Below are 107,421 nucleotides of genomic sequence, written 5' to 3'. Positions count from 1 at the left end.
ACGAATTACCGATTTCTGTCCCACTCTCTTTTGCATCTATCACCTCACTTGTGACTTGTCCTATCACAAAAAAGTAGTATAATATATGTAATTAAATATTAGTGAGGTGAATCATGTATAAGCGCTGGATGACCTTTTTCTTGATTTTGATTTTCATACCAATACATTTGAGTATAGCTGACAAAGTTATGCAGACAAATTCATTAGTTCTCTCAATCATTTTTACACTTGTTGAACTCTCAATGTTTTTTTATGTAGGAAGAAAGTATGACCTGTTTCACATTCGAAAAATCAGCCTAAAAGATATGTTGAAGTGGCTTCTCTCCTACACCTTGCTTTTCCTGTTTTATATCTTGGTCAATTTTTTAGGTCCTACCCAATCAGACACTACTCAATCAATTCAAAGTTTATCACTTTCATTGCCTGTGCTCTTTCTAGATCTCTGTATTTTAGCACCAGTCACGGAAGAAATTTTTATGCGAGGACTGTTACAAGGGACAGTATTTAAGAATACATATATTGGCTTGGTTGCCACATCGGTTCTCTTTGCTTATCTACATGGCCCCTATACGATTCCTAGTTTTATCACCTATTTAGGTATGGGTGTGGCATTTGGTATAAGGTATAAGACTTCCGACAATCTTTGGAATTCCATTCTTTTACATGTCCTCAATAATCTAGTTGCATTTTGCTTTATGTATTTTAGATAAGGCCAAATTAGAATGCTTCGATTTTTAAACAGAGGTAAAAAGTTATTTAGCTTATACAACCGAACTAATAGCCAGTCATGAGGTGGCTTGCAAAAACTCTTCTATACCCATCCGCCAATCTCAGAACGGATTGAGCGTTTGCAACATATGTAAAAAGCGAGAGTGGGACAGAAATCGGTAATTCGTTAGAATTCGATTTCGTCGTCCCACCTCCGCACAGTTGAGTAGGGCTGTAAAAGCTGATGAAATCAGCGTAGAAGAGCCCACTCAACCACTGCGTCTTGCTCGACAATCCAAAGAGAATTGAGAGGCCAGGACTTTTGTCCCAGCCTCTTTTGAGATTTTCTACATTTATAAATCCTGTAAATCAACGACTTCCAAACCATGTTCTGTCAGACGATAGATACTCGTACAGACTTCTTTTAAGAAACGTCGATCATGCGAAACAGTAACCAGACCACCGGGATAAGAGGCAAAGAGTTTTCTGATTTCTGGTTGAGAAGTTGGAGAAAAGTTTCGTGTGGGTTCATCCAGAAGGAGAAAGTTCGGTTTACGTAGAACTAAATTCAAAAGAAGAAGTTTTCCTTGTTGACCTCCAGATAAGGAGTGGATTTGGTGGTGCATCTCTGGATAGCTGAAATTAAGGCTGGCTAAGTGAGATTGAATTTTCTGTAATTCCTCTTTGTGTCCAGTTTGGCTGAGAAATTCTACTGGAGATAGATCAAAATTCAATGTTTCTTGGTAATCTTGTGGCATAAATCCAAGTGAGATTTCTCTCTTATTATTAAGAAGTTGCTGCAGCTTGGCTAAAAGAGTTGATTTGCCAACACCATTTGGCCCGATGATACCGATTTTTTCTTGACCACGGACAGTTAATTGTAGCCCTTGAGCTAAAACACGCTCACCAATGGATAAAGTTTCATTTTCCAGTCGAACTAAGACTTTTGAAGTGGCTAATGGCTCTATATCTGAAAAGAAAAGTTGGATTTGTTCCTCTTCGAGTGGCTTTTGGGTCATGGACTGAGCTGCTTTTTCGTAACGTCTTTCTTGAGAGAGAACATTTTTCATCTTTTTAGCCAATAGGCGACCGGCAGTACTATCTTTAGTGTTTCGCAAGGCAGTTTCTACGCTTTGCTTGACTCGGCGATGCTTTTCCATGGTTTTATCATAGGAACGTTGGTCGTTGGCAGCTTGCTGGCTTTGTCTGGCAAAATTAGCCTTTCTCTGTTCACTATAGCGATCATAGTCTAAATGTTCGACCAGGGTTTCAGCTTCCTTTCGATGCTTGACCAGTCGTAAGTGGATAATGGTGTCTGCCGTTTGAGAAAGAAAGTCTTCATCATGGGAAATGAAAATAACGGTTTGCCTCATCTTCTGAATTTGACTTTTTAGCCAATCAATCGTCTCAAGGTCTAGGTCATTTGAAGGTTCATCTAAAAATAGAATCTCAAAAGGTTTTGCTAACTCATGGATGAGCTGAATTTTCAAAGCTTCGCCCCCCGAGAGGGTGTCAATCTCTTGGTCACTAGCAAAACGATTGCTGTCAAAGTGCAATTCCTCAGCCAAACGATAGAGAATGCTGTAGTCCAACTCAGCAGGATCTAAAAAGAAGTAGTCCTGTAAAGATTTTTTCTTCAGTTCTTCAGGGAGATGTTGGGGAATGTAGGCCAGGGCCTGAAGGTCAGACTGGATTTCTCCCTTAATAGTAAAATCCGCTAATCTTTCTCCCATTAAAGTTCGAAGTAAGGTTGATTTGCCATTTCCTTCTTCACCAATAATAGCGACCTTTTCTCCGTCTTGGATAGTCATATTTAAATCGGAAATAAGGTCTCGTAAATCTTTGTTTTGTGTGATGGTCAGATGATTGATTTTTATCATATTATTGCCCTTTCTAGAATGTCCACATTGCATAACAAAAAGCTCTACTTTACCTAGTAGAGCCAATCGTCTATGTCAAAAAAACTCTTTTAATACTCTTCGAAAATCAAATTCAAACCACGCCAGCGTCGCCTTGCCGTACTCAAGTACAACCTGCGGCTAGCTTCCTAGTTTGCTCTTTGATTTTCATTGAGTATAAAATGCCAGAAGAAAGAGCATAAAAGAGCATACAAAAAGAGACAGAAACAAGATCTACTAAATAAAGGTTCTTTATTTGATAGACTTAGTTGTTCATGTCTCCCTTACCTCCGAGTATTGTTGCAATCATCATACTCTTTTTGAGAAACTTTGTCAAGATTAAGCCAGAAAATCCTCTATTTTTAAAAACCAAAAACAGGTCCATAGAGTGTCAAAACGTGCTTAACTTGATCGTAGTGGAACTTGTCATAGTTTCGCCAAGCAGTGCGAGCTTCTTCATTCAGTTTAAGTGTACCAAGTCCAATCAAAAGACTAGTCCATTGGTAAAAAGATTCCAGTTCAATTAAGATGGCGTTGTCTACTTTCTCAGCCTTTTTGAGTTGATTGAGAAGCTGGTCAATAATTTTCTGCAAGCGCAGATCATCAGGCAATCCTTGTTTGCAGGTCTGATAGGCTTTATTTAACTCGGAAATGAGTTGATAAGCTTCTAGGATTAGTTCTTTGTCTTCCATATGAGCGCCCTCCTTTGCTCATGTATTGATGTCTATAGTATAGCACTAAAAGCAAAATATGTCATAGTAAATATATCAAAAATTCAATAATATTTAAAACAAGGTCTGCAGCGATTAAATTAAGTGATTTCATGGTATAATCAAGATAGAAAATCTTTATGGAGGAAGTATGAAATTAAATATTCAAGAAATCCGTAAGCAGCCTGAAGGCTTGCACTTTGAGCAGACTTTAGACTTAGCAGCTGACTTGCGTGCCCGTAATCAAGAAATTTTAGATGTAAAAGATATTGTTACGGTAGGGAAGGTTCAGTACGAAGACCGTATGTTTTTCCTAGACTATCAATTGTCTTATACAATCGTTTTAGCTTCTAGTCGTAGCATGGAACCGGTAGAATTGAAAGAGTCTTATCCAGTGACAGAAGTCTTTATGGAAGGTGCAGTCAATCAACTGGACCAAGAAGTTCTAGATGATGATTTAGTCTTGCCTATCGAAAATGGAGAAATTGACCTAGCTGAAAGCGTTTCAGACAATATCTTGCTCAATATTCCAATCAAGGTCTTAACAGCTGAGGAAGAAGCTGGTCAGGGATTTGTTTCTGGAAATGACTGGCAAATTATGTCTGAAGAAGAGTATCAAGCTCAACAGGCAGTCAAAAAAGAAGAAAATAGTCCTTTTGCAGGTTTACAAGGGCTGTTTGATGGAGATGAATAGATGGTTTTATCCAAGAAACGTGCCCGTCATGTCATTGAGGAAATCATCGCTCTTTTTCCAGATGCAAAACCGAGTCTAGACTTTCGCAATCATTTTGAACTTCTGGTTGCAGTTATGTTGTCTGCTCAGACTACAGATGCGGCAGTAAATAAAGCAACTCCGGCTCTTTTCGAAGCCTTTCCTACACCTCAAGCTATGGCAGACGCAAGTGAGAGTGACATAGCTAAACATATTTCTCGTTTAGGACTTTACCGAAACAAGGCAAAGTTCCTCAAAAAATGTGCCCAACAGTTACTAGACGATTTTGATGGTCAAGTACCTCAGACACGTGAGGAATTGGAGAGTCTGGCAGGTGTTGGTCGTAAGACAGCTAATGTTGTGATGAGTGTTGGCTTTGGGATTCCTGCCTTCGCTGTGGATACTCATGTGGAGCGCATCTGTAAGCATCATGATATTGTCAAAAAATCTGCTACACCCCTCGAAGTCGAAAAACGAGTCATGGATATCCTGCCACCAGAAAAGTGGTTGCCAGCCCATCAAGCTATGATTTACTTTGGTAGAGCTATTTGTCATCCAAAAAATCCAGAATGCGATCAGTATCCGCAATTATACGATTTTAGTTCGTTATAAGATGGAATTTTCATGTTTTTTTCTTGCATTGATTCCTAGTTTGTGTTATAGTAGTACCAATCAAATATTCCTTTAATCCTGTCCCGTGAGGCAGGCAAGGAGCTGGATTAAGTAGAAGGGTGGAGTCTATACTGTTTTTGGTAGGGCTAGCTTAACTATATATTCTGAAGTCTCCTTGTTTAAGGAGACTTTTCTTTTTGGAGGTTTGTCATGAAGACAAAAGAAGTAGTTGACGAATTGACCGTCAAGCGAGCGATTACTCGAATCACCTACGAGATTATCGAGCGAAACAAAGACTTGAACAAGATTGTATTGGCAGGGATAAAAACACGAGGTGTCTTTATTGCCCGCCGCATTCAAGAACGATTGGAACAGTTGGAGTCAATCTCAGTACCGATCGTTGAGTTAGATACAAAACCATTCCGTGACGATGTTAAAAGTGGGGAAGATACTTCTGTCATTTCTGTTGATGTAACGGATAGAGAAGTGATTTTAGTGGATGATGTACTCTATACAGGTCGTACCATCCGAGCAGCCATTGACAACATCGTTAGCCATGGCCGTCCTGCTCGTGTGAGTTTAGCAGTTCTAGTAGACCGAGGACATAGAGAATTACCAATTCGTCCAGACTACGTTGGTAAAAACATCCCAACCAGTCGTTCAGAAGAGATCATCGTAGAGATGACTGAACTTGATGGACAAGATCGTGTTCTTATTACTGAAGAAGCGTAGATAGCAAAAAGGAGTTAGCCATGTCAGAAAATCAACAAGCCATTCAACACGTAGTTTCTATGGAAGACCTTACTGTAGAACAAGTCATGAAATTGATCAAACGCGGGATCGAATTTAAAAATGGAGCAAAAGCTTCTTACGAAGACCAACACATTGTCTCTAATCTCTTCTTTGAGAGTTCGACTCGTACCCACAAATCTTTTGAAGTAGCAGAGATTAAACTAGGACTTCACCTATTGGACTTTGACGTGAAAACAAGTTCAGTCAATAAGGGTGAAACACTCTATGATACAATTTTGACCTTGTCAGCCTTGGGAGTGGATGCCTGTGTCATCCGACATCCAGAGGTAGACTACTATAGAGAGTTGATCGCAAGTCCTACTATTACGACTTCCATTATCAATGGTGGGGATGGTTCGGGTCAACACCCAAGCCAAAGCTTGCTTGATTTAATGACGATTTATGAAGAATTTGGACACTTTGAAGGACTTAAAGTGGCCATTGCTGGAGACCTTGACCATTCACGTGTGGCTAAATCCAATATGCAAATCTTAAAACGTTTGGGAGCAGAACTCTACTTTGCTGGTCCAGAAGAATGGAGAAGTCAAGAATTTGCGGACTATGGAAAGTTTGTAAATATTGATGAAATCATTGACCAAGTTGATGTGATGATGTTTCTTCGTGTTCAACATGAACGCCATGATAGTGGAACAGGTTTTTCAAAAGAAGGCTATCACACTCAACATGGTTTAACTCAAGAACGCTATGACCGCTTGAAAGAGAAGGCTATTCTGATGCACCCTGCTCCAGTCAACCGCGATGTTGAAATTGCTGATCACTTGGTTGAAGCTCCAAAATCACGGATTGTTCAACAGATGACTAATGGTGTCTTTGTCAGAATGGCAATCTTGGAATCCGTATTGGCATATAGAAAAGCAAAATAAGACACAAAACGTTAAAAGATGCCTGAGAGCATCCACGAGAGGTGAATTTATGACAAAACGACTTCTAGTATTAGAAGATGGTACAATTTTTGAAGGAAAAGCCTTTGGGGCTGAAATTGACGTCACGGGTGAGATCGTCTTTAATACTGGGATGACTGGTTACCAAGAATCGATTACAGACCAGTCTTATAATGGACAAATCCTGACCTTTACCTATCCTTTGGTGGGTAATTATGGGATTAACCGTGATGACTACGAGTCTATCAGTCCAACCTGTAAAGGTGTAGTGGTGTTTGAAGAAGCTCGTAGAGCCAGTAACTGGCGCAACCAGATGACACTGGATGAATTTTTGAAGTCTAAGAAAATCCCTGGTATTTCAGGTATTGATACACGGGCTTTGACAAAAATCATTCGTAAACATGGGACTATGAGAGCGACTCTGACACATGTGGGAGATAGTATCGATCACATCACAGATCAGCTTCAAGCGACCGTTCTACCGATTGATAATATCAAGCAAGTTTCTACCAAAACTGCTTATCCAGCTCCAGGGGTAGGTTTGAGCGTGGTGCTTGTTGACTTTGGGCTCAAGCATTCGATTTTGAGAGAATTGTCTAAGAGAGACTGTAATGTAACGGTGGTTCCTTATACAACAACTGCTGAGGAAATTCTTCACTTGAATCCGGATGGTGTTATGCTGTCAAATGGTCCAGGAAATCCTGAGGATGTACCAGAGGCACTAGAGATGATTCGTGGAGTTCAAGGTAAAATTCCGATTTTTGGGATTTGTATGGGGCATCAGCTCTTTTCAATGGCTAATGGTGCCAAGACCTATAAGATGAAGTTTGGCCACCGTGGCTTTAACCATGCAGTCCGTGAAATTGCAACAGGGCGCGTGGATTTTACTAGTCAGAACCACGGATATGCGGTGAGTCGAGAAGATTTTCCAGAGCACTTGATGATTACTCATGAGGAAATCAATGATAAATCCGTAGAAGGAGTACGACATAGATATCAACCTGCCTTCTCCGTACAATTCCACCCAGACGCTGCACCTGGCCCACATGATGCAAGCTATCTTTTTGACGAGTTTATTGAAATGATGGAAGCTTTTAAAGCAAGCAATCGTTAAAACTAACAACTTCCCGTATGAGATTTTTTATAGTAAAGCATCGTTTCGCTAAAAAATCGTCGGAGAATTTATTTAATGGCAACCAGAGAGTTGCCGAATAGAAAGGAGAAGGGTACAATGTTCGCGGAAGTGAACACGCCCTAAGAACTGTGTGAAAAAGATAAACATCGTCTTGACGCTGAAGGCGTCTGCACCGAGTTTCCTATTTTCACTTTGTTCTTGACGGGCTTTGTATCATAAACTATGCCTAAACGTACTGATATTCAAAAAATTATGGTGATTGGTTCTGGTCCGATTATTATTGGTCAGGCTGCTGAGTTTGACTATGCTGGAACCCAGGCCTGCTTGTCTTTGAAAGAGGAAGGGTATGAGGTTGTCTTGGTAAACTCAAACCCTGCGACTATCATGACGGACAAGGAGATTGCGGACAAGGTTTACATTGAGCCGATCACACTTGAGTTTGTAACGCGTATTCTTCGTAAGGAGCGTCCAGATGCCTTGCTTCCAACACTTGGAGGTCAAACAGGCCTTAACATGGCCATGGAATTGTCTAAAAATGGTATTCTTGATGAATTGGGAGTAGAACTTCTCGGGACTAAATTGTCTGCCATCGACCAAGCTGAAGACCGTGATCTCTTTAAACAATTGATGGAAGAACTCAAGCAACCGATTCCAGAATCAGAAATTGTAAACACGGTTGAAGAAGCAGTTGCCTTTGCAGCAACTATTGGCTACCCAGTTATCGTCCGCCCAGCCTTTACTCTAGGTGGTACTGGTGGTGGTATGTGTGCCAACGAAGAAGAATTGCGCGAGATCGCTGAGAATGGCTTGAAGTTGTCACCTGTTACCCAGTGTTTGATTGAACGTTCAATCGCTGGCTTTAAGGAAATTGAATATGAAGTTATGCGTGACTCAGCTGACAATGCCCTTGTTGTTTGTAACATGGAAAACTTTGACCCCGTTGGGATTCACACAGGAGACTCGATCGTATTTGCCCCAGCGCAGACTATGTCAGACTATGAAAACCAAATGCTTCGTGATGCAAGTTTGAGCATCATCCGCGCTCTCAAGATTGAAGGTGGATGTAACGTTCAGTTGGCCCTCGATCCACACAGCTTTAAGTACTATGTCATCGAAGTAAACCCTCGTGTATCTCGTTCTTCAGCCCTTGCTTCCAAGGCGACAGGTTATCCAATCGCTAAATTGGCTGCTAAGATTGCAGTCGGTTTGACCTTAGATGAGGTCATCAACCCAGTTACAGGTTCAACTTATGCCATGTTTGAGCCAGCCCTTGACTACGTGGTTGCCAAGATTCCACGTTTCCCATTTGACAAGTTTGAAAAAGGTGAACGCCGTCTTGGTACCCAGATGAAGGCGACTGGAGAAGTCATGGCCATTGGTCGTAATATTGAAGAGTCACTTCTTAAAGCTTGTCGTTCGCTTGAAATCGGGGTGCATCACAATGAAATGCCTGAACTTGCAGATGTTTCAGATGATGCCTTGATTGAAAAAGTTGTCAAGGCTCAAGATGACCGTCTCTTCTACGTATCAGAAGCTATTCGTCGTGGTTATACACCTGAGGAAATTGCTGAGCTTACAAAAATCGATATCTTCTATCTTGATAAACTTTTGCATATCTTTGAAATTGAGCAAGAATTGGGCTCACATCCACAAGATCTTGAAGTTTTGAAAACAGCAAAATTGAATGGATTTTCAGACCGTAAGATTGCTGAACTATGGAAAACGACAGCTGACCAAGTTCGCCAGCTTCGTTTAGAAAACAAGATTGTCCCAGTTTACAAGATGGTAGATACTTGTGCCGCAGAGTTTGAATCAGAAACTCCGTACTTCTACTCAACCTATGGTTGGGAAAATGAGTCTATCAAGTCTGATAAGGAATCTGTACTGGTCCTAGGTTCTGGTCCAATCCGTATCGGTCAAGGAGTTGAGTTTGACTATGCGACTGTTCACTCTGTTAAGGCTATCCAAGCTGCTGGCTACGAAGCCATCATTATGAACTCAAACCCAGAGACAGTTTCAACAGACTTCTCTGTATCTGATAAACTCTACTTTGAACCATTAACGTTCGAAGATGTGATGAATGTTATCGACTTAGAGCAACCAAAAGGTGTTATTGTTCAGTTCGGTGGTCAAACAGCTATCAACCTAGCTGAGCCATTAGCAAAAGCTGGGGTGACTATCCTTGGTACTCAAGTTGCTGACTTGGACCGTGCAGAAGACCGTGACCTCTTCGAACAAGCCCTCAAAGACTTGGATATTCCACAACCTCCTGGACAAACAGCAACCAATGAAGAAGAAGCAGTACTTGCTGCACGTAAGATCGGATTCCCAGTTCTAGTTCGCCCTTCATATGTTTTGGGTGGACGTGCCATGGAAATCGTTGAGAATGAAGATGATCTTCGTTCTTACATGCGTACTGCGGTTAAGGCAAGTCCAGACCATCCTGTTCTTGTTGACTCTTATATCGTCGGACAAGAGTGTGAAGTCGATGCCATTTCAGATGGACAAAATGTCCTCATCCCAGGTATCATGGAACATATCGAACGCGCTGGTGTCCACTCAGGTGACTCCATGGCGGTTTATCCTCCACAAACCTTGTCTCAAAAGGTTCAAGAAACAATTGCAGACTACACCAAACGTCTTGCAATTGGCCTCAACTGTCTTGGGATGATGAATATTCAGTTTGTTATCAAGGATGAGAAAGTCTACGTTATTGAAGTTAACCCTCGTGCCAGTCGGACTGTTCCATTCCTTTCTAAAGTAACCAATATCCCAATGGCTCAGGTAGCGACTAAGTTAATTCTTGGTCAAAGTCTTGAAGAACTTGGTTACCAAGATGGACTTTACCCAGAAAGCACTCGCGTTCATATCAAGGCACCAGTCTTCTCCTTTACCAAGCTAGCTAAGGTAGACAGCTTGCTCGGTCCTGAAATGAAGTCAACAGGGGAAGTTATGGGTTCTGATACAACTCTTGAAAAAGCACTCTACAAGGCCTTTGAAGCTTCTTATCTTCACTTGCCAACCTTTGGGAATGTTGTCTTTACTATCGCTGATGATGCCAAGGAAGAAGCTTTGGGATTGGCTCGTCGTTTCCAAGAGATTGGATACGGGATTTTGGCAACTCAAGGAACAGCAGCCTTCTTTGAAAATCATGGTCTTAAGGCCCAATTGGTAGGGAAAATTGGTGATGATGAAAAGGATATTCCGAGCTTTGTACGCAAAGGGAAAATCCAAGCTATCGTCAATACCGTTGGAACAAAACGTACAGCAGACGAAGACGGTGAGCAAATTCGTCGTTCAGCCATTGAACATGGCGTGCCACTCTTCACAGCCTTGGATACAGCAGATGCTATGCTTAAGGTGCTTGAAAGTAGAAGTTTTGTCACAGAAGCGATTTAACCTCTGCTTTATTTGAGAATAAATTATTAACCAGCGTCTAAAGCGCTGGTTTTTACTTTTTTATAGAGAAATCGAGTAGAAAAAATAGTTACAGTTCACCATTAAATGTCAAAGTTTATCAATAGATTTATCATTACCGTTAATGAGTAGACTTATTCTGACTTTCCATAAAATTTTGTTGAATTTTATGATATAATAGGGGCAAATTGAGAAAATGAGCAAGTATTTTCATAAGTCCTTTCAAAAAATCTCTTAACTTCTAGATATAAATTTGTGATCTCGGCTTCTCAATATTAGAATAGTAGGAAAAGACAAGATTAGAAAGAGGTAAGTATCTATGTCTTCTCATAAAAAAGTTTCACTCTCTGAGATTAATCAGTCTATTGATACTCCAAATAATAATCATTTCTGGCAAAATTTAAAGGCCTTCTTGGGGCCAGGAGCACTTGTGGCAGTTGGTTATATGGATCCTGGAAACTGGATTACCAGTGTCGTCGGTGGGGCTTCCTATAAGTACAGTCTCTTGTTTGTCATCTTGATTTCATCGCTTATTGCCATGCAGCTTCAGCAGATGGCTGGAAAGCTTGGAATTGTAACTCAGATGGACCTGGCTCAAGCAACAGCTCATCATTCACCTAAATGGCTTCGTTATAGTCTATGGGTGATTTTGGAGTTGGCCTTGATGGCGACAGATTTGGCAGAAGTTCTAGGTTCAGCCATTGCCCTCAATCTTCTCTTTAAAATTCCGATTATGATAGCCATCCTCTTGACAGTTTTAGATGTCTTTCTCTTATTGCTCCTGATGAAGTTTGGCTTTAAGAAGATAGAAGCTATCGTGACCACGCTAATTTTAACGATCTTAGCAATCTTTACTTACCTAGTAGCTTTGTCACATCCAAGCTTCCAAGGAATCGTTGAAGGTTATCTGCCAAATGCAACCTTATTTGAGAGTCCTCTGCCTGGGCATGAAAGTCAATTAACCTTGGCATTAGGGATCGTGGGTGCGACAGTGATGCCCCACAACCTCTATTTGCATTCTTCCTTGTCTCAAACTCGGAAAATCAATCACAAAGACAAGAATGATGTTCGAAAAGCCGTGCGCTTTATGACCTGGGATTCGAATCTTCAACTGTCCTTGGCCTTTATCGTTAACTCCCTTCTTTTAATCTTAGGGGCGTCTCTCTTTTTCGGACATGCATCTGAAATTTCTGCCTTTTCTCAAATGTATAACGCCCTGCAGGATTCTACCATTGCGGGAGCTATAGCTAGCTCAACCTTATCAACCTTGTTTGCCTTGGCTCTTTTAGCCAGTGGTCAGAATTCGACTATCACAGGTACCTTGACAGGACAAATCGTTATGGAAGGTTTCTTGCATATGCGATTGCCTCAGTGGTTCATTCGTTTGGCGACTCGTCTCTTTGCCTTACTGCCTGTTATGATAGTAGCGGTTCTGTTTGGTCATCAAGAAAAAACCTTGGATCAGTTATTGGTTTATTCACAGGTCTTTCTTTCAATCGCTCTTCCATTTTCAATCTTTCCTTTGATTTATCTAACTTCTAAGAAATCACTGATGGGAGAATTTACCAATGCCAAGTGGAATACCATCCTTGGTTATATTGTTTCCATTATCTTGACCATCCTCAATGTGAAATTGCTATTTGATATTTTTTAAGAGCATCTGAGATGAAGTGGAAGAAGACTAGCATTTGATTATTAAAAATGACGAAAAAGAAATCACCCGAGAGTTAAATCTTGGGTGATTTTTTAGAATCCTCATCTTAGACGAAAATCCATTATAAAAAGCTGCATCAAGATGCAGCCACACTATAGCTACGGAAGACATGGGATTCGAACCCACGCACGCTTTCACACGCCTACCGCGTTTCCAACACGGCCTCTTAAGCCTCTTGAGTAATCTTCCAATCCTTACTAAAATAGTTTAACATAAAGGGAATTATCTTGCAAATAAAATTCAAACAATTGGCAAAATGATAGAAAATGAAAGAAAATGACAAAAAGTGCTTGACTTTGCTATTTTTTGTGATAGAATGATTATTGTAATCGTTAACAGGAGGTGAGTAAGTGCTAAAAACTGAGAGAAAAAAGTTGATTTTAGAGGAGCTAGGCAAACATAAAGTCGTTACTTTAGAGAAATTAGTAGGCTTGCTAGATACTTCAGAATCAACAGTTAGGCGAGATTTAGATGAATTGGAGTCGGAAAATAAACTTCGCCGAGTGCATGGAGGAGCAGAGTTGCCTCACTCTTTGCAAGAAGAAGAAACCATTCAAGAAAAATCTGTCAAAAACCTTCAAGAGAAAAAGTTGATTGCTCAAAAGGCAGCTTCTCTCATCAAAGAAAAGGATGTTATCTTTGTGGATGCAGGAAGTACGACAGCCTTTCTCATTAAGGAGTTGGAGCGAAAAGACATTACCGTAGTAACCAACTCCATCCACCATGCGGTTCAATTAGTGGATAAGCAAATTCCAACTGTTATTATTGGTGGTGGAGTTAAGATGACAACGGATGCTAGTATCGGCGGAGTGGCTCTCAACCAGATTAACCAACTGCACTTTGATCGTGCCTTTATCGGAATGAACGGTGTAGATGAAGGTTATTATACAACTCCAGATATGGAGGAGGGAGCGGTTAAGCGAGCTATTCTAGAAAATGCCAAACAAACCTATGTTTTGGCGGATTCGTCTAAGGTTGGTCAGTCTTGTTTCGCTAAGGTCGCCCCTATAAAACGAGCTATTGTGATTACAAGCAAGGGTCACGAGCTCTTGTCAGCTATCAAAGAGAAAACGGAGGTTATCGAAGTATGATTTATACAATCACGCTTAATCCATCTATTGACTACATTGTCCGTCTGGATAAAGTGGAAGTTGGTAGTGTCAATCGTATGGACAGTGATGATAAGTTTGCTGGTGGTAAGGGAATCAATGTTAGCCGTGTCTTGAAACGCTTAGATATTCCAAATACTGCGACAGGCTTCATCGGTGGCTTTACAGGTAAATTTATCACAGACACTTTGGCTGAAGAGCAAATTGAAACACGATTTGTCCAAGTGGCAGAAGATACGCGTATCAATGTCAAGATTAAAGCCGACCAAGAAACAGAAATCAACGGAACTGGGCCTACTGTTGAACCAGAACAGCTTGAAGAGTTGAAAGCTATTCTTTCAAGTTTAACAGCAGAAGATACAGTTGTCTTTGCAGGTTCAAGCGCTAAGAACCTAGGCAATGTCATCTACAAGGATTTGATTGCTTTGACGCGTCAGACAGGTGCTCAAGTGGTTTGTGACTTTGAAGGTCAGACCTTGATCGATAGTTTGGATTATCAACCACTTTTAGTCAAACCAAACAATCATGAACTTGGAGCTATCTTTGGAGTCAAGCTTGAAAACCTTGATGAAATAGAGAAATACGCTCGAGAATTGCTGGCTAAAGGTGCTCAAAACGTTATTATCTCTATGGCTGGTGATGGTGCCCTTCTGGTAACATCAGATGGAGCATACTTTGCTAAACCGATCAAGGGAACCGTGAAAAACTCAGTGGGTGCTGGTGACTCGATGGTTGCTGGATTTACGGGTGAGTTTGTCAAATCAAAAGACGCAGTAGAAGCCTTCAAATGGGGAGTGGCTTGTGGAACAGCAACTACATTTTCAGATGATTTAGCAACTGCAACATTTATTAAAGAAACTTATGAAAAAGTTGAGGTAGAAAAAAGATGAAAATTCAAGATTTATTGAGAAAAGATGTGATGTTGCTGGATTTGCAAGCAACTGAAAAAACAGCAGTTATTGAAGAAATGATTCATAGCTTGGTTGATCACGGATACGTGTCAGATTTTGAAACCTTTAAAGAAGGAATTTTAGCGCGTGAAGCTTTGACTTCTACAGGTTTGGGTGACGGTATCGCAATGCCTCACAGCAAAACGCTGCTGTTAAAGAAGCGACAGTTCTCTTTGCTAAGTCAAACAAAGGTGTTGACTACGAAAGCTTGGACGGGCAACCAACTGACCTCTTCTTTATGATTGCGGCTCCAGAAGGTGCTAATGATACGCACTTGGCTGCCTTAGCCGAATTGTCTCAATACTTGATGAAAGACGGCTTTGCTGACAAACTTCGTCAAGTAACAACAGCTGATCAAGTTATCGACCTCTTTGACCAAGCTTCAGAAAAAGCTCAAGAACCAGTACAAGTTTCTGCAAATGACTCTGATGACTTCATCGTAGCAGTTACAGCGTGTACAACAGGTATTGCCCACACTTACATGGCTCAAGAAGCTCTTCAAAAAGTGGCTGCTGAAATGGGTGTTGGTATCAAGGTTGAAACCAACGGTGCTAGTGGTGTTGGCAACCAATTGACAGCAGAAGATATCCGTAAGGCTAAAGCTGTTATTATTGCTGCAGATAAGGCTGTTGAAATGGATCGTTTTGATGGTAAACCATTGGTGAACCGTCCAGTTGCAGATGGTATTCGTAAGACAGAAGAGTTGATCAACTTGGCTCTTTCTGGTAATGCTGAAGTATATCGTGCTGCTAATGGAGCGCAAGCTTCAACAGCATCTAATGAAAAACAAAGTCTAGGTGGTGCTTTCTACAAACACTTGATGAGTGGTGTATCTCAAATGTTGCCATTCGTTATCGGTGGTGGTATCATGATTGCCCTTGCCTTCTTGATTGATGGTGCTTTGGGTGTGCCAAATGAAAACCTTGGCAATCTTGGTTCTTACCATGAGCTAGCTTCTATGTTCATGAAAATTGGTGGTGCAGCCTTTGGCTTGATGCTCCCAGTCTTTGCAGGATATGTTGCCTACTCTATCGCTGAAAAACCAGGTTTGGTAGCTGGTTTCGTGGCTGGTGCTATTGCCAAAGAAGGTTTTGCCTTTGGTAAAATCCCTTATGCCGCAGGTGGTGAAGCAACTTCAACTCTTGCTGGTGTCTCATCTGGTTTCCTAGGCGCCCTTGTGGGTGGATTTATCGCAGGTGCTTTGGTGCTTGCTATCAAGAAATACGTTAAAGTTCCTCGTTCACTTGAAGGTGCTAAATCAATCCTTCTCTTGCCACTTCTTGGAACAATCTTGACTGGATTTGTCATGCTTGCTGTTAACATCCCAATGGCAGCAATCAACACTGCTATGAACGACTTCCTTGGGGGTCTTGGAGGCGGTTCAGCTGTCCTTCTTGGTATCGTTCTTGGAGGAATGATGGCTGTCGATATGGGTGGACCTGTCAATAAAGCAGCTTATGTCTTTGGTACTGGTACTCTTGCAGCAACAGTGTCAACAGGTGGTTCAGTAGCTATGGCAGCAGTTATGGCTGGAGGAATGGTTCCACCACTTGCGATCTTCGTTGCAACACTTCTCTTTAAAGATAAATTCACAAAAGAAGAACGCAACTCAGGTTTGACAAACATCGTTATGGGCTTGTCATTCATCACTGAAGGTGCGATTCCATTTGGTGCGGCTGACCCAGCTCGTGCTATCCCAAGCTTTATCCTTGGTTCATCAGTGGCAGGTGGACTTGTTGGTCTTGCAGGTATCAAACTGATGGCACCTCACGGAGGAATCTTCGTTATCGCCCTTACAACAAATGCCCTTCTTTACCTTGTCTTTGTCTTGATTGGAGCACTTGTTAGTGGTGTAGTTTATGGTTACCTTCGTAAACCTTTAGAAAAATAATTACAAATACATTCAAATGACTGAACACGAAAGTGGGCAGTCATTTTTTGATAATGAAGTTAGGGAGACAGGTCTTTAAAGTGATATAATAGAGATAAATATTAGAGAATTTAAATGATAGAATGCTGAAGTTCTACAAATATCTTAGAGGAGATAAGTGTCATGAGTGATTCTAGAAAAGAAGGAATCGACAAACTAAAGAAAGCAAAGATCTCTCACCAAAATCTTACAAAAGAAGAGTTGCAGAAGGTTTATGCCAGCTTGGTGGAGGAAGATTTTCCTGATTCTAAACGAATTCATTTTATAGCTGATTTAGGTAGGAGCCCAGAAATTGCCTTTCATTTTGAACTCATTTGCAAAGATTGGGAGGAAGGGACTGACCTAAATTTTGAAGCAAGTTTTGACCAGCATGGGCAGGAGGGGATAGACTATCTTTTGGAAACTCTCGATCAAGAGGAAGATGAGAGTCAACGCATTTTGATTGTTTATTTCCTAGCGAAAATCCTTTCCAAAGTAAGACATAGAGATTTTTATGCGTCTTCTTGCAAGCAAGTACTTCCTGTTCTGATCTCTCTTTTACCTAGTCCAGAAGCTTCGAATCGTAGAAAGCTAATCATTGCCCTAGGGTGGATTGGTTCAATAAGTGAGATAGAAACCTTAGGCCAACATCTCTTGACTGACAAAGATCCACTTTGTCGTGCCTGGTCTGCCAGTAGTTTGATGCAATTATCTTTTCATCAAGTTGAAAAAGAAGTCTTGATAGAGAAAACAAAGGGTTTGTTTGGTGAAGCAATTGCAGAAGAAAAGGATTTGCAGGCTTGTGCTCTGATGATAGAAGCAGTTCAAGTTTTATTTGGGAAAAAATGGATACCTACATCTGCTGTGGAGAATCTAGAAGTCGAAAAGATTGAGAAAGCAAGAAAATCAGCAATCAGATTTTTAAAGAAGCAGTGATCTAAAGTTGTTGAAAAATCATACAGAAAAGAAACTGCAGAATTATTAACGAAAGATGATTGTGTCTAGTAGATGTGGTCATTTTTTTCACTTTAAACAAAGTTTCTGAAGTGTGTTATAATAGAAATATGGCAAACAAAAAAACAAGTAAAACAAGACGGAGACCGTCAAAAGCTGAATTAGAAAGAAAGCAAGCTATCCAACGGATGTTAATTTCCTTAGTCATAGCTTTTTGCTTAATGTTCGCTGCTCTGAAATTAGGAGCAGTGGGACTCACCCTCTATAATCTCATTCGTCTATTAGTAGGAAGTCTGGCCTATCTGGTCATCTTTGTCGTTCTAGTTTATCTTTTTCTCTTTAAATGGATTCGGAAGCAAGAAGGTCTGATCTCAGGTTTTCTTTGCATTTTTTCAGGCTTATTGCTGATTTTTGAAGCTTATCTTGTATGGAAATATGGCATCGAGCAGTCTGTCTTTAAGGGAACTTTAGCCCAAGTTTTGACAGATTTGACAGGATTTCGTGTGACTAGCTTTGCTGGAGGAGGACTTCTAGGTGTTGCTCTTTATATTCCAGTCGCCTTTCTCTTTTCAAATATTGGCACTTATTTTATCGGAGCTATCTTAATCTTAATCGGTGCTCTTCTAGTTAGTCCCTGGTCTGTCTATGATGTCGCTGATTTTCTTGGAGTACGTTTTGCACTTTGGATGGAGCGACGTGAGCAGAGGAAACAAGAACGCTTCATCAAACGAGAAGAAGAAAAAGCTCGTAAGGAAGCAGAGGAACAGGAAAGACTAGAAAAAGAACAAGCAGAGCAAGCCTTATTGGATATACCTCCTGTTGATTTGGAAACTGGCGAGATTTTAGAAGCTCCTCCTGTTCACTTTGATGATTTACCACCACTTCCAGAGGAAGAATGGGTGGAACCTGAGATTATTCTCCCGCAAGCGGACTATGATTATCCTAAAGTAGATGACATTCCTCAGGAGGATGACTATGCAGAAGATGAAGATGTTGAAGTAGATTTTTCTGCTAAAAAGGCCTTGGAGTATAAACTCCCCAGCTTGCAACTCTTCGCACCTGATAAACCAAAAGATCAGTCAAAAGAAAAGAAAATCGTACGAGAAAATATCAAAATTTTGGAAGAAACCTTTGCGAGTTTCGGTATCAAGGTAACGGTTGAACGTGCTGAAATCGGTCCATCTGTTACCAAGTACGAAGTCAAGCCAGCAGTTGGTGTTCGTGTCAATCGCATTTCCAATCTAGCAGATGACTTGGCTCTGGCCTTGGCTGCGAAAGATGTCCGTATTGAAGCACCGATTCCAGGGAAATCCTTGGTCGGGATTGAAGTGCCTAACTCTGAAATTGCGACCGTATCCTTTCGAGAGCTCTGGGAACAATCACAAACTAAACCTGAAAATCTGCTAGAAATCCCCCTTGGCAAAGCCGTCAATGGTACAGCTCGCAGTTTCGACCTGGCTAAAATGCCTCACTTGCTAGTAGCTGGTTCGACAGGGTCTGGTAAATCTGTTGCAGTCAATGGTATCATTGCAAGTATTCTTATGAAGGCACGTCCAGACCAAGTCAAGTTTATGATGGTGGATCCGAAGATGGTTGAGTTGTCAGTCTATAATGATATTCCTCACCTCTTGATTCCGGTCGTGACTAACCCTCGTAAGGCTAGTAAGGCTTTGCAAAAGGTTGTTGATGAGATGGAAAATCGCTATGAACTTTTTGCTAAAGTCGGAGTTCGGAATATTGCTGGTTTCAATGCCAAGGTTGAGGAATTCAACGCTCAATCTGAGTACAAACAAGTACCTCTTCCTTTGATTGTTGTGATTGTTGATGAGTTAGCTGACCTTATGATGGTGGCCAGCAAGGAAGTAGAAGATGCCATTATCCGTCTTGGACAGAAGGCGCGTGCAGCTGGTATTCATATGATCCTCGCGACCCAGCGTCCGTCGGTTGATGTTATTTCTGGTTTGATTAAGGCTAATGTACCATCTCGTGTAGCCTTTGCTGTATCTTCTGGAACGGATTCACGTACGATTTTGGATGAAAATGGTGCGGAGAAATTGCTTGGTCGAGGGGATATGCTCTTCAAACCAATCGATGAAAACCACCCTGTTCGCTTGCAAGGTTCCTTTATCTCGGATGATGATGTGGAACGTATTGTCGGCTTCATTAAGGCTCAAGCAGATGCTGATTATGATGATAGTTTTGATCCAGGAGAAGTTTCTGAGACAGATGCTGAGTCTGGCACAGGAGATGAAGGTGGAGATCCACTATTTGAAGAAGCCAAGGCTCTGGTCATTGAAACTCAAAAAGCGAGCGCATCCATGATTCAACGTAGATTATCAGTTGGTTTTAACCGAGCAACTCGCTTGATGGAAGAATTAGAAATGGCTGGGGTTATTGGACCTGCAGAAGGAACAAAACCTCGAAAAGTCTTACAACAATAAAAAACGTAAAAATAGTATAAAAATGCATGGAAACTTTATTGAAACGTTAGACGAAGTTAGTTTAACTTTTCTGATGAGGTTTCTTTTTTTGTGTCGAAATGGCTAGAAATAAGGCCTTCTGAAATTCTATTCAGAATAGTCAGGAAAATGGATTATACTTTTACTAGTTTTACCTGTTAAAGTATTGATTTTTTAAACTGTTTTTGATATATTAAATTGGTATAGAAAAAATTATATGTTTATCTAGTGGCGTTAAAAAAATGAGGAGGATATTTTTTTAAACAAAAATGCAAACGCTTACTTTGTAAACTGAAAGGAACAATAAACCGATGGATAAAAGATTATTTGAAAAACGTTGCAAATATAGTATTCGGAAATTTTCATTAGGGGTTGCTTCTGTCATGATTGGTGCAGCTTTCTTTGGAACTAGCACTGTTTTTGCAGATTCTCCGCAAACAGGCTCAACAGCAAATATGCCAGCAGATTTGGCTGCAGCTCTTGCTAACGCAAAAGAAGATGATGGACGTGATTTTGAGGCGCCAAAACCTGGTGAAGACCAAGGTTCTCCTGAAATAACTGAAGGACCAAAAACAGAAGAAGAATTACTTGAGAAAGAAAAAGCAGCAGCAGCTTCAGATGCTCTTCCAGAAGACTTACGTGGAAAACTTGATAAGGCTGAAGAAAATGGCAGTACTGTATCAAAAGAGGAATTAGCAAAAGAAGACAAGAGTCTTGTTCCAGAAGATGTCGCTAAAACAAAAAATGGTGAATTAAACTATGGTGCAACAGTAAAAATTCAAAGTGCAGCTGGTGTTGGTAGCGGTATCGTCATCGGTGAAAATCTAGTTTTATCTGTTTCTCATAACTTTATCAAAGATGTTCCAGACGGAAATAATCGCAAGGTAGCTGATAATATTGAAAGTGATGGCGATGTTTATTCAGTTTCTTACGAAGGAGCACCTGATGTTAAATTCAGTAAGAATGATGTTAAGCACTGGGACCGTGAAGGCTTCCTAAAAGGATATAAGAATGACTTGGCCATCGTTAAGCTTCGTTCTCCTCTTGCTAACGCTCCTGTTGAAGTGACTGACAAACCTGCAACTACTAAGGTTGGAGATAAGGTACACGTGTTTGGTTATCCAACTGGAAAACTTTCTCCAATCCTCAATACGACAGTTGAAGATATCAATAATCACGGCGAAGGTGTTCGTGGCATCAGCTATCAAGGAAGTGAACCAGGTGCAAGTGGTGGCGGAATTTTCGATGAAAATGGAAAATTGATCGGTATCCACCAAAATGGTGTTGTTGGAAGCCGTAGTGGAGGGATTCTCTTCTCACCAGCGCAACTTGAATGGATTCAAAACTATATCAAGGGCATTGAAACAACAAAACCAGCAGGTCTAGATGCACTTGATAAACAAGTTGAAGACAAGGAAGAAAAACCAAAAGAAGATAAGCCGAAAGAAGAAAAACCAGCTGAAAACAAACCAGCTGAAAGAAAAGAAGTCAAACCAGAATGGAAAACTGTTGAAAATAAAGAACAACAGGGAACTGTAACGATTCGTGAAGAAAATGGAGTTCGTTACAACCAACTAGCGTCAACTGCTCAAAATGACAATGGTAAAAAACCAGCCTTGTTTGAAAAAGAAGGTTTGACTGTTGATGAAAATGGAAATGCTACAGTTGATTTGACCTTCAAAGAAGATTCTGAAACAGGTAAATCACGCTTTGGTGTCTTTATGAAATTTAAAGATACCGATAACAACGTTTTTGTAGGGTATGACCAAGGCGGATGGTTCTGGGAATACAAGACAAATGGTAGTGGACTTTGGTACCAAGGTGGTCGTGTTGCAGCACCAGTAAATGGTTCTGTCAACCACTTGACTATCAGCCTCAAATCAGATGGACAACTTAACGCAACAAACAATGATGTCAAACTCTTTGACACACTTACCTTACCATCTGCAGTAAATGAAAAGCTCAAAGATGAGAAGAAAATCGTTCTTAAGGCTGGAAGCTATGGTAGCGAGAGAACCATTGTAAATGTTAAAACTGATGACCAAGAAGGCGTGAAAAAAGACCAAGAGGCTGCTGAAAAAGAAAAAGGTGATACAGTAGACGATAGCAAAGTTATATACGACACTATCGAATCTACAGTATTGAAAGCAGTTATTGACCAAGCTTTCCCACGTATTAAAGAATACGTACTAAACGGCAACAAGCTTCCAGGTCAAGTTCAACAAATAAACAAAGTCCTCATCAATAAAAAGGCAGTAACTCCTGAAGTTACTTATAAGAAGATTAATGCAACAACTGCCGAGTATGAAATGAAACTCCGTGATGCGGAAAACCTCATCAATGCAGATATGACAGTTCGTTTGCAAGTGGTGGACAATCAACTTCACTTTGATGTGACTAAGATTGTCAACCATAACCAAGTAACACCAGGACAAAAGATTGATGATGAACGTAAACTACTTTCTTCAATCAGCTTCCTAGGCAATGCCTTGGTGTCTGTATCAAGTGACCAGGCTGGAGCTAAGTTTGATGGTGCAACCATGTCAAACAATACTCACGTAAGTGGTGACGACCATATCGAAGTAACAAATCCAATGAAAGATCTGGCTAAAGGCTACATGTATGGGTTCGTTTCAACAGACAAGCTTGCAGCAGGTGTATGGAGTAACTCACAAAACAGCTACGGTGGTGGTTCTTACGACTGGACACGTTTGACAGCCTACAAGAACACTATTGGTAATGCTAACTACGTTGAAATTCATAGCTCTGAATGGCAGTGGGAAAAAGCTCACAATGGTATCGTCTACCCAGCGTATACTAAGGAACTTCCAAGTGCTAAAGTTGTCATCACAGAAGATGCCAATGCTGATAATAAAGTAGACTGGCAAGATGGTGCGATTGCTTATCGAAGCATTATGAACAACCCTCAAGGTTGGGAAAAAGTTAAAAATATTACAGCCTATCGTATCGCCATGAACTTTGGTTCACAAGCGCAAAACCCATTCCTCATGACCTTGGATGGTATCAAGAAGATCAACCTCCACACCGATGGTCTTGGTCAGGGTGTCCTCCTTAAAGGTTACGGTAGTGAAGGGCATGACTCAGGTCACCTAAACTACGCAGATATCGGTAAACGTATCGGTGGTACAGAGGACTTTAAAGCTCTTATTGAAAAAGCTAAGAAATATGGTGCCCACCTCGGTATTCACGTCAACGCCTCAGAAACCTATCCTGAATCAAAATACTTCAATGAAAATATCCTTCGTAAAAATGCTGATGGAAGCTATAGCTACGGTTGGAACTGGCTTGACCAAGGTATCAATATCGATGCAGCTTACGACTTAGCTCATGGACGTTTGGCTCGTTGGGAAGAATTGAAGAAAGAATTGGGTGAAGGCTTAGACTTCATCTATGTCGACGTTTGGGGTAACGGTCAATCAGGAGACAACGGTGCTTGGGCAACTCACGTTCTTGCGAAAGAAATCAACAAACAAGGTTGGCGTTTTGCAATTGAGTGGGGCCATGGTGGTGAGTATGACTCTACCTTCCATCACTGGGCAGCTGACTTGACTTATGGTGGCTATACCAATAAAGGTATCAACAGTGCCATCACTCGCTTTATCCGTAACCACCAAAAAGATGCCTGGGTTGGTGATTACAGAAGCTACGGAGGTGCGGCAAACTACCCACTTCTAGGCGGATACAGCATGAAAGACTTCGAAGGCTGGCAAGGCCGTAGCGACTATAATGGTTATGTAACCAACTTGTTTGCCCACGATGTTATGACCAAATACTTCCAACACTTCACTGTTAGCAAATGGGAAAATGGTAAACCAGTAACCATGACTGACAATGGTGGCACATACAAGTGGACGCCTGAAATGAAGGTTGAATTGGTCGATGAGGAAAACAACAAGGTAGTTGTTACTCGTAAATCTAACGATGTTAATAGCCCACAATATCGTGAACGTACAGTTACTCTCAACGGTCGTGTCATTCAAGATGGTTCAGCCTACTTGACACCTTGGAACTGGGATGCAAATGGTAACAAGCTTACTGGTGACAAGGAAAAGATGTACTACTTCAATACTGAAAAAGGTGCAACAACTTGGACGCTTCCTAGCGACTGGGCAAATGGCAAAGTTTACCTTTACAAGTTAACAGACCAAGGTAAGACTGAAGAACAAGAAGTAGCTGTCAAAGATGGTAAGATTACCCTTGATCTCCTAGCAAACCAACCTTATGTTCTTTATCGTTCTAAACAAACAAATCCTGAAATGTCATGGAGTGAAGGAATGCATATCTATGACCAAGGATTTAACAGCGAATCTTTGGATCATTGGAAGATCACAGGTGATGCATCTAAGGCTGAAATCGTGAAGTCTCAAGGTGCCAACCAAATGCTTCGTATCCAAGGCAATAAAGAAAAAGTTAGTCTCACTCAAAAATTGACTGGCTTGAAACCAAATACTAAATATGCAGTCTATGTCGGTGTGGACAACCGTAGTGATGCTAAAGCAAGCATTACTGTTAATACTGGTGAGAAAGAAGTGACCAACTACACTAACAAGTCACTCGCTCTCAACTATGTTAAAGCATACGCTCATAACACACGTCGTGACAACGCAACTGTTAATGATACAAGTTACTTCCAAAATATGTATGCCTTCTTCACAACAGGTTCAGATGTATCAAATGTAACCTTGACCTTGAGTCGTGAAGCAGGAGAAGAGGCAACTTACTTCGACGAAATCCGTACCTTCGAAAATGACTCTGCTATGTATGGTGATGGTCACGATACTGCAACAGGCGTCTTCAAACAAGACTTTGAAAATGTTGGACAAGGTATCTTCCCATTTGTCATCGGTGGAATCGAAGGTGTTGAAGACAACCGTACTCACTTGTCTGAAAAACATGCTCCATACACACAACGTGATTGGAACGGCAAGAAAGTTGATGATGTTATCGAAGGAAATTGGTCACTCAAGACAAACGGTCTCGTTAGCCGTCGTAACTTGGTTTACCAAACAATTCCACAAAACTTCCGCTTTGAAGCAGGTAAGACCTACCGTATTACATTTGACTACGAAGCAGGTTCTGATAGTACTTACGCATTTGTTGTAGGTAAGGGAGAATTCCAATCTGGCCGTCGTGGTAGTCAAGCAAGCGATCTCGAAATGCATGAATTACCAAACTCATGGACAGATTCTCCAAAAGCAAAACGCGCAACCTTCCTTGTGACAGGTGCTGAAACTGGCGATACTTGGATCGGTATCTACTCAACAGGTAACGCAAGTAATACTCGTGGAGATTCTGGTGGTAATGCTAACTTCCGTGGTTACAATGACTTCATGATGGATAGACTTCAAATCGAAGAGATTGTCTTGACAGGTAAGATGATGACAGAAAATGCAGTCAAGAACTATCTTCCAACTGTAGCCATGACTAATTACACCCAAGAATCTATGGATGCTTTGAAAGAAGCAGTCTTCAACCTCAGTCAAGCAGACGATGACATCAGTGTAGAAGAGGCTAAAGCAGAAATCGCTAAAGTCAATGCTTTGAAAGACGCTTTGGTCATGAAGAAAGTAGCTCTTGTGGCAGATGACTTTGCAAGTCTTTCAGCTCCTGCTCAAGCTGGTGAAGGTCTTGAAAATGCCTTTGACGGTAACTTGTCTAGCCTATGGCATACATCATGGAGCGGTGGAGATGTTGGTAAACCAGCAACCATGGTCTTGAAGGAACCAACTGAAATCACAGGCTTCCGTTATGTTCCACGTGGTTCAGGTTCAAATGGTAACTTGAGAGATGTAACTCTTGTAGTAACTGATGAAACAGGCAAGGAACATACCTTCAATGCAACTAATTGGGCTGATAATAACAAGCCAAAAGATATTGACTTTGGTAAGACTATCAAAGCTAAGAAGATTGTCCTAACAGGAACAAGAACTTACGGAGATGGTGGTAACCAATATCAATCAGCTGCAGAATTGATCTTTGCTCGTCCGCAAGTTGCTGAAGCAGGTCTCGATACATCAGCATATGAAGCAGCCTTGGCTAAGGCTCAAAAATTGACTAATAAGAGCAATCAAGAAGAAGTGGCAAGTGTTGTTGCTAGCATGAAATACGCAACTGATAATCATCTATTGACTAATAGAATGCTTGAATACTTTGCAGATTATCTTGATCAATTGAAAGATGAAACACCTACTCCAACTCCAGATCCAGAGCCAACTCCAGATCCGAAACCAACTCCAGATCCAGAGCCAACTCCAGATCCAGAGCCAACTCCGGACCCAGAACCAACTCCGGACCCAGAACCAACACCAGATCCAGAAACTCCAACATCAAGTAAGGGTGACGAAGCAGCACCAGTCGTTGAAGTTCCGGAATTCACAGGTGGTGTAAATGGTGCTGAAGCAACTATTCATGAAGTTCCAGAATACACAGGGGTTCTAGGTACAGCAGGTGATGAACCAGCACCGGTTGTAGAACTTCCAGAATATACAGGGGTTCTAGGTACAGCAGGCGATGAGCCAGCACCAGTTGTAGAAGTTCCAGAGTATACAGGACTAGTTGGAACGGCAGGAGAAGAAGTAGCTGTAAACGAAGTTCCAGAATTCAAGGGTGGAGTTAACGCAGCAGAAGCAACTGTGAGCCAAGCACCAGAATTTACAGGTGGTGTAAATGGAGCTGAAGCAACAATTCATGAAGTACCAGAGTTTACCGGTGGTGTGAATGGAAGTGATGGCGCAATCCATGAAGTTCCAGAATACAAAGGCCAAATTGGTACAGTAGGTAACCAACCTGCGCCTGTAGTGGAAAAACCAGAGTATCGAGAAGATTCAAAACTTTCAGTAGAGAATAAAGATACATCTAAAGAGGTAAATTCAAATGCTCTTCCAAATACGGGTGAACATAACTCTGAAACAGCTCTCTTCATCGCAAGTGTTAGCATGGCAGTTTCAGCAGCACTCTTAACTGTCAAAAGAAAAGAAGATTAAAATATAAGAGAGTTTTCGTCTAACGATGGCTCGAACTCCTTACTTATTGTAGTGGAGAAAAACAAAACCCGGAGAGGACCTCTAGGTCCTCTCTTTTTCTAAAGGGGAATGAGAACGCTTACTCTTGAAGCGTATGAAAGGAAACAGGAGAAAAATGGGAAAACACTTATTTGAGAAACGGTGTCATTACAGTATTCGTAAATTTACGATTGGTGCAGCTTCTGTCATGATTGGTGCCAGTATCTTTGGTGCCGGAATGGTTCAAGCGGCAGAAAAAGAAGTTCCTGTAGAAACTGAGGGAGCAGTAACACAGGTCCAACCACTGGAAAAGTTACCAGCAGATTTAGCATCAGCTATTGATAAAGCTGAAGCAAATGCTGGTGCCGTCGAAAATAAAGCCACTGAGGTGGCAACTCAGCCAAATGTAGAAGAAACTCCGAAGAAAGAAGTAGGAACTCCGACAGTTGCTCCTCAAGCTGAAACAAAACCAGTTGTTAAGGATTTAGTTGAAACAGCAGATGTCAATCATCTAGAAAAGGCAACTGCCACAGCTTCAAACCATGAAGCCAACACACCATTTACAGCAGAAAAGGCAATCGACGGCAAACCTGATACTCGTTGGGCTACTGACCAAAACGTTGAGAAACCAACAATCGAATTTACACTTGAAAAGACAACTGTAATTAAGCATGTGGAAATTGATTGGGATCGCCGTCTTCGTGGTCAACAAAACGATCCAAATATCAAATCTTGGAATCTCTACTACGCTGGGCAAGATGATGTAAATGGTTCAGGTAACAAAGAATGGAAGTTGGCTCATCAAAGAACAGGAACACCTGTTCTTGATGAAAAGGTTGACTTAAAAGAAGCTATCCATGCTAAGTACCTTAAACTTGAAATCACAGACTATCAAGCTGGTACTATGAACTGGAAAAATGTTGGTATCCAAGAGATTCGCGCTTATTCAAATATCCCTGATGCCAGCAAACCGACAGACATTCGCCAAGTTACAGAACTAACAGTTGCTGAAGACGGTAAGTCACTTGTTTTACCGAGCTTGCCAGGAAAAGTTAGCTTGATTGGTAGCAACAAACAGGGAGTTGTTGATCTTAATAATAAAATCTACAAACCCTTAACAGACCAAACTGTTAAGGTAATGGTTCAACAAATCAAGGATACTCATACCTTCACAAAAGAATTTGAAGTCCTTATTAAAGGCTTACATGCAGACGAAGGTGTTGGAACCAAACCAGCAGTTGCCCCAGCAGTTCAACAATGGTATGGAACTGAAGGAAAATCTTCAATTACAGCAAATTCAGTAATTTCTCTGGGTGATTCAGGTTTCGATCAAGCAGCATCTATGTATCAGTTAGACCTTACTAGTCGTGGTCTAGAACTTGCTCTTGGTGGTCAAGAAGCTGAGAAACGGATCGAATTTAAAAAAGTTGAAGATAAGGGTTATGGTAAGGAAGGTTACGGAATCACTATCCAAAATGGTGTGATTACAGTAGAAGCAGCCACAAATACAGGTGCCTTTTATGCAACTCGTACTCTCCTTCAGATGGGAGAAAAAGACTTACAGAATGGTGAAATCCGTGATTTCCCAAGCTTCAGCCACCGTGGCTTTATGCTAGATACAGGTCGTAAGTTTATTCCTTATGATACGCTTGTAGATATTATGCTCAATATGGCCTACTACAAGATGAACGACTTGCAGTTGCACTTGAATGACAATTATATCTTCTTAAAAGATCATTTAGCAGGGAAAAATCTTACTCCTCAAGAGGAACTGGATTATGTCCTAAAAAATGCTAAGACTGGCTTCCGTGTAGAAACAGATGTTGTTGGTGACAATGGTGAAAAATTAACATCAAAAGAGCACTACACCAAGGAAGAGATGCAAGATATTATCAAGTGGGCAAAAGCTTTGCATATCAACCTTGTTCCTGAAATTGACACTCCAGGTCACGCTCTATCATTCGTTAAAGTTCGTCCAGACTTGATGTATAAGGGGCGACTTAGTGAGAGAAAACACAATGTAGAACGTGTGGCTATGTTGGATTTGGATAATAAGTACGATGAAACTCTTGCTTTTGTCAAATCAGTCTATGATAAATTGCTTGATGGTGAAGATGCACCACTTCATGGTGTTTCTACTGTTCATATCGGTACAGATGAGTACTACGGAAATCCAGAAAGTTATCGTCGCTTTGTAAATGATATGATCCAGTACATCAAAGGAAAAGGCTATACACCACGTATTTGGGGTTCACTTAGTGCTAAACCAGGTACAACGCCAGTTGATTGGAAAGATGTAGAAGTTGATATCTGGAGTATCGGATGGCAACGTCCAGCTGATGCTATTGCTCAAGGTGCTAAGATTATCAATATCACAGATATTCCAACCTATAGTGTTCCTAGTGGAAGCAATAGTCAAGGTGGTTACGGAGACTATGCAAGTTATGAACGCCAATACAATAGTTGGACTCCAAATGACTTTACAACAGGTGGAGGACCTCGATTAGAAGCATCTAATCCAAACATTATCGGTGGTGGTCACGCAGTTTGGAATGACAATATTGACCTTCATGAAACTGGACTTACTTCTTACGATATCTTTAAACGTTTCTTCAAGAGTATGCAGACTACTGCAGAACGTACTTGGGGATCTGATCGTGCAGGCAAGACTTTTGCAGAGCGTACCTTGCCAACAAGTGTTTATGCACCACAATCTAATCCTGATAAGACAGTATTCGAAAGTGACTTGTTCAAGATCAATCCAGAAACCATCAAAGATTATCTTGCTAAGAAAGTACAGAAGACTGAAGAAGGTTTGAACTTCGAAAAAGATAGCACTATCGAAGGTCTTGTTGGTGATGTTGGTCCGAGTCATGTCTTGAAATTGGATGTCACTGTAACTGGTGATGGTCAACAAACCTTCTCAACTAGCGGAGACAACCAACTTTATCTTGCGGATAAGGATGGCTACCTCGCTTATAAGTTTGAACAATTCCATATCCAATTTAACAAAAAACTTGAAAAGAACAAACGTTATCAAATTTCTGTCGTAACCAAACCTCAAGTGACTGAAGTTTATGTAGATGGCGAAAAAGTTGAACGTATTGCAAATCCAGCTTACCCTCGCTTTGCTCATAATAGTTTGGTTCTACCTCTTGAAACAATCGGTGGCTTCAAAGGAATCTTGCATAGTGCTGAGTTGTCAAATGAACCATTCGTAAATCCGCGTTTGATTCCAAATGATAAATTTACAGTTTCTGCAACAAGTCAGGAATTACCAGGAACCAATACTGAAGGTCCAGTAGAAAAAGCCTTCGACAATGATCCAAATACCTTCTGGCATTCAAAATGGTTTGGAGATCAGGCTCCATTCACTGTTGCAATGAACTTGAAAGCAGCAGAAAAAGTAAATGGTCTGACCTACCTTCCACGTCCAGGTGGTGGCAATGGTGTCGTAACATCTTATGAAATCTATGCTCAAAAAGATGGTCAGATGGTTAAAGTTGCCTCAGGAACTTGGGAAAATAATGCCAAAGAAAAAACAGTAAACTTTGAGGCTATTGAAACAGATAAGATAGAGTTTAAAGTTCTAGAAGGTGTGCGTGGATTTGGTAGTGCAGCAGAGATTCAACTTCTTAAGCCACTTTCTGATAGCAAACCAGAAGAGTCAGTTAGTCCAGAAAAACCTGTCACTCCTGAGAAACCTGTCACTCCAGAAAAACCTAAAGTTGAAGAAGTAAGCGATGGTACAACTGAACTTGCTGATAGCTTTGTAGCTAGCAAACCTGCTAGTGATGACGTAGTTGCTGCAGCAGTACAAAGTCAAGACTATCTCAAGAAAGAATATAAGGTATTCCCAACACCACAAAAAGTAACTTATGGTGAAGGCGTTACGAAACTCCATAAACAAGTAAATCTTGTTATGGGCGATCAGTTAGATATCTATACTCGTAACCGCTTGAAGAGTGTTCTACAAGATCATCAAATTTCATACACAAGCAGCCAAGCACCTGTAGCAGGTGCAACAAATATCTACCTTGGTGTTCATGGACAAAATTCACAGGCTGAAAAAGAAGTGTCAGGAATTTCTCAAGGATTATTTGACAAGATTGATGCCTATGCCTTGTCAATCAAGAACAATACAATCTCTATCGTCGGTAAGGATACAGATGCTGTCTTCTATGGTTTGACAACCTTGAAACACATGCTCAATGAAAGTCAAGCTCCAGTCTTGCGTAACGTAACAGTTGAAGACTTCGCTGAAATTAAGAATCGTGGCTTTATCGAAGGATACTATGGTAACCCTTGGAGCAATGCTGATCGTGCTGAGTTGATGCGCTATGGTGGTGACTTGAAGTTGACTCAATACTTCTTTGCACCAAAAGACGATCCATACCACAACAAGAAATGGCGTGAACTTTATCCAGAAGAAAAACTAGCTGAAATTCGTGAATTGGCACGTGTCGGAAACCAAAACAAGACTCGTTATGTTTGGACCATCCACCCATTCATGAACAACCGTATCCGTTTTGGCAACGATGCTGATTACCAACAAGATTTGGAAACCATTAAGGCTAAGTTCACTCAATTGATGGATGTCGGTGTTCGTGAGTTCGGTATTTTGGCCGATGATGCTCCAAGTCCAGTTGGTGGCTACAATAGCTACAACCGCTTGATGAAGGACATGACAGATTGGTTGACTGAAAAACAAGCAACTTATGTTGGCCTTCGTAAGGAAATGATTTTTGTCCCAGGTCAGTATTGGGGTAATGGTCGTGAAGATGAGTTGAAATCTCTAAATGAAAATCTTCCAACTTCAACTTCTATGACCCTTACTGGTGGTAAGATTTGGGGTGAAGTGTCTGAAAGCTTCCTCTCTAACCTTAAGAATAACCTGACTGCAGGAGGTAAGACCTACCGACCAGTTTCTCTATGGGTAAACTGGCCTGTTACAGATAACTCTAAACAACACTTGATCTTGGGTGGTGGTGAGAAATTCCTTCATCCAAATGTGGACCCTAGTCTCCTATCAGGTATCATGTTGAACCCAATGCAACAATCTGAGCCATCGAAGATTGCCCTCTTCTCTGCAGCTCAGTATGCATGGAAACAATGGAAGTCTGAAGAAGAAGCTAAGAAAGTAAATGACATCGCTTTCAACTTTGTTGAAAACGGTAAGTTTACAGATAGTGAGACATCTCTTGCCTTCCGTGAGCTTGGTAAACATATGATCAACCAAAACATGGATGGTCGTGTTGTGAAATTGGAAGAGTCTGTTGAACTTGCACCGAAATTGGCAAGCTTCATGTCTAAGTTGAAAGCTGGTCAAGATGTCAGTGCAGAGCGTCAAGAATTGCGTGCAGAATTTGCTAAACTAAAAGCTGCAGCACAACTTTATAAAGCATCTGGTGATGAGAAGATGCGTGCTCAAATCCACTATTGGTTGGATAATACCATTGACCAAATGGATGCCTTAAGTGCTCTTCTTGATGGTACAGAAGCTATCGAAACCAATGATTCTGCAAAACTATGGGATAGCTACTATAAGGGATTGAAACTATATGAACAGTCTCAAACTTATACCTTCCATTATGTAGACCATGATGAGAGAGCTGAGTTAGGTGTTCAACATATCCGTCCATTCTTGCTTGGACTTCGTGAGATCCTTGCAACAGAAGTTCAAAAAGCCTTGCATCCAGATCAAGTGATTAGTACCTTTATCACTAACCGTACAGGTGTAGAAGGTGGACTTGCTGAAGTGACTGACGGAGATCTAGGAACTCATGCCTTGATCAAATCACCAAACAGTATTCAAACTGGTGACTACATTGGCTTGAAATTTAACAAAGCTGTTCCAATCCAAAACTTGACATTTGCAATGGGAACTCAAGCAAATCCTCGTGATACCTTTAACAATGCTAAAGTTGAGTACCTCAATGAAAATGATGAGTGGGTAACCCTTTCAGAACCAAGTTACACTGGTAATGAACCTCTTCTTAAATTTGAAAATCTTAATATCAATGCAAAAGCTGTTCGAATGATTGCGACTTCAGATCGTGGAAATACTTGGTTTGCTGTAAGAGAAATTGCTGTTAACCGCCCTGTAGAAGTTACTCGTACTAAACAGTCAGCTACTGTGACTATCAGTCCAAATCTTATGTACAAGTACAACACAACGGTTGGTCAAATTACAGATGGACGTGACAATACTGAAGCCATGCTTGCAAACGCTGATAGAACAGACACAACTCCAGTCAATGGTTGGGTACAACTTGACTTGGGTGAAGTCAAACCTGTGACTAAGGTTCGTCTTGTTCAAGGATCAGGAGATAAATTAGCAGAAGGTGTTCTTGAGTATTCTGCAGATGGTAGCTCATGGCAAGAATTGGATCGCTTGACTGGTGAACAAACCAAAGAAATTGAAACTCCAATTTCAGCTCGCTACGTCCGTGTTCGCAATACTAAGAACATCAACCTATGGTGGCGTATAGCTGACTTCTCAGTTGAAACACGTGCAGGCAATAGCGAATTGACTGATACAAATGTTGAAAGCTTGAAGTCAACTCCAGTCTATGATAGCCTGGGCCGTTATGACCTGCAAATTCCAAGCGGAACTAAGCTTCCAGCTAATAGCTACTTGGGTATGAAACTTGATCGTCTTCACCAAGCTGAAAGCATTCAAGCACTTGGTACTGAAAATCCATCCCTCAACTTGGAATTCTCTCCAAATGCCCAAGAATGGTATCCAGCTGATCAAGTGACTGATAAGTCCTTGGTACGTTATGTTCGTCTGGTTAATAAGACTGATCAAGAACAAGCAGTGACAGCAACATCTCTACTTGTTAAAACAAAAGAAGTTCAACCAACAACACTTGATTCTACATCAATGGGAATCCACCCAACATACGGTCGAAATGACGTTCGTAAGATCAAGAACTTGGATCAATTGTTTGATGGTGTTTACAATAACTTTGTAGAGTTTTCAGACTATGCTCGTAAAGATGGTCATATCACCTTGAAACTTGGTAGCGAACGCGACATCAAGAAGATTAGAGCTTACATCCAAGACGGCACTCAAAACTATCTTCGTGATGGTAAGATTCAAGTCAGTCAAGATGGCAAGACTTGGACAGATGTTGTGACAGTTGGTGACGGCCTTGCTAATGAAACACGTGATGATTCCTTGACCGATGGCTGGACACATGATTCTAAGATGCCTGGAAATCGCTATATCGAGGGTGAACTTTCAAGCCCAGTTAAAGCCAACTATCTCCGTGTTCTATTTACAGCAGACTATGATGCTCGTTTTGTAGGCTTCACTGAGTTGGTTATCAATGATGGTGAATTCGTGAAACCAATCAATGACCCAACTGTAGAAGGAAACAGCGGTGAAAGCCAAGGCAACCTTTACACTAATATTGTTGATGGTAAAGTCTTGACAAGCTACAAGGCTGAGAAAGAACAAGGTGAGCTTGTCTACCACTTGTCAGAACCGACAGATGCTAACCATATCCGACTTGTTTCAAGTCTTCCTCAAGGAGTGAAAGCTCGTGTGCTTGCTCGTACTCTGAAAGAAGATAAAGCAGATGCTTGGTCAGAACTAGGTGAAATTACCTCAAGCTTCCAAACATTTGTTGTCAGAGATAAGTCTCCATTATTGGATGTCAAACTTGTTTGGGAAGGTGGCAGACCAGAGTTCTACGAAATGACTACATTCCACCAAGAACTTCCGGAAGAACCAGAGAAACCAGCTCCAACTACAAGTAAGGGTGATGAAGCAGCACCAATAGTAGAAGTTCCAGAATTTACCGGTGGAGTAAATGGTGTCGAAGCAGCTGTTCATGAAGTTCCAGAGTACACTGAAGCTATTGGCACAGCAGGCGATGAAGCAGCTCCAGTAGTGGAAATTCCAGAATACACAGGAGCAATTGGCACAGCAGGTGAAGAAGCAGCACCAGTAGTAGAAGTACCAGAATTCAAGGGTGGCGTTAACGCAGTCGAAGCAGCTGTTCATGAAGTTTCAGAATATACAGGAGCTATTGGTACAGCAGGTGAAGAAGCAGCTATTCAGGAAGTAAGCCCAGAATTCACAGGCAGTGTTAATGGAGCAGAGGCCGCTATTCATGAAGTTCCAGAGTTTACTGGCGGAGTGAATGGTGCCGAAGCAGCTGTTCAGGAAGTAAGTCCAGAATTCACAGGCAGTGTCAATGGAGCAGAAGCAGCTATTCATGAAGTCCCAGAGTTTACTGGTGGAGTGAATGGTGTCGAAGCAGCTGTTCAAGAAGTAAGCCCAGAATTCACAGGTGGTGTCAATGGAGCAGAAGGTGCTATCCATGAGGTTCCAGAATACAAAGATGAGCAGTCTCTTGTAGCTCTTACTATGTCACAAGATAAGACCTACCAAGCACCTGCAAGTCATCAATACAAACTCCCAGAGACAGGCACTAAAGAAAATGCTGGCCTTGCAGCCGTAGGTCTAGTAGGAGCACTTCTTGGTATGTTTGCAATGGGAAAGAAAAAAGAAGACCAATAAGATGATGTAATAAGCATCCAAGTCATAGAGAGTGGGACAGAAATCGGTAATTCGTTAGAATTCGATTTCGTCGTCCCACCTCCGCACAGTTGAGTAGGGCTGTAAAAGCTGATGAAATCAGCGTAGAAGAGCCCACTCAACCACTGCGTCTTGCTCGACAATCCAAAGACAATTGAGAGGATAGGACTTTTGTCCCAGCCTCAATCAAAAAAAGCGGACAAAACTAGTTTTCTGATGAACAGAATCTGGTCTTGTTCGCTTTTTTATAGGCTCGATATTGAATCATGTAAAAAACCAGTGCTGCAACAATCACTGGTTTTTGGTTATTTTTAGGAAGCCCCACTTGTAGCTGTAGTAGCTGTATCTGTTGCTTGTGTACTAGAAGGAGTGTCAGTTTGCTCTTTTTTACTTGTCGACTCTTCTTTCTTGCTTTCTTCACTGCTACTAGATTGACTTGTCGTTTCTTCTTGTGTGTTGTCCTTTGTAGAAGTATTATCCTTGTTGGGAGTAGTGTTCTCTTGAGGGGATTCCTTTTGAATCTCTTTTATGACAGTTGTCTGGGTTGTCGTAGTTTCTTTTTTAGAGTTATTATTGTTGTTGTTATTCATAGCATTCATGATGGTGATGCTTGCAGTAATCAGTCCCAGAATACTACCGATAGTAGCAATCGTTTTTTGAAAAACAGTAAATCCTTTTTTGATGTGTTCCGTTTTAGGTTTTGATGTTCTACGATAATTAGACATAATATCTCTCCTTTACTAAAAATCATTATACCGAAAATCTTTAAAAAAAACTTAAATGAACCTGAATTGCCTTTCTTGTCGCCTGAACTGTTTCGTGATACAATAGAAGGAGTGATTTTAGAAAGCGTGAGAAACCATGATTTACTTTGATAATTCGGCAACGACCAAGCCATACCCTGAAGCCTTAGAGACTTATATGCAGGTTGCTTCAAAGATTATAGGAAATCCTTCAAGTCTCCATCGTTTGGGAGACCAATCTAGCAGAATTTTAGAAGCTTCTCGTCAGCAGATTGCGGATTTAATTGGCAAGAAAAGCGAAGAAATCTTCTTTACCTCTGGTGGGACTGAAGGGGATAACTGGGTTATCAAAGGTGTGGCTTTTGAAAAAGCGCAATTTGGTAAACACATTATTGTGTCAGCTATTGAGCACCCAGCAGTCAAGGAGTCGGCTCTCTGGCTCAAGACTCAAGGTTTTGAAGTGGATTTTGCACCTGTAAATGAAAAAGGATTTGTAGATGTAACTGCTTTAGAAAACCTACTTCGTCCTGATACAACGCTAGTCTCTGTTATGGCAGTCAACAATGAAATCGGCTCAATCCAGCCTATTGAAGCTATATCAGAACTATTAGCTGATAAGCCAACGATTTCCTTCCACGTTGATGCGGTTCAAGCCTTGGCTAAAATACCAACAGAAAAGTATTTGACTGACCGAGTGGATTTTGCGACCTTCTCTAGTCATAAATTCCATGGAGTTCGTGGTGTTGGATTTGTCTATATCAAGTCTGGCAAGAAAATTACACCGCTTTTAACTGGTGGTGGTCAAGAGCGTGACTATCGTTCAACAACTGAGAATGTAGCAGGAATTGCAGCAACAGCCAAGGCACTGCGTCTAGCTATGGAAAGATTGGAATTGTTTTCTAACAAAACGAGTCAGATGAAGGAAGTCATCCGTCAGGCTCTTCTTGATTATCCAGATATTTTTGTTTTCTCAGGTGAGGAAGACTTTGCGCCTCATATTCTGACCTTCGGAATTAAGGGAGTTCGTGGGGAAGTCATCGTTCATGCTTTTGAAGACTATGATATTTTCATTTCTACAACGTCAGCTTGCTCGTCCAAGGCTGGGAAACCTGCTGGGACTCTGATTGCCATGGGGATTGAAAAGGATAAAGCCCAGTCAGCAGTTCGTCTCAGTCTAGACCTAGAAAATGACATGAGTCAAGTTGAGCAATTTTTGACTAAACTAAAATTAATTTACAATCAAACTAAAAAAGTAAGATAGGAGCATTCATGCAGTATTCAGAAATTATGATTCGCTACGGAGAGCTTTCAACCAAGGGTAAAAACCGGATGCGTTTCATCAATAAACTACGTAATAATATCTCAGACGTTTTGTCCATTTATCCTCAAGTCAAAGTGACAGCAGACCGCGATCGTGCCCATGCTTATCTAAATGGTGCCGACTATACAGCAGTTGCCGAATCACTCAAGCAAGTTTTCGGAATTCAAAACTTTTCGCCAGTATACAAGGTTGAAAAATCTGTAGAAGTTCTGAAATCTGCTGTCCAAGAGATTATGAAGGACATCTACAAGGAAGGTATGACCTTTAAAATCTCAAGCAAGCGAAGCGATCACAACTTTGAGTTAGACAGTCGTGAGTTGAACCAAACTCTTGGTGGTGCAGTATTTGAAGCCATTCCCAATGTACAAGCACAAATGAAAAATCCTGACATCAATCTTCAGGTGGAGATTCGTGAAGAGGCGGCCTATCTTTCTTATGAAACCATTCGAGGAGCTGGTGGTTTACCGGTTGGAACTTCAGGGAAAGGCATGCTCATGTTGTCAGGTGGGATTGACTCACCAGTAGCAGGTTATCTTGCTTTGAAACGTGGTGTGGATATCGAGGCTGTTCACTTTGCTAGCCCTCCATACACCAGTCCAGGTGCCCTCAAGAAAGCTCAGGATTTGACCCGTAAATTGACTAAATTTGGTGGCAATATCCAGTTTATCGAAGTGCCTTTCACGGAGATTCAAGAAGAGATTAAGGCTAAGGCTCCAGAAGCTTATCTCATGACTCTGACTCGCCGCTTTATGATGCGCATTACAGACCGTATCCGTGAAGTGAGAAATGGTTTGGTCATCATCAATGGTGAAAGTCTTGGTCAGGTGGCAAGCCAAACCCTGGAGAGTATGCAGGCTATCAATGCGGTGACTAATACACCGATTATCCGTCCAGTTGTGACTATGGATAAGCTAGAAATCATTGACATTGCGCAAGAAATTGATACTTTTGAAATTTCTATCCAGCCGTTTGAAGATTGTTGTACTATTTTTGCACCCGATCGTCCGAAGACAAATCCAAAGATTAAGAATGCGGAGCAGTATGAAGGGCGAATGGATGTCGAAGGTTTGGTTGAACGTGCAGTAGCAGGAATCATGATTACTGAAATTACGCCTCAAGCTGAGAAGGATGCAGTTGATGAGCTAATTGACGATCTCCTCTAATTAGAAAATCCAGAAGAATAGAGAAAATAAGTAGAAAAAGTTAGTTTTTTGTTCTAAAATTAGACGGAAACTGACTTTTTTTCTATTTTTGTGCTATAATAAGATAAAATTTTGAATATAGAGAGTTTTCTGACAATGAATCAATCTTATTTTTATCTAAAAATGCGAGAGCATAAATTAGTGGTTCCCTACACAGGTAAGGAGCGCCGGGTACGTGTTCTCCTCCCCAAAAACTATGATAAAGACACGGATAGAAGCTACCCAGTTGTGTATTTTCACGATGGACAAAACGTCTTTTATAGTAAGGAATCTTACGTTGGACATTCCTGGAAGATTATCCCAGCCATCAAACGAAATCCAGATATCAGCCGTATGATTGTAGTGGCCATTGATAATGATGGCCTAGGACGGATGAATGAGTATGCGGCATGGAAATTCCAAGAGTCTAATATTCCCGGTCAACAGTTTGGTGGTAAGGGAGTCGAGTACGCTGAGTTTGTCATGGAAGTGGTTAAGCCTTTTATTGACGAAAACTATCGTACAAAGTCTGACCGCAAGCACACTGCTATGGTTGGGTCTTCTCTAGGTGGCAATATTACCCAGTTTATTGGCTTGGAGTATCAGGATCAGATTGGGTGTTTGGGAGTGTTCTCATCAGCCAACTGGCTTCACCAAGAGGCCTTTGATCGCTATATGGAGCGTAAAAAACTCTTTCCTGACCAACGTGTCTTTATCTATGTTGGGACGGAAGAAGCTGATGATACGGATAAGACCCTCATGGCAGGCAATATCAAACAGGCCTATATCGACTCTTCCCTTCGCTATTATCATGATTTGATAGCAGGAGGAGTTGAGTTGGAAAATCTCTCTCTCAAGGTTCAGGCTGGAGCCATTCACCATGAAGTGCCATGGTCAGAAAATCTCCCAGCTTGCCTACGCTTTTTTGCAGAAAATTGGTAATTAGTATAAAGGAGACAGGATATGAATATTGAACATCTTAGCCACTGGAGTGGTCATCTTAACCGTGAAATGTATGTCAATCGATACGGACATGGAGGCATCCCAGTTGTTGTCTTTGCTTCCTCAGGTGGTAGCCACAATGAATACTATGATTTTGGCATGATTGATGCTTGTTCATCCTTCATCGAAGAAGGTCGTGTTCAGTTCTTTACCCTTTCAAGTGTCGATAGTGAGAGTTGGCTAGCAACATGGAAAAATGGTCATGACCAAGCTGAAATGCACCGTGCTTATGAGCGATACGTTATTGAAGAAGCCATTCCTTTTATCAAGCACAAGACAGGCTGGTTCGACGGCATGATGACAACAGGCTGCTCTATGGGAGCCTATCATGCACTTAACTTTTTCCTTCAGCATCCAGATGTCTTTACCAAGGTAATCGCCCTCAGTGGTGTCTATGATGCGCGTTTCTTTGTAGGTGACTACTGCAATGATGATGCTATCTATCAAAATTCACCAGTAGACTATATCTGGAATCAAAATGATGGTTGGTTTATTGACCGTTACCGTCAGGCTGAGATTGTGATTTGTACTGGCTTAGGTGCTTGGGAGCATGATGGCCTGCCTTCTTACTACAAGTTAAAAGAAGCTTTTGACCAAAAACAAATTCCTGCCTGGTTTGCTGAATGGGGACACGATGTTGCCCACGATTGGGATTGGTGGCGCAAACAAATGCCATATTTCCTCGGTCACATGAGTCTATAAAAGGAGTCGCTTATGAATTATCTTGTAATTTCACCCTATTACCCACAAAATTTCCAACAGTTTAGTATTGAGCTAGCTAATAAAGGAATCACCGTTCTAGGGATTGGGCAAGAACCCTACGAACAACTAGATGAACCATTACGCAATAGCTTGACGGAGTACTTCCGAGTTGATAATCTTGAAAATATCGATGAGGTTAAACGAGCAGTTGCCTTTCTTTTCTATAAGCATGGTCCAATTGACCGCATCGAATCTCATAATGAATACTGGCTAGAGTTGGATGCTGCTCTTCGTGAACAGTTCAATGTTTTTGGTGCCAAACCAGAAGACCTCAAGAAGACCAAGTTCAAGTCTGAAATGAAAAAACTCTTCCAAAAAACTGGAGTTCCAGTTGTGCCAGGTGCTGTCATTGAAACAGAAGCAGATGTTGACAAAGCTGTGAAAGAAATCGGTCTTCCCATGATTGCCAAACCTGATAATGGAGTTGGGGCAGCTGCAACCTTCAAACTTGAAACAGAAGATGATGTAAACCACTTTAAGGCTGAATGGGACCATTCAACAGTTTATTTCTTTGAAAAATTTGTTACCTCTAGTGAAATCTGTACCTTCGATGGTTTGGTGGATAGAGATGGGAATATTGTCTTTTCAACTACCTTTGACTATGCACATACACCCCTTGATCTCATGATTTACAAGATGGACAATTCTTATTATGTTCTTAAAGATATGGATCCGAAACTTCGCAAGTATGGTGAGGCTATCGTCAAGGAATTTGGTATGAAAGAACGTTTCTTCCATATCGAGTTCTTCCGTGAGGGTGATGATTATATTGCCATTGAGTACAATAACCGTCCAGCGGGTGGCTTCACTATTGATGTCTATAACTATGCGCATTCTTTTGATTTGTACAAGGGCTATGCAGCTATCGTTGCAGGTGAAACATTCCCAGAGTCTCCGTTTGAAACTCAGTATTGCTTGGCAACATCCCGTCGCGCCAATGCCAACTATGTTTATTCAGAAGAAGACTTGCTCGCCAAATACGGTCAGCAATTCAAGGTCAAAAAAATCATGCCTGCAGCCTTTGCTGAATTGCAAGGAGACTTTCTCTATATGCTAACGACACCAAGTCGTGAGGAAATGGATCAGATGATTAAGGACTTTGGTCAGCGTCAAGAATAATCAAAATTTTGACTTAACAAACTAGGTTTGTTAGGTCTTTTTTTAAGAACTAAAATAAAAGCGTTTTCCCGTAGTATTCTTTTAGAAAATCTGTTGCTAAAAGGCTTAAAAATTGATAGAATAGGGATTGTCTAAAAAATATTAAGGAGAATCTATCAATGGATTTCGCATGGGCAGTCAAATATGCCACTGAATTTTTGGGAACAGCCATCTTGATCATCTTGGGAAATGGTGCAGTTGCCAACGTTGAACTTAAAGGTACGAAAGGTCATCAAAGTGGCTGGCTCGTTATCGCTGTTGGTTACGGTATGGGGGTTATGATCCCTGCCTTGATGTTTGGTAATGTTTCTGGTAACCACATCAACCCAGCCTTCACTCTTGGTCTAGCAGTTAGCGGACTTTTCCCTTGGGCACAAGTAGTACCATACATCGTTGCACAAGTCTTGGGAGCAATCTTCGGACAAGCCTTGGTTGTTGCAACTCACCGTCCTTACTACTTGCAAACTGAAAAAGCAAACAATATCTTGGGATCATTCTCAACTATTTCAAGTTTGGACCAAGGTACAAAAGAATCTCGTTTTGCAGCAACTGTGAACGGATTTATCAATGAGTTTGTTGGATCATTCGTTCTTTTCTTTGCAGCGCTTGGTTTGACAAAGAACTTCTTTGGAGCTGAAGTCCTCCAATACATGAAACAAATGGCAACTCAAGCAGGTCAAACTGTTGACTTCTCCGACTTGGCAATTAAAGCTCAAACAGCACCTCATACAACAGCAGGTGTTGCAGTAGGTCACATGGCACTTGGTTTCTTGGTAATGGCTTTGGTTACTTCACTTGGAGGACCTTCAGGACCTGGTTTGAACCCAGCTCGTGACTTTGGACCACGTCTCCTTCATGCCTTCCTTCCAAAATCAATCCTTGGTCAACACAAGGGTGATTCAAAATGGTGGTATGCATGGGTACCAGTAGTTGCACCGATTCTTGCAGCGATTGCAGCGGTAGCAATCTTCAAATTCCTTTACCTATAATATTTATAAACTGGGATTTTCCCAGTTTTTTCTTTTTTCGGGAAAAACGAATTTTTTAGATTGGATTCTTAAATCGTCAGACTTTTTTTATTTTAAGACTAAAGGTGAAAATATCCCGAAAATATGGTAAAATAGAGTGTTAAGAAATCGTTGAAAAAGGAAAATTATGCGTAAAGAGATTGCACCTGAATTATACAATTACAATAAATTCCCTGGTCCAGAGTTTCGTGTGACTGGATCTAGGGTCGAGGCTGAAGGTTTTGCTTTTACCTTGGTTGAAAATAGCAAGGATGCTTTTGATGTAACGGCTTTTACTCAACGTTTTTCAGAAGTTTTGACTAAGTTCGACTATATCGTAGGAGACTGGAGTAATGAACAGTTGCGCTTGCGAGGCTTTTATAAGAATGAACGCGCTGAAGAGTCTTTAGAAAAAATCAGTCGCTTGCAGGATTATCTACTAGAGTACTGTAGCTATGGTTGTGCCTATTTTGTCTTAGAAAACCAAGTGCCTAAGCGGGCGTCCTTTGACCAAAAAATGCGCAAAAAAGAGGAAGAAAAAGATTCTCGAAAAGGAAAGAAACCTTCTCAAAACAAGAAAAGAAATCATACAGATAAAAGAAATAGACGACGTTCAAAAGAACAAAAATCCCAGAAAGAAGACAAGGGGCAGCGTCATTTCGTCATCCGTAAGAAGGACTAGAAAATAAGGAGAAAAGATGAAACCGTCGATTTATAGTTTAACACGTCAAGGGATGCAAGAGTGGGTCTTGGAGCAAGGAGAAAAGAAATTCCGTGCCGACCAAATCTGGGAGTGGCTTTACCGTAAACGTGTCCAGTCATTTGAAGAAATGACCAACTTGTCTAAGGATTTGATTGCCAAACTCAACGACCAGTTTGTGGTCAATCCATTGAAACAACGCATCGTGCAAGAGTCAGCCGATGGTACTGTGAAGTACCTCTTTGAGTTGCCAGATGGTATGTTGATTGAGACTGTACTGATGCGTCAACACTATGGTTTGTCAGTCTGTGTAACGACTCAGGTAGGATGCAATATCGGTTGTACCTTCTGTGCATCAGGCTTGATCAAGAAGCAACGTGACCTTAATAACGGGGAGATCGTCGCTCAGATTATGCTGGTTCAAAAATATTTTGATGAGCGTGGACAGGACGAACGTGTCAGTCATATCGTAGTTATGGGAATTGGGGAACCATTTGATAACTACAATAATGTCTTGAACTTCATCCGTACCATCAATGACGATAAGGGAATGGCTATCGGTGCTCGCCATATCACAGTATCAACTTCAGGTTTGGCTCACAAGATTCGCGATTTTGCTAATGAAGGCGTACAGGTTAACCTTGCCGTTTCTCTTCATGCTCCAAACAATGAACTTCGTTCTAGCATTATGAAGATCAACCGTGCCTTTCCGATTGAAAAACTCTTTGCAGCTATCGAGTATTACATAGAGACAACCAACCGCCGTGTGACTTTTGAGTATATCATGCTAAATGAAGTCAACGACGGAGTGGAGCAGGCACTCGAGTTGGCAGAATTGCTTAAAAACATTAAGAAATTGTCCTATGTCAACTTGATTCCTTATAATCCAGTTAGTGAGCATGACCAGTATAGCCGAAGCCCTAAAGAGCGTGTCATGGCCTTCTATGATACACTCAAGAAAAAAGGTGTCAACTGTGTCGTTCGTCAGGAACATGGTACTGATATCGATGCGGCTTGTGGACAGTTGCGTTCAAATACCATGAAGCGTGATCGTCAAAAAGCAGTAGCTGAAGTAAATCCATAAGATGAATCGAAAAACATTACTAAGTTTGGGAGTGCTTTTATACAGTCTTTGTATCGTCTGTTTTTGCTTTACTCCCCAACCTCAACTTCCTACAGGAGTGGAAACTCCAGGTATTCAAACTTTTGGACGCCTGGTTTTTCTTTTGACGCCTTTTAACTCCTTTTGGAAACTGGGTGAAGTAACCAGCCTTCTGCAGCTATTCTGGATATTTTTACAAAATGCCTTAAATATCCTTTTGCTCTTCCCACTGATTTTCCAACTTCTCTATCTCATGCCTGGTCTAAGAAATACTAAGAAAGTGATTTTGTTTAGCTTTTTATTGAGCTTGGGAATTGAATGCACGCAACTAGTTTTAGACTTTTTCTTGGACTTTAATCGAGTCTTTGAGATTGATGATTTGTGGACCAATACCTTGGGTGGCTACCTGGCTTGGCTCCTCTATAAATTACTACATAAAAACAAGATAAGGAATTAAAATGAGTATCTTAGAAGTTAAAAATTTGAGTCACGGTTTTGGTGACCGTGCGATTTTTGAAGACGTATCCTTCCGTCTCCTCAAAGGTGAACATATCGGTCTGGTCGGTGCTAATGGTGAAGGGAAATCAACCTTCATGAGCATCGTGACTGGTAAGTTGGTACCTGATGAAGGTAAGGTGGAATGGTCTAAATATGTGACTGCAGGCTACCTTGACCAGCACGCTGTGCTCAAAGAAGGTCAAACCGTGCGTGATGTCCTTCGTACTGCTTTTGATGAGTTATTTAAGGCAGAAGCACGTATCAATGAACTCTACATGGAAATGGCAGAAGAAGGAGCTGATATCGAGGCACTGATGGAAGAAGTCGGCGAACTTCAGGACCGTTTGGAAAGTCGTGACTTCTATACCTTGGATGCTAAGATTGACGAAGTCGCGCGTGCTCTTGGTGTTATGGATTATGGTATGGATACAGACGTAACAGCCTTGTCAGGTGGACAAAGAACCAAGGTACTTTTAGCTAAACTCCTCCTTGAAAAGCCAGATATCTTGTTGCTTGATGAGCCAACCAACTACTTGGATGCTGAGCATATTGACTGGCTTAAGCGCTATCTGCAGAACTATGAAAATGCCTTTGTTCTTATCTCTCACGATATTCCTTTCCTCAACGATGTGATCAATATCGTCTATCATGTAGAAAATCAACAGTTGACTCGTTATTCTGGAGATTACTACCAGTTCCAAGAAGTCTATGCCATGAAGAAATCGCAACTGGAAGCAGCCTATGAGCGTCAACAGAAAGAAATTGCTGATCTCAAGGATTTCGTAGCCCGTAATAAGGCGCGTGTCGCAACTCGTAATATGGCCATGTCTCGCCAGAAGAAATTGGATAAGATGGACCTTATCGAACTTCAAAGTGAGAAACCAAAGCCGTCCTTTGATTTTAAACCAGCTCGTACACCAGGACGCTTTATCTTCCAAGCCAAGGACTTGCAGATTGGTTACGACCGCCCACTTACAAAACCATTAAATCTTACCTTTGAACGCAATCAGAAGGTTGCCATTATCGGTGCCAATGGTATCGGTAAAACAACCCTCTTGAAGAGTCTTTTAGGAATTATACCACCAATTGCTGGCGAAGTTGAACGTGGAGATTACCTGGAACTTGGCTACTTTGAACAAGAGGTGGAAGGTGGCAATCGCCAGACACCTTTAGAAGCAGTTTGGAATGCCTTTCCAGCTCTCAACCAAGCAGAAGTTCGTGCAGCCCTTGCTCGCTGTGGCTTGACGACTAAGCACATCGAAAGTCAAATCCAAGTCTTGTCAGGTGGAGAACAAGCCAAGGTTCGTTTCTGTCTCTTGATGAACCGTGAAAACAATGTTTTAGTGCTGGACGAGCCGACCAACCACTTGGATGTGGATGCTAAGGATGAGCTCAAACGAGCTCTGAAAGAATATAAGGGATCTATCCTTATGGTCTGCCACGAACCAGACTTCTATGAAGGTTGGATGGACCAAATCTGGGATTTTAACAACTTAACTTAAAATGAGAATAAAAGAAATACAGTATCAAGATTGGATACTGTATTTTTTGTTTTTATACTCAATGAAAATCAAAGAGCAAACTAGGAAGCTAGCCACAGGTTGCTCAAAACACAGTTTTGAGGTTGTGGATAGAACTGACGAAGTTAGCTCAAAGCACTGCTTTGAGGTTGTAGATAAGACTGACGAAGTCAGTTACATATATATACGGTAAGGCGACGCTGACGTGGTTTGAAGAGATTTTCGAAGAGTATTAAGATTTAAAATCGTAGTCTTTCACTACTTCGATACTATCAATAGTGATAGCTGTAGTTGGTTTGTCTTTTTCGTCTTTTTCAGCCTTGGCAATCTTGTCAACAACATCCATGCCATCAATGACCTGACCAAAGACAGGGTGTTTGCCGTCTAGACTAGGGTTACCACCCTCTTTGTAGGCTTCGATAATTTTCTTTGGATAGCTACTTGTAGGGAGTTTGGCAGAAAAATCCGTCGTATTTTGGTTGATGAAGAACTGGCTACCATTGGAATTTGGTTGGCCAGTATTAGCCATGGAGAGAGAACCACGGATGTTATAGAGATATGGAGAGATTTCGCTCTTGAAACCAGTTCCTTGATCTTTTGTTTTGTCCTTATCGTGCCAGATGGATTCGCCACCTGTACCATCTCCTTTTGGATCACCAGTCTGAACCATAAAGCCATCAATCACTCGGTGGAAGGTAACGCCATTATAGTAGCCTTCTTTTGCGTGAGTTAGGAAATTTTCAACCGCAAGAGGGGCTAGCTTTGGAAAGAGTTTGATGCGGATATCTCCTTGACTTGTATGGAGAATGACTTCAGCCTCGTCTTCAGCAACTTCTTTAGATAGTTGTGGGAAATTGGCATTTTCATTTGTCAAGGCGTCTTTGAGATCCTTGGCAGATTGGGCAGCTGCTTTGGAACTTTCTTCAGCAGCCAAGCTAGAATCTACATAGTCATCCCCTCGCAGACTACGTTGGATACTGCTACATCCAGCAAGGGCAAAAGTTGAGATTAATAGAAGTGTTACTATTTTTTTCATGGGAATCCTTTCAAAAATCATTTCTACCATTGTACCCTAATTGAAAGTGGATTTCAAATATTCAATTGTGATCATTCCGATAGTACATACAATTTTATGGCCTTACTTACCCCATTTTGATCATTAGAATCTGTTACTTTATTTGCACAGACTTTAACATCTGTAGGAGCATTTCCCATTGCAACACCAAGTCCAGCGGTATCAATCATTGGTATATCGTTATAATTATCTCCAATACTCATAATTTCAGTGAGTGATAGTTGATAGTAGTTGGCTAATTCTAACAGAGCTTGTTTTTTTGAGACTTGATTATGTGTGACTTCAAGATAGTTATCCTTCGAAAGGTAAAAGTCAGTTTGAGGGAAATCTATTGTTGCTAATGTCTCTCTAAGTTTCTGGATAGTAGCTGCGTTATCTATTAGTAAAAGTTTATGAATAAGATTCTTTTCTTCCTGAAGAAAATCTGCTAGTGAAGTAACTTTTGGGCTCTCTCCAGTAATCTGTGCTTCAATTTCTACCCATTTATCTAAAGCATTTACGTACCAATCTTTTCCAGAATAAACATTAATTGAAACTGTCGGAAATTCTTTTGTTAAAAAATCATGTAGTAAGAGTAATTCCTTTTTATTAATAGTATGCTGACTCAGAATTTTATCTCCTGTACTAATGAGAGCACCATTATAACTTGCAATTGGAAAATCTGTGATTCCAAGTTCTTTCGAAATTGGAGCTATACCAAGAGGAGAGCGAGCAGAAGCTAGAACAAAAGGAATTTCACTTTGTTTTAAAAGTGGCATAAGCTCTAGTAAATGAGAGTCTAATTGGTGCTTTTGGTCTAAAATGGTGCCATCGATATCACTTATGATTAACTTTATTACTGACATATGTTTCTCCTTTTTAAAATAGAATAGTTGTTTTACCATCTAAAGATTGTTGAATTTCTATGTCGGGTTCTTTGTCTGTAATCCAATAATCAAAATCAGTAAGTTCGGAAAGAATATAATGAGAGTGTTTGTTTATCTTGCTGGTTTCAGCTAACAAGACGCGAATTTTACTGGTTTTAAATGCTCTTTTTTTCATTAGAACATCTTCTTGATCTTCAAAACTAACTTGTCCGTCTGAAAGACTAGCTGCACCAAAAAATGCTAAGTCAAATTTAATTCTATTCAAAGATTCGGATTCTTCTAATGAGTAATAGAAACGATTCTTTTTATGAAATCGTCCACCGATAATGTGAAAATCGACATTTTCATTTTCTCCTAAGACCAGTGCATTATCCAATGAATGACTGAAAATAGTAACTTTTTTATCTGTTATTTTTGCTAACTCAAATACAGTTGTTGAAACATCATAGAAAATTAATTGTGAATCAGAAATAAGTTGGGTAGCTAAATGAGCAATTTTCTCTTTTTCTTTGGAAGACTGTTCTGCTCGACCTTTATAACCAAGAATCCTTTGCTTTTGGATTGGCAATAAACCTCCATGAGTTCTTTTTGCTCGTTTTTCCTTTGCGAGAATAGCAAAATCTCTCCGGATGGTATCTTTGGAAACATGGAAATGGTCAATCATTTCTTTTGCTGATAGACTTCCTCTATCCTCTAAAAGTTTAATGATTTCTTCTAATCGTTGTTCTTGGTACATATGAATTCCCTCTTTTAATACTAATATACCTCCTTTGTAAGTGATTGTCAATAATTGTAATGTTTTATAAGTGTTTTAAATGATTTACAAAAAAATCAACCTGACTTGGTTGATTAAAGATTCTTCTTTGGATGGCGGTCAATGATTGCTTGATGGTCTTTGAGTACCTGTTCTCTCCTTTTGGAGTTAGTCTATAACCGCGAATCGAGAAGTGACCAGTTAATTCTTCTTTTGAAAAATGGTCATGAAGGGCTTGATTCAGGTCGGCAGCCTTCATTTTAGAAAGTCCAGTAACTCCCTTCTTCTTCAGGATATTCTTTTTCAAGGTGCTATTTAGATGGTCAAGTGAGTCAAAAGCAGTTTCGACAAGAGCATAGCCTTTCTCAACAAGCGTTTCTAATCAATGCCATAAGTGTACTCGAAGTATTTAGGAAACCAGGTTTCGGTGGTAAAAGTGCCAAACTGGATTCTCCATAGGAGAATGATATCTCCTGCTAGTAAATCATCTGCTAATAAGTCCATGTGTTATTTGGGAACGGGCTTGGGATTTAGTAGCCAAGCTTGGACATCACGATTTGGAGAGATGTAAGGTTTGACTTGATGGTCTTTGTAAATGTTCTCTATTGTAGTATTCATAAAGTTTCTCCTTCTATTTTTCCCTATTAGTCTAAAAAATTTAAAAATTTTATAGTCTGTCAAGTTTTTTTCTTGACACCTCTTAGAAATCTGCTATAATAGAACATGTGCTAAATAGCTCAGCTATTTCACCGAACTAAAAAATAAAAGAAAAGAGATATTAAAAATGGCAGTAAAAATCCGTTTGACTCGTATGGGTTCTAAGAAAAAACCTTTCTACCGTATTAACGTAGCAGATTCACGTTCACCACGTGATGGACGTTTCATCGAAACAGTTGGAACTTACAACCCACTTGTTGCTGAAAACCAAGTAACTTTGAAAGAAGACCGCGTTCTTGCATGGTTGGCTGATGGAGCTCAACCTTCAGATACAGTACGCAACATCCTTTCAAAAGAAGGCGTATTGAAAAAATTCCACGATTCTAAATTCTCTAAATAATTCTAAAGTAGGTTGACAGATGGATACGATTGAAAATCTCATTATTGCAATTGTGAAACCTTTGATTTCACAACCAGATGCCTTAACTATCAAGATTGAAGATACACCAGAATTTTTGGAGTATCATTTGGATCTTGACCAAAGCGATGTGGGTCGTGTGATTGGTCGTAAGGGTCGCACTATCTCTGCGATAAGAACGATTGTCTACTCTGTCCCAACTGAAGACAAAAAAGTAAGAATCGTTATTGACGAAAAATAAGAAAAGCGGGACGGATGTCTCGCTTTTTTGCTAGGAGAAGGATATGAAGGATTTAACAGTTAGACAACTACAAGCCTATTTGCTAGAACATTACCAGCAATCTAGAACAGAAGAAGGGCTCTTTATAAAACTAGTTGAAGAAGTTGGTGAAGTAGCCGAGGTTTTAAATGGACGTTCTGGACGAAAAAAGGGAGTTCAGGATTCTAAAGAGGAACTTGCCAAAGAACTGGTTGATATCATTCACTACACCGTCGCAATTGCAGCCATCAACGACATTGATCTAACCAAGACCATTTTTGAAAAAGACAAAAAGGCAGCTATCAAATATCAACATGAACGAGATTTGGAAGGATATTTGAAAGGAGATTTGAGAAATAATGGACACTGATTATTTTCTAAAAATAGATTGGGCAATGTATATTGATTGGTTATTGCGAATTGTACAGATTTCGACTTTTATCGGTGTAATTTTAAAAATTAGTTTCCAGAATAAAGCCTATATCAATAATATTGAAATTCAGGCAATTAAACCAATCGAGTTTGATTCCTTACATACAAGATTTCATCATATTTATGAGTTTAAACATGATGAAAATGATAAACATTATCACCATTTGATTTTTTATCCAAAGGAAGTTGATATTGAAATTGTAGAATTTTATTCTTTAGCCTATGATTCAAAAAGTAATCGATTAGTTGTTAACGATAAACTGCATACAGTTAAAAATTTAAAGAATTATACATGTCTATTGATTCATACAAATTTACCTGAGAATATACCTAGTTTAAGGATGAAATGGAAGACAAGTCAGGGTCAAATCGGGGAGTATACATTTTATAGTAATATGTATAACGGGAATATAAATATTTCTTCTTTCAAATATAAATTAACATTAAAGAGGAAACTACTAGCACTTTTGGGATTATAGCTGATTTTTCTCCAACTTGTGAAAATCCCTGGAACGTGATAAAATAAAGGAAGAAACATACACAGGAGATCAAATGAACTATTTTAACGTTGGAAAAATCGTCAATACACAAGGTTTACAAGGTGAGATGAGAGTCTTATCTGTGACGGATTTTTCGGAAGAACGCTTTAAAAAAGGTGCAGAACTTGCCTTATTTGATGAGAAGGATCAATTTGTTAGAACAGTGACTGTCGCAAGTCACCGTAAGCATAAAAATTTTGACATCATCAAATTTAAGGATATGTATCACATCAATGATATCGAAAAATACAAGGGCTACAGTTTGAAGGTTGCAGAAGAAAACCTGAATGACCTGGATGAGGGTGAATTTTACTATCACGAGATTATTGGACTAGAGGTCTACGAGGGTGACAACTTGATTGGAACCATTAAGGAAATTCTTCAACCAGGTGCCAATGATGTTTGGGTAGTTAAGCGTAAGGGGAAACGTGATCTGCTTTTACCATATATCCCACCGGTTGTCCTCAATGTTGATATTCCAAATAAGCGTGTGGATGTAGAACTCTTAGAAGGGTTAGACGATGAAGATTGATATTTTAACCCTCTTTCCAGAGATGTTCTCTCCGCTAGAACATTCTATCGTTGGAAAGGCTAGAGAAAAAGGTCTTTTAGATATCCAATATCATAATTTTCGTGAATATGCTGAAAAGGCCCGTCATGTGGATGATGAACCCTACGGCGGTGGTCAAGGGATGTTGCTACGTGCGCAGCCAATCTTTGATGCCTTTGATGCTATTGAAAAGAAGAATCCGCGCGTGATTCTTTTGGATCCTGCTGGTAAGCAGTTTGATCAAGCCTATGCTGAAGATTTAGCCCAAGAAGAAGAACTCATCTTTATCTGTGGTCACTACGAGGGCTATGATGAACGCATTAAGACCTTGGTAACAGATGAGATTTCTCTGGGTGATTATGTCTTGACTGGAGGAGAATTGGCGGCCATGACCATGATAGATGCGACTGTTCGCCTGATTCCAGAAGTGATTGGTAAGGAATCTAGCCACCAAGATGATAGTTTTTCATCTGGGCTCCTTGAATATCCTCAGTACACACGTCCTTATGATTATCGTGGCATGGTGGTTCCAGAAGTGCTTATGAGTGGGCATCATGAGAAGATTCGTCAATGGCGTCTCTATGAAAGTCTCAAAAAAACTTATGAGCGTAGACCAGATTTGTTGGAACATTACGAATTAACAGCAGAAGAAGCTAAAATGTTAGCGGACATTAAAGAAAATACAAATTAAAAGGAGAAGCCTATGCAAGTCATTAAACGTGATGGACAAGTTGCCGACTTTGATCCAGATAAAATTTATCAAGCCATTCTCAAAGCTGCTCAAACGGTTTATGTTTTGACAGATGATTTACGTCAAAATCTAGCTCAGGTAACTAAGAAAGTTGTCTTGGATCTAGAAGAGGCAAAAGTGGAGCGTGCGACAATCAGCATGATTCAATCAATGGTTGAGCATCGCTTGCTTGGTGCAGGTTACATCACCATCGCTGAACACTATATCTCTTACCGTTTGCAACGGGATTTAGAGAGAAGTGGTTACGGAGAACACATTGCTGTTCACCTTCATTTTGAACAAATCCGTTAATAGAAAAGAGTGAGATGAAGAAAACTCATCTCACTCTTTCTTAAATCGATTTTTTTGGGCAGTTTGGACAGTTGAGGGAACAAAACTTATTTTTTGAATATCTGGGATTCGAATAATGCGGGTCATATTTTTTGCAAAATTTTTAACGATAATTTGCTGGCGGTCTGTATCAAATTTGATGATATCCCCTGTAAAACTTGTATCTGAAAAAATAATGTGGACAGCAGTTTTTTTCAGGACTGCCTCTTTAATGGCACTTGTCAGGGAGTCAGCTTTGGAATGATCTGGTTCTTCTCGTTCGTTGAGAAATCCTTGGAATTTTTGTTGAATATGTTTAAATAAATCTTTCATCGGAGCCTCCCTTCTTTTTACCATTATTATATACAATTTTAAAAAAATCTACAAGATTTTACGAATAATCAAGTGAAGACAATTAAAAGGAGAATACAATGGCAGAATTTACATTTGAAATCGAAGAACACTTACTTACGCTCTCAGAGAATGAAAAAGGTTGGACCAAGGAAATCAATCGTGTCAGCTTTAATGGAGCACCAGCAAAGTTTGACATTCGTGCTTGGAGTCCAGACCACACTAAGATGGGGAAAGGAATCACCCTGTCAAACGAGGAGTTTCAAGTGATGGTCGATGCCTTTAAGAATCAATAAGCAATCATGTAAGAATAACCCAAAAGAAGCTGGGAAAACCCGGCCTCTTTTTATTTGCTTGAAAAATAGGATTGAGTACGGAGACGTTGAAGGAGTGGTCGACCGATAAAACTGATGGCAAGGATTTTTGCAAGATCAGGAATGATAAAGGGAATGACACCGACAGCTAGTGCTTTATCAAAAGGCATACCAGCAAGGAAGTGGAGGCTGAGAATACCACCAACAAAAACAAGGGAATCTCCCAAGAGATTTGCAAGAAAGATACGAATATAGCCACTTTTCTTATGGATAAGATAGGACGTAAGTCCAGCATAGACAAGGTCAAACCAAAGATAGCCAGCGCTTGGACCTACCAAAACATGAAAACCAGCTCCCCCACTGGCAAAGACAGGAATACCGATAGCACCCAGCAAGAGATAGAGACCAACAGAAAGAACGGCTTCCCTAGGTCGAAAAACAGTAGCGATGAGTCCGATAGCAAAATTTTGAAGAGTAAATGGAACAGGTCCAATTGGGATACTGATTTGGGCTAATACTGCAATCAGAGCAGCTCCAATAGCAGGAATTGCGTAAATATGTGCTTTTTTCATAATAGTTAACCTCTTTTTTAATTTATAGTAACTATTATACTGCAAGGAAGATGATTGTCAACCTATTTTGTGAATAAAGGTTACAAATTTGTAACGGCCGATTTAGACAAAAAAGTCGGCTTGGATTTTTTTAAAACACTGATAAATCTTATCAGTAATAAAAAGAGTAGCCTTATGGAGCTTGGCTACCATATAGTGAAAATTCTTAGAAATCCTGATGGCATGCTATTTTTAAGTGTTTTATAATTTGCTCTAATAAAAGAAAAAGATTGAAGAAAATGGTCCTAAATAGGCTTTTTCTTCAATCTGAGTGACCAAGATGGTCTCTTTTTGTATTAACGCATGGTCACAAATTCTTCTGAACCTGTAGGATGGATAGCGACCGTTGCATCAAAGTCAGCTTTAGTAGCTCCCATCTTGATTGCTACAGCAAAACCTTGAATCATTTCATCAACACCGTAGCCGATACCATGAAGGCCAACTACCTTTTCGTTCTCACCAGCTGTAACTAGCTTGAAGCGAGCTTCTTGACGGTGGCTAGTTACTGCTGAATACATAGAAGCAAATTTTGAAGTATAAACTTTAATGTTTTCTTGTCCATACTCTTTGATAGCTTCTTCCTCAGTTAGACCGACAGTTCCGATTGCTGGGTGAGAGAAGACAACAGTTGGAATAGTAGTGTAGTCCATTTTAGCATTGGTTTTACCGTTGAAAAGTCTTTCGGATAGGGTACGACCAGCCTTGATTGCGACAGGAGTAAGTTCTTTCTCACCTGTGACATCTCCAAGAGCGTAGATACCATCAACGATAGTGTTTTGATATTCATCAACCTGGATAAAGCCACGTTCATTGAGGGTAACACCAGCTTTTTCAAGTTGAAGTCCTTCAACGTTTGGACGGCGACCAGTTGCCCAGATAACCTGACTGGCAGTGTGGCTGCTACCATCTTCAAAATGAATCCTAATACCTTCTTCGGTTTTTTCAAGTTTTGCTGGAACCTTATGGGTGTGGAGGTTTAATCCAGTATTTTCCATTTCTTGAACCAAGCTCTCAACAATATAGCTATCAAATCCACGAAGTGGACGCTCACGACGGACGAATAAATCAGTCTGTACACCAAGGGTATGGAGCACGCCAGCTAATTCGACAGCAATGTAACCAGCACCTAAAATGGCTACAGATTCAGGCAATTCTTCCCAGGCAAAGACATCATCAGAACTACCACCTAGTTCAGCACCAGGAATGGCAGGGATATGAGGATGGGCCCCAGTTGCAATCACGATGTGCTTAGCACGGATCAACTCACCATTGACACTGACTGTATGAGCATCAACAAACTCGGCACGTCCTTCAATCAAATCAACTCCGTTACGCTTAAAGCTTCCACCATAAGAAGAACGAGCACGGTCAATATAGGCTTCACGATTCTTACGAAGCGTTGCGTAATCAAATTGATTCCCAGTACTTGTAAAACCATAGTCAGGTCCATATTTGTGGATACTCTCTGCGATTTGAGCACCGTACCACATGATTTTCTTGGGAACACAGCCCAAATTTACACAAGTTCCACCTAATTTCTTTTCCTCAATGACTGCAGCTTTTGCCCCGTGTTCACCAGCACGATTCATGGTAGCAATTCCCCCGCTACCTCCTCCAATGGCGATAATATCATATTCTCTCATAGAAAGCTCCTTTACTTGTTTTCTAGTCATATTCTATCTTTTTTTGGGAGTCAATGCAAAAATCTGCTACGCTTAAAAATTTTAAGAAAATGCTTGCAAAAATAAAAAAGAAAGTGTATTGTATAACTAATACAACAATAAAAGGATCTTACAAATAAATTTGGATTGTTAGAAATAAATTGTCCATTTTTGGGACTTGTGCTATAATCTTAATATATATTTGTAAAGAAGGAGTTCTTATGAAAAGAAAGAAAACAGCCAAGAAATGGCCTTTATATACTGCTATTGGGGTTGCAACAGCCCTCGTAATTGGTGCTGGAGCTATTCTCCTATTTAGACAACCAAACCAAAGTGCAGCAATTGACGAATCTGCTAAAATCGCTGTAGCAAAAGAGGGAACGGTTGCTTCATCGGTTCTTCTATCGGGTAGTATAACTGCTCAAAAAGAACAATATGTTTATTTTGATGGTAGCAAGGGAGATTTGGATGAGGTTCTAGTTTCAGTTGGTGACAAGGTCAGCGAAGGACAGGCTCTCGTCAAGTATAGTAGCACAGAAGCTCAGGCTGCCTATGATGCTGCCAGTCGTGCAGTTGCTAAAGCTGACCGTCATATCAATGAATTGAATGAGGCTCGAAATACTGCTGCAGCAACACCTGTGCTCCCTCAGGCAGGGATTGAAGGCGCTACGGACCAAGCCCAAGCGCAATCTTCTACATCAGCTACAGCTTCTATTGATTCACAAATCAGTGATGCCCGTGATGTTCGTGCAGACGCAGTGGCACAACTTGAAAAAGCCCAGGCTCAGTTGGATGCTGCTACAGTTTTGAGTACTGTAGAAGGTACAGTTGTTGAAGTCAATCGCAATGTTTCAAAATCTCCAACAGGAAATAGCCAAGTCTTGGTGCATATCGTTAGTAACGACAATTTGCAGGTCAAGGGCGAGCTTTCTGAGTACAACCTTGCCAATCTTTCTGTAGGCCAAGAAGTTACCTTTACTTCAAAGGTTTACCCAGATAAAACTTGGAATGGTAAGATTAGCTATATTTCAAATTATCCAAAGAACAGTAGCGAAGCAAGTAGTAGCTTAGCTGGTTCAAACTCAGGATCTAAGTACCCATATACGGTCGATGTAACTAGTGAAATTGGCGATTTGAAGCAAGGATTTACTGTTAGTGTTGAAGTCAAGAATAAGAGCAAGGCCTTGATCGTTCCAATTTCGAGTGTAGTTATGGAAGAAGACAAAAACTATGTTTGGATTCTTGATGAAAATCAAAAGGCCAAAAAAGTTGAAGTTGGATTGGGCAATGCGGACGCAGAAAACCAAGAAATCACATCTGGTTTGACAGATGGAGCAAAAGTCATCAGTAATCCGACAGCTTCCTTAGAAGAAGGGAAAGAGGTGAAGACTGATGAAGCAACTAATTAGCCTCAAAAATATCTGCCGTAGCTATCGAAATGGTGACCAAGAACTTCAAGTCCTTAAAAACATTAACCTAGAAGTTCAAGAGGGAGAATTTGTAGCTATCATGGGACCATCCGGTTCAGGTAAGTCAACCCTCATGAACACCATTGGGATGTTGGATACTCCTACAAGTGGTCAGTATTTTCTAGATGGCAAAGAAGTAGCTGGTCTGGGTGAAAAACAATTAGCCAAGGTTCGAAATCAAGAAATCGGATTTGTCTTTCAACAATTCTTTCTCTTGTCTAAAATGAATGCCCTCCAAAATGTCGAACTTCCTCTGATTTATGCAGGAGTTGGTGCTTCAAAGCGTCGCAAATTAGCAGAAGAGTATCTGGAAAAGGTTGAGTTGACAGAGCGGAGCCATCACTTACCTTCGGAGTTGTCAGGTGGTCAGAAGCAAAGAGTTGCCATAGCGCGTGCATTGGTCAACAATCCTTCAATCATCTTGGCAGATGAGCCTACTGGAGCTTTGGATACTAAAACTGGAAATCAGATCATGCAACTCTTAGTTGAATTAAATAAAGAAGGAAAAACCATCATTATGGTTACGCATGAACCTGAAATTGCTGCTTATGCCAAACGTCAGATTGTCATTCGTGATGGCGTCATTTCATCTGATAGTGGTCTCGTAGAAAAGGAGGAAAACTAAGATGCAGAATCTGAAATTTGCCTTTTCATCCATTATGGCTCACAAGATGCGTTCTTTCTTAACCATGATTGGTATCATTATCGGCGTATCATCCGTTGTCGTCATCATGGCCTTGGGAGACTCTCTGTCACGCCAAGTCAATAAAAACATGACCAAGTCCCAGAAAGATATCCATGTCTTTTTCTCGCCTACCAAGAGTAAGGACGGATCCTTCACCCAGAAGCAATCTGCTCTAACCCTGTCTGGTAAAGAGGAAGATGTTTTTGTTGAACTACCTAAACCACAAGAAGCCTGGGTTAAGGAAGCTGCTAAGCTCAAAGGTGTGGATAGTTACTATGTGACTAACTCAACCAATGTGACCTTGACTTATAAGGATAAGAAGGTCGAACGTGCCAGCTTGACAGGTGGAAACATCACCTATATGGATGCAGTCGAAAATGAAATCGTTGCAGGTCGTAGCCTTAGAGCACAAGATTATAAGGATTTCGCTAGTGTTATCATTTTAGATGAAGAACTTGCTAATAGTCTTTTTGGTTCTGCACAGGAAGCACTCAATCAGCTTGTTGAAGTAAATGAAATCAGTTATCGTGTTATTGGTGTTTATGCTAGTAAGGAAGCTAAGGCTGCAAAAACCTTTGGGATTGGAGGACTACCAATCACGACCAATATTTCTCTTGCGGCCAATTTTAACACCGACGAAATTTCTGATATCGTTTTTCGTGTTAACGATACGACCTTAACTCAGACTTTAGGACCAGAATTGGCTAGAAGGATGACAGAGATTGCAGGTCTCCAACAAGGGGAGTATCAGGTAGGAGATGCTTCTGCCGCCTTCCAAGAAGTGCAACAAATGTTTGGCTTTGTAACAACTGTCATCAGTGCTATTGCTGGGATTTCCCTCTTTGTTGGTGGTACCGGTGTTATGAACATTATGCTTGTTTCGGTGACAGAGCGTACCCGTGAGATTGGTCTTCGAAAAGCACTAGGAGCAACACGAGCTAATATTCTGGTTCAGTTCTTGATTGAATCCATGATTTTGACCATGTTAGGTGGATTCATCGGTCTTCTGCTGGCTGCAGGAGTGACCATGCTTGCAGGCGTTCTTCTTCAAAACTTGATTGCAGGAATAGAAGTTGGAGTATCCATCCCAATCGCTCTCTTTAGTTTAGCAGTCTCAGCTGGCATAGGTATGATTTTCGGAGTTCTACCAGCCAATAAAGCTTCTAAGCTAGATCCGATTGAAGCTCTTCGCTATGAATAAGATAATCAACAGGAAAAACAAGATGGACATCAGTCTGTCTTGTTTTTGTATGGATTTCTTATCGAAAATCATCAAAATATGATATAATGAAGTGTTAGAAAAACAGGTTTCATTTGCCTGGAAAGGAAATATTATGTCTGAAAAGAATTTTTATATTACAACGCCGATTTACTATCCATCTGGTAAACTTCATATCGGTTCTGCCTACACTACCATCGCTTGTGATGTCTTAGCTCGCTACAAACGCCTTATGGGCTACGATGTCTTTTATTTGACAGGTCTGGATGAGCATGGTCAAAAGATTCAACAAAAAGCAGAAGAAGCTGGCATCACACCTCAAGCTTATGTTGATGGCATGGCAGTTGGAGTTAAAGAACTCTGGAAATTATTGGATATCTCATACGATAAATTTATCCGTACAACTGATGACTACCATGAAAAAGTAGTGGCTCAAGTTTTTGAACGCTTGCTTGCTCAAGATGACATCTACCTAGGTGAATACTCTGGTTGGTATTCAGTTTCAGATGAGGAATTCTTTACAGAAAGTCAACTTGCGGAAGTTTTCCGTGACGAAGCTGGAAATGTAACTGGCGGTATCGCACCATCAGGTCACGAGGTTGAATGGGTTTCAGAAGAATCTTACTTCCTTCGCCTCAGCAAATACCAAGACCGCTTGGTCGAATTTTTCAAATCACATCCTGACTTCATCACTCCAGATGGTCGTCTTAATGAAATGTTACGTAACTTCATTGAGCCAGGTTTGGAAGACTTAGCGGTTTCTCGTACAACCTTTACCTGGGGTGTACCTGTCCCATCAAATCCTAAACACGTTGTCTATGTTTGGATCGATGCCCTTCTCAACTATGCGACAGCTCTTGGCTACGGTCAAGATGAACATGGTAACTTTGACAAGTTCTGGAATGGAACAGTCTTCCACATGGTTGGAAAAGATATCCTTCGTTTTCACTCAATCTACTGGCCAATCCTTCTTATGATGTTAGATATCAAATTGCCAAATCGATTGATTGCTCACGGTTGGTTCGTCATGAAAGATGGCAAAATGTCTAAGTCAAAAGGGAATGTCGTATACCCTGAAATGTTGGTAGAGCGTTATGGACTAGATCCACTTCGTTACTACCTCATGCGTAGCCTTCCGGTTGGTTCAGACGGAACCTTCACTCCTGAAGACTATGTCGGCCGTATCAATTATGAATTAGCCAATGACCTTGGAAACCTCCTCAACCGTACGGTTTCTATGATTAACAAGTACTTTGGCGGGCAAGTCCCTGCCTATGTAGAAGGTGTAACAGAGTTTGACCATGCTCTTGCTGAGGTTGCAGAACAATCAATCGCAGACTACCATACACACATGGAAGCAGTTGACTACCCACGTGCCCTAGAAGCAGTATGGACTCTTATCTCTCGTACTAACAAATACATCGACGAGACAGCTCCGTGGGTCTTGGCTAAGGATGAAGCACTTCGTGATCAATTGGCAAGTGTCATGAGCCACTTGGCAGCTAGCCTTCGTGTCGTTGCTCACTTGATGGAGCCATTTATGATGGAAACCAGTCGTGCAGTCTTGACTCAACTTGGCTTGGAAGAAGTAGCGAGCCTTGAAAACTTGAGCTTGGCTGACTTCCCAGCAGATGTGACTGTTGTTGCCAAAGGAACACCAATCTTCCCACGCCTCGATATGGAAGAAGAAATCGCCTATATCAAGGAACAAATGGAAGGCAACAAACCAGCCGTCGAAAAAGAATGGAATCCAGATGAAGTTGAACTCAAACTCAACAAGGATGAAATCAAGTTTGAAGACTTTGACAAGGTCGAAATACGTGTCGCAGAAGTCAAAGAAGTGTCTAAAGTGGAAGGTTCTGATAAGTTGCTTCAATTCCGCCTTGATGCTGGAGATGGTGAAGATCGTCAAATCCTTTCTGGTATTGCGAAATACTATCCAAACGAACAAGAATTGGTCGGCAAGAAAGTACAAATCGTTGCCAACCTCAAACCACGTAAGATGATGAAAAAATATGTCAGCCAAGGGATGATTCTATCAGCTGAACATGATGGCAAATTAACCCTTCTCACAGTTGATCCAGCTGTACCAAACGGAAGTGTGATTGGATAAGATTAAAGAGCCAGTTTGAGCTGGTTCTTTTCTTTTGTGAGATAGCAGTTGATAAAAGTGACATTCTGCTTTATAATGAAGAAAAACGGAGGAAATTGCCATGAAATACATTCCATTTGGTCAAGAGAAAAGAGAACTATCAGAAATTGTCCTAGGCATGATGCGAATCAGTGACAAGTCGGTTAAAGAGGTTGAGGAGTTGGTTGAAACAGCCCTAACTGTAGGAATCAATGCCTTTGACTTGGCAGATATCTACGGTGGTGGTCGTTGCGAAGAATTACTGGGTCAAGTGTTAAACAATCGTCCTGACCTGCGAGAAAAGATGTGGATCCAGTCCAAATGTGGCATTCGCATTGAAGAATTTACCTATTTTGATTTTTCAAAAGATTATATTTTAGAATCAGTAGACGGGATTCTAAAAAGATTGCAGGTTGATTATCTAGATAGCTTGCTTCTCCATCGCCCAGATGCCTTGATGGAAGCTGATCAAGTGGCTCAAGCCTTTGATATTCTACACAAATCAGGTAAAGTTCGAGACTTCGGTGTCTCCAATCAAAATCCTATGATGATGGAATTACTGAAGAAAGAGGTCAAACAACCTTTATCTATCAATCAATTACAACTAAGCGCAGCTTTCACGCCAGGATTTGAATCAGGTTTCCATGTCAATATGGAAGGTGACAAGGCAGCTTTGCGTGATGGTAGCGTCTTTGAATACTGCAAATTAAACGACATGGTTATTCAGGCCTGGTCAGTCTTGCAGTTCGGATATTTCAAAGGGAATTTTGTCGGCAATGAGAAGTTCCAACAACTAAACCAAGTCCTAAATCGATTAGCCTTAAAATACGGTGTGAGCCCATCAGCTATTGCTATCGCTTGGGTGTTACGCTATCCAGCTAAGATGCAGGCAGTAGTAGGAACAACTAACCCTAAACATTTGATAGAAGCAAGCCAAGCTAGTAATGTCAACCTAACTCGAAAAGAATGGTATGAGATTTACCTCGCAGCAGGGAATGATTTACCTTAGGAAAAAATGCATTTTAAGAAATCACAGTCAAAAAGCCGTTGAAAAACGGTTTTTTGTTATAATTAAATTAAGATTCATAGATAACAAAGGAGAACATCATGACTTTTGAAGAAATTTTGCCTGGACTAAAGGCTAAGAAAAAATATGTACGAACTGGCTGGGGTGGAGCTGAAAACTATGTCCAACTTTTTGATACTATCGAGCAAAATGGCGTCGCCCTTGAAGTGACACCTTATTTCCTCATCAACGTATCTGGTGAAGGAGAAGGTTTTTCTATGTGGAGTCCAACTCCTTGTGATGTCTTAGCGACGGATTGGGTGGAAGTCCATGACTAAATGTGTCCTTGTTACAGGGGTTAGCTCAGGGATTGGTCTGGCTCAAGCTCGACTCTTTTTAGAAAAAGGTTATCAGGTTTATGGTGCGGATCAAGGAGAAAATCCAGTCTTAGACGGTGATTTCCACTTTTTACAACGTGATTTAACACTTGACTTAGAACCAATTTTTGACTGGTGCCCTCAGGTGGATGTTCTCTGCAATACAGCTGGAGTTTTAGATGGCTACCAGCCTTTACTAGAACAATCTGCTCAGAAAATCCAAGAGATTTTTGAAATCAATTACGTAACTCCAGTGGAGTTGACCCGCTATTATTTGATGAACATGTTGGAACATAAGCATGGGATTATCATCAATATGTGCTCCATTGCTTCAAATCTAGCAGGCGGAGGTGGTCACGCCTATACCTCGTCTAAACACGCCTTGGCTGGATTTACCAAGCAGTTGGCTCTAGACTATGCAGAAGCAGGTATCCAGGTCTTTGGAATCGCACCAGGTGCAGTTAAGACGGGCATGACCGCAGCTGACTTTGAACCAGGAGGTCTAGCAGACTGGGTAGCAAGTGAAACACCCATCAAACGCTGGATAGAACCAGAAGAAGTAGCAGAGATTAGCCTTTTCTTAGCAAGTGGAAAAGCGAGTGCCATGCAGGGACAAATCCTGACTATTGATGGTGGTTGGTCTTTGAAGTAATATAGTTGATACTCAGTGAATATGTGGAGGTAAGCTATGAAAAGAGATGAGTTTGGATTTGTCTTGCCCAATCTCTACTACCAGTTTTTAACGGACTGGAAAGAGATTGACCCCTATGAAATTGGAGATACAAGTATCTGTTTGTATGCCAAGGAGGATCTAGAGGAGCGTAATGAGACTTATCAGATTGATGAGGTAGAGCCAGATTACTTTATGATTGGACAGGAAGGAGATTTGGCCTACTTTATTAAGAAAAATGCTGATGATTGCATTTATGAAAATGACTTGGGTGCTTTAGGCTCCTTAGAAATGCAAAAAATTGCTGCAAACGTCTATGACTTTATTGATAAGAGTTTAGAGGAAGAGTTGTAAAACTGGGAGGGAGAAATCATGTTTAGAGTGCTAGATGCAGATTCACCGATTTCAAAAGAAGATTTTTTACAATTTGAGGAGATTCTTGGGAAGAAATTACCGGAAGCTATGAAGGATTTTTACCTCAAGTACAACGGTGGTCAGCCTCAGGTAAGGGGTGTCCACGATGAACGTCATATCTTTCCTTTCAATTCCTTTGATTCACTTGATGAGATGAGGAAGTCTCTTACCTGGTTTGACGATGAGGCGGTGCCTGCAGGATTTAAGGCAACAGATCTTCTCCATTTTGCCTATGATCCTGGATCTGGCAATTATGCTCTTTCACTAAGGGAAGAGGACTTTGGCAAGGTGTATTTCTATGTTCTAGAAGAAACAGCTGAAGTGTATGGTCAATGGCCATCTTTTGAGGATTTTTTGAATTCCTTTGTTGAAGAGTGAGACTAAAAAGGAGACGAGATGCGGAAACACCAAGAACTTTCACTAGAGCAGATCATCGAGCAGGTGCGCGTGGACAAGTTGGTATCAGATGATTTTTGCCTCTATGGCAAGGAGGATGGAGAACTAGCACTAGCTAGGTCCTATTGGGTATCAAATTATCCGGATGTCGTGGAAGACCGTGATATTTACCCTGCTGATGTAGTGGAGCAAAATCTCCAGCTAGTCTACTATGGAGAGCAGTTGCTTGATGTTCTCACGGTTGCACTTGAGGAAAAGCCAGATGCAAGTCACAAAGACTTTGTTGAGGCTTTGAAATATTACCATCAGCATGATAGTTTTATGCCCTTTGAACCCTAGTTACAAAGCTAGAATGTTGCAGTTCCATTGACAATATAAAAAGGAGTTAAGAAATGATAGATTACGAAAACATAAATGAAAAAATTGTCCCTTTTAGCCTGCTTGTATATGATGAGGATCCTCAAAATGTTCGCGGGTCGTTTATTTATTACCCAGATGGAGAATACAGACAGGAAGTGTTTGACACTCGAGAAGAGGAGGGATTTGAAGGAAATGGCTATGATTGGGCATCGCTAGCTTTGGTATTTTTGGAGGAAAAAATGCCTGAATTAAGCGATGCAATAGACTTTGATCCTGAAGGAAGTATGTTTTGTGCCTATTCTTCCAAGGTGGACGCCTTGGCTAAATTCGCTTTAGGATTTAAAGAATTTTGTGATGATATCGAATCTATGAAAGACTTGTTCAGTAGAGCAGAGTTGGATTAGTTGACTAAAATCTCTTTAAATTATTTTAAAAAAGAATAGAAAGGATTTCAGATGAAGCTATCAGAAGTAGTTGAGCTAGTGGAAAATCATCCAGACCTACATCCCTATTTAGATAAAATATTAAAAAAGAATAAGAAGACCCAAGTTAGTTATCTCGAATCACTGAATCATCTGGCCTATTTACTTTATCTGGATGGTCAAGAGGAAATGGCTAAGGAATTATTAGATCGTATCATACAAGTTCCATTTGAAGGGAATTATAACACTTGGACCTTTGTTGATAGCTCTCTGGGTTTATTGGCCTATCTGGAAAGAGAAAAAGAAAATCAGGTATTCGTCTATAAAAAACTCCTTTTATCTCCATTAGAACAAGGGGAGAAATCAACTCAAAAAATAAGAAGGAGAGTTCATCAGAGATTTTTGAATGGTGATAGCTTGGAGCAAAAGCTTGCAAAAATCGAGCAAGCTTCAAGTCCTGAATCGGAAATGGAACGCCGTTTGCTATACTTGACAGATTTATTGAAGATTAACCTTTTTATTGATGAGTCAACTTGTGAAGAGACAGCTATCCAAGCAAAAATCGAAGAGAATATGGAGATACTAAAGAAGTATATCAAGGAGCATGAAATCTTTAGCCTCTTTCCATTTAAGGGATGATGTAAGTTTTTAATCTTGGATTGTTAGAAAGAGTGTAAAATGAAAATCAAACATCACTTTGGTGTATACGGAGTCTGTTTTCAAGACGGTAAATTGCTTTGTATTGAGAAAACGAGAGGGCCTTATCAGCATCGTTTTGATTTACCTGGTGGTAGTCAGGAAATCGGTGAGGGTTTGACAGAAACCCTCAAGAGAGAAGTTTTGGAAGAGACAGGCTATACGCTTATCCGTTATTCAAATTCTAGAATTTATGATGTAATGGTTCAAGAAGAGGGGCAAGACTTCGCAGTACATCATATCATGGCATTTTATGATATAGAACTTGATTTCGAAGGCCCTCATAAATCCCTTCCTCAAGAAGTTATTGATGGAAGTAACGATTCAGCAAAGGCAATTTGGTTGAATTTGGAAGAAATTACTGCAGACAATGCTTCGCCTTTAGTATTGAAGGTGAAGGCAGAGTTACGAGGATTTTCAGAATTGGACATGACAAGCTATAAGAATTGGAAAGTAAAATAGAGGGACAATGGAACTATTTAAAACATGGAAGAAATATATGGTTCTCTATGGTCTTAAATCTCAAATCGGGACTGTTTATCGAAACAGTGATAGGACAACGAGCTTTTATGATATTGGGAATTTTCTATACCTAGCAGGGGAGCTAAATTCTAAATTTTGGGAAGATTTTGTTAGGAAATATGGTTTAGATTATAAGATTATTATTTCAGAAAATACCAATTGGCAAGGTTTTCTGCATCAGAAAGTGGAGCTAATTTCTTTTACTCGCTATTCTTTTAAGGATAAGGCAAATTTTCAAGTTGAATTTCTAAATGATCTAGTTAGTCATATAGAGGAAGGTTACAATATTGTACCTATTGATAATCGTATTTATAACTGCCTTTCTGAGGAAGAATGGTCACAAGATTTAAAGGGAGATTTTGAGTCCTATCAGGATTTTTCTTTAAAAGGTGGATTTGGCTTTGTGGTTCTTAAAAATAAAGAACTGATTGCTGGGATTTCCTCAGGGTTAGTTTACCGTGGAGCAGTTGAAGTGGAAGTTGCAACTAGACCAAACGAACAAGGAAATGGCTTTGCTAAAAAGCTTGGTGTTGCAATGATTCTAGAGAGTTTAAATAGAGATATGTTTCCTCTTTGGGATGCTCATAACGAGGCTTCCAAAAAAGTAGCAGAATTTTTAGGATATGAGTTAGTTGAACCTTATGAAGCTTTTGAACTAGATGAAAGCGTCATATAATGATATCTGATATTGTATCTTTTAAGACGAGGTGAATGGACATGCAAAATCAACTGGCTCTTAGTGGCGAAAGAATTGTTGAAAAAATTTACCCACAACTATTTCATCATGTTGGTATGATTCGTGGCGAATACTTGTTGAGAGAGCTCAATCAAAACATCCTGTTACCAAGTTGTCAGCAATTTGTAAAAGATTATTTAGACACTATTTGCCATTTATACTCAGATGAAGAAGTCTGGTATCGCTTTTCAGAGTTAACAAATGCAGAAGCAAATAGTCTAGACGGGAGTAAAGAGTATTTTGACGAACGCCACCCCTTATTTGGATATAGAGGGACTAGGCGTTTATTGGCGTGTCCAGATGAATTTCAGGCTGAGGCACATGTCGTTACAGAAGTTTATCAAACCAATCCCAATCTGTCTCTTATTTTTCCTTTTGTGAATGATGCTGAACAGTTAAAACAAGCTATTAGAGTATTGCGTCAGTATGGTTTTACCGGGAAAGTCGGCACGATGATTGAATTACCATCAGCTTATTTCGACTTGGACAGGATACTGGAAACGGGCATTTCAAAGATTGTAGTTGGAATGAATGATTTGACTTCATTTATTTTTGCGACTGTAAGAAACAGTCAATGGCATGATATGGAAAGTCCCATTATGTTAGAAATGCTGAGACAGATGCAGGATAAAGCAAGGATGAAAAAGATAGATTTCGCTGTAGCAGGCTATCTGAATCCTTCTTTCATACAAAAAATGAATCATATGGGGATTGAGTGCATTATCCACTACAGTTCTATTCCGGAGATTTTTAATTTAGAGATTGACCATCCAGACCATCTCAAACGTGTAAAAGAAGAAAGTAAAAAAATACAAAGGAGCAACCCATGAAACCGCAAGAAATGTGGAATGCCTACAAGCAAATCAACCCCTCTATCGGTGATGAGATAGACGCTTGGGCTTTTGGAATGGAAGCTGATTTCTTGGCAGACTTGGTTTTAAAAGGTGAAAAGACGGCAACAGCGTCGGCTTATGACCTCTACGTACTAGATGACGAACCCCTTCCGCAAGAAGGTACCTTTGACATCATTTTAGATAGTCAAAATCAGGCTGTCTGTATTGTCGAAATTACAAAGGTTTCTGTCCGGCCCTTCAATCAAGTTTCTGCTCAACATGCCTTTAAGGAAGGTGAAGGTGACAAATCCCTAGTCTATTGGCGCCAGGTTCATGAGGACTTTTTCACAGACTGTTTGGGTCAAGCAGGATTGACTTTTACACCTGACAGTAAGGTTGTTTTAGAAGAATTTCGCAAGATCTACCCACTGTAGGCTGTTAGACGGAAGAAAGTTTTGGAAATCACCGTCCAATCCTTTTTTCTCAAGCAAAACATGATATAATAAGTTTGTTTGAAGAAGAGCTCTAGCTCTTAAACTTAGAATAGGAGAAAATTATGCAAGCAGTTGAACATTTTATTAAGCAATTTGTTCCTGAACATTATGATTTATTTTTAGACTTGAGTCGTGAGACTAAGACTTTTTCAGGAAAGGTGACTATTAGTGGTCAAGCACAGAGTGACCGTATTTCCCTTCATCAAAAAGACTTGGAAATCGCTTCTGTAGAAGTTTCAGGGGAAGCTCGCCCATTCACAGTTGATCATGACAATGAAGCCCTTCATATCGAATTAGCTGAGGCTGGTCAAGTTGAAGTGGCTATCGCTTTCTCAGGAAAAATTACAGACAACATGACAGGGATATACCCTTCTTATTACACAGTTGATGGAGTGAAGAAGGAAGTATTGTCTACTCAATTTGAGAGCCATTTTGCGCGCGAAGCCTTCCCATGTGTGGATGAGCCAGAAGCTAAAGCAACTTTTGACCTCTCTCTACGTTTTGACCAAGCAGAAGGTGAATTGGCCTTGTCTAACATGCCTGAGATTGATGTGGAAAACCGCAAGGAAACAGGCATCTGGAAGTTTGAGACAACACCTCGCATGTCTTCTTACTTGTTAGCCTTTGTAGCAGGTGATTTGCAAGGGGTAACAGCGAAAACTAAAAACGGTACCCTCGTAGGTGTTTATTCAACCAAAGCTCATCCACTATCAAACCTTGATTTCTCACTGGATATCGCTGTTCGCTCTATCGAGTTTTACGAAGATTACTATGGAGTTAAGTACCCGATTCCTCAATCTCTCCACATCGCCCTTCCTGACTTCTCAGCTGGAGCTATGGAAAACTGGGGTCTTGTGACCTACCGTGAAGTTTACTTGGTTGTGGATGAGAACTCAACTTTTGCCAGTCGTCAACAAGTTGCTCTTGTTGTGGCCCATGAATTGGCTCACCAATGGTTTGGTAACCTTGTGACTATGAAGTGGTGGGATGACCTCTGGCTCAATGAAAGCTTCGCTAACATGATGGAGTACGTCTGTGTGGATGCCATTGAGCCAAGCTGGAATATCTTTGAAGATTTCCAAACAGGTGGTGTTCCGTCTGCCTTGAAACGTGATGCGACGGATGGTGTTCAGTCTGTTCACGTGGAAGTTAAACACCCAGATGAAATCAATACCCTATTTGACGGAGCTATCGTTTATGCCAAAGGAAGTCGTCTCATGCACATGCTTCGTCGTTGGCTAGGTGATGCCGATTTTGCCAAAGGTTTGCATGCCTACTTTGAAAAACATCAATACAGCAATACCATTGGTCGTGACCTTTGGAATGCTCTCGGACAAGCATCTGGTCGTGATGTAGCAGCCTTCATGGATTCTTGGTTGGAGCAACCTGGTTATCCAGTCCTTACTGCCACAGTTGAAAATGATGTTTTGAAGATCTCACAAAAACAATTCTTCATCGGTGAGCATGAAGACAAGAACCGACTTTGGGTAGTGCCACTTAACAGCAACTGGAAAGGACTACCAGATACTCTCGAAACTGAAAGTATCGAAATCCCTGGCTATGCAACACTTCTTGCTGAAAATGAAGGAGCACTTCGTTTCAACACTGAAAATACAGCCCACTACATTACAGACTATCAAGGTCAATTACTTGATGCTGTGCTTGCAGACCTAGTAGAACTTGATAACACAAGTAAACTTCAAATCGTCCAAGAACGTCGTTTGCTTGCTGAAGCAGGGCACATTTCGTACGCAGACTTGCTTCCAGTAGTGGATCAATTGGCTAAAGAAGAATCTTATCTCGTTGTTTCAGCAGTTTCACAAGTTATCGGAGCGCTTGATCGCTTTATCGATGAAGGAACTGAGACAGAAAAAGCCTTTAAAGCCCTTATTGCTAAACTGGCTCGTTACAACTATGACCGTCTTGGCTTTGAAGCTAAAGAGGGTGAATCTGATGAAGATGAATTGGTTCGTCAATTGACAATTTCCATGATGATTCGTTCAAATGACGAGGAAGCCAGTCAAGTTGCTAGCCAAATTTTCGAAGCCCACAAGGATAATCTTTCAGGACTTCCAGCAGCTATTCGTTCACAAATTCTCATCAATGAAATGAAACACCATGAGACTAAGGAATTGGTCGCAACTTATCTCGATCTTTATACTCATGCCACAGATGCTGCCTTTAAACGCCAATTGGCAGCTGCTCTTGCCTACAGTACAGATACGGATAATATCCAAACCTTGATTGCTTCTTGGAAGGACAAATTTGTGGTAAAACCACAAGATTTGTCTGCATGGTATTATCAGTTCTTAGGTCATAAGGAAACTCAGGAACCAGTTTGGGCTTGGGCGCGTGAAAACTGGGATTGGATTAAGGCTGCTCTTGGTGGAGATATGAGCTTTGATAGCTTTGTTATTCTGCCTGCCCATGTATTTAAGACAGAGCAACGCTTGACAGAATACAAGGCCTTCTTTGAGCCACAACTTTCTGACCTTGCCCTTAGCCGTAACATCGGTATGGGAATCAAGGAAATCGCAGCACGCGTTGAATTGATCAAGCGTGAAAAAGCAGCAGTTGAAGCAGTTGTTGCTCAATATGGAAATGCTTAAAATTCAAAGGTTATAAAAGCTATAAAAACTCAACTTTCTCTTGAAAAAACAAGGGAAGTTGAGTTTTTTTTAAGATATTTTTGCTATAATAGGTGTAATAAGGAGGAATTTTTGATGATCAAGATTCTATTAGTGGAAGATGACCTAGGCCTGTCAAATTCAGTCTTTGACTTTCTGGATGATTTTGCGGATGTCATGCAGGTTTTTGATGGCGAAGAAGGTCTCTATGAGGCTGAAAGTGGCGTTTATGATTTGATTCTGCTTGATTTGATGTTGCCTGAAAAAAATGGTTTCCAAGTCTTAAAAGAATTACGTGAAAAAGGCGTTTCGACACCAGTTCTTATCATGACAGCAAAGGAAAGTCTCGATGACAAAGGTCATGGATTTGAGCTTGGGGCAGATGATTATCTAACAAAACCATTCTATCTAGAAGAACTCAAGATGCGTATTCAGGCGCTACTCAAACGTTCTGGTAAGTTCAACGAAAATACTCTTTCTTATGGTGATTTGACTGTCAATCTATCTACCAATGAGGTTAAAGTCAATGATACTGTTGTGGAATTATTGGGTAAAGAATTTGATCTTTTGGTTTATTTCCTCCAAAATCAAAATGTTATCTTACCCAAAACACAGATTTTTGACCGTTTGTGGGGATTTGACAGTGACACAACCATCTCCGTGGTAGAAGTCTATGTATCAAAAGTTCGTAAGAAATTAAAGGGCTCAGTCTTTGCTGAAAACCTCCAAACCTTGCGTAGTGTTGGGTATATTTTAAAACATGTTTAAAAAAATTAAAAAGAATTGGTATGAGGAGGATTTTAGTTACTTTATTCGTAACTTTGGAGTATTTACTCTGATTTTCTCCGCTATGACCTTGATTATCTTGCAGGTTATGCATTCGAGTCTTTATACCTCAGTTGATGAGAAGCTATTGTCACTCAGTGCTAATCCTCAGGATGTTATCCAGTTGGCTGTCAACCGTGCGACAGAAGATGTAAAAGATTTGAATAGTGAATCGGTAGGGCCACCTTCAAATAGCAAACCTACAGTCAGTTCTAATACGGAAGTAATTTTATTGGACTCTAGTTTAAATCAACTAGTAGCTGGAAATCGCTTTTTAGGTCTTGATAGGGTTACATTTAATAAAAAGGATTTGAATCACATTAGACAGCTTCATGTTCAGAATAGCTATGGGCAGGATGAGATTTATCGAGTGATTCTGACTGAGATGAATATTGAATCTGTCTCGACCAATATTAAGTATGCAGCTGTTTTGATTAATACCAGTCAGCTGGAACAAATCAGTCAAAATCATGAGCAGTTAATCGTAGTAGTCATGGCCAGCTTCTGGATTTTATCACTCATAGCTAGTCTTTATCTTGCTCGCGTTAGTGTCAAACCCTTGCTTGAAAGTATGCAGAAGCAGCAGAGTTTTGTCGAAAATGCCAGTCATGAGCTACGTACTCCACTTGCTGTTCTTCAAAACCGCTTGGAAACTCTTTTTCGAAAGCCTGAGGCTACCATTTTGGAATCAAGCGAGAGTATTGCTTCTAGTTTAGAAGAAGTTCGGAACATGCGCTTTTTAACAACCAATCTTCTTAATCTAGCCCGTCGTGATGATGGTATCAATCCTGAACTAGGAGAAGTGCAGCCAGACTTCTTTAACACAACCTTTACCAACTATGAGATGATTGCATCTGAAAATAACCGCGTTTTTCATTTTGAAAATCGTATTCATCGGACCATCATAACAGACAAGCTTCTTCTTAAGCAACTGATGACTATCTTGTTTGACAATGCTGTCAAGTATACTGAAGAAGAAGGAGTTATTTATTTTGTCATCGCTGCGACAGAGCGTAATCTCTATTTGTCAGTGGCTGATGATGGAATCGGTATTTCTGCAGTAGATAAAAAGAAAATTTTTGATCGCTTTTATCGAGTTGACAAGGCTCGTACTCGCCAAAAAGGTGGCTTTGGGTTAGGCTTATCCTTAGCCAAACAGATTGTCGATGCTCTTAAAGGGACCATCAGTGTCAAAGATAACAAACCTCATGGTACTATTTTTGAAGTAAAAATCTCAATTCAAACACCATCTAAACGAAAAAGTAAATAAGAAAAGGCTATGACTTAGAATGTGATAGACCAAGTATCGCTTCTCTAGTCACAGCCATATAGCCATCGTGTTAAACAAAAAATAGGTCGGGATTTTTATCCCGACCTATTTGATTCTAATAAAATTTCTTCTTAATCATAGAACGTTGGAACTTTAGAGCTACCAAACTCAAAGCAATGGCTAGACTAAAAGCCAGAACTGTGTTGAACTTGAGGGCTAAAAAGATAAAGCTAAACAAGGCTAAAAAGACGCAAAAACAAGCAATGTTTACAAAAAATAGAACTTCCTTTACACTAGCGACAGAAGTGGTTTCTGGAACATAGTCTTGATAGAGCGCTGTTTGAGTTTCCTCTTCTTCAAACTCATACGGTTGATATTTTCTTACGGGCATGATTCTCTCCTTAACAGTACTCTTTCATTTTACCATTTTTCAAGAAAAAAATTATTACAGTAAGGTTACAAAAATAATAAGTAAATTTATCATTTTAGGGAATAGCTGATTTTGCAGAAATGTGGTATAATTTTCCTTATGGAAAAGATTATCATTACAGCAACTGCTGAAAGTATTGAACAAGTAAAACAGCTACTTGAAGCTGGTGTCGACCGCATTCATGTCGGTGAGAAAGATTTTGGTCTTCGTTTGCCAACTACCTTTAGTCATGAAGAATTGCGTGAAATCGCAAAAATTGTTCATGAGGCAGGTAAGGAATTAATCGTTGCGGTTAATGCTCTTATGCACCAAGACATGATGGACCGTATCAAGCCCTTCTTGGACTTTTTAGAAGAAATCAAAACGGACTATATTACTGTTGGAGATGCGGGTGTCTTTTATGTTGTCAATCGTGAGGGTTATTCTTTTAAAACCATCTATGATGCCTCAACCATGGTCACAAGCAGCCGTCAGATTAATTTCTGGGGACAAAAGGCTGGCGCTTCTGAGGCAGTATTGGCTCGTGAAATTCCATCAGCTGAACTCTTTAAAATGCCTGAAATTTTGGAAATTCCTGCTGAAGTTTTGGTTTACGGTGCTAGTGTCATCCACCACTCTAAGCGTCCACTCTTGCAAAACTATTATAATTTTACTCAGATTGATGATGAAAAAACACGTCAACGCAACCTCTTCTTAGCAGAGCCTAGTGATCCAGATAGTCACTACTCAATTTTTGAAGACAATCATGGAACTCATATCTTTGCTAACAATGACCTTGATTTGATGACCAAATTGACAGAACTAGTAGAACATGGATTTACCCACTGGAAACTGGAAGGTCTCTACACTCCAGGTCAAAATTTTGTAGAAATTGCAAAACTCTTCATCCAAGCCCGTAGCTTGATTCAAGAGGGAAGCTTTACTCATGACCAAGCCTTCTTGTTGGACGAGCAAGTCCGTAAACTCCATCCCAAAAATCGTTTCCTTGACACAGGATTTTATGACTACGATCCTGACATGGTTAAATAAGAATCAGAAACCCGAAATAAAATGTTCGGGTTTTTCTAGTGCAAGGATGAATTTAAAGCGTATTCATGTTATAATAGAAGTAGCTTTTTGTTTGGAGGTGTTTAAGTGGAAAATCTGAAAAAAATAGCAGGCATCAAGGCTGCTGAGTTCGTAACCGATGGAATGGTTGTAGGACTTGGAACAGGCTCGACTGCCTATTATTTCGTAGAGGAGATTGGTCGTAGAATCAAGGAGGAAGGACTTCAAATTACAGCCGTAACGACCTCGAGCGTAACGACAAAACAGGCACAAGGATTGAATATACCGCTTAAGTCTATTGATGAGGTGGATGAAGTTGATGTGACTGTTGATGGAGCTGATGAGGTGGATCGTCAGTTTAATGGTATCAAAGGAGGTGGTGGCGCACTTCTAATGGAAAAAGTAGTTGCGACACCAACTAAACAGTATATCTGGGTGGTAGATGAGAGCAAGATGGTTGAGAAACTGGGCGCTTTCAAACTACCTGTCGAAGTTGTCCAATACGGAGCAGAACAGGTTTTCCGTCGTTTTGAAAAAGCTGGTTATAAGCCAAGTTTTCGTGAAAAAGATGGCCAACGCTTTGTGACGGATATGAAAAATTTCATCATTGACCTTGATTTAGGTGTTATTGAAGATCCGATCGCTTTTGGTCGTCAATTGGATCTTCAGGTTGGTGTTGTTGAGCACGGTTTATTTAATCAAATGGTTGATAAAGTGATCGTTGCAGGACAAGCTGGCGTTCAGGTTTTAACTTCAACAAAAGGGAAATAAAGGAGGCAAATGATGTCAAAATTTAAACGTATTCACTTGATGGTACTCGATTCTGTAGGAATTGGTGCAGCACCAGATGCTCATAACTTTGTCAACGCTGGTGTTCCTGACGGTGCATCAGACACGCTTGGACACATTTCAAAATCAGTAGGTTTGAATGTTCCAAATATGGCAAAACTTGGTCTTGGAAATATTCTTCGTGAACAAGCCTTGAAGACTGTTCCAGCTGAGAGCAATCCAACTGGTTACGCTACGAAGTTAGAAGAAGTCTCTCTTGGAAAAGATACCATGACAGGTCACTGGGAAATCATGGGTCTTAATATTACAGAACCGTTTGATACTTTCTGGAATGGATTCCCAGAAGAAATCTTGACAAAAATCGAAGAATTTTCAGGACGTAAGGTTATTCGTGAAGCCAACAAACCATACTCAGGAACAGCTGTCATCGATGATTTCGGACCACGTCAAATGGAAACTGGCGAGTTGATTATCTATACATCAGCTGACCCAGTTCTTCAAATCGCAGCTCACGAAGACATCATTCCTTTGGATGAACTCTACCGTATCTGTGAATACGCTCGTTCGATTACTTTAGAGCGTCCAGCTCTTCTTGGTCGTATCATTGCCCGTCCTTATGTTGGTGAGCCTGGAAACTTCACTCGTACGGCTAACCGTCGTGACTTGGCTGTATCTCCATTTGCTCCAACTGTATTGGACAAATTGAATGAAGCCGGTATTGATACATATGCAGTTGGTAAGATTAACGATATCTTCAACGGTGCTGGTATCAACCACGATATGGGCCACAACAAATCAAATAGCCACGGTATGGATACCTTGGTCAAAACAATGGGACTACCTGAGTTTGAAAAAGGATTCTCATTTACCAACTTGGTAGACTTTGATGCTTTATATGGACACCGTCGTGATCCACACGGCTATCGTGATTGTTTGCATGAGTTTGATGAGCGCTTGCCAGAAATTATGGCAGCTATGAGAGAAGATGATCTTCTTTTGATTACTGCTGACCACGGAAATGACCCAACCTATGCTGGTACTGACCATACTCGTGAATATATTCCACTTTTGGCATACAGTCCATCCTTTAAAGGCAATGGATTAATTCCAGTTGGACACTTCGCTGACATCTCAGCAACGATTGCAGAGAACTTTGGTGTTGATAAAGCCATGATCGGTGAAAGCTTCTTAGATCAATTAGTTTAAGATGATTCGCTTTGCATTACTGGTTAGAGGTATCAATGTCGGTGGAAAGAATAAGGTAGTCATGGCCCAGCTTCGTCAAGAATTGACAGGGTTGGGATTAGAAAATGTTGAAACCTACATCAATAGTGGGAATATTTTCTTTGATACTAGCATGCCTAGAACTCAGTTGGTTGACAGTCTACAGGATTTCTTTAAAGAACATTATCCATTTATCCGATATTTTTCCTTGTTAAGTCAAGAAGACTACGAAGAGGAGCTTAGAAATCTTCCTGATTGGTGGAATCATGAGATGGCTCGAAAAGATGTGCTCTTTTACACTGAGGGCTTGGATGTGGATCAAGTCATCGAGAAAGTGAACAGTTTGGAACTGGTCGATGAAGTGCTTCATTTTGGGAAATTAGGGATCTTCTGGGGTAAATTGTTAGAAGCTAGCTACTCTAAAACAGCCTATCACAAGCACTTGCTTAAGATGCCTTTCTATCGCAATATTACCATTCGTAACGCTAATACCTTTGACAAAATTGGTCAATTTTTAAAACATAAAAAAAGGAGATAGACAATGACATTATTAGCAAAAATCAATGAAACAGCAGCATTTTTGAAGGGCAAAGGAATCGAAGCTCCTGAGTTCGGTTTGATCCTTGGTTCAGGTCTTGGAGAATTGGCTGAAGAAATCGAAAATGCAGTCGTAGTAGACTACTCTGACATTCCAAACTGGGGTCAATCCACAGTAGTCGGACATGCTGGTAAATTGGTCTATGGTGATCTTGCTGGACGTAAAGTCTTAGCTCTTCAAGGTCGTTTCCACTTCTACGAAGGAAATCCTCTTGAAGTTGTGACTTTCCCTGTCCGTGTTATGAAAGTCTTGGGCTGCGAAGGTGTAATTGTAACCAACGCTGCTGGAGGTATCGGCTTCGGTCCTGGTACCTTGATGGCTATTACTGACCACATCAACATGACTGGTCAAAACCCATTGATTGGTGAAAACTTGGATGACTTTGGTCCACGTTTCCCTGATATGTCGAAAGCCTACACTCCAGAATACCGTGAGACTGCTCATCAAGTAGCAGACAAATTGGGCATTAAACTGGATGATGGGGTTTATATCGGTGTGACAGGTCCAACTTATGAAACTCCAGCTGAAATCCGTGCCTATAAAACATTGGGAGCGGATGCAGTTGGTATGTCTACTGTTCCTGAAGTTATTGTGGCAGCCCACTCAGGCTTGAAAGTTCTAGGAATTTCATGTATCACTAACCATGCTGCTGGTTTCCAAGAAGAACTCAACCACGAAGAAGTTGTGGAAGTGACAGAACGCGTCAAAGGCGACTTCAAAGGCTTGCTAAAAGCGATTCTTGCTGAATTGTAATCATGTTACAAGAGTTGAGGGGTAGCCTTCAGAAGATCCCATATAACCTCAAATTAGTCCTAGCGGTCATCATGCTAGGGCTAGTTTCAGGCATATTCGGAATTTTGCTCCATTATCTTTTAGAGCTGGTTGAAGGGATTGCTTTTGGTCAGACAGAGCATAACACTGGATTCTTGACAGATGGTGTTGCCTCATCACGAATAGGCTTCAGTTTAATCATCGTGGGTGTCAGTTCTGCCTTGGTCTGGTATTTCTTGCAAAGAAAAGCAAAGATTTTTTCCATCAAAGCGCAGATGAAGGATGAAACATCACAATACAAACTTTATTTTTTTAAACAGCTAGTTCATTCAATTTGGCAGATTGTTGCAGTTGGAGGAGGAGCGCCTATCGGTAAGGAAGCTGCGCCGCGGGAGATTGGAGCTTTATTTGCAAGACCTATTGCCAATATTTTTTCTCTCTCCGTGAAGGACCAAATCTTTCTCATTGCCTGTGGAGCTGGTGCGGGTTTAGCGGCTGTCTATCAGGTTCCGTTAACGAGTGTGTTTTTCGTTTTTGAAACCTTGGGAATTGCTTTATCTGTCAAACGTTTTTTCTTGGTCGGTCTGACTACATATGTATCAGCCTTTACAGCAGGCTTTGTTGTTTCAGATCATGCTCTCTACCAGATTCCAGCTCTGACTTGGCCACTAGGTGATATGTGGCTTGTTCCCTTATTAGTTCTTTTTCTGACTCCACTCGCTTGGCTTTTTAGTCGCTTCAACAAACAAGCTTCTTTAAAGAGAATAAAGGACAAGCGGATACTCTATACTCTGCCTGTAACATTCCTTTTCCTTGTTGGATTGGCTAGCCATTTGCCTCATCTACTTGGTAATGGGCGTATGATGGCTCAGGAAATTTTAAACGGCAGTAATGCCAAGACGGTAATCCTCTTATTTGTCTTGAAAGCCTTGGTCGTTTTAGTCACCCTTTGGGCAGGTGCCTATGGTGGTATCTTGACCCCATCTTTTGCCTTGGGGATGGCAGGAGCTGCACTCTTGACCATGATTTTAGGTAGTGGCAACCAGCCAGCAGTCTTACTATTAGGTTCGGTTTGCTTTTTATCTGTGACCTTGAAGGCACCCCTATCTGCAAGTGGATTGGTAATGGGGTTCACTGGTCAGTCATTTGAGGCTATACCTTTTCTTTTGGTGACTGCTTACTTGGCATTTGGTTTTGCTAAAATGCTGGACCGAATCCCTTGGGAGAAATACTTACGACCAAAGACAAGGATAATAGAAAATTAATAAGAATACTCTAGTTTTTCTAATCCAAAATATATTTTAAATTTATAATCAATATCATTTAATAAAGAAAGGATGGGTTAACCGTATTTGCTGAACTGAATACGGGCGGAGAACTGTGTAAAAAAGATAAACTGTCTAGCATCTGCGATGCGTCGTCAGTTTCCTATTTTTACTTTGTTCTCCGTCGCCTGTCCTATTAATAAAAAAGAAAGGTAGAGCGTGTGTTCTAATTTGAACACGAGCGGAAAGCTCGGAAAATAGATAATCTGACTGAGAAATCAGGATTTCTCGTCAGATTCCTAATTTTCAGTCGCTTTCTGGTCGCTCTTTGTATCATAAATTATGTCTATCCATATTGCTGCTAAGCAAGGTGAAATTGCTGATAAAATTCTTCTTCCTGGGGATCCTCTTCGTGCTAAGTTTATTGCGGAAAATTTCCTTGAAGATGCTGTTTGTTTTAACGAAGTGCGTAACATGTTTGGTTACACTGGTACTTACAAGGGTCACCGTATATCTGTTATGGGAACAGGAATGGGGATGCCATCCATCTCTATTTATGCGCGCGAGTTGATTGTCGACTACGGAGTGAAGAAATTAATCCGTGTGGGAACTGCTGGTTCTTTGAATGAAGATGTCCATGTTCGTGAATTAGTTTTAGCACAAGCCGCTGCTACCAATTCAAACATCATCCGCAACGACTGGCCTATGTATGATTTTCCTCAAATTGCTAGCTTTGATTTGCTAGATAAGGCTTATCATATTGCCAAAAATCTCGGTATGACAACCCACGTTGGGAACGTTTTGTCATCTGATGTCTTTTATTCAAACTACTTTGAAAAGAACATTGAGCTTGGTAAGTGGGGAGTAAAAGCGGTGGAAATGGAAGCGGCAGCGCTGTATTATCTTGCAGCTCAACATCATGTTGATGCCCTTGCTATCATGACTATTTCAGATAGTTTGGTCAATCCAGATGAGGACACTACAGCAGAAGAACGTCAAAACACCTTCACTGATATGATGAAGGTTGGTTTGGAAACATTGATTGCTGACTAAAGGTAGGCTATATTCAGAATGATTTCTCTTGTTCTCAAAATGATAACCACCAACAATGAATCAATCCTGAAATAGGTAAGAATAAGGAAATTGAAGAAAGCCTAATTGTGTCAAAGGAACGAGACTAGTCAGTTTAATATCTAAATCATAATCAAATGAAGTTGGAAGCCAAGTTGACAAGAAGTCAAGGCTTTCAACTTTTTAACTTGAAAATTCCTAGGAGTACAAAATGGATAAAATTGAACAACTACAAGGTATTATTGATCAAAGTCAGAGAATTGTCTTTTTCGGTGGTGCAGGGGTTTCTACAGAGTCTAATATTCCAGATTTTCGTAGTTCAGATGGTATATATAGTTTGAAACTAGGTCGCCATTTTACTGCCGAGCAACTGGTTTCACGCACTATGTTTGAACGCTATCCAGAGGATTTTTTTGACTTCTACAAAAAGTATCTCCTCTATCCAGATGCCAAGCCGAATTTAGCACATGATTATCTAGCATCGTTGGAAAAAACAGGTAAATTAAAGGCGATTGTGACGCAAAATATTGATAGCTTGCATGAAATGGCGGGTTCTGAAAAAGTTTTGAAACTGCATGGTAGTGCAGATCGTAATTACTGTTTGGGCTGTCATCGCTTTTATGATTTGAATGCATTTTTGGCACTTGAAGGTCCAGTTCCCCACTGCTTAGATTGTGGCAAGGTGGTCAAACCTGATGTGACCCTTTATGAGGAAGCGCTAGATATGGATGTATTTAGTAGAGCAGCTCGAGCCATTCAGCAAGCAGATTTGTTGATCATTGGTGGAACTTCCTTAGTTGTTTACCCTGCAGCTAGCCTAATCAATTATTTTTCAGGATCAAATCTTGTCGTTATCAACAAGTCCAGCACTCCTCAAGATAGCCAAGCTGATTTAGTTATCGAAGGGAAGATTGGAGAAGTTTTTTCTAAATTGAGACAATAAAAAACTGAAAGAAGTAGAACTATACTTCCTTCAGTTTTTTTGTATCACGAACTCAGAAACTATGAACAAGATTCTCTTCATTTCTAGAGGAATTTTATTGTTGATTTATAAATTGCTCGAGTTATTTTTAATTGTTGAATAAAAGGAAAAAAGGAAGATTTTCTGGATGAAAATCTTCCTTTTTTAGTCAATCAGTACATGCTGATTTTAATGAAATGCTACTATATTGTTTACTTTTTTAAAGATCGCAAAAAACAATCAATCTCTGCTTGAGAATGGAGAATGCTCATCTTTTCTGGGTAAGTATTGTTTAAGTATTGGTATCTTTCCTTAGCATTTTTTGTACGTCCATCCCAGAGAATCCAACGGATAAATTCCCAATTGAATTGCTCGGGGCATCCCGCTGCCATACTTTCTCTCACTTTTCCTCTGTACTTTAAATATCGCTTAAAGGCTCTTAGCAGACAATTCCAAGCAGAGAAGTTTAAAAAGATGATCTGGTCAGCTTGCTCCATCCTTTCTTCATAGCAACACCAAGAGTAGTTGCCATCAATGACCCAGTTTTTGTTTTTGACTAGAAAAGTTTTCATTTCGTTATGCATCCAGTCACGGTCACTATCTTGCCACCCTGGCTGAAATTGGAGAGTATCCATATGAAGTTTGGGGATAGAGTAGTGATTAGCTAGTTTTTCTGCCAGAGTGGATTTGCCTGATCCAGAATATCCAATGATAGCTATTTTCATAATAACCTCCAGAAAATGTGCACAAAAAAAGCTCCGAGGAGCTCATTTTGTATGCAGTTAATGATTAACCAAGTTTAGCTGCAAGACGTGCTTTATCACGGCTAGCTTTGTTTTTGTGGATCAAACCTTTAGTTTCTGCTTTATCGATAGCTGAGCTGGCAGCACGGTAAAGTTCTTCAGATGGGTTTGCTTCAAAAGCTTTGATAGCAGTACGCATAGCTGATTTTTGAGCTGAGTTTTTTTCGTTTTGTTTAACGTTCAATTCAGCGCGTTTGATAGCTGATTTAATGTTTGCCAATGTTCTTACCTCCATTTTTACTAACTATACCATTATATCTGAAAACTTACGTTTTGACAAGGGAAAATTATTTTTTTAAGTAAATTTCATCAATTTCGTGATTTTTAGATTTATGGAGAATGACCTCGGCACGATTTCGTGTCGGTTCAATGTAATTCTGGAGATTGGTTAGGTTGATACTGGTCCAAACTTGGTGGGCAAAATCCTTGACTTCACTAAGAGGAAGTTGAGTGAAACGGTAGTAATAGCTGCCTGGATCATCCTGAGCAAAGCTCAAAAGTTTTAAGAAACGATCCAAATACCAGCTTTCAATATCCTCGACTGCGGCATCAACATAGATTGAAAAGTCAAAGAAATCAGTAATATAGAGACGGGCATTATGGGGATTTTGGAATACGTTGATTCCCTCAACAATGACAAAATCAGCGGCTTCTACTCGTTGTTTTCGACCAGGGACAATATCATAGATTTCATGGGAATAAACAGGGATATCAACATCCTGCCCATTTTTGAGTTGGTCCAGGAAATTAAGCAAAGCTTCCATGTCGTAGCTCTCGGGAAAGCCCTTGCGATTGAGAATATCTTGCTCAATTAAGACACTATTTGGGTATAAAAAACCATCCGTAGTAACCAGTTCAACACTTGCTCCAGGAACGATACGAGAAAGCAAAATTTGCAAGAGACGACTAGTAGTTGACTTACCTACCGCAACGCTTCCTGAAACTCCGATAATGAAAGGTTGTTCTTTGCTCTCTCTTTGAAGGAAAATACCTTTTGAAAAGGCAAGGTCTTCTTTGGAACGTTTGTAAATCTGAATCAGATGTGCTAGTGGCAGATAGATATCAGTAACATCTTGTAGGCTAATCTGGTCATTGAAACTCTTAATGGAATCTAATTCTTCCTCGGTCAAGGGAGGAGTTGTTTTGCGATGCAAGGATTGCCAAGTTTCGCGGTTTATCTTTTCAAAATGTAAAAATTCGTTGGTCATACTATATCCTCGTTTGATATCTTAGTATACCATATTTTGGAAAGAATGACATCCGACCATTTGAGAAAAAGCACTTTCTTTGTTAAAATATAAGTGGGAAAACCTATAAAGGAGGTGCTAAGATGAAAACGAGATTAAGAGATAAGATCTTGGTTTTGATCAGTCTGTTTGTAGTTGTCTTATGGTTATCACCAAACTGGATTAATTTTTCCTTTTCTATCGGACTTCACTCCTATAACTGGACTATTTTTGTCCTTTTTATTTTATTGCCCCTCATAGGTCTTGGCTACCTTGTGCTAGCATTCTTTGAAAGAAAGTGGTGGCTCTTCTTTTTTGGTTTAGCTTGTATCTTTGCTTTTCCGATTACCATGGCAGTAGGGAGCTTTTTACTAGGGCCCTAATGCTAATCAGAACTTATATTATTTTTGTGGAAATACAACATGATTTAAGGGCTTGATACCTTTGAAAACGATTTACAAATAACTTATTTTTGTGGTAAAATAGAACTATGAGTAAAATGTATTATGCAGAAAATCCAGATGCAGCTCATGATGTTCACGAACTTAGAGTTGAGCTCCTTGGGCAAAAGATGACCTTTTTAACAGATGCTGGTGTCTTTAGTAAAAAAATGATTGACTTCGGAAGTCAGTTGTTGTTAAGATGCCTTGATGTTGAAAAAGGTGAAAAAATTCTTGATGTTGGTTGTGGCTACGGTCCAATAGGCTTGTCTTTGGTTAAGGCTTATGATGCCCAGGCGACTATGGTGGATATCAATAACCGTGCCCTGGATTTAGCCCAGCAAAATGCAGTAAAAAACAAGGTTCAAGCGACTATTTTCCAGTCTAATATTTATGAGCAGGTAGAAGGACAATTTAACCATGTCATTTCGAATCCGCCCATACGTGCAGGCAAGCAAGTAGTTCACGAAATCATCGAAAAAAGTATAGACTTTTTAGTAGACGGTGGAGATTTGACTATTGTCATCCAAAAGAAACAAGGAGCTCCTAGTGCCAAAAGTAAGATGGAAGATGTATTTGGCAATTGCGAGATTGTAAAAAAAGATAAGGGATATTATATCCTTAGAAGTGTGAAAGAATGAGAGCAGTAGATCTAATCCAGAAAAAAAGAGACGGGCAAGAACTTAGTTCGAACGAAATCCAATGGTTGATTGAAGGCTATGTGGCAGGAACTGTTCCTGACTACCAAATGTCGGCTTTTGCCATGGCAGTTTACTTCCAAGGAATGACCACGAGAGAAATTTCTGATTTAACCATGAATATGGTTAAGACAGGTCAGGAGTTTGATTTGTCAGCTATAGATGGTGTCAAGGTCGATAAACACTCTACGGGCGGTGTTGGTGACAAGGTAACTTTAATTCTAGCACCCTTGGTAGCCAGTTTTGATGTCCCAGTGGCTAAGATGAGCGGTAGGGGCTTAGGCCACACTGGTGGTACTATCGATAAATTAGAATCCATCAAAGGTTTTCAGATTGAACGAAGTCAGGATGACTTTATCAAACAAGTTCAAGATATTGGGGTCTCAGTTATTGGTCAGTCTGATCAATTGGTCAAAGCGGATAAGTTACTCTATGCCCTTCGTGATGTGACGGCAACGGTTGATACCATTCCTTTGATTGCTAGCTCTGTTATGAGTAAAAAGATTGCTGCTGGAGCTGATGCTATCTTACTTGATGTAACAGTCGGTGAAGGCGCATTTATGAAAACAGTTGACGAGGCACGCCAACTTGCTCAAACCATGGTAAACCTTGGTAAGGCTGTAGGTCGTAAGACAGTAGCAGTTATTACAGATATGAGTCAACCTTTGGGACGCGCCATTGGTAACCGTTTAGAAATCCTAGAAGCACTAGAAATTCTTCAAGGTAAAGGACGTCAAGATATTAGCCACTTTATCTGCGAGCTAGCCCAGATTATGCTATCTTTAGCAAATGTTGAAAAAACTGTCGAGGAAGTAAGGCAACATCTTGAAAACGGTAAGGCTCTCAAGAAATTTGAAGAGATGGTTCTAGCTCAGGGTGGAGACCTAGAAGACCTCTATCGTTCAGTAAAAGTTGACCATGTAGTTGACATTCCTGCTCAGGAGGATGGTATTATCGCAGAACTTCCAGCTATGGAGTTTGGTCTTTTTGCCATGAGATTGGGTGCTGGTCGTGCCGTTAAAACAGATGCCCTTGACTATGAGACAGGTATCGTTTTTGAGAAGAAAGTGGGAGATTCGGTCAAACAGGGTGAAATTGTCGCAAAAGTATATACAAATGGGAAAATTTCTCCGGAACTAGTTACAGATTTCCAAAATTATGTTAAAATTAAGATAAGTGATGAAGCGATCAAAACGCGTGAAATCATTGAAATTATCTCCTAATTTAAGGAAAAAACGAAATGAAACTAAATAAATACATTGATCATACGCTTTTAAAGCAAGATGCAACAGAAGAACAAATTGATCGTTTGTTATCTGAAGCTAAAGACTTTGATTTTGCCAGTGTTTGTGTCAATCCTTGCTGGGTTTCGCATGCAAAAACTGCACTCGTAGATACTGATGTCAAGGTTTGTACAGTAGTAGGCTTCCCTCTTGGAGCTACAACTTCAGCTGTCAAGGCTTATGAAACCAAAGAAGCTATCCAAAATGGTGCTGACGAAATTGATATGGTTATCAATGTTGGTGCACTCAAATCAGGAAATGCTGCATTAGTTGAGTCAGATATTCGAGCAGTTGTTGAAGCAAGCGAAGACAAACTCGTTAAGGTTATTATCGAGGCTTGTTTATTAACTGATGAGGAAAAAGTTCTGGCTTGCCAGCTAGCCCAGAAAGCAGGAGCAGACTTTGTCAAGACGTCAACAGGTTTCTCAACAGGTGGAGCGACTTTGCCAGATGTTCAATTAATGCGCCAGACAGTTGGACCTGATATGGGGGTTAAGGCTGCTGGAGGCGCACGTTCTTATGCAGATGCAGTAGCCTTTGTTGAAGCTGGAGCTACTCGTATCGGAACATCTTCTGGTGTAGCAATCTTAAAAGGAGAGTTAGCAGATGGCGACTACTGAGTTGATTGACTTAGCGATTGAGACTAGTAAAAACGCCTATGTACCCTATTCACATTTTCCAATTGGTGCCGTTCTGGTTGCTAAGGACGGAAGTGTATATACAGGATGCAATATTGAAAATGCTAGCTACCCCTTGACCAACTGTGGTGAGAGAACAGCCATTTTTAAAGCTGTCTCTGAAGGACAACGTGAGTTTTCAGAATTGATTGTCTATGGTCAAACTGAGAAACCTATTTCTCCTTGCGGAGCTTGTCGCCAAGTTATGGTCGAATTTTTTAAACCAGATCTAAAGGTGACTTTAGTTGCCAAAGATAAATCGACGGTCGAGATGACGGTCGGGGAATTACTTCCATACTCATTTACAGACTTGAAATAGTCTGTGTCACTCTCTGAGTGGCAAGGGTCCTTGTGACCAATCAATCCATACTTGCAACTTCGTTGCGCATCTTATTTAGGAGGTTCAGTAATGAACAAGAAACAATGGCTAGGCCTTGGTCTAGTTGCAGTAGCAGCATTTGGACTTGCTGCATGTGGTAATCGCTCTTCTCGTAATGCAGCTTCTTCTTCTGATGTGAAGACTAAAGCAGCTATCGTTACAGATACTGGTGGTGTTGATGATAAATCATTCAACCAATCAGCTTGGGAAGGTCTTCAAGCTTGGGGTAAAGAACACAACCTTTCAAAAGACAATGGTTACACTTACTTCCAATCAACAAGTGAAGCTGACTACGCTAACAACTTGAACCAAGCAGCGGGAAGCTACAATTTGATTTTCGGTGTTGGTTTTGCCCTTCACAACGCTGTTGAAGAAGCAGCAAAAGAACACGCAGACTTGAACTACGTTTTGATCGACGATGTTATCAAGGACCAAAAGAACGTTGCTAGTGTTACTTTCGCAGATAACGAAGCAGCTTACCTTGCAGGTGTTGCAGCAGCTAAAACTACAAAAACTAAACAAATTGGTTTTGTAGGTGGTATGGAATCTGAAGTTATTTCACGTTTTGAAGCAGGTTTCAAAGCAGGTGTTGCCTCTGTTGACTCATCAATCAAGGTTCAAGTAGACTATGCTGGATCATTTGGTGACGCAGCTAAAGGTAAAACAATTGCAGCAGCACAATATGCAGCTGGTGCAGACGTAGTTTACCAAGTGGCTGGTGGTACTGGTGCAGGTGTCTTCTCAGAAGCTAAATCTATCAACGAAAGCAAAAATGAAGACGAAAAAGTTTGGGTTCTTGGTGTAGACCGTGACCAAGCAGAAGAAGGTAAATACACTTCTAAAGATGGTAAAGAATCAAACTTTGTACTTGCTTCTACTTTGAAACAAGTTGGAACAACAGTTCAAGACCTTTCTAACAAAGCAGAAAAAGGTGAATTCCCTGGTGGTCAAGTTATCGTTTATTCATTGAAAGATAAAGGTGTTGACTTGGCAGTAACAAACCTTACTGAAGAAGCTAAGAAAGCTGTTGAAGAAGCTAAAGCTAAAATCCTTGATGGTAGCATCAAAGTTCCTGAAAAATAAATAAAGGAAGTCATTTCTTAGGAAGCGGCCTTGGGCCGCTTCTTTAAGAATTGGAGCAAATTGATTTTGTCTCAATAGAGCTTGTTAAGATTTCATTTTAACAAGTTTTATTGAAATAAAATAAAATTCTGAAAGGAAGAGCACATGGCACACGAAAATGTCATTGAGATGCGTGAAATTACCAAAGTTTTTGGTGAATTTGTCGCTAACGACAAGATCAACCTAGAACTTCGCAAAGGTGAGATTCATGCACTTTTAGGAGAAAACGGAGCAGGTAAGTCCACGCTTATGAATATGCTAGCGGGGCTACTTGAACCAACTAGTGGTGAAATTGTAGTAAATGGACAGGTTGTTAAACTGGATTCACCGTCGAAAGCTGCTAGTCTAGGGATTGGGATGGTTCACCAACACTTTATGTTGGTTGAGGCCTTCACAGTTGCTGAAAATATCATTTTGGGAAGTGAATTGACCAAAAACGGTGTGCTAGATATTGCTCGCGCAACTCGAGAAATCAATGAATTGTCTGAACGCTATGGTTTGGCGGTAGATCCCTCTGCTAAGGTAGCAGATATCTCTGTCGGAGCTCAACAACGCGTTGAGATTTTGAAAACTCTCTATCGTGGAGCAGACATTCTTATCTTTGACGAACCGACTGCTGTTTTAACACCATCAGAAATCGATGAGTTGATGGCTATCATGAAGAACCTAGTTAAGGAAGGCAAATCAATCATCCTCATCACTCACAAGTTAGATGAGATTCGTGCTGTGTCTGACCGTGTTACAGTTATCCGTCGTGGTAAATCTATCGAGACTGTTGAGATTGTTGGTGCAACCAATGCTGACCTAGCAGAAATGATGGTTGGGCGTTCGGTTTCCTTCAAAACTGAGAAACAGCCAGCTCAACCAAAAGAAGTTGTACTATCTATCAAAGATTTAGTAGTCAATGAAAACCGTGGGGTTCCAGCAGTTAAAAATCTTTCTCTCGATGTTCGAGCTGGTGAGATTGTTGGGATTGCCGGAATTGATGGGAATGGTCAGTCTGAATTGATCCAAGCTATCACAGGACTTCGTAAAATCGAGTCAGGTAGCGTAGAGTTAAAAGGTCAATCTATTTCTGGCTTACATCCTCGTCAAATCACGGAAATGAGTGTGGGACACGTTCCAGAAGACCGCCATCGTGATGGCTTGGTTTTGGATATGATGATTTCAGAAAATATCGCTCTACAAACCTATTACAAAGAACCACTTAGCAAGAACGGAATTCTTAATTACACAAATATCATTTCTCATGCCAAAAAATTGATGGAAGAGTTTGATGTTCGTGCCGCTAGTGAGATAGTACCAGCAGCAGCACTTTCAGGAGGAAATCAACAAAAAGCGATTATCGCTCGTGAAATTGATCGAGATCCTGATCTCCTTATCGTCAGCCAACCAACTCGTGGTCTGGATGTCGGTGCCATTGAGTACATTCACAAACGTTTGATTGAAGCACGTGATAATGGTAAGGCTGTCCTTGTAGTCAGCTTTGAGTTGGATGAGATTTTAAATGTCTCTGATAGAATTGCCGTTATCCACGATGGTAAGATTCAAGGGCTTGTGACACCAGAAACAACCAACAAGCAAGAGCTTGGTGTCTTGATGGCTGGTGGTAACTTGGAAAAGGAGAAGAGTGATGTCTAAAAAATTACAACAAATTTCGGTTCCCTTGATTTCTGTTTTCCTTGGAATCTTGCTTGGAGCCATCGTCATGTGGATTTTTGGCTATGATGCCATCTGGGGCTATGAAGAATTGTTCTATACGGCCTTTGGTAGTGTTCGTGGTATCGGTGAAATTTTCCGTGCTATGGGTCCGTTAGTCTTGATCGCTCTAGGGTTTGCAGTTGCAAGTCGTGCTGGTTTCTTTAACGTTGGTCTTCCAGGACAAGCCCTCGCGGGTTGGGTTCTTAGTGGCTGGTTTGCCCTGACTCATCCTGATATGCCACGTCCTTTGCTGATTCTCGCAACCATTATCATTGCGCTAGTTGCAGGGGGGATTGTTGGTGCGATTCCAGGTGTTCTTAGAGCTTATCTTGGAACATCTGAGGTTATTGTTACCATCATGATGAACTACATTGTTCTTTATGTGGGAAATGCCTTTATCCACCACTTCCCTAAAGATATTATGCAGAGTACTGACTCATCCATTCGTGTCAGTGCCAATGCAACCTATCAGACACCATGGCTTGCTGAGTTAACAGGAAATTCTCGTATGAACATCGGTATTTTCTTTGCTATCATTGCAGTCGGTGTTATCTGGTTCATGCTTAAAAAGACAACTCTAGGTTTTGAAATTCGTGCAGTTGGTTTGAACCCAAATGCTTCTGAATATGCAGGTATTTCAGCTAAACGCACCATCATCCTATCAATGATTATCTCAGGTGCCCTTGCAGGTCTAGGTGGAGCAGTAGAAGGACTTGGGACCTTCCAAAACGTTTATGTCCAAGGTTCATCATTGGCGATCGGCTTTAACGGAATGGCGGTAAGTCTACTTGCTGCAAACTCACCGATTGGAATTCTATTTGCAGCCTTCTTGTTCGGAGTACTTCAAGTTGGAGCACCTGGTATGAATGCTGCTCAAGTGCCATCTGAGCTTGTAAGTATCGTTACAGCCTCAATTATCTTCTTTGTCAGTGTTCATTACATCATCGAACGCTTTGTCAAACCAAGAAAACAACTTAAAGGAGGTAAATAAGGATGTCGATTACAACAATGTTAACCCTTATGGTTTCTTCAATGTTGATTTACTCAGCACCACTTATTTTCACAAGTATCGGAGGAGTTTTCTCTGAACGTGGTGGAGTTGTTAACGTTGGTCTTGAAGGAATCATGGTCATGGGTGCCTTTTCTGGAGTTGTTTTTAACCTTGAATTTGCTCAAGATTTAGGAGCAGCGACTCCTTGGTTGGCTCTTCTAGTTGGTGGATTAGTCGGAGCTATCTTCTCGCTCATTCACGCAGTGGCTACAGTTCATTTCCGTGCCGACCATGTTGTCAGTGGTACCGTACTTAACTTGATGGCGCCAGCCTTGGCTGTTTTCTTGGTAAAAGTCCTCTATAACAAGGGGCAGACGGACAACTTGGTTCAAACCTTTGGACGTTTTGATTTCCCAGTCTTGGCCAATATTCCATTTCTAGGAGATATCTTCTTCAAGTCAACCAGTTTACTTGGTTACCTTGCAATTGCTTTCTCATTCCTAGCTTGGTTTATCCTCTTTAAGACTCGCTTTGGACTTCGCCTTCGTTCAGTTGGTGAACATCCACAAGCAGCGGATACATTGGGAATCAATGTCTACAAGATGAGATATCTTGGAGTTGTGATTTCAGGTTTCCTTGGGGGAATCGGAGGAGCTATCTATGCTCAGTCAATTTCCGTCAATTTCTCAGTTACAACGATTGTAGGACCAGGATTTATTGCTCTTGCAGCTATGATCTTTGGGAAGTGGAATCCTGTCGGAGCTATGCTTTCAAGTCTCTTCTTCGGACTATCACAGAGTTTGGCAGTTATTGGTTCACAACTTCCTTTCTTACAAGGAGTTCCAACTGTTTACTTGCAGATTGCACCATATCTCTTGACCATCGTCGTCCTAGCAGCCTTCTTTGGAAAAGCTGTTGCGCCGAAGGCGGATGGTATCAACTATATCAAATCTAAATAAACACAAACGAGGCTGGGAAAAATCCCGACCTCGTTTTTTAGTGTTTGAAATGAAAATCTGGCGAAAACTTCATTTTTATATCCCATCCTCTTCTCTATTTTTTAGGTTTTTGATGGGTGATATTTAGCCCCCAAGGAACTAGGTTCTCGGTTTTGTTTTGAATACGATTGATATTATCCTTATGACGTATGATTACAATTCCCGCGAGTGTTATGATAATAAGAGTGAAGAGGAGATCGTAATTACTTAAGATAAAGCCGAAGAGTGGAAAAATTAGAGCTCCCAAAACAGCAGCAAGGGCAGCAGTAACACTAGAGAGAGAAATCATGCTTCCTAGATATAGAGTTCCAAAGAAGACAACTGCTAGATAGAGGCAAAATAGAGGAGCAAATCCGAAAATGACTCCAGCACTAGTTGCGACAGCCTTTCCTCCTTTAAATCCTGCAAATACCGGGAAGGTATGCCCAATCACAGCTAAAAGGCCAAAGACTAAAGGGGAGACACCTTGAACTTGAAAGATAAGGGGAAGTAGGGTTGCGATGGTTCCTTTGAAAAAGTCAATCACGAAGGTTGCCATACCCGCTTTTTTACCTAAAATACGGAAGGTATTGGTTGTTCCAGTATTGCCAGAACCATGTTCACGTAAATTTATCTTAAAGAAGGCTAGTCCAATCCAAAGTCCTGAAGGGATTGACCCCAGCAGATAGGCTAAAATTAATAATACTATTGTCATCATGCATCTATTATACCATGAAATTGGTGAGAAGCGGAAGGAATCTCTTCTCATTTTGTGACATCTGAAGTATTTGTCTTAGAAGTGAAATTTTCGATAAAAATAGTGATTTTTCTACAGAATCTGATAGTGAATGAGTGAAAAATCATGAAAATTTCAGAAATATCTTGTGTTTATGTTTATTTATGCTATAATGGGAACAATTATTTTTAGGAGGTGGACTATGTCTTACATATTTGAGATATTACCAAGTTTATTGAGCGGTGCGACAATGACTTTACAAGTATTTGCACTGGTCTTGCTCTTTTCAATCCCTCTAGGTATCATCATTGCCTTTTGTTTACAGGTTCATTGGAAACCCCTCCATTATATAATTGACATTTATATCTGGATAATGCGTGGGACACCCTTACTTTTGCAACTAATTTTTATTTATTATGTCCTACCAAGTATCGGGATTCGACTAGATCGGGTACCAGCAGTGATTATTGCCTTCACGCTTAATTATGCAGCCTACTTTGCAGAAATATTCCGTGGAGGAATTGCAACTATTCCTCAGGGACAATACGAGGCCGCCAAGGTCTTGAAATTGAAACCTTTTGATACCGTTCGCTATATCATCTTGCCTCAGGTCACTAAGATTGTTTTACCAAGTGTATTTAACGAGGTTATGAGTTTGGTTAAAGATACTTCTTTGGTCTATGCACTCGGTATTTCTGATCTGATCCTAGCCAGTCGAACTGCAGCCAATCGTGATGCCAGCTTGATTCCAATGTTTCTAGCAGGAGCTATTTATCTGCTTATGATTGGTATTGTTACGATTATAGCTAAGAAACTTGAGAAAAAGTTTAGCTACTATAGATAGGAGGTTATCCATGTTAGAGTTAAAAAATATCAGCAAAAAATTTGGAAAAAAAGAAATTTTATCCAATTTTAATGTGACAATTCCTGAAAAGCAGATTTTGGCCATCGTTGGACCTTCTGGTGGTGGGAAGACAACCTTGCTTAGAATGTTAGCTGGACTTGAAACCATTGATTCAGGTGAGATTTTTTATAATGGAGACTCCCTACCTTTGAATGAACTTGAAAAGCGCTACTTGTTAGGTTTTGTTTTTCAAGATTTTCAGCTTTTTCCTCACTTATCCGTTATGGAGAACTTGATTTTGTCACCCATCAAAACTATTGGGATGTCTGAAGCAGATGCCAAGAAGAAGGCAACTGACTTACTCGCTCGTCTGGGGCTCGAAGCTCACGCAGATGTTTATCCATACTCATTATCTGGTGGTCAAAAGCAACGGGTTGCCTTAGCACGCGCTATGATGATAGATCCTGAAGTGATTGGTTATGACGAACCAACTTCAGCCCTTGACCCAGAGTTGCGTCTTGAGGTTGAAAAACTAATTCTACAAAATCGAGAATTAGGCATGACTCAGATTGTTGTGACTCACGATCTCAAGTTTGCAGAGAATATAGCTGACCAGATTCTCAAAGTAGAGCCTAAGTAGGAGGTATCGATGAATCGAAAGAAAATCAGCCTTGTTTTGGTATTCTTACTTGCTTTTTTTCTAGTAGGATGCACACAAAAAGCTAGTGATCCCAAAGTTGATAATTGGGATAAATACCAACAACAAGGAAGCATTACTATTGGATTTGACAATACCTTTGTTCCTATGGGGTTTGAAGAAAAGAATGGCCAATATGTCGGATTTGATATTGACTTAGCCCAGGCTGTTTCTGAGAAACTTGGTTTCAAGGTACAGTTTCAACCCATTGATTGGGATATGAAGGAAACAGAACTTCAAAACGGCACCATTGATGCTATCTGGAATGGATATTCAGCGACTGATGAACGCCGTGAGAAGGTTGCTTTTACCATTCCTTACATGGAAAATCAGCAGGTTCTAGTCTCTAAGAAATCTCAGAATATACAATCAGTGTCTGATATGACAGGCAAGGTTTTGGGTGCCCAGACAGGATCTTCTGGTTATATAGATTTCGAAGCCCAACCAGAACTCTTAAAAAATATTGTAAAAGATAAGAAGGCAAACCAATATCAAAGTTTTACAGAAGCCTTGATTGACCTGCAAAATGATCGGATTGATGCCCTCTTAATAGACCGTGTTTACGCCAATTATTATCTTGAAACTGAAGGAATTTTAGACCAGTATGAGATTTTTCCAGCTGGTTTTGAGAGCGAGTCTTTTGCAGTTGGAGTGAGACCAGCTGATAAGACCTTGTTAGCGAATTTGAATCAAGCTTTTGTGGAATTGTATCAAGATGGAAAATTCCAAGAAATTAGCCAAAAATGGTTTGGTGAAGATATTGCAACAAGTCAAGTTAAAGGAAAAGAAAACTGAGACTCTCGTCTTGGTTTCTTTTTTTGAGGAATAAACAATTGAGTTCAAATCTGCTCAATTAGAAAAATTTTGCAAAATCCCTAGAAAACCTGTAAAATAGTAAAGATGAACGAATAGGAGGTTCCTTGTGTCAAAAAAGGAAATCAATATTAACAATTATAATGATGACGCCATTCAGGTGCTAGAAGGGTTGGATGCGGTCCGTAAACGTCCAGGGATGTATATCGGATCGACCGATGGTGCTGGTCTCCACCACCTAGTCTGGGAAATCGTTGATAATGCGGTCGATGAGGCCTTGTCTGGATTTGGTGACCGCATCGATGTGACAATCAATAAAGACGGAAGTTTAACAGTTCAAGACCACGGACGTGGAATGCCGACTGGAATGCACGCTATGGGAATTCCAACGGTTGAGGTTATCTTTACCATCCTTCACGCCGGAGGGAAATTCGGTCAGGGTGGTTATAAGACATCAGGTGGTCTCCACGGGGTTGGATCTTCTGTCGTCAATGCCCTCTCTAGTTGGTTAGAGGTAGAAATTACTCGTGATGGGGCTGTTTACAAGCAACGTTTTGAAAATGGTGGGAAGCCCGTCACTACCTTGGAGAAAATTGGTACAGCACCAAAATCTAAGACAGGTACCAAAGTGACCTTCATGCCTGATGCCAGTATCTTTTCTACGACAGACTTCAAGTACAATACCATTTCAGAGCGTCTCAATGAGTCAGCTTTTCTCTTGAAGAATGTAACCTTGTCATTAACGGACAAGCGAACAGATGAAGCAATTGAATTCCATTATGAGAACGGGGTACAAGACTTTGTTTCCTACCTCAACGAAGACAAGGAAACCTTGACACCAGTTCTATACTTTGAAGGGGAAGACAATGGTTTCCAAGTAGAAGTAGCCCTCCAGTACAATGATGGATTTTCAGATAACATTCTGTCCTTTGTAAATAACGTCCGTACCAAAGACGGTGGAACGCATGAGACAGGACTCAAGTCAGCCATTACCAAGGTTATGAATGACTATGCACGTAAGACGGGGCTTCTCAAGGAAAAAGATAAAAATCTGGAAGGGTCAGATTATCGTGAAGGTTTATCAGCTGTTCTTTCTATCCTAGTTCCGGAAGAGCATCTTCAGTTTGAAGGACAGACTAAGGACAAATTGGGAAGCCCATTGGCTCGTCCTGTTGTGGATGGAATTGTGGCGGATAAGTTGACCTTCTTCCTTATGGAAAATGGGGAATTAGCTTCGAATCTGATTCGTAAAGCCATCAAGGCTCGTGATGCCCGTGAAGCAGCACGTAAAGCGCGTGATGAGAGCCGAAATGGTAAGAAAAATAAAAAAGACAAGGGCTTACTTTCTGGTAAATTAACGCCAGCCCAGTCTAAAAATCCAGCTAAGAACGAGCTCTACCTTGTTGAGGGTGATTCTGCCGGTGGCTCTGCCAAGCAAGGGCGTGACCGCAAGTTCCAGGCTATCTTGCCACTTCGTGGTAAGGTCATCAATACAGCCAAGGCCAAGATGGCAGATATCCTCAAAAACGAAGAAATCAACACTATGATTTATACCATCGGTGCTGGTGTTGGGGCAGACTTCTCTCTTGAAGATGCCAACTATGACAAGATCATTATCATGACCGATGCGGACACCGATGGTGCCCACATTCAAACCCTTCTCTTAACATTCTTTTATCGCTACATGCGTCCACTAGTCGAGGCAGGACATGTCTATATCGCCCTTCCACCTCTTTACAAGATGTCCAAAGGTAAAGGCAAGAAAGAAGAAGTGGCCTATGCTTGGACAGACGGAGAACTGGAAGAACTCCGTAAGCAGTTTGGCAAAGGAGCCACTCTCCAACGATATAAAGGTCTTGGTGAGATGAATGCAGACCAACTCTGGGAAACAACCATGAACCCAGAAACTCGTACCCTCATCCGTGTCACGATTGAGGATTTAGCACGCGCAGAACGCCGCGTCAATGTCCTCATGGGAGATAAAGTCGAACCACGCCGTAAGTGGATTGAAGATAATGTCAAGTTTACTTTAGAAGAAGCAACAGTGTTTTAAAATTAGGATATAAATACAAATGGAGGACAAGATATGTCTGAAAATCTAAGTGAAGAGCAAGTTAAAGAAGCTCTTGAAAGTGGTTATGCGCAATCTGAGACATTATTAAACGATAAAGATGAATTAGATGATTTTTTGTACCGTTTGGAGCAAAAAATTAAAGAGATGCCATTGGTTGGTAAGAAATTTACAATGATCCCAGTCATGATTTCTTTAGTGAAAAATTATGTTCAAGGGAAATATACAACGGTTCCTTATGGGACTATTTTAGCTGTTTTAAGCGCACTTATTTATTTCCTTGCTCCTATTGATATTTTTCCTGATTTCATTCCGCTAGCAGGTTACTTGGACGATATGGCGGTTCTAGGACTTTGTATGAATATGGTCAAGACAGACATTGAAAACTTTGATAAATGGCGTCAGACTCAAGGATTGATTTGAAAAAAATCGTCTATAGTTCTTAATTTTAGATCTCTAAAAGAGGTATAAATCATGATAAGTATATTGTCCGATACTCCTTTTCTTGTGATTGTCCTGGCTCTATGTGTAGTTACGTATATGATTGCTAAACCAGGAAAACCTGAGAAAATTCGCTTTCTTGAATTCTTGCTATTAACTATAGTAACCACAGGTGTCTTTTTATTTGATAATCCTTTAAGGTCTAATCCTTATGCAGGTTTGCTCTTCTATGTTTTTGATTTTTATATTTTCACACCAGTGAGCCTTGCTTTTGGATTCACAGCTATTTATAAGAGCAATAAACATATCAAACATTATCCTAGTGGTTACTCAAAATTTCTTAAGATAAATGCCTGGTTTTTAGCAATATTTTCGATTATTAACTTCCTATTTTTAATGCTGACGGAAGAAATGGGAATTATGTTACTACTACCACTTTTTGGAATCAGTTCAATTATCCAATTTATAGTCGGAGAGTTAGAGAGAAAAAGAATTCAGAAGCTTCTTCAGCAAAGAAAAGAAGATGCTGATATTCAGAACATAGAGACCACTGAGGAAGAACCACATGAGAACTGACCAGGAAATACTGGGACTGATTTTACAAATAGCTAAAAAATTACAGGTTGATGCTGTTGCACTATCTGGTTCACGTACTGATACAAAAGCACCAAAAGATGAGTTTCAGGATTATGATGTTGTTTATGTCGTTGAGAATTTTGAAGAACTAATTTCAGACTTGTCCTGGCTGGATCAGTTTGGCGATCGTCTGATTGAGCAGCATAATATCCTAGGAAACCGTCGTCTCTACCTCATGCTTTTTGAAGATGGTAATCGAATTGATCTAACCCTCTGCCCAAAAGAACACATGAAAGAATGGGTAGATAGCGAAGCTGCTTATACAGTTTTAATAGACGAGAAGAGCTTGTTTGAGTCCTATTCTCCAAGTCCAGAGCGTTTTTGGATACATCCAGCTAGTAATTCGGATTTTGAAAAAACTTGCAATGAATTTTGGTGGGTGTCAACCTACGTGGTCAAAGGAATTTGTCGTAAGCAAGTCATTTATTCGACCGATCATCTCTACGGTATTTGTCAGCAGGAATTGTTAAAAGTATTGGCTTGGCAGGTTGCAAGTGATAGGGGAACAGTCGACATCGGTAAAAATTACAAGTACCTCTTTAACTACTTGCCAATTGAGAAGGAGAAGGAATTCTCTGCTCTTCTTGATTTTTCAAGTTTAGACAAAATTACTCAGTCTTTATTAGCAACCATGGAATTTTTCCACCAGGAAGCTCAATATCTTGCTCAAAAGATGGGCTTTAAGTATGAAAAAGAAGTGGCTGAGAAGATGATTGAGTATGCTGAGGAAAACCTTCTAAATCACTAAGAAAATAAAGAACACAATTCAAAACTTTAAACTACAGAAAGGATAGTTTGGTTACTAGAAGTAACTGAACACGGGACTAATTTCTGTAAAGTATCCTTTACTGTATAAAAACCTACTCTACATTCTTTGAAAGGAGTTGAACACGCCCTAAAAGCTGTGTGAAAACTCCTGACGCTTCTTTTAAAACGTATTTTAAACTACAGAAAGGATAGTTTGGTTACTAGAGGTAACTGAACACGGGACTAATTTCTTATGAAAAAAGATAAATCGTCTAGGGTTCATTGAACCCTGCATCGATTTCCTATTTTTCTACAGAAATTTTCGGCAGGCCGAATCGTCCCTTTGTATCTTATATGAGTAATATCCAAAATATGTCCTTGGAGGACATCATGGGAGAGCGCTTTGGTCGCTACTCCAAGTACATCATTCAAGACCGGGCTTTGCCAGACATTCGGGATGGATTGAAGCCAGTTCAACGTCGTATTCTTTATTCTATGAATAAGGATGGCAATACTTTTGACAAGAGCTACCGTAAGTCAGCCAAGTCTGTCGGAAATATCATGGGGAATTTCCACCCACACGGGGACTCTTCTATCTATGATGCCATGGTCCGTATGTCTCAGGACTGGAAAAACCGTGAGATTCTAGTTGAAATGCACGGGAATAACGGTTCCATGGATGGAGATCCACCTGCGGCTATGCGTTATACGGAAGCTCGTTTATCAGAGATTGCTGGCTACCTTCTTCAAGATATCGATAAAAAGACAGTTCCCTTTGCTTGGAACTTTGACGATACCGAGAAAGAGCCAACTGTCTTACCAGCAGCCTTTCCAAACCTCTTAGTCAATGGTTCTACAGGTATTTCAGCTGGTTATGCCACAGATATTCCACCACATAATTTGGCTGAAGTTATTGATGCGACAGTCTACATGATTGATCACCCAACTGCCAAGGTTGATAAGTTGATGGAATTCTTGCCTGGACCAGACTTCCCTACAGGAGCTATCATCCAAGGTCGTGACGAGATCAAAAAGGCCTATGAAACTGGTAAGGGGCGCGTGGTCGTTCGTTCCAAGACTGAAATCGAGAAACTGAAAGGTGGTAAGGAACAAATCGTTATCACTGAGATTCCCTATGAGATTAATAAGGCTAACTTAGTCAAGAAAATCGATGAAGTCCGTGTCAATAACAAGGTGGCAGGTATTGCTGAGGTTCGAGATGAGTCTGACCGTGACGGTCTTCGCATTGCTATCGAACTCAAGAAAGATGCGAACACTGAGCTTGTTCTCAACTACCTTTTCAAGTATACTGACTTGCAAATCAACTACAACTTCAACATGGTTGCGATTGACAATTTTACCCCTCGTCAGATTGGAATTGTGCCTATCTTATCTAGCTATATTGCTCACCGTCGTGAGGTCATCTTGGCACGTTCTCGCTTTGACAAGGAAAAGGCTGAAAAACGTCTCCATATCGTGGAAGGTTTGATTCGTGTCATCTCTATTTTAGATGAAGTCATTGCTCTTATCCGTGCTTCTGAGAACAAGGCTGATGCCAAGGAAAACCTCAAGGTCAGCTATGATTTTACTGAAGAGCAGGCTGAAGCTATTGTTACCTTGCAACTATACCGTTTGACCAATACAGACGTAGTTGTCTTGCAGGAAGAAGAAGCAGAACTTCGCGAAAAAATTGCTATGCTGGCGGCTATCATTGGTGACGAACGAACCATGTACAATCTCATGAAGAAAGAACTCCGTGAAGTCAAGAAGAAATTTGCGACTCCACGTTTGAGTTCTTTAGAGGATACTGCTAAAGTGATTGAGATTGATACTGCTAGTTTGATCGCTGAAGAAGATACATACGTCAGTGTGACTAAGGCTGGCTACATCAAACGTACCAGCCCACGTTCATTTGCAGCTTCAACACTTGAAGAAATTGGTAAACGGGACGACGACCGATTGCTCTTTGTTCAATCTGTCAAAACTACTCAGCACCTCTTAATCTTTACAACGCTTGGAAATGTCATTTACCGACCAGTCCATGAGTTAGCAGATATACGTTGGAAGGATATCGGAGAGCATTTGAGCCAGTCTATTACAAACTTTGAAACCAATGAAGAAGTGATCTATGTAGAAGTTGTGGATCAGTTTGATGATGCGACAACCTACTTTGCGGCGACTCGCCTTGGGCAGATCAAACGTGTCGAACGCAAAGAATTCTCTCCATGGAGAACCTACCGTTCTAAATCTGTCAAATATGCCAAGTTGAAAGATGATACTGACCAGATTGTAGCAGTAGCTCCGATTAAATTGGATGATGTTCTCTTGATTAGTCGAAACGGTTATGCCTTACGCTTTAACATCGAAGAGGTTCCAGTCATCGGTGCCAAGGCTGCAGGTGTCAAAGCCATGAATCTCAAAGCAGATGATGAGCTTCAATCTGCCTTTATCTGCAATACTTCATCCTTCTATCTGTTAACGCATCGTGGAAGTCTTAAGCGCGTTTCGATTGAGGAAATTCCAGCAACCAGTCGTGCTAATCGTGGTCTTCAAGTCCTTAGAGAATTGAAGAGTAAACCACATCGTGTCTTCCTTGCCGGTGCAGTTTCTGAACAAGGATTTGTTGGAGATCTCTTCAGTACAGAAGTAGAAGATGGCGAACAAACTCTGGTTGTTCAATCAAATAATGGCACGACTTACGAAGCAATCCTACAAGATTTGAATCTATCAGAACGAACTAGCAACGGTAGCTTTATTTCAGATACTATTTCTGACGAAGAAGTTTTTGATGCCTACCTCAAAGACGTTTTTAAAGATGATAAGGAAAGCTAAGAAAAGGACCAGTCCCAGTGACTGGTTTCTTTTTTTGGTAAAATTTTCAGAAAATTACAAAAAATACTTGAATTTTTTAGAGAATAGTGTAGAATAGAACACATAGCTTTGATTAGAATAAGAGGAGAAGAATATGCCAGTTGCTATTGATTGGGAAAACCTTGGTTTTGCCTATATGAAATTACCTTATCGTTATATTGCTCATTACTCAAATGGTCAATGGAACCAAGGAGAATTGACTGAGGATTCTACTCTCCATATTTCTGAATCATCACCAAGTCTTCACTATGGACAACAAGCCTTTGAAGGCTTGAAAGCCTATCGTACCAAGGATGGAAGTATTCAACTCTTTCGTCCAGATGAAAATGCTAAACGATTGCAACGTACTTGTGACCGTCTCTTGATGCCCCAAGTTTCAACAGAAATGTTTGTAGAAGCTTGTAAGGCAGTCGTCCTCGCCAATCAAGAATACGTACCACCTTATGGAACTGGTGGAACCCTTTATCTTCGTCCACTTTTGATTGGTGTGGGAGATATCATTGGGGTAAAACCAGCAGAAGAGTATATCTTTACAATCTTTGCCATGCCGGTTGGAAATTACTTCAAAGGTGGATTGGTGCCAACAAATTTCTTGATACAAGATGAATATGACCGTGCTGCTCCACATGGAACAGGAGCTGCCAAGGTGGGTGGTAACTATGCAGCCAGCCTCCTACCTGGGAAAATAGCTAAATCCCGTCACTTTTCAGATGTTATTTATCTTGACCCAGCTACACACACCAAGATTGAAGAAGTTGGTTCAGCGAACTTCTTTGGAATTACAGCTGATAATGAGTTTGTAACGCCATTGAGTCCATCGATCTTGCCATCTATTACCAAGTACTCATTGCTTTACTTGGCAGAGCATCGTTTGGGCATGACACCTGTTGAGGGAGATGTGCCAATTGATAACTTGGATCGATTTGTAGAAGCAGGTGCCTGTGGAACTGCAGCTGTTATTTCACCCATTGGAGGAATTCAGCACGGAGATAAACTTCATGTCTTTTACAGTGAGACAGAAGTCGGACCAGTAACTCGTAGATTATACGATGAATTGACAGGTATCCAATTTGGTGACGTTGAAGCACCAGAAGGATGGATTGTAAAAGTAGATTAAAAAATTTTAAAGGAGATCTTTATGAAAACGAAAAAATGGATGTTAACAGCAGGACTTGTCCTGAGTACAACGGTTCTTCTTGTAGCTTGTGGAAAAGCAGATAAAGAAGCGGACGCACCTACAACTTTCTCTTATGTCTATGGAGTGGATCCATCATCCTTAGACTACAGTATTGCCACTCGTACATCAACTACTGATATCGTCGGGAACGTTGTTGATGGATTAATGGAAAATGATGAATACGGGAATGTAATTCCTTCCTTAGCTGAGGATTGGACTGTTTCAAAAGATGGATTGACTTATACTTATAAACTTCGTAAAGGAGTTAAATGGTATACCTCAGAGGGTGAAGAATATGCTGAAGTAACTGCGCATGACTTTGTTACTGGACTAAAACACGTAGCAGATGGTAAATCAGACGGTGTCACTCTTATTCAAAACTCCATTAAGGGCTTGAATGAATATATGACTGGTGAGACTAATGATTTCTCTACAGTCGGTGTTAAGGCCTTAGACGATTATACAGTCGAGTATACATTGAATGCACCAGAAAGTTTCTGGAATTCAAAAGTAACCACAGCAACCATGTTGCCTGTAAATGAAGAGTTCCTCAAAGCTTCTGGTAAGAATTACGGAGCAGTTAGCCCATCTGGTATCCTTTATAACGGTCCATATATCTTGAAGACTTTGACTTCTAAATCCTTAATCGAATATGAAAAGAATCCAAATTATTGGGATAAAGAAAAGGTGAAAATCGAGAAGGTTAAACTGACCTACTATGATGGTTCAGACCAAGAATCCTTGATTCGTAGTTTCTCGTCAGGTGCCTACACAACTGCTCGACTTTTCCCAAGTAGTTCAAACTTTGCTTCAACTTTAGAACAATACGGGGATAAAATCACCTACAGTCCACAAGATTCAAATAGTTACTACTTTACCTTCAATGTAAATCGTCAGTCTTACAATAAAACTGCTAAAACGAGTGATGAGCAGAAGTCTTCTACGAAAGAAGCCATGTTGAACAAGGATTTCCGTCAGGCTATCAACTTTGCCTTCAACCGTCATTCTTATGCTGCACAACTAAATGGTGAAGAAGGTGCTGATAAGATTATTCGTAACAGCCTAGTGCCAGACAATTTTGTACAATCTGGCGGCAAAAACTTTGGTGATATTGCTCAAGCAGAATTGATTAACTATGGAGACCAATGGAAAGGTGTTGAGCTTGTTGATGGAAAAGATACAATCTACAATCCTGATAAAGCCAAAGCATCATTCGAAAAAGCTAAGAAAGAGTTGGAATCAAAAGGTGTAACCTTCCCAATTCACTTGGATGTCCCAGTTGAACAAACAGATACAATTGCTGTTCAACAAAGCAATTCCTTCAAGCAATCAATCGAATCAACACTTGGTGCCGAAAATGTTGTCATTGATGTCCTTCAGATGACAGATAACGAAAAAGAAAGCATTACATCTCAAGCACGTGTTCCCGCTCAAAAAGACTACGACTTGAACAGTACTGGATGGTCTCCAAGTTATCAGGACCCAGCATCTTATTTGAATATCATGGATCCAAAAACTGGTTCTGCTATGAAACACCTTGGTATTACTAAAGGAAAAGACAAGGAAGTCGTAGCTCAACTTGGTTTGGATCAGTATAAGAAACTCTTGGATGATGCAGCTTCTGAGACAAATGACTTGGACAAGAGATATGAAAAATATGCCAAAGCTCAAGCATGGCTTACAGATAGTTCTCTCTTGATGCCAACGGCTTCATCAGGTGGTTCACCAGTTGTTAGCAACGTCGTTCCTTTCTCAAAACCATACTCACAAGTTGGTATCAAAGGTGATCCATATATCTTTAAAGGCATGAGATTGCAAAAAGAGATTGTGACTACTAAAGAATATGAAGCTGCTCTTGAAAAATGGCAAAAAGAAAAATTAGAATCAAACAGTAAATACCAAAAAGAACTAGAAAATCATGTCAAATAAAACAGACTAGTATTTTTGGAATAAAGGGGCCTATATGGAATGGATTAAACTAATAGGGATAGTTATCATTGTGGTTGGTTTTATCTATAAATTAGATACCATCGCAACGGTAGTCTTAGCTAGTTTAGTTACAGCTCTAGTTTCTGGAGTTTCTCTTATTGAGTTCTTGGAAATTTTAGGAAGAGAATTTAGCAATCAACGAGTTCTTACGATTTTTATGGTAACCTTGCCCTTGGTCGGTTTATCTGAAACTTTTGGACTCAAGCAACGTTCAATTGACTTGATTCAAAGGATAAAGGGGCTGACCGTAGGAAGTTTTTATACCGTTTATTTCTTTTTTCGGGAACTCGACAGCTTCTTTGCCATTCGTATCGGAGGGCAGCCGCAGTTTGTAAGGCCTCTGGTTCAACCCATGGGACAAGCAGCGGCAGAGTCACAATTAGGTAGAAAATTAACGGAGCAGGAGAGCGAAGCGCTAAAAGCGCGTGCAGCAGCAAATGATAATTTTGCAAATTTCTTTGCTCAGAACACTTTCGTTGGTGCAGGTGGTGTCCTCTTGGTGGGGGGCACTCTGGACCAATTAGGTTACGAAAGTAATTATGCAGGGATCGCTTCGGCTTCTCTTATTGTTGCAGGAGTTGCCTTGCTTGTGGTAGGGCTGTACAATTACTTATTTGATAGAAAATTGCTAGCGAATAAGCTTAGTAAAGGAAAAGAAGAATGACCAATCTAGCAAGACAGTTATTAGAGTTAACCTATATTGTGATTGGTTGTCAATTTCTTCACACGGCCTATTGTAGCTATAAAGACAAAACAAACCCAGTTCGATATGGAACAGCTGGGTTTTGGGCTTTATTGGGCATCAGTTTTATCGGTGGCTCTTATCTACCTTCTATCTGTATTGGAGTTATCGTAGTGCTATTAGCCCTACTAACACTCTTTAAACAGGTTCGTATAGGAACCTTACCGCCTCTGGATGATGTCAAGGCAAACTTTGAAGCCAAACGATTAAAGAATAAGATTTTTATTCCGGTCATGTTGATGGCTATAATGGCGTTGGTATTAGCAAAAATGATCCCTGAGTTTAGTAAGATTGCTATCAGCCTTGCAGCATTTTTTGCAACCATCTCTCTTTTATTGATTACTAAGAGTTCTCCTAAAAGCTTGCTGGCAGAAAATAATCGTATGGTTCAGCAAGTCTCAACTAGTGGGATTGTTCCCCAACTATTAGGAGCTTTGGGGGCTATTTTTACTGTAGCTGGAGTTGGAGATTTAATGTCACATCTGATAAGTGGTTTTGTGCCTTCGGGGAGTCGGTTGATGGGTGTAGTGGCTTATGTGTTGGGAATGGTTCTATTTTCAATGATTATGGGAAATGCCTTTGCGGCCTTTACTGTCATAACTGCTGGAATTGGTGTTCCCTTTGTATTTTCCTTGGGAGCCGATCCAATCGTGGCAGGTTCTCTTGCTATGACAGCAGGTTGTTGTGGAACTTTATTAAGCCCAATGGCTGCCAATTTCAATACCTTACCTGTAGCACTTTTGGATATGAAAGATCCAAATGGGGTTATCAAAGCGCAAGTAGGAGTAGCTATTGTCATGATTATCATACATGTATTTTTGATGTACTTTTTGGCATTTTAGCAAAGGAAATAAAATGAAAATATTAGTTACAGGTTTTAATCCGTTTGGTGGTGAAAAAGTTAATCCAGCCTTGGAAGCTGTTAAATTATTACCGAAAGAAATCCATGGGGCTGAGGTTTATTGGGCAGAAATCCCAACGGTCTTTTATCAATCAGCAGAGGTTTTAGAAGCAGAAATAGTTCGATATCAACCGGATGTTGTGCTTTGCATAGGACAAGCAGGAGGAAGAGCGAGTTTAACTCCTGAGAGAGTCGCTATCAATCAAGATGATGCTAGAATTCCAGATAATCAAGGGAATCAGCCGATTGACACTCCTATACGCCTGAACGGACAAGCAGCCTATTTTAGCACACTACCTATTAAGGCAATAGTTCAAGCGATTAAAGAAGAAGGGTTACCAGCTACAGTGTCCAATACAGCAGGAACCTTTGTTTGCAATCATTTGATGTATCAGGCTCTCTATTTAGCGGATAAGAAATTTCCCCATATGAGAGCAGGTTTTATGCATATTCCCTATATGACAGAACAAGTGTTGAACAAGCCTAATACGGCATCTATGTGCTTAACAGATATTGTCAGAGGTATTGAGGCAGCTATTAGAGCTATCGTAGACTATAAAGATAAGGACTTGAAGTTAGCAGGTGGTACAATCCATTAATAATGAACTATCTCTAGATAAAAAAATTCTATATTTTTAACAAAAACTCTGTATCAAGGTTGGGCCTGATATAGAGTTTTTTCTTGCCAGTTTTCTAAATTTCTTGTACAATAGGAAGAGTGAAAAGAGGTAGAGTATGAGTAAAAAAGATAAAAAAATTGAAATTCAATTAACGGATGCAACTGTTTTAGTTGGGAAAGAAAAGTATGACGGTTACACTTTAACCATTGGTAAAAAGATCATTGGTGAAATTGCCGAATTAGATAATCAATTTGCGATCATAAAGAATGGAAATGTCGATAGTTTTTATAAAAAACTTGAAAAAGCTGTGGAAATTTTGATTGAAAACTATAATTTAGCAAAATAATGCTTGTTTTTTGTAAATTTTCATGATATAATAGACTCTGTTAATTGTCGGAGAGATAGCGAAGAGGCTAAACGCGGCGGACTGTAAATC

97 protein-coding genes, 1 tRNA gene and 2 pseudogenes are annotated in these 107,421 nt (G+C 40.4%); 84 read left to right on the top strand and 16 right to left on the bottom strand.

Features of this window, described 5'->3' with window-relative positions; translation table 11 throughout:
• Positions 1–113 precede the first annotated feature (113 nt).
• Positions 114–710 carry a CPBP family intramembrane glutamic endopeptidase gene (locus HMPREF2987_RS02420; protein ID WP_075229180.1) on the top strand — a complete coding sequence of 199 codons (597 nt, stop codon included), beginning with the start codon at positions 114–116 and terminating at the stop codon, positions 708–710.
• A 351-nt stretch (positions 711–1,061) separates the two neighbouring features.
• On the opposite strand, the gene HMPREF2987_RS02415 is transcribed toward HMPREF2987_RS02420, so the two are convergent.
• Positions 1,062–2,621: an ATP-binding cassette domain-containing protein gene (locus HMPREF2987_RS02415; protein ID WP_075229371.1), complete on the bottom strand. Its 1,560-nt coding sequence runs from the start codon at positions 2,619–2,621 to the stop codon at positions 1,062–1,064.
• 347 nt (positions 2,622–2,968) lie between these two features.
• Positions 2,969–3,298: a helicase BlpT gene (locus HMPREF2987_RS02410; protein ID WP_075229179.1), complete on the bottom strand. Its 330-nt coding sequence runs from the start codon at positions 3,296–3,298 to the stop codon at positions 2,969–2,971.
• Positions 3,299–3,467: 169 nt separating this feature from the next.
• Here HMPREF2987_RS02410 and HMPREF2987_RS02405 point away from each other — a divergent pair, with 169 nt between their 5' ends.
• The 7 genes from HMPREF2987_RS02405 to HMPREF2987_RS02375 all read left to right on the top strand — a co-directional run bounded on the left by HMPREF2987_RS02405 (position 3,468) and on the right by HMPREF2987_RS02375 (position 12,540).
• Positions 3,468–4,010, top strand: a complete 543-nt coding sequence (locus HMPREF2987_RS02405) for a YceD family protein (RefSeq protein WP_075229178.1) — start codon at positions 3,468–3,470, stop codon at positions 4,008–4,010.
• On the top strand, positions 4,011–4,640 hold the full coding sequence (gene nth, locus HMPREF2987_RS02400; protein WP_075229177.1) for an endonuclease III: 630 nt from the start codon (positions 4,011–4,013) through the stop codon (positions 4,638–4,640). It abuts the gene before it with no gap.
• Positions 4,641–4,850: 210 nt separating this feature from the next.
• The gene (pyrR, locus tag HMPREF2987_RS02395) at positions 4,851–5,372 is read left to right on the top strand and encodes a bifunctional pyr operon transcriptional regulator/uracil phosphoribosyltransferase PyrR (protein ID WP_075229176.1); all 522 of its coding nucleotides are present in this window, start codon (positions 4,851–4,853) and stop codon (positions 5,370–5,372) included.
• A 20-nt stretch (positions 5,373–5,392) separates the two neighbouring features.
• Positions 5,393–6,316 carry an aspartate carbamoyltransferase catalytic subunit gene (locus HMPREF2987_RS02390; RefSeq protein ID WP_075229175.1) on the top strand — a complete coding sequence of 308 codons (924 nt, stop codon included), beginning with the start codon at positions 5,393–5,395 and terminating at the stop codon, positions 6,314–6,316.
• A gap of 49 nt (positions 6,317–6,365) precedes the next feature.
• Positions 6,366–7,448, top strand: a complete 1,083-nt coding sequence (locus tag HMPREF2987_RS02385) for a carbamoyl phosphate synthase small subunit (RefSeq protein WP_075229174.1) — start codon at positions 6,366–6,368, stop codon at positions 7,446–7,448.
• Positions 7,449–7,691: 243 nt separating this feature from the next.
• On the top strand, positions 7,692–10,868 hold the full coding sequence (carB, locus tag HMPREF2987_RS02380) for a carbamoyl-phosphate synthase large subunit (protein WP_075229173.1): 3,177 nt from the start codon (positions 7,692–7,694) through the stop codon (positions 10,866–10,868).
• Between the two features lie 337 nt (positions 10,869–11,205).
• The gene (locus HMPREF2987_RS02375; RefSeq protein WP_075229172.1) at positions 11,206–12,540 is read left to right on the top strand and encodes an Nramp family divalent metal transporter; all 1,335 of its coding nucleotides are present in this window, start codon (positions 11,206–11,208) and stop codon (positions 12,538–12,540) included.
• A 161-nt stretch (positions 12,541–12,701) separates the two neighbouring features.
• On the opposite strand, the gene HMPREF2987_RS02370 is transcribed toward HMPREF2987_RS02375, so the two are convergent.
• A tRNA-Ser gene (locus HMPREF2987_RS02370) sits at positions 12,702–12,789 on the bottom strand.
• Between the two features lie 161 nt (positions 12,790–12,950).
• On the opposite strand from HMPREF2987_RS02370, the gene HMPREF2987_RS02365 reads away from it, so the two are divergent.
• From HMPREF2987_RS02365 to HMPREF2987_RS02335, 8 genes and pseudogenes are all read left to right on the top strand, one after another.
• Complete coding sequence (locus HMPREF2987_RS02365; protein ID WP_075229171.1) at positions 12,951–13,691, top strand: DeoR/GlpR family DNA-binding transcription regulator; 741 nt, start codon at positions 12,951–12,953, stop codon at positions 13,689–13,691.
• Positions 13,688–14,599, top strand: a complete 912-nt coding sequence (gene pfkB, locus HMPREF2987_RS02360; RefSeq protein WP_075229170.1) for a 1-phosphofructokinase — start codon at positions 13,688–13,690, stop codon at positions 14,597–14,599. Before HMPREF2987_RS02365 ends, pfkB begins: the two co-directional genes overlap by 4 nt.
• A pseudogene (locus HMPREF2987_RS11395) lies at positions 14,596–14,978 on the top strand (fructose PTS transporter subunit IIA); the annotation flags it as partial. The gene pfkB and the pseudogene HMPREF2987_RS11395, both read left to right, overlap by 4 nt.
• Positions 14,967–16,550 carry a PTS fructose transporter subunit IIC gene (locus HMPREF2987_RS02355; protein WP_373878853.1) on the top strand — a complete coding sequence of 528 codons (1,584 nt, stop codon included), beginning with the start codon at positions 14,967–14,969 and terminating at the stop codon, positions 16,548–16,550. The pseudogene HMPREF2987_RS11395 and the gene HMPREF2987_RS02355, both read left to right, overlap by 12 nt.
• Positions 16,551–16,712: 162 nt before the next feature.
• The gene (locus HMPREF2987_RS02350; protein WP_075229169.1) at positions 16,713–17,504 is read left to right on the top strand and encodes a HEAT repeat domain-containing protein; all 792 of its coding nucleotides are present in this window, start codon (positions 16,713–16,715) and stop codon (positions 17,502–17,504) included.
• Positions 17,505–17,632: 128 nt separating this feature from the next.
• Entirely contained in the window at positions 17,633–19,963 is a 2,331-nt protein-coding gene (locus HMPREF2987_RS02345) for a DNA translocase FtsK (protein WP_075229168.1), read from the top strand.
• Positions 19,964–20,292: 329 nt separating this feature from the next.
• The gene (locus HMPREF2987_RS02340; RefSeq protein ID WP_083312403.1) at positions 20,293–26,985 is read left to right on the top strand and encodes a SpGH101 family endo-alpha-N-acetylgalactosaminidase; all 6,693 of its coding nucleotides are present in this window, start codon (positions 20,293–20,295) and stop codon (positions 26,983–26,985) included.
• 154 nt (positions 26,986–27,139) lie between these two features.
• Positions 27,140–35,536, top strand: a complete 8,397-nt coding sequence (locus HMPREF2987_RS02335) for an SIALI-17 repeat-containing surface protein (RefSeq protein WP_075229167.1) — start codon at positions 27,140–27,142, stop codon at positions 35,534–35,536.
• Positions 35,537–35,865: 329 nt separating this feature from the next.
• Here HMPREF2987_RS02335 and HMPREF2987_RS02330 read toward each other — a convergent pair whose 3' ends face one another.
• A complete protein-coding gene (locus HMPREF2987_RS02330) occupies positions 35,866–36,279 on the bottom strand; it encodes a DUF6556 family protein (RefSeq protein WP_075229166.1) in 414 nt (137 codons plus the stop codon).
• A 136-nt stretch (positions 36,280–36,415) separates the two neighbouring features.
• Here HMPREF2987_RS02330 and HMPREF2987_RS02325 point away from each other — a divergent pair, with 136 nt between their 5' ends.
• From HMPREF2987_RS02325 to HMPREF2987_RS02280, 10 genes are all read left to right on the top strand, one after another.
• Positions 36,416–37,558, top strand: a complete 1,143-nt coding sequence (locus HMPREF2987_RS02325) for a cysteine desulfurase family protein (protein ID WP_075229165.1) — start codon at positions 36,416–36,418, stop codon at positions 37,556–37,558.
• Positions 37,559–37,566: 8 nt separating this feature from the next.
• The gene (gene thiI / locus HMPREF2987_RS02320) at positions 37,567–38,781 is read left to right on the top strand and encodes a tRNA uracil 4-sulfurtransferase ThiI (protein ID WP_075229164.1); all 1,215 of its coding nucleotides are present in this window, start codon (positions 37,567–37,569) and stop codon (positions 38,779–38,781) included.
• A gap of 135 nt (positions 38,782–38,916) precedes the next feature.
• The gene (locus HMPREF2987_RS02315; RefSeq protein ID WP_075229163.1) at positions 38,917–39,741 is read left to right on the top strand and encodes an alpha/beta hydrolase; all 825 of its coding nucleotides are present in this window, start codon (positions 38,917–38,919) and stop codon (positions 39,739–39,741) included.
• Positions 39,742–39,762: 21 nt separating this feature from the next.
• The gene (locus HMPREF2987_RS02310; RefSeq protein WP_075229162.1) at positions 39,763–40,503 is read left to right on the top strand and encodes an esterase family protein; all 741 of its coding nucleotides are present in this window, start codon (positions 39,763–39,765) and stop codon (positions 40,501–40,503) included.
• A 12-nt stretch (positions 40,504–40,515) separates the two neighbouring features.
• Positions 40,516–41,682 (top strand): ATP-grasp domain-containing protein, encoded by a 1,167-nt coding sequence (locus HMPREF2987_RS02305; protein WP_075229161.1) that lies wholly within the window; start codon positions 40,516–40,518, stop codon positions 41,680–41,682.
• A 158-nt stretch (positions 41,683–41,840) separates the two neighbouring features.
• Positions 41,841–42,710 carry an aquaglyceroporin Gla gene (gene gla / locus HMPREF2987_RS02300; protein WP_075229160.1) on the top strand — a complete coding sequence of 290 codons (870 nt, stop codon included), beginning with the start codon at positions 41,841–41,843 and terminating at the stop codon, positions 42,708–42,710.
• Between the two features lie 166 nt (positions 42,711–42,876).
• The gene (locus tag HMPREF2987_RS02295; RefSeq protein WP_075229159.1) at positions 42,877–43,410 is read left to right on the top strand and encodes a YutD family protein; all 534 of its coding nucleotides are present in this window, start codon (positions 42,877–42,879) and stop codon (positions 43,408–43,410) included.
• Positions 43,411–43,426: 16 nt separating this feature from the next.
• Complete coding sequence (gene rlmN / locus HMPREF2987_RS02290) at positions 43,427–44,512, top strand: dual-specificity RNA methyltransferase RlmN (protein WP_049503002.1); 1,086 nt, start codon at positions 43,427–43,429, stop codon at positions 44,510–44,512.
• Between the two features lies 1 nt (position 44,513).
• Positions 44,514–44,987 (top strand): VanZ family protein, encoded by a 474-nt coding sequence (locus tag HMPREF2987_RS02285; protein WP_075229158.1) that lies wholly within the window; start codon positions 44,514–44,516, stop codon positions 44,985–44,987.
• Position 44,988: 1 nt separating this feature from the next.
• On the top strand, positions 44,989–46,530 hold the full coding sequence (locus HMPREF2987_RS02280) for an ABC-F family ATP-binding cassette domain-containing protein (RefSeq protein ID WP_075229157.1): 1,542 nt from the start codon (positions 44,989–44,991) through the stop codon (positions 46,528–46,530).
• Positions 46,531–46,780: 250 nt separating this feature from the next.
• Here the strand turns inward: HMPREF2987_RS02280 and HMPREF2987_RS02275 are convergent, their stop codons facing one another.
• From HMPREF2987_RS02275 to HMPREF2987_RS11200, 4 genes and pseudogenes are all read right to left on the bottom strand, one after another.
• A complete protein-coding gene (locus HMPREF2987_RS02275) occupies positions 46,781–47,584 on the bottom strand; it encodes a peptidylprolyl isomerase (RefSeq protein ID WP_075229156.1) in 804 nt (267 codons plus the stop codon).
• Positions 47,585–47,655: 71 nt separating this feature from the next.
• Entirely contained in the window at positions 47,656–48,468 is an 813-nt protein-coding gene (locus HMPREF2987_RS02270) for a Cof-type HAD-IIB family hydrolase (protein ID WP_075229155.1), read from the bottom strand.
• Positions 48,469–48,481: 13 nt separating this feature from the next.
• A complete protein-coding gene (locus HMPREF2987_RS02265; protein WP_075229154.1) occupies positions 48,482–49,225 on the bottom strand; it encodes a DeoR/GlpR family DNA-binding transcription regulator in 744 nt (247 codons plus the stop codon).
• 113 nt (positions 49,226–49,338) lie between these two features.
• Positions 49,339–49,861, bottom strand: a pseudogene (locus HMPREF2987_RS11200) (hypothetical protein).
• A 166-nt stretch (positions 49,862–50,027) separates the two neighbouring features.
• Here HMPREF2987_RS11200 and rpsP point away from each other — a divergent pair.
• From rpsP to HMPREF2987_RS02225, 7 genes are all read left to right on the top strand, one after another.
• The gene (rpsP, locus tag HMPREF2987_RS02255) at positions 50,028–50,300 is read left to right on the top strand and encodes a 30S ribosomal protein S16 (RefSeq protein ID WP_000268760.1); all 273 of its coding nucleotides are present in this window, start codon (positions 50,028–50,030) and stop codon (positions 50,298–50,300) included.
• 19 nt (positions 50,301–50,319) lie between these two features.
• Positions 50,320–50,559: an RNA-binding protein KphA gene (gene kphA, locus HMPREF2987_RS02250; RefSeq protein ID WP_000379617.1), complete on the top strand. Its 240-nt coding sequence runs from the start codon at positions 50,320–50,322 to the stop codon at positions 50,557–50,559.
• A 43-nt stretch (positions 50,560–50,602) separates the two neighbouring features.
• The gene (locus HMPREF2987_RS02245) at positions 50,603–50,947 is read left to right on the top strand and encodes a MazG nucleotide pyrophosphohydrolase domain-containing protein (protein ID WP_075229153.1); all 345 of its coding nucleotides are present in this window, start codon (positions 50,603–50,605) and stop codon (positions 50,945–50,947) included.
• Positions 50,937–51,488 carry a hypothetical protein gene (locus tag HMPREF2987_RS02240; protein WP_075229152.1) on the top strand — a complete coding sequence of 184 codons (552 nt, stop codon included), beginning with the start codon at positions 50,937–50,939 and terminating at the stop codon, positions 51,486–51,488. Before HMPREF2987_RS02245 ends, HMPREF2987_RS02240 begins: the two co-directional genes overlap by 11 nt.
• 73 nt (positions 51,489–51,561) lie before the next feature.
• Complete coding sequence (gene rimM, locus HMPREF2987_RS02235; protein WP_075229151.1) at positions 51,562–52,080, top strand: ribosome maturation factor RimM; 519 nt, start codon at positions 51,562–51,564, stop codon at positions 52,078–52,080.
• Positions 52,070–52,789 carry a tRNA (guanosine(37)-N1)-methyltransferase TrmD gene (gene trmD / locus HMPREF2987_RS02230; RefSeq protein ID WP_075229150.1) on the top strand — a complete coding sequence of 240 codons (720 nt, stop codon included), beginning with the start codon at positions 52,070–52,072 and terminating at the stop codon, positions 52,787–52,789. The genes rimM and trmD overlap by 11 nt, the downstream gene beginning before the upstream one ends.
• Before the next feature lie 12 nt (positions 52,790–52,801).
• Positions 52,802–53,140: an ATP cone domain-containing protein gene (locus HMPREF2987_RS02225; RefSeq protein ID WP_001196044.1), complete on the top strand. Its 339-nt coding sequence runs from the start codon at positions 52,802–52,804 to the stop codon at positions 53,138–53,140.
• A 30-nt stretch (positions 53,141–53,170) separates the two neighbouring features.
• Here HMPREF2987_RS02225 and HMPREF2987_RS02220 read toward each other — a convergent pair whose 3' ends face one another.
• On the bottom strand, positions 53,171–53,491 hold the full coding sequence (locus HMPREF2987_RS02220; protein WP_075229149.1) for a hypothetical protein: 321 nt from the start codon (positions 53,489–53,491) through the stop codon (positions 53,171–53,173).
• Between the two features lie 98 nt (positions 53,492–53,589).
• Here HMPREF2987_RS02220 and HMPREF2987_RS02215 point away from each other — a divergent pair, with 98 nt between their 5' ends.
• Positions 53,590–53,805 carry a YdbC family protein gene (locus tag HMPREF2987_RS02215; RefSeq protein WP_000807425.1) on the top strand — a complete coding sequence of 72 codons (216 nt, stop codon included), beginning with the start codon at positions 53,590–53,592 and terminating at the stop codon, positions 53,803–53,805.
• Between the two features lie 50 nt (positions 53,806–53,855).
• Here HMPREF2987_RS02215 and HMPREF2987_RS02210 read toward each other — a convergent pair whose 3' ends face one another.
• Both HMPREF2987_RS02210 and gor read right to left on the bottom strand, forming a co-directional pair.
• A complete protein-coding gene (locus HMPREF2987_RS02210; protein ID WP_049548822.1) occupies positions 53,856–54,395 on the bottom strand; it encodes a biotin transporter BioY in 540 nt (179 codons plus the stop codon).
• 335 nt (positions 54,396–54,730) lie between these two features.
• The gene (gor, locus tag HMPREF2987_RS02200) at positions 54,731–56,077 is read right to left on the bottom strand and encodes a glutathione-disulfide reductase (RefSeq protein ID WP_075229147.1); all 1,347 of its coding nucleotides are present in this window, start codon (positions 56,075–56,077) and stop codon (positions 54,731–54,733) included.
• 239 nt (positions 56,078–56,316) lie between these two features.
• Here gor and HMPREF2987_RS02195 point away from each other — a divergent pair, with 239 nt between their 5' ends.
• From HMPREF2987_RS02195 to HMPREF2987_RS02105, 19 genes are all read left to right on the top strand, one after another.
• The gene (locus HMPREF2987_RS02195; RefSeq protein WP_075229146.1) at positions 56,317–57,504 is read left to right on the top strand and encodes an efflux RND transporter periplasmic adaptor subunit; all 1,188 of its coding nucleotides are present in this window, start codon (positions 56,317–56,319) and stop codon (positions 57,502–57,504) included.
• Entirely contained in the window at positions 57,488–58,189 is a 702-nt protein-coding gene (locus HMPREF2987_RS02190; protein WP_075229145.1) for an ABC transporter ATP-binding protein, read from the top strand. Before HMPREF2987_RS02195 ends, HMPREF2987_RS02190 begins: the two co-directional genes overlap by 17 nt.
• A gap of 1 nt (position 58,190) precedes the next feature.
• Positions 58,191–59,450, top strand: a complete 1,260-nt coding sequence (locus HMPREF2987_RS02185) for an ABC transporter permease (RefSeq protein WP_075229144.1) — start codon at positions 58,191–58,193, stop codon at positions 59,448–59,450.
• A gap of 133 nt (positions 59,451–59,583) precedes the next feature.
• Entirely contained in the window at positions 59,584–61,581 is a 1,998-nt protein-coding gene (gene metG, locus HMPREF2987_RS02180; protein WP_075229143.1) for a methionine--tRNA ligase, read from the top strand.
• A 100-nt stretch (positions 61,582–61,681) separates the two neighbouring features.
• Positions 61,682–62,608: an aldo/keto reductase gene (locus HMPREF2987_RS02175; protein WP_075229142.1), complete on the top strand. Its 927-nt coding sequence runs from the start codon at positions 61,682–61,684 to the stop codon at positions 62,606–62,608.
• Between the two features lie 98 nt (positions 62,609–62,706).
• Positions 62,707–62,943 carry a DUF2829 domain-containing protein gene (locus tag HMPREF2987_RS02170; RefSeq protein ID WP_000141913.1) on the top strand — a complete coding sequence of 79 codons (237 nt, stop codon included), beginning with the start codon at positions 62,707–62,709 and terminating at the stop codon, positions 62,941–62,943.
• Positions 62,936–63,634 (top strand): 3-oxoacyl-ACP reductase, encoded by a 699-nt coding sequence (locus HMPREF2987_RS02165; protein ID WP_075229141.1) that lies wholly within the window; start codon positions 62,936–62,938, stop codon positions 63,632–63,634. The genes HMPREF2987_RS02170 and HMPREF2987_RS02165 overlap by 8 nt, the downstream gene beginning before the upstream one ends.
• 36 nt (positions 63,635–63,670) lie before the next feature.
• Positions 63,671–64,006 carry a hypothetical protein gene (locus HMPREF2987_RS02160; RefSeq protein ID WP_075229140.1) on the top strand — a complete coding sequence of 112 codons (336 nt, stop codon included), beginning with the start codon at positions 63,671–63,673 and terminating at the stop codon, positions 64,004–64,006.
• A gap of 18 nt (positions 64,007–64,024) precedes the next feature.
• Positions 64,025–64,444, top strand: coding sequence for an SMI1/KNR4 family protein (locus HMPREF2987_RS02155; protein ID WP_075229139.1), 420 nt, complete (start codon positions 64,025–64,027; stop codon positions 64,442–64,444).
• Positions 64,445–64,462: 18 nt separating this feature from the next.
• A complete protein-coding gene (locus HMPREF2987_RS02150; RefSeq protein WP_075229138.1) occupies positions 64,463–64,801 on the top strand; it encodes a DUF7716 domain-containing protein in 339 nt (112 codons plus the stop codon).
• A 53-nt stretch (positions 64,802–64,854) separates the two neighbouring features.
• Positions 64,855–65,226: an Imm51 family immunity protein gene (locus HMPREF2987_RS02145; RefSeq protein WP_075229137.1), complete on the top strand. Its 372-nt coding sequence runs from the start codon at positions 64,855–64,857 to the stop codon at positions 65,224–65,226.
• A 51-nt stretch (positions 65,227–65,277) separates the two neighbouring features.
• A complete protein-coding gene (locus HMPREF2987_RS02140) occupies positions 65,278–65,883 on the top strand; it encodes a DUF6707 family protein (RefSeq protein WP_075229136.1) in 606 nt (201 codons plus the stop codon).
• A gap of 39 nt (positions 65,884–65,922) precedes the next feature.
• The gene (locus HMPREF2987_RS02135; protein WP_075229135.1) at positions 65,923–66,402 is read left to right on the top strand and encodes an NUDIX hydrolase; all 480 of its coding nucleotides are present in this window, start codon (positions 65,923–65,925) and stop codon (positions 66,400–66,402) included.
• A 7-nt stretch (positions 66,403–66,409) separates the two neighbouring features.
• A complete protein-coding gene (locus tag HMPREF2987_RS02130) occupies positions 66,410–67,138 on the top strand; it encodes a GNAT family N-acetyltransferase (RefSeq protein WP_075229134.1) in 729 nt (242 codons plus the stop codon).
• A 41-nt stretch (positions 67,139–67,179) separates the two neighbouring features.
• Positions 67,180–68,028: a putative PEP-binding protein gene (locus tag HMPREF2987_RS02125; protein WP_142995335.1), complete on the top strand. Its 849-nt coding sequence runs from the start codon at positions 67,180–67,182 to the stop codon at positions 68,026–68,028.
• Complete coding sequence (locus HMPREF2987_RS02120; protein ID WP_075229133.1) at positions 68,025–68,465, top strand: ASCH domain-containing protein; 441 nt, start codon at positions 68,025–68,027, stop codon at positions 68,463–68,465. The genes HMPREF2987_RS02125 and HMPREF2987_RS02120 overlap by 4 nt, the downstream gene beginning before the upstream one ends.
• A 122-nt stretch (positions 68,466–68,587) precedes the next feature.
• Positions 68,588–71,134, top strand: coding sequence for a M1 family metallopeptidase (locus tag HMPREF2987_RS02115; RefSeq protein ID WP_075229132.1), 2,547 nt, complete (start codon positions 68,588–68,590; stop codon positions 71,132–71,134).
• Positions 71,135–71,248: 114 nt separating this feature from the next.
• Complete coding sequence (locus HMPREF2987_RS02110) at positions 71,249–71,920, top strand: response regulator transcription factor (protein WP_075229131.1); 672 nt, start codon at positions 71,249–71,251, stop codon at positions 71,918–71,920.
• Entirely contained in the window at positions 71,913–73,247 is a 1,335-nt protein-coding gene (locus tag HMPREF2987_RS02105) for a sensor histidine kinase (protein WP_075229130.1), read from the top strand. Before HMPREF2987_RS02110 ends, HMPREF2987_RS02105 begins: the two co-directional genes overlap by 8 nt.
• 115 nt (positions 73,248–73,362) lie before the next feature.
• On the opposite strand, the gene HMPREF2987_RS02100 is transcribed toward HMPREF2987_RS02105, so the two are convergent.
• A complete protein-coding gene (locus HMPREF2987_RS02100; RefSeq protein WP_075229129.1) occupies positions 73,363–73,638 on the bottom strand; it encodes a DUF3270 family protein in 276 nt (91 codons plus the stop codon).
• Between the two features lie 138 nt (positions 73,639–73,776).
• Here HMPREF2987_RS02100 and HMPREF2987_RS02095 point away from each other — a divergent pair, with 138 nt between their 5' ends.
• From HMPREF2987_RS02095 to HMPREF2987_RS02060, 8 genes are all read left to right on the top strand, one after another.
• A complete protein-coding gene (locus HMPREF2987_RS02095; protein ID WP_075229128.1) occupies positions 73,777–74,706 on the top strand; it encodes a peptidase U32 family protein in 930 nt (309 codons plus the stop codon).
• 105 nt (positions 74,707–74,811) lie between these two features.
• Positions 74,812–75,495, top strand: coding sequence for a ribose-5-phosphate isomerase RpiA (rpiA, locus tag HMPREF2987_RS02090; protein ID WP_075227727.1), 684 nt, complete (start codon positions 74,812–74,814; stop codon positions 75,493–75,495).
• A 12-nt stretch (positions 75,496–75,507) separates the two neighbouring features.
• Positions 75,508–76,719 carry a phosphopentomutase gene (locus HMPREF2987_RS02085; RefSeq protein ID WP_075229127.1) on the top strand — a complete coding sequence of 404 codons (1,212 nt, stop codon included), beginning with the start codon at positions 75,508–75,510 and terminating at the stop codon, positions 76,717–76,719.
• Position 76,720: 1 nt separating this feature from the next.
• Entirely contained in the window at positions 76,721–77,275 is a 555-nt protein-coding gene (locus HMPREF2987_RS02080) for a DUF1697 domain-containing protein (RefSeq protein WP_075229126.1), read from the top strand.
• A gap of 3 nt (positions 77,276–77,278) precedes the next feature.
• Positions 77,279–78,088: a purine-nucleoside phosphorylase gene (locus HMPREF2987_RS02075; protein WP_075229125.1), complete on the top strand. Its 810-nt coding sequence runs from the start codon at positions 77,279–77,281 to the stop codon at positions 78,086–78,088.
• A 2-nt stretch (positions 78,089–78,090) separates the two neighbouring features.
• The gene (locus HMPREF2987_RS02070; protein WP_075229124.1) at positions 78,091–79,371 is read left to right on the top strand and encodes a chloride channel protein; all 1,281 of its coding nucleotides are present in this window, start codon (positions 78,091–78,093) and stop codon (positions 79,369–79,371) included.
• 342 nt (positions 79,372–79,713) lie between these two features.
• Complete coding sequence (deoD, locus tag HMPREF2987_RS02065) at positions 79,714–80,424, top strand: purine-nucleoside phosphorylase (protein WP_075229123.1); 711 nt, start codon at positions 79,714–79,716, stop codon at positions 80,422–80,424.
• A 229-nt stretch (positions 80,425–80,653) separates the two neighbouring features.
• Positions 80,654–81,385 carry an NAD-dependent protein deacylase gene (locus tag HMPREF2987_RS02060; protein ID WP_075229122.1) on the top strand — a complete coding sequence of 244 codons (732 nt, stop codon included), beginning with the start codon at positions 80,654–80,656 and terminating at the stop codon, positions 81,383–81,385.
• Positions 81,386–81,615: 230 nt separating this feature from the next.
• Here HMPREF2987_RS02060 and HMPREF2987_RS02055 read toward each other — a convergent pair whose 3' ends face one another.
• From HMPREF2987_RS02055 to coaA, 3 genes are all read right to left on the bottom strand, one after another.
• Positions 81,616–82,128, bottom strand: a complete 513-nt coding sequence (locus HMPREF2987_RS02055) for a DNA topology modulation protein (protein ID WP_075229121.1) — start codon at positions 82,126–82,128, stop codon at positions 81,616–81,618.
• Between the two features lie 64 nt (positions 82,129–82,192).
• The gene (gene rpsT, locus HMPREF2987_RS02050; protein ID WP_029689628.1) at positions 82,193–82,441 is read right to left on the bottom strand and encodes a 30S ribosomal protein S20; all 249 of its coding nucleotides are present in this window, start codon (positions 82,439–82,441) and stop codon (positions 82,193–82,195) included.
• A 52-nt stretch (positions 82,442–82,493) separates the two neighbouring features.
• Positions 82,494–83,414 (bottom strand): type I pantothenate kinase, encoded by a 921-nt coding sequence (gene coaA / locus HMPREF2987_RS02045; protein WP_075229120.1) that lies wholly within the window; start codon positions 83,412–83,414, stop codon positions 82,494–82,496.
• A gap of 122 nt (positions 83,415–83,536) precedes the next feature.
• Here coaA and HMPREF2987_RS02040 point away from each other — a divergent pair, with 122 nt between their 5' ends.
• From HMPREF2987_RS02040 to HMPREF2987_RS02000, 9 genes are all read left to right on the top strand, one after another.
• Positions 83,537–83,815 (top strand): 1,4-dihydroxy-2-naphthoate prenyltransferase, encoded by a 279-nt coding sequence (locus HMPREF2987_RS02040; RefSeq protein WP_075229119.1) that lies wholly within the window; start codon positions 83,537–83,539, stop codon positions 83,813–83,815.
• Between the two features lie 107 nt (positions 83,816–83,922).
• Positions 83,923–84,513, top strand: coding sequence for a class I SAM-dependent methyltransferase (locus tag HMPREF2987_RS02035; RefSeq protein ID WP_142995334.1), 591 nt, complete (start codon positions 83,923–83,925; stop codon positions 84,511–84,513).
• Positions 84,510–85,793, top strand: coding sequence for a pyrimidine-nucleoside phosphorylase (locus HMPREF2987_RS02030; protein ID WP_075229117.1), 1,284 nt, complete (start codon positions 84,510–84,512; stop codon positions 85,791–85,793). The genes HMPREF2987_RS02035 and HMPREF2987_RS02030 overlap by 4 nt, the downstream gene beginning before the upstream one ends.
• A 17-nt stretch (positions 85,794–85,810) precedes the next feature.
• Positions 85,811–86,473, top strand: coding sequence for a deoxyribose-phosphate aldolase (deoC, locus tag HMPREF2987_RS02025; RefSeq protein ID WP_075229116.1), 663 nt, complete (start codon positions 85,811–85,813; stop codon positions 86,471–86,473).
• Positions 86,460–86,849, top strand: coding sequence for a cytidine deaminase (locus HMPREF2987_RS02020; protein WP_075229115.1), 390 nt, complete (start codon positions 86,460–86,462; stop codon positions 86,847–86,849). The genes deoC and HMPREF2987_RS02020 overlap by 14 nt, the downstream gene beginning before the upstream one ends.
• A 90-nt stretch (positions 86,850–86,939) precedes the next feature.
• Positions 86,940–87,992, top strand: a complete 1,053-nt coding sequence (locus tag HMPREF2987_RS02015) for a BMP family lipoprotein (protein WP_075229114.1) — start codon at positions 86,940–86,942, stop codon at positions 87,990–87,992.
• Positions 87,993–88,136: 144 nt separating this feature from the next.
• A complete protein-coding gene (locus tag HMPREF2987_RS02010) occupies positions 88,137–89,672 on the top strand; it encodes an ABC transporter ATP-binding protein (RefSeq protein ID WP_075229113.1) in 1,536 nt (511 codons plus the stop codon).
• Positions 89,665–90,723: an ABC transporter permease gene (locus HMPREF2987_RS02005; RefSeq protein WP_075229112.1), complete on the top strand. Its 1,059-nt coding sequence runs from the start codon at positions 89,665–89,667 to the stop codon at positions 90,721–90,723. Before HMPREF2987_RS02010 ends, HMPREF2987_RS02005 begins: the two co-directional genes overlap by 8 nt.
• A gap of 2 nt (positions 90,724–90,725) precedes the next feature.
• Positions 90,726–91,682 (top strand): ABC transporter permease, encoded by a 957-nt coding sequence (locus tag HMPREF2987_RS02000; protein WP_061862953.1) that lies wholly within the window; start codon positions 90,726–90,728, stop codon positions 91,680–91,682.
• A 94-nt stretch (positions 91,683–91,776) separates the two neighbouring features.
• Here HMPREF2987_RS02000 and plsY read toward each other — a convergent pair whose 3' ends face one another.
• On the bottom strand, positions 91,777–92,418 hold the full coding sequence (plsY, locus tag HMPREF2987_RS01995; protein ID WP_075229111.1) for a glycerol-3-phosphate 1-O-acyltransferase PlsY: 642 nt from the start codon (positions 92,416–92,418) through the stop codon (positions 91,777–91,779).
• A gap of 220 nt (positions 92,419–92,638) precedes the next feature.
• Here plsY and HMPREF2987_RS01990 point away from each other — a divergent pair, with 220 nt between their 5' ends.
• From HMPREF2987_RS01990 to HMPREF2987_RS01925, 14 genes are all read left to right on the top strand, one after another.
• A complete protein-coding gene (locus tag HMPREF2987_RS01990; RefSeq protein ID WP_075229110.1) occupies positions 92,639–93,280 on the top strand; it encodes an amino acid ABC transporter permease in 642 nt (213 codons plus the stop codon).
• A gap of 10 nt (positions 93,281–93,290) precedes the next feature.
• Positions 93,291–93,920 carry an amino acid ABC transporter ATP-binding protein gene (locus tag HMPREF2987_RS01985; protein WP_075229109.1) on the top strand — a complete coding sequence of 210 codons (630 nt, stop codon included), beginning with the start codon at positions 93,291–93,293 and terminating at the stop codon, positions 93,918–93,920.
• 9 nt (positions 93,921–93,929) lie between these two features.
• Positions 93,930–94,772, top strand: a complete 843-nt coding sequence (locus tag HMPREF2987_RS01980; RefSeq protein WP_075229108.1) for an amino acid ABC transporter substrate-binding protein — start codon at positions 93,930–93,932, stop codon at positions 94,770–94,772.
• A gap of 127 nt (positions 94,773–94,899) precedes the next feature.
• Positions 94,900–96,843 (top strand): DNA topoisomerase IV subunit B, encoded by a 1,944-nt coding sequence (parE, locus tag HMPREF2987_RS01975; RefSeq protein ID WP_075229107.1) that lies wholly within the window; start codon positions 94,900–94,902, stop codon positions 96,841–96,843.
• 33 nt (positions 96,844–96,876) lie between these two features.
• Complete coding sequence (locus tag HMPREF2987_RS01970; protein WP_075229106.1) at positions 96,877–97,284, top strand: YkvA family protein; 408 nt, start codon at positions 96,877–96,879, stop codon at positions 97,282–97,284.
• Between the two features lie 51 nt (positions 97,285–97,335).
• On the top strand, positions 97,336–97,878 hold the full coding sequence (locus HMPREF2987_RS01965; protein ID WP_075229105.1) for a hypothetical protein: 543 nt from the start codon (positions 97,336–97,338) through the stop codon (positions 97,876–97,878).
• A complete protein-coding gene (locus HMPREF2987_RS01960; RefSeq protein ID WP_075229104.1) occupies positions 97,868–98,686 on the top strand; it encodes an aminoglycoside 6-adenylyltransferase in 819 nt (272 codons plus the stop codon). Before HMPREF2987_RS01965 ends, HMPREF2987_RS01960 begins: the two co-directional genes overlap by 11 nt.
• 353 nt (positions 98,687–99,039) lie before the next feature.
• Positions 99,040–101,517, top strand: coding sequence for a DNA topoisomerase IV subunit A (gene parC, locus HMPREF2987_RS01955; RefSeq protein ID WP_075229103.1), 2,478 nt, complete (start codon positions 99,040–99,042; stop codon positions 101,515–101,517).
• Between the two features lie 133 nt (positions 101,518–101,650).
• Positions 101,651–102,673: a branched-chain amino acid aminotransferase gene (locus tag HMPREF2987_RS01950; RefSeq protein WP_075229102.1), complete on the top strand. Its 1,023-nt coding sequence runs from the start codon at positions 101,651–101,653 to the stop codon at positions 102,671–102,673.
• 21 nt (positions 102,674–102,694) lie between these two features.
• The gene (locus tag HMPREF2987_RS01945) at positions 102,695–104,662 is read left to right on the top strand and encodes a peptide ABC transporter substrate-binding protein (protein ID WP_075229101.1); all 1,968 of its coding nucleotides are present in this window, start codon (positions 102,695–102,697) and stop codon (positions 104,660–104,662) included.
• A 34-nt stretch (positions 104,663–104,696) separates the two neighbouring features.
• Positions 104,697–105,386 (top strand): DUF969 domain-containing protein, encoded by a 690-nt coding sequence (locus HMPREF2987_RS01940; RefSeq protein ID WP_075229100.1) that lies wholly within the window; start codon positions 104,697–104,699, stop codon positions 105,384–105,386.
• A complete protein-coding gene (locus HMPREF2987_RS01935; RefSeq protein WP_075229099.1) occupies positions 105,383–106,306 on the top strand; it encodes a DUF979 domain-containing protein in 924 nt (307 codons plus the stop codon). Before HMPREF2987_RS01940 ends, HMPREF2987_RS01935 begins: the two co-directional genes overlap by 4 nt.
• A gap of 13 nt (positions 106,307–106,319) precedes the next feature.
• Positions 106,320–106,964: a pyroglutamyl-peptidase I gene (gene pcp / locus HMPREF2987_RS01930; protein WP_075229098.1), complete on the top strand. Its 645-nt coding sequence runs from the start codon at positions 106,320–106,322 to the stop codon at positions 106,962–106,964.
• Between the two features lie 136 nt (positions 106,965–107,100).
• Complete coding sequence (locus HMPREF2987_RS01925) at positions 107,101–107,331, top strand: DUF2969 domain-containing protein (protein WP_075229097.1); 231 nt, start codon at positions 107,101–107,103, stop codon at positions 107,329–107,331.
• The last annotated feature ends 90 nt before the right edge of the window (positions 107,332–107,421 follow it).

Source organism: Streptococcus sp. HMSC067H01 (assembly GCF_001814775.1).
Lineage (GTDB): Bacteria > Bacillota > Bacilli > Lactobacillales > Streptococcaceae > Streptococcus.
Note: the sequence above shows the minus strand (reverse complement) of the source record. Positions and strands in the feature narration are given on the sequence as shown.

Excerpts from the sequence above, each read along its gene's own strand:
- HMPREF2987_RS02325 (WP_075229165.1), top strand. The coding sequence starts at position 36,416 with ATGATTTACTTTGATAATTCGGCAACGACCAAGCCATACCCTGAAGCC.
- HMPREF2987_RS02305 (WP_075229161.1), top strand. The coding sequence starts at position 40,516 with ATGAATTATCTTGTAATTTCACCCTATTACCCACAAAATTTCCAACAG.
- HMPREF2987_RS02160 (WP_075229140.1), top strand. The coding sequence starts at position 63,671 with ATGAAAAGAGATGAGTTTGGATTTGTCTTGCCCAATCTCTACTACCAG.
- HMPREF2987_RS02140 (WP_075229136.1), top strand. The coding sequence starts at position 65,278 with ATGAAGCTATCAGAAGTAGTTGAGCTAGTGGAAAATCATCCAGACCTA.
- HMPREF2987_RS01940 (WP_075229100.1), top strand. The coding sequence starts at position 104,697 with ATGGAATGGATTAAACTAATAGGGATAGTTATCATTGTGGTTGGTTTT.
- HMPREF2987_RS02005 (WP_075229112.1), top strand. The coding sequence starts at position 89,665 with ATGTCTAAAAAATTACAACAAATTTCGGTTCCCTTGATTTCTGTTTTC.
- deoD (WP_075229123.1), top strand. The coding sequence starts at position 79,714 with ATGTCTATCCATATTGCTGCTAAGCAAGGTGAAATTGCTGATAAAATT.
- rpsP (WP_000268760.1), top strand. The coding sequence starts at position 50,028 with ATGGCAGTAAAAATCCGTTTGACTCGTATGGGTTCTAAGAAAAAACCT.
- HMPREF2987_RS02070 (WP_075229124.1), top strand. The coding sequence starts at position 78,091 with ATGTTACAAGAGTTGAGGGGTAGCCTTCAGAAGATCCCATATAACCTC.
- HMPREF2987_RS02340 (WP_083312403.1), top strand. The coding sequence starts at position 20,293 with ATGGATAAAAGATTATTTGAAAAACGTTGCAAATATAGTATTCGGAAA.
- HMPREF2987_RS01950 (WP_075229102.1), top strand. The coding sequence starts at position 101,651 with ATGCCAGTTGCTATTGATTGGGAAAACCTTGGTTTTGCCTATATGAAA.
- kphA (WP_000379617.1), top strand. The coding sequence starts at position 50,320 with ATGGATACGATTGAAAATCTCATTATTGCAATTGTGAAACCTTTGATT.
- HMPREF2987_RS02150 (WP_075229138.1), top strand. The coding sequence starts at position 64,463 with ATGCGGAAACACCAAGAACTTTCACTAGAGCAGATCATCGAGCAGGTG.
- HMPREF2987_RS02210 (WP_049548822.1), bottom strand. The coding sequence starts at position 54,395 with ATGAAAAAAGCACATATTTACGCAATTCCTGCTATTGGAGCTGCTCTG.
- HMPREF2987_RS02095 (WP_075229128.1), top strand. The coding sequence starts at position 73,777 with ATGGAAAAGATTATCATTACAGCAACTGCTGAAAGTATTGAACAAGTA.
- HMPREF2987_RS02240 (WP_075229152.1), top strand. The coding sequence starts at position 50,937 with ATGGACACTGATTATTTTCTAAAAATAGATTGGGCAATGTATATTGAT.
- HMPREF2987_RS02145 (WP_075229137.1), top strand. The coding sequence starts at position 64,855 with ATGATAGATTACGAAAACATAAATGAAAAAATTGTCCCTTTTAGCCTG.
- pcp (WP_075229098.1), top strand. The coding sequence starts at position 106,320 with ATGAAAATATTAGTTACAGGTTTTAATCCGTTTGGTGGTGAAAAAGTT.
- metG (WP_075229143.1), top strand. The coding sequence starts at position 59,584 with ATGTCTGAAAAGAATTTTTATATTACAACGCCGATTTACTATCCATCT.
- pyrR (WP_075229176.1), top strand. The coding sequence starts at position 4,851 with ATGAAGACAAAAGAAGTAGTTGACGAATTGACCGTCAAGCGAGCGATT.
- nth (WP_075229177.1), top strand. The coding sequence starts at position 4,011 with ATGGTTTTATCCAAGAAACGTGCCCGTCATGTCATTGAGGAAATCATC.
- HMPREF2987_RS02055 (WP_075229121.1), bottom strand. The coding sequence starts at position 82,128 with ATGAAAATAGCTATCATTGGATATTCTGGATCAGGCAAATCCACTCTG.
- HMPREF2987_RS02075 (WP_075229125.1), top strand. The coding sequence starts at position 77,279 with ATGACATTATTAGCAAAAATCAATGAAACAGCAGCATTTTTGAAGGGC.
- deoC (WP_075229116.1), top strand. The coding sequence starts at position 85,811 with ATGAAACTAAATAAATACATTGATCATACGCTTTTAAAGCAAGATGCA.
- rlmN (WP_049503002.1), top strand. The coding sequence starts at position 43,427 with ATGAAACCGTCGATTTATAGTTTAACACGTCAAGGGATGCAAGAGTGG.
- parC (WP_075229103.1), top strand. The coding sequence starts at position 99,040 with ATGAGTAATATCCAAAATATGTCCTTGGAGGACATCATGGGAGAGCGC.
- rimM (WP_075229151.1), top strand. The coding sequence starts at position 51,562 with ATGAACTATTTTAACGTTGGAAAAATCGTCAATACACAAGGTTTACAA.
- HMPREF2987_RS01925 (WP_075229097.1), top strand. The coding sequence starts at position 107,101 with ATGAGTAAAAAAGATAAAAAAATTGAAATTCAATTAACGGATGCAACT.
- HMPREF2987_RS02265 (WP_075229154.1), bottom strand. The coding sequence starts at position 49,225 with ATGTACCAAGAACAACGATTAGAAGAAATCATTAAACTTTTAGAGGAT.
- HMPREF2987_RS02135 (WP_075229135.1), top strand. The coding sequence starts at position 65,923 with ATGAAAATCAAACATCACTTTGGTGTATACGGAGTCTGTTTTCAAGAC.
- HMPREF2987_RS02030 (WP_075229117.1), top strand. The coding sequence starts at position 84,510 with ATGAGAGCAGTAGATCTAATCCAGAAAAAAAGAGACGGGCAAGAACTT.
- HMPREF2987_RS02060 (WP_075229122.1), top strand. The coding sequence starts at position 80,654 with ATGGATAAAATTGAACAACTACAAGGTATTATTGATCAAAGTCAGAGA.
- HMPREF2987_RS02390 (WP_075229175.1), top strand. The coding sequence starts at position 5,393 with ATGTCAGAAAATCAACAAGCCATTCAACACGTAGTTTCTATGGAAGAC.
- HMPREF2987_RS02295 (WP_075229159.1), top strand. The coding sequence starts at position 42,877 with ATGCGTAAAGAGATTGCACCTGAATTATACAATTACAATAAATTCCCT.
- HMPREF2987_RS02155 (WP_075229139.1), top strand. The coding sequence starts at position 64,025 with ATGTTTAGAGTGCTAGATGCAGATTCACCGATTTCAAAAGAAGATTTT.
- HMPREF2987_RS02195 (WP_075229146.1), top strand. The coding sequence starts at position 56,317 with ATGAAAAGAAAGAAAACAGCCAAGAAATGGCCTTTATATACTGCTATT.
- gor (WP_075229147.1), bottom strand. The coding sequence starts at position 56,077 with ATGAGAGAATATGATATTATCGCCATTGGAGGAGGTAGCGGGGGAATT.
- HMPREF2987_RS02015 (WP_075229114.1), top strand. The coding sequence starts at position 86,940 with ATGAACAAGAAACAATGGCTAGGCCTTGGTCTAGTTGCAGTAGCAGCA.
- HMPREF2987_RS02375 (WP_075229172.1), top strand. The coding sequence starts at position 11,206 with ATGTCTTCTCATAAAAAAGTTTCACTCTCTGAGATTAATCAGTCTATT.
- HMPREF2987_RS01985 (WP_075229109.1), top strand. The coding sequence starts at position 93,291 with ATGTTAGAGTTAAAAAATATCAGCAAAAAATTTGGAAAAAAAGAAATT.
- HMPREF2987_RS02385 (WP_075229174.1), top strand. The coding sequence starts at position 6,366 with ATGACAAAACGACTTCTAGTATTAGAAGATGGTACAATTTTTGAAGGA.
- plsY (WP_075229111.1), bottom strand. The coding sequence starts at position 92,418 with ATGATGACAATAGTATTATTAATTTTAGCCTATCTGCTGGGGTCAATC.
- HMPREF2987_RS02215 (WP_000807425.1), top strand. The coding sequence starts at position 53,590 with ATGGCAGAATTTACATTTGAAATCGAAGAACACTTACTTACGCTCTCA.
- HMPREF2987_RS01980 (WP_075229108.1), top strand. The coding sequence starts at position 93,930 with ATGAATCGAAAGAAAATCAGCCTTGTTTTGGTATTCTTACTTGCTTTT.
- HMPREF2987_RS02040 (WP_075229119.1), top strand. The coding sequence starts at position 83,537 with ATGAAAACGAGATTAAGAGATAAGATCTTGGTTTTGATCAGTCTGTTT.
- HMPREF2987_RS02000 (WP_061862953.1), top strand. The coding sequence starts at position 90,726 with ATGTCGATTACAACAATGTTAACCCTTATGGTTTCTTCAATGTTGATT.
- HMPREF2987_RS01970 (WP_075229106.1), top strand. The coding sequence starts at position 96,877 with ATGTCTGAAAATCTAAGTGAAGAGCAAGTTAAAGAAGCTCTTGAAAGT.
- HMPREF2987_RS02225 (WP_001196044.1), top strand. The coding sequence starts at position 52,802 with ATGCAAGTCATTAAACGTGATGGACAAGTTGCCGACTTTGATCCAGAT.
- HMPREF2987_RS02410 (WP_075229179.1), bottom strand. The coding sequence starts at position 3,298 with ATGGAAGACAAAGAACTAATCCTAGAAGCTTATCAACTCATTTCCGAG.
- HMPREF2987_RS02120 (WP_075229133.1), top strand. The coding sequence starts at position 68,025 with ATGAAACCGCAAGAAATGTGGAATGCCTACAAGCAAATCAACCCCTCT.
- HMPREF2987_RS02165 (WP_075229141.1), top strand. The coding sequence starts at position 62,936 with ATGACTAAATGTGTCCTTGTTACAGGGGTTAGCTCAGGGATTGGTCTG.
- HMPREF2987_RS02105 (WP_075229130.1), top strand. The coding sequence starts at position 71,913 with ATGTTTAAAAAAATTAAAAAGAATTGGTATGAGGAGGATTTTAGTTAC.
- HMPREF2987_RS02275 (WP_075229156.1), bottom strand. The coding sequence starts at position 47,584 with ATGAAAAAAATAGTAACACTTCTATTAATCTCAACTTTTGCCCTTGCT.
- HMPREF2987_RS02010 (WP_075229113.1), top strand. The coding sequence starts at position 88,137 with ATGGCACACGAAAATGTCATTGAGATGCGTGAAATTACCAAAGTTTTT.
- HMPREF2987_RS02035 (WP_142995334.1), top strand. The coding sequence starts at position 83,923 with ATGAGTAAAATGTATTATGCAGAAAATCCAGATGCAGCTCATGATGTT.
- HMPREF2987_RS02285 (WP_075229158.1), top strand. The coding sequence starts at position 44,514 with ATGAATCGAAAAACATTACTAAGTTTGGGAGTGCTTTTATACAGTCTT.
- HMPREF2987_RS02280 (WP_075229157.1), top strand. The coding sequence starts at position 44,989 with ATGAGTATCTTAGAAGTTAAAAATTTGAGTCACGGTTTTGGTGACCGT.
- coaA (WP_075229120.1), bottom strand. The coding sequence starts at position 83,414 with ATGACCAACGAATTTTTACATTTTGAAAAGATAAACCGCGAAACTTGG.
- HMPREF2987_RS02220 (WP_075229149.1), bottom strand. The coding sequence starts at position 53,491 with ATGAAAGATTTATTTAAACATATTCAACAAAAATTCCAAGGATTTCTC.
- HMPREF2987_RS02345 (WP_075229168.1), top strand. The coding sequence starts at position 17,633 with ATGGCAAACAAAAAAACAAGTAAAACAAGACGGAGACCGTCAAAAGCT.
- HMPREF2987_RS01990 (WP_075229110.1), top strand. The coding sequence starts at position 92,639 with ATGTCTTACATATTTGAGATATTACCAAGTTTATTGAGCGGTGCGACA.
- pfkB (WP_075229170.1), top strand. The coding sequence starts at position 13,688 with ATGATTTATACAATCACGCTTAATCCATCTATTGACTACATTGTCCGT.
- gla (WP_075229160.1), top strand. The coding sequence starts at position 41,841 with ATGGATTTCGCATGGGCAGTCAAATATGCCACTGAATTTTTGGGAACA.
- HMPREF2987_RS02310 (WP_075229162.1), top strand. The coding sequence starts at position 39,763 with ATGAATATTGAACATCTTAGCCACTGGAGTGGTCATCTTAACCGTGAA.
- HMPREF2987_RS02080 (WP_075229126.1), top strand. The coding sequence starts at position 76,721 with ATGATTCGCTTTGCATTACTGGTTAGAGGTATCAATGTCGGTGGAAAG.
- HMPREF2987_RS02175 (WP_075229142.1), top strand. The coding sequence starts at position 61,682 with ATGAAATACATTCCATTTGGTCAAGAGAAAAGAGAACTATCAGAAATT.
- HMPREF2987_RS02085 (WP_075229127.1), top strand. The coding sequence starts at position 75,508 with ATGTCAAAATTTAAACGTATTCACTTGATGGTACTCGATTCTGTAGGA.
- HMPREF2987_RS01935 (WP_075229099.1), top strand. The coding sequence starts at position 105,383 with ATGACCAATCTAGCAAGACAGTTATTAGAGTTAACCTATATTGTGATT.
- HMPREF2987_RS02270 (WP_075229155.1), bottom strand. The coding sequence starts at position 48,468 with ATGTCAGTAATAAAGTTAATCATAAGTGATATCGATGGCACCATTTTA.
- HMPREF2987_RS02170 (WP_000141913.1), top strand. The coding sequence starts at position 62,707 with ATGACTTTTGAAGAAATTTTGCCTGGACTAAAGGCTAAGAAAAAATAT.
- HMPREF2987_RS01965 (WP_075229105.1), top strand. The coding sequence starts at position 97,336 with ATGATAAGTATATTGTCCGATACTCCTTTTCTTGTGATTGTCCTGGCT.
- trmD (WP_075229150.1), top strand. The coding sequence starts at position 52,070 with ATGAAGATTGATATTTTAACCCTCTTTCCAGAGATGTTCTCTCCGCTA.
- rpsT (WP_029689628.1), bottom strand. The coding sequence starts at position 82,441 with ATGGAGGTAAGAACATTGGCAAACATTAAATCAGCTATCAAACGCGCT.
- HMPREF2987_RS02100 (WP_075229129.1), bottom strand. The coding sequence starts at position 73,638 with ATGCCCGTAAGAAAATATCAACCGTATGAGTTTGAAGAAGAGGAAACT.
- HMPREF2987_RS02110 (WP_075229131.1), top strand. The coding sequence starts at position 71,249 with ATGATCAAGATTCTATTAGTGGAAGATGACCTAGGCCTGTCAAATTCA.
- thiI (WP_075229164.1), top strand. The coding sequence starts at position 37,567 with ATGCAGTATTCAGAAATTATGATTCGCTACGGAGAGCTTTCAACCAAG.
- HMPREF2987_RS02420 (WP_075229180.1), top strand. The coding sequence starts at position 114 with ATGTATAAGCGCTGGATGACCTTTTTCTTGATTTTGATTTTCATACCA.
- HMPREF2987_RS02355 (WP_373878853.1), top strand. The coding sequence starts at position 14,967 with ATGAAAGACGGCTTTGCTGACAAACTTCGTCAAGTAACAACAGCTGAT.
- HMPREF2987_RS02350 (WP_075229169.1), top strand. The coding sequence starts at position 16,713 with ATGAGTGATTCTAGAAAAGAAGGAATCGACAAACTAAAGAAAGCAAAG.
- HMPREF2987_RS02190 (WP_075229145.1), top strand. The coding sequence starts at position 57,488 with ATGAAGCAACTAATTAGCCTCAAAAATATCTGCCGTAGCTATCGAAAT.
- HMPREF2987_RS02125 (WP_142995335.1), top strand. The coding sequence starts at position 67,180 with ATGCAAAATCAACTGGCTCTTAGTGGCGAAAGAATTGTTGAAAAAATT.
- HMPREF2987_RS02315 (WP_075229163.1), top strand. The coding sequence starts at position 38,917 with ATGAATCAATCTTATTTTTATCTAAAAATGCGAGAGCATAAATTAGTG.
- HMPREF2987_RS02335 (WP_075229167.1), top strand. The coding sequence starts at position 27,140 with ATGGGAAAACACTTATTTGAGAAACGGTGTCATTACAGTATTCGTAAA.
- HMPREF2987_RS02330 (WP_075229166.1), bottom strand. The coding sequence starts at position 36,279 with ATGTCTAATTATCGTAGAACATCAAAACCTAAAACGGAACACATCAAA.
- carB (WP_075229173.1), top strand. The coding sequence starts at position 7,692 with ATGCCTAAACGTACTGATATTCAAAAAATTATGGTGATTGGTTCTGGT.
- HMPREF2987_RS02405 (WP_075229178.1), top strand. The coding sequence starts at position 3,468 with ATGAAATTAAATATTCAAGAAATCCGTAAGCAGCCTGAAGGCTTGCAC.
- HMPREF2987_RS02415 (WP_075229371.1), bottom strand. The coding sequence starts at position 2,621 with ATGCAATGTGGACATTCTAGAAAGGGCAATAATATGATAAAAATCAAT.
- HMPREF2987_RS02115 (WP_075229132.1), top strand. The coding sequence starts at position 68,588 with ATGCAAGCAGTTGAACATTTTATTAAGCAATTTGTTCCTGAACATTAT.
- HMPREF2987_RS01960 (WP_075229104.1), top strand. The coding sequence starts at position 97,868 with ATGAGAACTGACCAGGAAATACTGGGACTGATTTTACAAATAGCTAAA.
- HMPREF2987_RS02130 (WP_075229134.1), top strand. The coding sequence starts at position 66,410 with ATGGAACTATTTAAAACATGGAAGAAATATATGGTTCTCTATGGTCTT.
- HMPREF2987_RS02185 (WP_075229144.1), top strand. The coding sequence starts at position 58,191 with ATGCAGAATCTGAAATTTGCCTTTTCATCCATTATGGCTCACAAGATG.
- HMPREF2987_RS02020 (WP_075229115.1), top strand. The coding sequence starts at position 86,460 with ATGGCGACTACTGAGTTGATTGACTTAGCGATTGAGACTAGTAAAAAC.
- HMPREF2987_RS01945 (WP_075229101.1), top strand. The coding sequence starts at position 102,695 with ATGAAAACGAAAAAATGGATGTTAACAGCAGGACTTGTCCTGAGTACA.
- HMPREF2987_RS02245 (WP_075229153.1), top strand. The coding sequence starts at position 50,603 with ATGAAGGATTTAACAGTTAGACAACTACAAGCCTATTTGCTAGAACAT.